The organism is Pseudomonas entomophila L48, assembly GCF_000026105.1.
In the GTDB taxonomy this organism is placed as follows: domain Bacteria; phylum Pseudomonadota; class Gammaproteobacteria; order Pseudomonadales; family Pseudomonadaceae; genus Aquipseudomonas; species Aquipseudomonas entomophila.
Map to the genome: position 1 here is coordinate 1,942,762 of NC_008027.1, position 110,446 is coordinate 2,053,207.

The 110,446-nt window shown below is 64.4% G+C and carries 110 protein-coding genes and 4 tRNA genes (2 of these 114 running past the window's edge); 71 read left to right on the forward strand and 43 right to left on the reverse strand.

Going from position 1 to position 110,446, the window contains the following annotated elements:
- From PSEEN_RS08620 to folD, 9 genes are all read right to left on the reverse strand, one after another.
- Positions 1–2,502, reverse strand: partial view of a dermonecrotic toxin domain-containing protein gene (locus tag PSEEN_RS08620; protein WP_011533101.1) — the 5' portion only. It extends 2,349 nt beyond the left edge of the window; only the first 2,502 of its 4,851 coding nucleotides appear in the window; the start codon lies at positions 2,500–2,502; the stop codon falls past the left edge of the window.
- A 96-nt stretch (positions 2,503–2,598) separates the two neighbouring features.
- Entirely contained in the window at positions 2,599–3,090 is a 492-nt protein-coding gene (locus PSEEN_RS08625) for an Lrp/AsnC family transcriptional regulator (protein WP_011533102.1), read from the reverse strand.
- 13 nt (positions 3,091–3,103) lie between these two features.
- Positions 3,104–3,922, reverse strand: a complete 819-nt coding sequence (locus PSEEN_RS08630; RefSeq protein WP_083789215.1) for an ABC transporter ATP-binding protein — start codon at positions 3,920–3,922, stop codon at positions 3,104–3,106.
- Positions 3,923–3,926: 4 nt separating this feature from the next.
- Positions 3,927–4,640 carry a histidine ABC transporter permease HisM gene (gene hisM / locus PSEEN_RS08635; RefSeq protein WP_011533104.1) on the reverse strand — a complete coding sequence of 238 codons (714 nt, stop codon included), beginning with the start codon at positions 4,638–4,640 and terminating at the stop codon, positions 3,927–3,929.
- Positions 4,637–5,344, reverse strand: coding sequence for an ABC transporter permease (locus PSEEN_RS08640; protein WP_011533105.1), 708 nt, complete (start codon positions 5,342–5,344; stop codon positions 4,637–4,639). The genes hisM and PSEEN_RS08640 overlap by 4 nt, the downstream gene beginning before the upstream one ends.
- 70 nt (positions 5,345–5,414) lie before the next feature.
- Positions 5,415–6,197: an ABC transporter substrate-binding protein gene (locus PSEEN_RS08645; RefSeq protein WP_011533106.1), complete on the reverse strand. Its 783-nt coding sequence runs from the start codon at positions 6,195–6,197 to the stop codon at positions 5,415–5,417.
- Positions 6,198–6,521: 324 nt separating this feature from the next.
- On the reverse strand, positions 6,522–7,568 hold the full coding sequence (locus PSEEN_RS08650) for an ornithine cyclodeaminase (protein ID WP_011533107.1): 1,047 nt from the start codon (positions 7,566–7,568) through the stop codon (positions 6,522–6,524).
- Between the two features lie 19 nt (positions 7,569–7,587).
- Positions 7,588–8,505: a citrulline utilization hydrolase CtlX gene (ctlX, locus tag PSEEN_RS08655; RefSeq protein WP_044487891.1), complete on the reverse strand. Its 918-nt coding sequence runs from the start codon at positions 8,503–8,505 to the stop codon at positions 7,588–7,590.
- 269 nt (positions 8,506–8,774) lie between these two features.
- The gene (folD, locus tag PSEEN_RS08660; protein WP_011533109.1) at positions 8,775–9,629 is read right to left on the reverse strand and encodes a bifunctional methylenetetrahydrofolate dehydrogenase/methenyltetrahydrofolate cyclohydrolase FolD; all 855 of its coding nucleotides are present in this window, start codon (positions 9,627–9,629) and stop codon (positions 8,775–8,777) included.
- Between the two features lie 252 nt (positions 9,630–9,881).
- On the opposite strand from folD, the gene PSEEN_RS08665 reads away from it, so the two are divergent.
- The 12 genes from PSEEN_RS08665 (at position 9,882) to PSEEN_RS08720 (ending at position 20,944) form a co-directional block, all read left to right on the forward strand.
- Positions 9,882–9,958, forward strand: a tRNA-Arg gene (locus tag PSEEN_RS08665).
- Between the two features lie 35 nt (positions 9,959–9,993).
- Positions 9,994–10,069, forward strand: a tRNA-His gene (locus tag PSEEN_RS08670).
- 56 nt (positions 10,070–10,125) lie between these two features.
- Positions 10,126–10,210 (forward strand) — tRNA-Leu (locus PSEEN_RS08675).
- A 36-nt stretch (positions 10,211–10,246) separates the two neighbouring features.
- Positions 10,247–10,322, forward strand: a tRNA-His gene (locus PSEEN_RS08680).
- A gap of 313 nt (positions 10,323–10,635) precedes the next feature.
- Positions 10,636–11,415, forward strand: coding sequence for a class I SAM-dependent methyltransferase (locus tag PSEEN_RS08685; protein WP_011533111.1), 780 nt, complete (start codon positions 10,636–10,638; stop codon positions 11,413–11,415).
- Between the two features lie 135 nt (positions 11,416–11,550).
- Positions 11,551–11,850, forward strand: coding sequence for a DUF6388 family protein (locus PSEEN_RS08690; RefSeq protein WP_011533112.1), 300 nt, complete (start codon positions 11,551–11,553; stop codon positions 11,848–11,850).
- Between the two features lie 639 nt (positions 11,851–12,489).
- Positions 12,490–13,803, forward strand: a complete 1,314-nt coding sequence (tig, locus tag PSEEN_RS08695) for a trigger factor (protein ID WP_011533113.1) — start codon at positions 12,490–12,492, stop codon at positions 13,801–13,803.
- Positions 13,804–13,893: 90 nt separating this feature from the next.
- Positions 13,894–14,535 (forward strand): ATP-dependent Clp endopeptidase proteolytic subunit ClpP, encoded by a 642-nt coding sequence (gene clpP, locus PSEEN_RS08700; protein ID WP_011533114.1) that lies wholly within the window; start codon positions 13,894–13,896, stop codon positions 14,533–14,535.
- A gap of 108 nt (positions 14,536–14,643) precedes the next feature.
- Positions 14,644–15,927 carry an ATP-dependent Clp protease ATP-binding subunit ClpX gene (gene clpX / locus PSEEN_RS08705; RefSeq protein WP_044487893.1) on the forward strand — a complete coding sequence of 428 codons (1,284 nt, stop codon included), beginning with the start codon at positions 14,644–14,646 and terminating at the stop codon, positions 15,925–15,927.
- 155 nt (positions 15,928–16,082) lie between these two features.
- Positions 16,083–18,479: an endopeptidase La gene (gene lon / locus PSEEN_RS08710; RefSeq protein ID WP_011533116.1), complete on the forward strand. Its 2,397-nt coding sequence runs from the start codon at positions 16,083–16,085 to the stop codon at positions 18,477–18,479.
- Positions 18,480–18,631: 152 nt separating this feature from the next.
- The gene (gene hupB / locus PSEEN_RS08715; RefSeq protein ID WP_011533117.1) at positions 18,632–18,904 is read left to right on the forward strand and encodes a nucleoid-associated protein HU-beta; all 273 of its coding nucleotides are present in this window, start codon (positions 18,632–18,634) and stop codon (positions 18,902–18,904) included.
- A gap of 180 nt (positions 18,905–19,084) precedes the next feature.
- On the forward strand, positions 19,085–20,944 hold the full coding sequence (locus tag PSEEN_RS08720; protein WP_011533118.1) for a SurA N-terminal domain-containing protein: 1,860 nt from the start codon (positions 19,085–19,087) through the stop codon (positions 20,942–20,944).
- Positions 20,945–21,100: 156 nt separating this feature from the next.
- On the opposite strand, the gene PSEEN_RS08725 is transcribed toward PSEEN_RS08720, so the two are convergent.
- Entirely contained in the window at positions 21,101–22,141 is a 1,041-nt protein-coding gene (locus tag PSEEN_RS08725; RefSeq protein WP_011533119.1) for a patatin-like phospholipase family protein, read from the reverse strand.
- Positions 22,142–22,298: 157 nt separating this feature from the next.
- Between PSEEN_RS08725 and PSEEN_RS08730 the strand changes: the two genes are divergently transcribed.
- The 3 genes from PSEEN_RS08730 to PSEEN_RS08740 all read left to right on the forward strand — a co-directional run bounded on the left by PSEEN_RS08730 (position 22,299) and on the right by PSEEN_RS08740 (position 24,230).
- A complete protein-coding gene (locus tag PSEEN_RS08730) occupies positions 22,299–22,577 on the forward strand; it encodes a hypothetical protein (protein ID WP_011533120.1) in 279 nt (92 codons plus the stop codon).
- 15 nt (positions 22,578–22,592) lie between these two features.
- The gene (locus tag PSEEN_RS08735; RefSeq protein WP_011533121.1) at positions 22,593–23,351 is read left to right on the forward strand and encodes a CHAD domain-containing protein; all 759 of its coding nucleotides are present in this window, start codon (positions 22,593–22,595) and stop codon (positions 23,349–23,351) included.
- 81 nt (positions 23,352–23,432) lie between these two features.
- Entirely contained in the window at positions 23,433–24,230 is a 798-nt protein-coding gene (locus PSEEN_RS08740; RefSeq protein WP_011533122.1) for an acyl-CoA thioesterase, read from the forward strand.
- Positions 24,231–24,337: 107 nt separating this feature from the next.
- Here PSEEN_RS08740 and PSEEN_RS08745 read toward each other — a convergent pair whose 3' ends face one another.
- The 3 genes from PSEEN_RS08745 to PSEEN_RS08755 form a co-directional block, all read right to left on the reverse strand.
- Entirely contained in the window at positions 24,338–24,706 is a 369-nt protein-coding gene (locus PSEEN_RS08745) for an Mpo1-like protein (RefSeq protein ID WP_011533123.1), read from the reverse strand.
- Between the two features lie 250 nt (positions 24,707–24,956).
- Positions 24,957–26,435, reverse strand: a complete 1,479-nt coding sequence (locus tag PSEEN_RS08750) for a methyl-accepting chemotaxis protein (protein ID WP_011533124.1) — start codon at positions 26,433–26,435, stop codon at positions 24,957–24,959.
- An 86-nt stretch (positions 26,436–26,521) separates the two neighbouring features.
- On the reverse strand, positions 26,522–27,328 hold the full coding sequence (locus PSEEN_RS08755; RefSeq protein WP_011533125.1) for a TatD family hydrolase: 807 nt from the start codon (positions 27,326–27,328) through the stop codon (positions 26,522–26,524).
- Between the two features lie 158 nt (positions 27,329–27,486).
- Between PSEEN_RS08755 and PSEEN_RS08760 the strand changes: the two genes are divergently transcribed.
- The 4 genes from PSEEN_RS08760 (at position 27,487) to greB (ending at position 30,625) form a co-directional block, all read left to right on the forward strand.
- Positions 27,487–28,893, forward strand: coding sequence for an MltF family protein (locus PSEEN_RS08760; RefSeq protein ID WP_011533126.1), 1,407 nt, complete (start codon positions 27,487–27,489; stop codon positions 28,891–28,893).
- 111 nt (positions 28,894–29,004) lie between these two features.
- The gene (locus PSEEN_RS08765; protein WP_011533127.1) at positions 29,005–29,439 is read left to right on the forward strand and encodes a DoxX family protein; all 435 of its coding nucleotides are present in this window, start codon (positions 29,005–29,007) and stop codon (positions 29,437–29,439) included.
- A gap of 313 nt (positions 29,440–29,752) precedes the next feature.
- Positions 29,753–30,061: a hypothetical protein gene (locus tag PSEEN_RS08770; protein WP_011533128.1), complete on the forward strand. Its 309-nt coding sequence runs from the start codon at positions 29,753–29,755 to the stop codon at positions 30,059–30,061.
- Positions 30,062–30,151: 90 nt separating this feature from the next.
- Positions 30,152–30,625 carry a transcription elongation factor GreB gene (gene greB / locus PSEEN_RS08775; RefSeq protein WP_011533129.1) on the forward strand — a complete coding sequence of 158 codons (474 nt, stop codon included), beginning with the start codon at positions 30,152–30,154 and terminating at the stop codon, positions 30,623–30,625.
- A 113-nt stretch (positions 30,626–30,738) separates the two neighbouring features.
- Here greB and PSEEN_RS08780 read toward each other — a convergent pair whose 3' ends face one another.
- Together PSEEN_RS08780 and PSEEN_RS08785 are read right to left on the reverse strand one after the other, a co-directional pair.
- On the reverse strand, positions 30,739–33,246 hold the full coding sequence (locus tag PSEEN_RS08780) for an ABC transporter permease (protein WP_011533130.1): 2,508 nt from the start codon (positions 33,244–33,246) through the stop codon (positions 30,739–30,741).
- Complete coding sequence (locus PSEEN_RS08785) at positions 33,246–33,929, reverse strand: ABC transporter ATP-binding protein (protein ID WP_011533131.1); 684 nt, start codon at positions 33,927–33,929, stop codon at positions 33,246–33,248. The genes PSEEN_RS08780 and PSEEN_RS08785 overlap by 1 nt, the downstream gene beginning before the upstream one ends.
- A gap of 10 nt (positions 33,930–33,939) precedes the next feature.
- Between PSEEN_RS08785 and PSEEN_RS08790 the strand changes: the two genes are divergently transcribed.
- The 3 genes from PSEEN_RS08790 (at position 33,940) to PSEEN_RS08800 (ending at position 35,968) form a co-directional block, all read left to right on the forward strand.
- Entirely contained in the window at positions 33,940–34,545 is a 606-nt protein-coding gene (locus PSEEN_RS08790) for an arylesterase (RefSeq protein ID WP_011533132.1), read from the forward strand.
- 58 nt (positions 34,546–34,603) lie between these two features.
- Positions 34,604–34,885: a hypothetical protein gene (locus PSEEN_RS08795; protein ID WP_011533133.1), complete on the forward strand. Its 282-nt coding sequence runs from the start codon at positions 34,604–34,606 to the stop codon at positions 34,883–34,885.
- A gap of 105 nt (positions 34,886–34,990) precedes the next feature.
- Positions 34,991–35,968 (forward strand): L,D-transpeptidase family protein, encoded by a 978-nt coding sequence (locus tag PSEEN_RS08800; RefSeq protein WP_011533134.1) that lies wholly within the window; start codon positions 34,991–34,993, stop codon positions 35,966–35,968.
- Positions 35,969–36,098: 130 nt separating this feature from the next.
- Here the strand turns inward: PSEEN_RS08800 and oprI are convergent, their stop codons facing one another.
- Positions 36,099–36,350, reverse strand: coding sequence for an outer membrane lipoprotei OprI (gene oprI, locus PSEEN_RS08805; RefSeq protein ID WP_003259780.1), 252 nt, complete (start codon positions 36,348–36,350; stop codon positions 36,099–36,101).
- Positions 36,351–36,851: 501 nt separating this feature from the next.
- On the opposite strand from oprI, the gene PSEEN_RS08810 reads away from it, so the two are divergent.
- Complete coding sequence (locus PSEEN_RS08810) at positions 36,852–37,133, forward strand: GNAT family N-acetyltransferase (protein ID WP_011533135.1); 282 nt, start codon at positions 36,852–36,854, stop codon at positions 37,131–37,133.
- A gap of 57 nt (positions 37,134–37,190) precedes the next feature.
- Here PSEEN_RS08810 and PSEEN_RS08815 read toward each other — a convergent pair whose 3' ends face one another.
- Together PSEEN_RS08815 and PSEEN_RS08820 are read right to left on the reverse strand one after the other, a co-directional pair.
- The gene (locus PSEEN_RS08815; protein WP_011533136.1) at positions 37,191–38,267 is read right to left on the reverse strand and encodes a 3-deoxy-7-phosphoheptulonate synthase; all 1,077 of its coding nucleotides are present in this window, start codon (positions 38,265–38,267) and stop codon (positions 37,191–37,193) included.
- Between the two features lie 167 nt (positions 38,268–38,434).
- Positions 38,435–38,860, reverse strand: coding sequence for a PilZ domain-containing protein (locus PSEEN_RS08820; RefSeq protein ID WP_011533137.1), 426 nt, complete (start codon positions 38,858–38,860; stop codon positions 38,435–38,437).
- Positions 38,861–38,981: 121 nt separating this feature from the next.
- Between PSEEN_RS08820 and PSEEN_RS08825 the strand changes: the two genes are divergently transcribed.
- The 3 genes from PSEEN_RS08825 to cysB all read left to right on the forward strand — a co-directional run bounded on the left by PSEEN_RS08825 (position 38,982) and on the right by cysB (position 41,626).
- A complete protein-coding gene (locus PSEEN_RS08825) occupies positions 38,982–39,923 on the forward strand; it encodes a putative 2-dehydropantoate 2-reductase (RefSeq protein WP_011533138.1) in 942 nt (313 codons plus the stop codon).
- Between the two features lie 104 nt (positions 39,924–40,027).
- Positions 40,028–40,525 (forward strand): universal stress protein, encoded by a 498-nt coding sequence (locus PSEEN_RS08830; RefSeq protein ID WP_011533139.1) that lies wholly within the window; start codon positions 40,028–40,030, stop codon positions 40,523–40,525.
- Between the two features lie 126 nt (positions 40,526–40,651).
- Positions 40,652–41,626 carry an HTH-type transcriptional regulator CysB gene (gene cysB, locus PSEEN_RS08835; protein WP_011533140.1) on the forward strand — a complete coding sequence of 325 codons (975 nt, stop codon included), beginning with the start codon at positions 40,652–40,654 and terminating at the stop codon, positions 41,624–41,626.
- Positions 41,627–41,667: 41 nt separating this feature from the next.
- Here cysB and PSEEN_RS08840 read toward each other — a convergent pair whose 3' ends face one another.
- From PSEEN_RS08840 to rloA, 5 genes are all read right to left on the reverse strand, one after another.
- Positions 41,668–42,402 (reverse strand): phosphoadenylyl-sulfate reductase, encoded by a 735-nt coding sequence (locus tag PSEEN_RS08840; protein ID WP_011533141.1) that lies wholly within the window; start codon positions 42,400–42,402, stop codon positions 41,668–41,670.
- 128 nt (positions 42,403–42,530) lie between these two features.
- Complete coding sequence (pabB, locus tag PSEEN_RS08845; RefSeq protein ID WP_011533142.1) at positions 42,531–43,874, reverse strand: aminodeoxychorismate synthase component I; 1,344 nt, start codon at positions 43,872–43,874, stop codon at positions 42,531–42,533.
- A 159-nt stretch (positions 43,875–44,033) separates the two neighbouring features.
- Positions 44,034–45,011: an alpha-L-glutamate ligase-like protein gene (locus tag PSEEN_RS08850; protein ID WP_011533143.1), complete on the reverse strand. Its 978-nt coding sequence runs from the start codon at positions 45,009–45,011 to the stop codon at positions 44,034–44,036.
- Positions 45,011–46,546, reverse strand: coding sequence for an osmotic stress tolerance membrane protein RloB (rloB, locus tag PSEEN_RS08855; protein ID WP_011533144.1), 1,536 nt, complete (start codon positions 46,544–46,546; stop codon positions 45,011–45,013). The genes PSEEN_RS08850 and rloB overlap by 1 nt, the downstream gene beginning before the upstream one ends.
- A 5-nt stretch (positions 46,547–46,551) precedes the next feature.
- On the reverse strand, positions 46,552–47,088 hold the full coding sequence (gene rloA / locus PSEEN_RS08860) for a retropepsin-like aspartic peptidase RloA (protein WP_011533145.1): 537 nt from the start codon (positions 47,086–47,088) through the stop codon (positions 46,552–46,554).
- A 285-nt stretch (positions 47,089–47,373) separates the two neighbouring features.
- Here rloA and PSEEN_RS08865 point away from each other — a divergent pair, with 285 nt between their 5' ends.
- The 6 genes from PSEEN_RS08865 (at position 47,374) to prpD (ending at position 55,968) form a co-directional block, all read left to right on the forward strand.
- The gene (locus PSEEN_RS08865) at positions 47,374–48,090 is read left to right on the forward strand and encodes a GntR family transcriptional regulator (RefSeq protein ID WP_011533146.1); all 717 of its coding nucleotides are present in this window, start codon (positions 47,374–47,376) and stop codon (positions 48,088–48,090) included.
- Positions 48,087–48,977 (forward strand): methylisocitrate lyase, encoded by an 891-nt coding sequence (gene prpB, locus PSEEN_RS08870; RefSeq protein WP_011533147.1) that lies wholly within the window; start codon positions 48,087–48,089, stop codon positions 48,975–48,977. The genes PSEEN_RS08865 and prpB overlap by 4 nt, the downstream gene beginning before the upstream one ends.
- Before the next feature lie 166 nt (positions 48,978–49,143).
- Positions 49,144–50,271, forward strand: coding sequence for a bifunctional 2-methylcitrate synthase/citrate synthase (gene prpC, locus PSEEN_RS08875; protein ID WP_011533148.1), 1,128 nt, complete (start codon positions 49,144–49,146; stop codon positions 50,269–50,271).
- A gap of 141 nt (positions 50,272–50,412) precedes the next feature.
- Positions 50,413–53,001: a Fe/S-dependent 2-methylisocitrate dehydratase AcnD gene (gene acnD / locus PSEEN_RS08880; protein WP_011533149.1), complete on the forward strand. Its 2,589-nt coding sequence runs from the start codon at positions 50,413–50,415 to the stop codon at positions 52,999–53,001.
- 151 nt (positions 53,002–53,152) lie between these two features.
- Positions 53,153–54,343, forward strand: a complete 1,191-nt coding sequence (prpF, locus tag PSEEN_RS08885) for a 2-methylaconitate cis-trans isomerase PrpF (RefSeq protein ID WP_011533150.1) — start codon at positions 53,153–53,155, stop codon at positions 54,341–54,343.
- Between the two features lie 140 nt (positions 54,344–54,483).
- Positions 54,484–55,968: a 2-methylcitrate dehydratase gene (gene prpD, locus PSEEN_RS08890; RefSeq protein ID WP_011533151.1), complete on the forward strand. Its 1,485-nt coding sequence runs from the start codon at positions 54,484–54,486 to the stop codon at positions 55,966–55,968.
- Between the two features lie 108 nt (positions 55,969–56,076).
- On the opposite strand, the gene acnB is transcribed toward prpD, so the two are convergent.
- A complete protein-coding gene (acnB, locus tag PSEEN_RS08895; protein ID WP_011533152.1) occupies positions 56,077–58,686 on the reverse strand; it encodes a bifunctional aconitate hydratase 2/2-methylisocitrate dehydratase in 2,610 nt (869 codons plus the stop codon).
- 409 nt (positions 58,687–59,095) lie between these two features.
- On the opposite strand from acnB, the gene PSEEN_RS08900 reads away from it, so the two are divergent.
- The gene (locus PSEEN_RS08900) at positions 59,096–59,578 is read left to right on the forward strand and encodes a DUF1289 domain-containing protein (protein WP_011533153.1); all 483 of its coding nucleotides are present in this window, start codon (positions 59,096–59,098) and stop codon (positions 59,576–59,578) included.
- A gap of 95 nt (positions 59,579–59,673) precedes the next feature.
- On the opposite strand, the gene queD is transcribed toward PSEEN_RS08900, so the two are convergent.
- Together queD and PSEEN_RS08910 are read right to left on the reverse strand one after the other, a co-directional pair.
- The gene (gene queD, locus PSEEN_RS08905; RefSeq protein ID WP_011533154.1) at positions 59,674–60,030 is read right to left on the reverse strand and encodes a 6-carboxytetrahydropterin synthase QueD; all 357 of its coding nucleotides are present in this window, start codon (positions 60,028–60,030) and stop codon (positions 59,674–59,676) included.
- Positions 60,031–60,083: 53 nt separating this feature from the next.
- A complete protein-coding gene (locus PSEEN_RS08910) occupies positions 60,084–61,163 on the reverse strand; it encodes a patatin-like phospholipase family protein (protein ID WP_011533155.1) in 1,080 nt (359 codons plus the stop codon).
- Between the two features lie 226 nt (positions 61,164–61,389).
- Between PSEEN_RS08910 and PSEEN_RS08915 the strand changes: the two genes are divergently transcribed.
- The 5 genes from PSEEN_RS08915 to PSEEN_RS08935 all read left to right on the forward strand — a co-directional run bounded on the left by PSEEN_RS08915 (position 61,390) and on the right by PSEEN_RS08935 (position 65,454).
- Entirely contained in the window at positions 61,390–61,698 is a 309-nt protein-coding gene (locus PSEEN_RS08915) for a PepSY domain-containing protein (RefSeq protein WP_011533156.1), read from the forward strand.
- Positions 61,698–62,012, forward strand: coding sequence for a PepSY domain-containing protein (locus PSEEN_RS08920; protein WP_011533157.1), 315 nt, complete (start codon positions 61,698–61,700; stop codon positions 62,010–62,012). The genes PSEEN_RS08915 and PSEEN_RS08920 overlap by 1 nt, the downstream gene beginning before the upstream one ends.
- A complete protein-coding gene (locus PSEEN_RS08925) occupies positions 62,013–62,681 on the forward strand; it encodes a response regulator transcription factor (RefSeq protein WP_011533158.1) in 669 nt (222 codons plus the stop codon).
- Complete coding sequence (locus tag PSEEN_RS08930; RefSeq protein WP_011533159.1) at positions 62,678–63,994, forward strand: sensor histidine kinase; 1,317 nt, start codon at positions 62,678–62,680, stop codon at positions 63,992–63,994. Before PSEEN_RS08925 ends, PSEEN_RS08930 begins: the two co-directional genes overlap by 4 nt.
- Before the next feature lie 302 nt (positions 63,995–64,296).
- Entirely contained in the window at positions 64,297–65,454 is a 1,158-nt protein-coding gene (locus PSEEN_RS08935; RefSeq protein ID WP_011533160.1) for an HPP family protein, read from the forward strand.
- On the opposite strand, the gene PSEEN_RS08940 is transcribed toward PSEEN_RS08935, so the two are convergent.
- Together PSEEN_RS08940 and PSEEN_RS08945 are read right to left on the reverse strand one after the other, a co-directional pair.
- Positions 65,428–66,294, reverse strand: a complete 867-nt coding sequence (locus PSEEN_RS08940; protein ID WP_011533161.1) for a LysR family transcriptional regulator — start codon at positions 66,292–66,294, stop codon at positions 65,428–65,430. The two genes, PSEEN_RS08935 and PSEEN_RS08940, sit on opposite strands and share 27 nt — an antisense overlap.
- A gap of 62 nt (positions 66,295–66,356) precedes the next feature.
- Positions 66,357–67,631: a leucine-rich repeat-containing protein kinase family protein gene (locus PSEEN_RS08945; RefSeq protein WP_011533162.1), complete on the reverse strand. Its 1,275-nt coding sequence runs from the start codon at positions 67,629–67,631 to the stop codon at positions 66,357–66,359.
- Between the two features lie 154 nt (positions 67,632–67,785).
- On the opposite strand from PSEEN_RS08945, the gene PSEEN_RS08950 reads away from it, so the two are divergent.
- Positions 67,786–69,675, forward strand: coding sequence for a propionyl-CoA synthetase (locus PSEEN_RS08950; protein ID WP_011533163.1), 1,890 nt, complete (start codon positions 67,786–67,788; stop codon positions 69,673–69,675).
- A 117-nt stretch (positions 69,676–69,792) separates the two neighbouring features.
- Here PSEEN_RS08950 and zapE read toward each other — a convergent pair whose 3' ends face one another.
- A complete protein-coding gene (zapE, locus tag PSEEN_RS08955) occupies positions 69,793–70,866 on the reverse strand; it encodes a cell division protein ZapE (protein WP_011533164.1) in 1,074 nt (357 codons plus the stop codon).
- Between the two features lie 133 nt (positions 70,867–70,999).
- Positions 71,000–71,911, reverse strand: coding sequence for an AraC family transcriptional regulator (locus PSEEN_RS08960; protein ID WP_011533165.1), 912 nt, complete (start codon positions 71,909–71,911; stop codon positions 71,000–71,002).
- Between the two features lie 102 nt (positions 71,912–72,013).
- Here PSEEN_RS08960 and PSEEN_RS08965 point away from each other — a divergent pair, with 102 nt between their 5' ends.
- From PSEEN_RS08965 to PSEEN_RS08985, 5 genes are read left to right on the forward strand one after another with little or no spacing between them, the layout of a single operon-like run.
- Positions 72,014–72,574 carry a carboxymuconolactone decarboxylase family protein gene (locus tag PSEEN_RS08965; RefSeq protein ID WP_011533166.1) on the forward strand — a complete coding sequence of 187 codons (561 nt, stop codon included), beginning with the start codon at positions 72,014–72,016 and terminating at the stop codon, positions 72,572–72,574.
- A gap of 46 nt (positions 72,575–72,620) precedes the next feature.
- Complete coding sequence (locus tag PSEEN_RS08970) at positions 72,621–73,685, forward strand: acyl-CoA dehydrogenase family protein (RefSeq protein ID WP_011533167.1); 1,065 nt, start codon at positions 72,621–72,623, stop codon at positions 73,683–73,685.
- On the forward strand, positions 73,682–74,503 hold the full coding sequence (locus tag PSEEN_RS08975; RefSeq protein ID WP_011533168.1) for an ABC transporter ATP-binding protein: 822 nt from the start codon (positions 73,682–73,684) through the stop codon (positions 74,501–74,503). Before PSEEN_RS08970 ends, PSEEN_RS08975 begins: the two co-directional genes overlap by 4 nt.
- On the forward strand, positions 74,490–75,695 hold the full coding sequence (locus PSEEN_RS08980; protein WP_011533169.1) for an ABC transporter substrate-binding protein: 1,206 nt from the start codon (positions 74,490–74,492) through the stop codon (positions 75,693–75,695). Before PSEEN_RS08975 ends, PSEEN_RS08980 begins: the two co-directional genes overlap by 14 nt.
- The gene (locus PSEEN_RS08985; protein WP_011533170.1) at positions 75,695–76,450 is read left to right on the forward strand and encodes an ABC transporter permease; all 756 of its coding nucleotides are present in this window, start codon (positions 75,695–75,697) and stop codon (positions 76,448–76,450) included. The genes PSEEN_RS08980 and PSEEN_RS08985 overlap by 1 nt, the downstream gene beginning before the upstream one ends.
- A 126-nt stretch (positions 76,451–76,576) precedes the next feature.
- On the opposite strand, the gene PSEEN_RS08990 is transcribed toward PSEEN_RS08985, so the two are convergent.
- Both PSEEN_RS08990 and argC read right to left on the reverse strand, forming a co-directional pair.
- On the reverse strand, positions 76,577–77,263 hold the full coding sequence (locus PSEEN_RS08990; RefSeq protein ID WP_011533171.1) for a GNAT family N-acetyltransferase: 687 nt from the start codon (positions 77,261–77,263) through the stop codon (positions 76,577–76,579).
- A 176-nt stretch (positions 77,264–77,439) separates the two neighbouring features.
- Positions 77,440–78,366: an N-acetyl-gamma-glutamyl-phosphate reductase gene (argC, locus tag PSEEN_RS08995; protein WP_011533172.1), complete on the reverse strand. Its 927-nt coding sequence runs from the start codon at positions 78,364–78,366 to the stop codon at positions 77,440–77,442.
- A gap of 241 nt (positions 78,367–78,607) precedes the next feature.
- On the opposite strand from argC, the gene PSEEN_RS09000 reads away from it, so the two are divergent.
- Positions 78,608–79,501, forward strand: coding sequence for a LysR family transcriptional regulator (locus PSEEN_RS09000; RefSeq protein ID WP_011533173.1), 894 nt, complete (start codon positions 78,608–78,610; stop codon positions 79,499–79,501).
- Between the two features lie 76 nt (positions 79,502–79,577).
- Here the strand turns inward: PSEEN_RS09000 and PSEEN_RS09005 are convergent, their stop codons facing one another.
- Both PSEEN_RS09005 and PSEEN_RS09010 read right to left on the reverse strand, forming a co-directional pair.
- The gene (locus tag PSEEN_RS09005) at positions 79,578–79,781 is read right to left on the reverse strand and encodes a tautomerase family protein (RefSeq protein ID WP_011533174.1); all 204 of its coding nucleotides are present in this window, start codon (positions 79,779–79,781) and stop codon (positions 79,578–79,580) included.
- A gap of 18 nt (positions 79,782–79,799) precedes the next feature.
- Entirely contained in the window at positions 79,800–80,534 is a 735-nt protein-coding gene (locus tag PSEEN_RS09010) for an SDR family NAD(P)-dependent oxidoreductase (protein WP_011533175.1), read from the reverse strand.
- Between the two features lie 124 nt (positions 80,535–80,658).
- On the opposite strand from PSEEN_RS09010, the gene PSEEN_RS09015 reads away from it, so the two are divergent.
- From PSEEN_RS09015 to PSEEN_RS09030, 4 genes are all read left to right on the forward strand, one after another.
- Complete coding sequence (locus PSEEN_RS09015; protein WP_011533176.1) at positions 80,659–81,579, forward strand: LysR family transcriptional regulator; 921 nt, start codon at positions 80,659–80,661, stop codon at positions 81,577–81,579.
- A gap of 101 nt (positions 81,580–81,680) precedes the next feature.
- Positions 81,681–81,950 carry a hypothetical protein gene (locus PSEEN_RS09020; protein ID WP_044487901.1) on the forward strand — a complete coding sequence of 90 codons (270 nt, stop codon included), beginning with the start codon at positions 81,681–81,683 and terminating at the stop codon, positions 81,948–81,950.
- 69 nt (positions 81,951–82,019) lie between these two features.
- The gene (locus tag PSEEN_RS09025) at positions 82,020–82,718 is read left to right on the forward strand and encodes an MOSC domain-containing protein (RefSeq protein ID WP_011533178.1); all 699 of its coding nucleotides are present in this window, start codon (positions 82,020–82,022) and stop codon (positions 82,716–82,718) included.
- Between the two features lie 41 nt (positions 82,719–82,759).
- Complete coding sequence (locus tag PSEEN_RS09030; protein ID WP_011533179.1) at positions 82,760–83,695, forward strand: 5'-nucleotidase; 936 nt, start codon at positions 82,760–82,762, stop codon at positions 83,693–83,695.
- Positions 83,696–83,832: 137 nt separating this feature from the next.
- Here PSEEN_RS09030 and PSEEN_RS09035 read toward each other — a convergent pair whose 3' ends face one another.
- Complete coding sequence (locus PSEEN_RS09035) at positions 83,833–84,483, reverse strand: TIGR04211 family SH3 domain-containing protein (RefSeq protein WP_011533180.1); 651 nt, start codon at positions 84,481–84,483, stop codon at positions 83,833–83,835.
- A 196-nt stretch (positions 84,484–84,679) separates the two neighbouring features.
- A complete protein-coding gene (locus tag PSEEN_RS26800) occupies positions 84,680–84,847 on the reverse strand; it encodes a DUF6026 family protein (RefSeq protein WP_011533181.1) in 168 nt (55 codons plus the stop codon).
- Positions 84,848–85,044: 197 nt separating this feature from the next.
- Between PSEEN_RS26800 and gnd the strand changes: the two genes are divergently transcribed.
- From gnd to PSEEN_RS09070, 7 genes are all read left to right on the forward strand, one after another.
- A complete protein-coding gene (gnd, locus tag PSEEN_RS09040) occupies positions 85,045–86,028 on the forward strand; it encodes a phosphogluconate dehydrogenase (NAD(+)-dependent, decarboxylating) (protein ID WP_011533182.1) in 984 nt (327 codons plus the stop codon).
- Positions 86,025–87,521, forward strand: a complete 1,497-nt coding sequence (zwf, locus tag PSEEN_RS09045) for a glucose-6-phosphate dehydrogenase (RefSeq protein ID WP_011533183.1) — start codon at positions 86,025–86,027, stop codon at positions 87,519–87,521. The genes gnd and zwf overlap by 4 nt, the downstream gene beginning before the upstream one ends.
- Before the next feature lie 159 nt (positions 87,522–87,680).
- The gene (locus tag PSEEN_RS09050; protein ID WP_011533184.1) at positions 87,681–89,477 is read left to right on the forward strand and encodes a glycoside hydrolase family 15 protein; all 1,797 of its coding nucleotides are present in this window, start codon (positions 87,681–87,683) and stop codon (positions 89,475–89,477) included.
- Between the two features lie 65 nt (positions 89,478–89,542).
- Positions 89,543–89,752, forward strand: a complete 210-nt coding sequence (locus PSEEN_RS09055) for a DUF1737 domain-containing protein (protein WP_011533185.1) — start codon at positions 89,543–89,545, stop codon at positions 89,750–89,752.
- 5 nt (positions 89,753–89,757) lie between these two features.
- Positions 89,758–90,231, forward strand: coding sequence for a GNAT family N-acetyltransferase (locus PSEEN_RS09060; protein WP_011533186.1), 474 nt, complete (start codon positions 89,758–89,760; stop codon positions 90,229–90,231).
- A 225-nt stretch (positions 90,232–90,456) separates the two neighbouring features.
- Complete coding sequence (locus PSEEN_RS09065) at positions 90,457–90,735, forward strand: type II toxin-antitoxin system RelE/ParE family toxin (RefSeq protein ID WP_011533188.1); 279 nt, start codon at positions 90,457–90,459, stop codon at positions 90,733–90,735.
- 14 nt (positions 90,736–90,749) lie between these two features.
- Complete coding sequence (locus PSEEN_RS09070; RefSeq protein ID WP_011533189.1) at positions 90,750–91,037, forward strand: HigA family addiction module antitoxin; 288 nt, start codon at positions 90,750–90,752, stop codon at positions 91,035–91,037.
- Between the two features lie 57 nt (positions 91,038–91,094).
- Here the strand turns inward: PSEEN_RS09070 and glpT are convergent, their stop codons facing one another.
- Entirely contained in the window at positions 91,095–92,447 is a 1,353-nt protein-coding gene (gene glpT, locus PSEEN_RS09075) for a glycerol-3-phosphate transporter (RefSeq protein ID WP_011533190.1), read from the reverse strand.
- Between the two features lie 207 nt (positions 92,448–92,654).
- Between glpT and PSEEN_RS09080 the strand changes: the two genes are divergently transcribed.
- Positions 92,655–93,080 (forward strand): hypothetical protein, encoded by a 426-nt coding sequence (locus tag PSEEN_RS09080; protein WP_011533191.1) that lies wholly within the window; start codon positions 92,655–92,657, stop codon positions 93,078–93,080.
- A gap of 6 nt (positions 93,081–93,086) precedes the next feature.
- On the opposite strand, the gene PSEEN_RS09085 is transcribed toward PSEEN_RS09080, so the two are convergent.
- The 3 genes from PSEEN_RS09085 to PSEEN_RS09095 all read right to left on the reverse strand — a co-directional run bounded on the left by PSEEN_RS09085 (position 93,087) and on the right by PSEEN_RS09095 (position 95,343).
- Positions 93,087–93,776: an endonuclease gene (locus PSEEN_RS09085; protein WP_011533192.1), complete on the reverse strand. Its 690-nt coding sequence runs from the start codon at positions 93,774–93,776 to the stop codon at positions 93,087–93,089.
- Positions 93,777–93,782: 6 nt separating this feature from the next.
- Positions 93,783–94,025, reverse strand: coding sequence for a DUF1654 domain-containing protein (locus PSEEN_RS09090; RefSeq protein WP_011533193.1), 243 nt, complete (start codon positions 94,023–94,025; stop codon positions 93,783–93,785).
- Positions 94,026–94,254: 229 nt separating this feature from the next.
- Positions 94,255–95,343, reverse strand: coding sequence for an asparaginase (locus tag PSEEN_RS09095; RefSeq protein WP_011533194.1), 1,089 nt, complete (start codon positions 95,341–95,343; stop codon positions 94,255–94,257).
- A 342-nt stretch (positions 95,344–95,685) separates the two neighbouring features.
- Between PSEEN_RS09095 and PSEEN_RS09100 the strand changes: the two genes are divergently transcribed.
- From PSEEN_RS09100 to PSEEN_RS09130, 7 genes are all read left to right on the forward strand, one after another.
- Positions 95,686–96,633 (forward strand): sugar ABC transporter substrate-binding protein, encoded by a 948-nt coding sequence (locus tag PSEEN_RS09100; RefSeq protein WP_011533195.1) that lies wholly within the window; start codon positions 95,686–95,688, stop codon positions 96,631–96,633.
- A 117-nt stretch (positions 96,634–96,750) separates the two neighbouring features.
- A complete protein-coding gene (locus PSEEN_RS09105) occupies positions 96,751–98,304 on the forward strand; it encodes a sugar ABC transporter ATP-binding protein (RefSeq protein ID WP_011533196.1) in 1,554 nt (517 codons plus the stop codon).
- The gene (locus PSEEN_RS09110) at positions 98,301–99,293 is read left to right on the forward strand and encodes an ABC transporter permease (protein ID WP_011533197.1); all 993 of its coding nucleotides are present in this window, start codon (positions 98,301–98,303) and stop codon (positions 99,291–99,293) included. Before PSEEN_RS09105 ends, PSEEN_RS09110 begins: the two co-directional genes overlap by 4 nt.
- 4 nt (positions 99,294–99,297) lie before the next feature.
- Positions 99,298–100,320: a LacI family DNA-binding transcriptional regulator gene (locus PSEEN_RS09115; protein WP_011533198.1), complete on the forward strand. Its 1,023-nt coding sequence runs from the start codon at positions 99,298–99,300 to the stop codon at positions 100,318–100,320.
- Between the two features lie 9 nt (positions 100,321–100,329).
- Complete coding sequence (gene rbsK, locus PSEEN_RS09120) at positions 100,330–101,238, forward strand: ribokinase (protein ID WP_011533199.1); 909 nt, start codon at positions 100,330–100,332, stop codon at positions 101,236–101,238.
- On the forward strand, positions 101,235–101,639 hold the full coding sequence (gene rbsD, locus PSEEN_RS09125) for a D-ribose pyranase (RefSeq protein WP_011533200.1): 405 nt from the start codon (positions 101,235–101,237) through the stop codon (positions 101,637–101,639). Before rbsK ends, rbsD begins: the two co-directional genes overlap by 4 nt.
- A gap of 145 nt (positions 101,640–101,784) precedes the next feature.
- A complete protein-coding gene (locus PSEEN_RS09130) occupies positions 101,785–102,795 on the forward strand; it encodes a nucleoside hydrolase (protein ID WP_011533201.1) in 1,011 nt (336 codons plus the stop codon).
- On the opposite strand, the gene PSEEN_RS09135 is transcribed toward PSEEN_RS09130, so the two are convergent.
- The gene (locus tag PSEEN_RS09135; RefSeq protein WP_011533202.1) at positions 102,767–102,979 is read right to left on the reverse strand and encodes a hypothetical protein; all 213 of its coding nucleotides are present in this window, start codon (positions 102,977–102,979) and stop codon (positions 102,767–102,769) included. The genes PSEEN_RS09130 and PSEEN_RS09135 overlap by 29 nt on opposite strands.
- Before the next feature lie 288 nt (positions 102,980–103,267).
- Between PSEEN_RS09135 and PSEEN_RS09140 the strand changes: the two genes are divergently transcribed.
- Positions 103,268–103,588: an I78 family peptidase inhibitor gene (locus PSEEN_RS09140; RefSeq protein WP_011533203.1), complete on the forward strand. Its 321-nt coding sequence runs from the start codon at positions 103,268–103,270 to the stop codon at positions 103,586–103,588.
- A gap of 187 nt (positions 103,589–103,775) precedes the next feature.
- Here the strand turns inward: PSEEN_RS09140 and PSEEN_RS09145 are convergent, their stop codons facing one another.
- Both PSEEN_RS09145 and PSEEN_RS09150 read right to left on the reverse strand, forming a co-directional pair.
- Positions 103,776–103,988, reverse strand: coding sequence for a cold-shock protein (locus PSEEN_RS09145; RefSeq protein WP_011533204.1), 213 nt, complete (start codon positions 103,986–103,988; stop codon positions 103,776–103,778).
- A 161-nt stretch (positions 103,989–104,149) separates the two neighbouring features.
- A complete protein-coding gene (locus PSEEN_RS09150; RefSeq protein WP_011533205.1) occupies positions 104,150–104,452 on the reverse strand; it encodes a hypothetical protein in 303 nt (100 codons plus the stop codon).
- Positions 104,453–104,785: 333 nt separating this feature from the next.
- Between PSEEN_RS09150 and thrS the strand changes: the two genes are divergently transcribed.
- From thrS to pheT, 6 genes are all read left to right on the forward strand, one after another.
- Positions 104,786–106,708, forward strand: a complete 1,923-nt coding sequence (gene thrS / locus PSEEN_RS09155) for a threonine--tRNA ligase (RefSeq protein ID WP_011533206.1) — start codon at positions 104,786–104,788, stop codon at positions 106,706–106,708.
- On the forward strand, positions 106,708–107,259 hold the full coding sequence (infC, locus tag PSEEN_RS09160; RefSeq protein WP_011533207.1) for a translation initiation factor IF-3: 552 nt from the start codon (positions 106,708–106,710) through the stop codon (positions 107,257–107,259). The genes thrS and infC overlap by 1 nt, the downstream gene beginning before the upstream one ends.
- A 61-nt stretch (positions 107,260–107,320) precedes the next feature.
- Positions 107,321–107,515 carry a 50S ribosomal protein L35 gene (rpmI, locus tag PSEEN_RS09165; RefSeq protein WP_003250667.1) on the forward strand — a complete coding sequence of 65 codons (195 nt, stop codon included), beginning with the start codon at positions 107,321–107,323 and terminating at the stop codon, positions 107,513–107,515.
- A gap of 28 nt (positions 107,516–107,543) precedes the next feature.
- The gene (gene rplT, locus PSEEN_RS09170; protein ID WP_003250671.1) at positions 107,544–107,900 is read left to right on the forward strand and encodes a 50S ribosomal protein L20; all 357 of its coding nucleotides are present in this window, start codon (positions 107,544–107,546) and stop codon (positions 107,898–107,900) included.
- Between the two features lie 111 nt (positions 107,901–108,011).
- On the forward strand, positions 108,012–109,028 hold the full coding sequence (pheS, locus tag PSEEN_RS09175) for a phenylalanine--tRNA ligase subunit alpha (RefSeq protein ID WP_011533208.1): 1,017 nt from the start codon (positions 108,012–108,014) through the stop codon (positions 109,026–109,028).
- Positions 109,029–109,059: 31 nt separating this feature from the next.
- A protein-coding gene (gene pheT / locus PSEEN_RS09180; RefSeq protein ID WP_011533209.1) for a phenylalanine--tRNA ligase subunit beta crosses the window boundary here: on the forward strand, positions 109,060–110,446 show its 5' portion. 995 nt of this gene lie beyond the right edge of the window; only the first 1,387 of its 2,382 coding nucleotides appear in the window; it begins with the start codon at positions 109,060–109,062; the stop codon falls past the right edge of the window.

Genomic DNA, 110,446 nt, shown 5'->3' on the forward strand with positions numbered 1-110,446 from the left:
GAGCCGGCGCTCGCCAGGGAGGAGGGACGGTAGGCGGTATAGGGGACGCACCGGCGCCATGCCAAGATCGGACGCGGCCCGGCGACGGTCGCCGGCAGCCTGTTCGAACAGTTTGTCGCGCAGGTTCCCGGCCTCGCCTATCCGTACCCCCAGGGCGTCGCGCTCACTGTCTGGCAGTGCCTGGAGCAGAGCGCGGAACAGGTCGCTGTCACCCGCCAGCTCAAGACCGTGCTCGTCGTAGGCGGTATATCCGCGGCTTGTGCGCGCCAACACCTTGGCAGGTTGCCCGGGTTTGCCGGCGGCGGCCTGCAGTGGCCCGCCCAGGCGTGCTTCGCGGATTTCGATTCGTACCTCGCCGGTCCAGCCGGGCAGACGTTGCAGCGCGCCCAGCGCCAGCGCATCGCGGTCAGCCGCGCTGCCCGATGTCTGGTGAAAGCGGGCCAGCGCTTTGCTGATGCGGCTCTCTCGTACGTACAGGCGGGCGCTTTCGGCCATGCGAAGTGGCAGCCGGCCGGTACGTTGCAGTTGGTTCAGGTCGCGTGGGGCCGCCTGGGTGAGGATTTCCGCTCGGACCGGGCGGCTGAGGGTGGGGAACACACGGGTGATGGCGTTCGCCAGCGCGGGCTCGGGCGTGGCGCCGCTCACTGAGTGGGCGCCGAGCGCCTCCAGGGTGTCGATGAGGAGCGCGGGTAGCGGGTGGTGGTTCGCCAGCGTCTGGCGCAGCCTGTTGGCGTCGTAGCCGCTGGCGATCAGCGCGCGGTCCAGCGCGGCGGGTTCGAGGCCGGCACCAAGAGGGCCGAGGTGGCGCAGCAACTTGTCCTGTGGCCAGGCCAGCGGGCGATCCTGTTCGAGCAGCCAACGGCCCTGGCCGTCCCCCAGCAGGCTGGGCCGGTGGCGATGCCCTTCGGCGGCAGCCAGGTGCAAGGTGCCGCCATCGGCCTGCTCCAGCGGCAGCGCCAATGCATCCCGTTCCAGCCACTGCTGTCCCTGCCAGTCGTATAGCCCCTTGCTGCCGACAGTGTGTCCCTCGGGCCAGGGGCGTGCCCGGGCGAATGGCGCCAGCCCGCCATGCCACAGACGTTCCTGGCCGGGGCTGCCCACTTGGTGCCAGCCCTGCAGGACATCCACCGGCTCACTGAAGCGCGCTGCGGTGCCGAGGGCGGCGAACTGCACCAAGTTCTCGAAGACATCGAACAGCTGGTGGATGGCTGCGTCGGCATCACCTTCATTGGCGCTGTGCACGCCCTCGAGGAATTCATCGACCAGTTGCGCACCGCCGACCACCAGCATCAGCTCGCCCAGGCCTGGCAGGAAAAAGCCCGCCACATTGAGTACTGTAAGGCCGACCCCCAGCCAGCCCTCGATGCGCGCCAGCTGCGCCAGTGCATCGCGCTGCGCGGTCGGCACCACCAGTGACGCTGCGTCCTGCAGGCGTCGCTCGACCTGGGTGCGGGCGCGTTCGACAAAGGCATCCTTGGCCCATGGGGTGACGGTGAAACGCAGCCGTGCATTCTTGTCGAGGGTTTCCTGCCAGATATCCTTGGGCGAGGGAAACGCACGCTTGATCCAGCTGAAGGTCTCGTGCTTTTCCAGCACCGGTGGGCTGGGCTGCATCTGGGCATACGGGTAGCGTGGATAAAGGATGGCGCGGAGCTGCGCGGCAAAGCGCGGCTGGCTGGCCAAGTCGACATAACGGGTGAAGAACTGCCGTTCCCGAGCCTTCCACAACCGCTCGGTGAGCGCCGCGACCGCTGCCGGCTGGGAGTCGTACTGGCGCAGGGGGCTGCTGGGATGGCCGGGCAGGTAAAGCAGGCAGATATCGACCTTTCGGGACGGGTCGAGGTGGATCAGCATCGGACCGTTCAAGGGGATGCCGAACAGGCTGAGGAAGCTGCAGTGCAGTTCGCGCCGTGCCGCGTCGTCCATGCCGGACACTACCGTTTCGCCAAGCGAGGCACCCAGTGTTTTCACTCGGCCCTGCAGATGGGCCAGGCTCAGGGCCGCGGCGAACGCGGCGTGGTCATGCTGGCGCAACTGCTCGCGAAAGGCGTCCGTGTCGATCTGGTCGGCCAGGTGGTCCCGGTAGCGTTGGCCCAGGTCGAGGTTGCGCACGCCTTTGACGAAGGTGTCGACATCCACGGTGGAGCGCTGGGTGGCACCGGCAGCGTCAAGCAGGGTCGGCCGGGCGCCGCTGTCGAAGTTCTGCAGCGCCGCCTCCAGCCAGGAATGGTCGTTGTCGCTCTGCAGCACCCGTCCCTGGTCGACCGCAGGCAGCGTGGTATCCGCAAACCAGTCGCCCAGGGCCTGTTCTAGCAAGGGGCGGCAGAAGGCCTCGATATCCTCGAGCGGCGCCAGCGTCTCGGCTACCCGACGACTGGCGGCGTGGCTGCGGCGAATGCGTCGTTCAAGGGTTTGCCGCTGGGGCGTCGATGTCTGCGTCAACCAGGTGGGCAGGCGCTGGTGAATGAAGGCAAGGTGGGGGGAAAGCGGGGAGTGGGTCATCGCTGCTGTTTCATGTAGTACAGGAGCAGCGAGCCTAGCGGTGCGCCGCCACCCAGCCGGGTTACATAGATAGCCCCCGGCGGGCGGCGCGGTGGTTCAGGCCTGGGGCGCGGTGCTCTTGACCGCCGCCAGTTCCGGGTGGGCGACCAGCTTGTCGATGTGCAGCTCGTCGTTGTTCATCCAGGTCTCGGTCAGTACCCGGTAATGCTCCATGTCGCGGCAGCGCATGCGCAGGCTGTAGTCGAAGTGGCCGCTGATCAGCTGGCATTCGTACACCTGCGGGCAGGCCCGCACGGTGGCTTCGAAGGCCTTCTGCGCGGAGCGTCCACTCTGGTTGGACAGCGCCACCAGCACCAGCAACGACAGGCCGGGCGAGACCTGCTGCAGGTCGATGATCGCCCCGTAGCCGCGGATAACGCCGCGCCGTTCCAGCTTGCGCACCCGTTCCAGGCAGGGCCTGGGCGTCAGGTGCACGAGGGTGGAGAGCTTCTCATAGGTGATCCTTCCTTGGTGGCGCAGCACGTCGATGATGGCTTCATCGATGCGATCCAGTGGTGCGACTGCGGTGCTAGTGGCCTTGGTATCCATATACGGCGTGACTTCACTTGAGGCGGTTGGAGAGGAACTGCCGCAGGCGCTCGCTCTGTGGCCGGTCGAGGATCTCGGCGCTGCCGTGCTCTTCGACCAGGCCCTGGTGCAGGAACAGCACCTGGCTCGACACCTGGCGGGCGAACCCCATTTCATGGGTGACCATGAGCATGGTACGTCCTTCCTCGGCGAGCGTCTGTATCACCTTGAGCACTTCGCCGACCAGCTCAGGGTCCAGGGCCGAGGTGGGCTCGTCGAAGAGGATGATCTCCGGTTCCATGGCCAGCGCCCGGGCAATGGCCACGCGTTGTTGCTGACCACCAGAGAGGAACGCCGGGTACTGCTCGGCGGCGCGCGCCGGCAGGCCGACCTTGTCCAGGTATTTGCGGGCACGGGCTTCGGCTTCGCTGGCGCTGACGCCCAGCACCTTGCGCGGCGCCAGGCAGATGTTCTCCAGCACCGTGAGGTGGCTCCACAGGTTGAAGTGTTGGAACACCATGGCCAGGCGCGTGCGCAGGTTCTGCAACTGGGCCGGTGGCGGGGTGCGGGTACCGGGGTGAATTTCCAGGGTTTGGCCGTCCAGGGTGATGCTGCCGGCGTCGGGTTGTTCGAGGAAGTTGATGCAGCGCAAGAAGGTGCTCTTGCCCGAGCCGCTGGCGCCGATCAGGCTGATCACGTCGCCTTTGCGCGCCTGTAGCGAGACGCCCTTGAGCACCTGGTGTTCGCCATAGTGCTTGTGCAGGCCCTCGACGCTGAGCTTGATGGCGCCGGCGTGGGCGCGCGCTGCGGGGGCCTGTTCGAAGGTATTGAGTGGCAATGCGGTAGCAGTCATGAAATCAGCCTCGGGCAGGGACAAGGAAGCGCATCCAGCGGCGCTCGGCCAGTCGGAACAGGCCGACCAGGGCGAAGGACAGCAGCATGTACAGCAGGGCGGCCACGCCAAAGGCCTGGAAGGTCAGGAAGGTCGCGGCGTTGGCGTCGCGGGCCACCTTGAGGATGTCGGCGACGGTGGCGGTGAAGGCCAGCGAGGTGGCGTGCAGCATCAGGATCAGTTCGTTGCTGTAGGCCGGCAGCGAACGGCGCAGGGCGGCTGGCAGCACCAGGAACAGGTTGAGCTTCCAGCCCCTCAGGCCATAGGCCTGGGCCGCTTCCAGTTCACCGGCCGGCAGGTTGCGGATGGCCCCGGCGAAGATCTCCACGGTGTAGGCGCAGGTGTTGAGTACGAACGCCAGCAACGTGCAGTTGAGCGCGTTGCGAAAGAACTGGTCGAGCAGGGCATGCTCGCGTACCACCTGCAGGCTGTACAGTCCGGTGTAGCAGATCAGCAGCTGGATATAGAGCGGTGTGCCGCGGAACACGAAGGTGTACAGCTGCACTGGTAGGCGCAGCCAGGCGTTGCGCGACGCCCGGGCCAGTGCCAGGGGTAGCGAAAGCGCCAGGCCCAGGACCATGCTGGCGACGAACAGCCAGAGGGTCATGGCCAGCCCCGACAGCCCGTTGCCGTCGCTGTACAGGTAGGCCTGGCCGTATTCCTGAAGGAGTTCGATCATCGCGCCAGCTCCTTGATGCCGATGTTGTAGCGCCGCTCAAGGTGCTTGAACAGGCGGTTGGAGAGGGTGGTGATGAGCAGGTAGACCAGCCCGGCCAGACTCAGGAAGAACAGCACGTCGTTGGTGGTCTTGCCGGCGTTCTGCGCGGCCTTGACCAGGTCGGCCAGGCCGATGATCGACACCAGTGCGGTGGACTTGAGCAGTACCAGCCAGTTGTTGCCCAGCCCCGGCAGGGCGAAGCGCATCAGTTGCGGGAACAGCACCAGGCGAAAGCGCTGGGCGCGGCTCAGGCCATAGGCGGTGGCCGCCTCCAGCTGGCCGGCCGGCACGCTGAGGATGGCGCCACGGAAGTTCTCGGTGAAATAGGCGCCATAGATAAAGCCGAGGGTGATCACCCCGGCGCCGAACGGGTCGATTTCCACGTAGTCCCAGCCCAGCGCCTCGGTCAAGTCGTTTAGCCAGATCTGCATGCTGTAGAAGATCAGCAGGATCAGCACCAGGTCGGGGACGCTGCGGATCAGCGTGGTGTAGAGAGTGGCCGGGAGGCGCAGCAGGGGGGAGCGGGACAACTTGGCGCTGGCGCCGATCAGCCCGAGCAACAGGCTCAGGGCCAGCGACAACAAGGCCAGCTTGATCGTCATCCAGGTGCCTTGGGCCAGCAGCGGGCCGAAGCCTTGCAGGCCGCTTGAGAGGAAATCGTGCATGGGCGGAATCTCGCGGGGAGGCTATCGCGGGGCAAGCCCGCTCCCACAGGGAAGCGGGCAGCCTGCCAGGTCACTCGTTGTAGATGTCCAGGTCGCCGACGTATTTCTTCTGGATCTCGGCGTAGGTGCCATCGGCATGGATCAGGGCGATGCCCTTGTCGAGCAGGGCCTTGAGCTCCGGGTCGGTCTTGCGCAGGCCCATGGCGATGTCCAGCGGCAGGGTCGGGTCCTTGATCGCCGGGCCGCTCTTGAAGTCGGCGCCTTCAGGCTTGGAGAGGAAGTTGAGCTGGGCTTCGAGCTTGTCGGTGACGGTGGCGTCGAGGCGCCCGTTCATCAGGTCGGCGTAGTTCTGGTCCTGGGCCTGGTAAGCCTTGACCTGCGCGCCCAGCGGCGCCAGCACGGCACGAGCGTAGGCCTCTTGCAGCGAACCCTGCAGCACACCGACCTGCTTGCCCTTGAGCGATTCGACGGAGTCGCCGAATTCGGCCGACCTGCGCACGATCACTGAGGTCGGGCTGAGGAACAGCTTGTTGGTGAAGTCGATCTGTTTCAGCCGCGCCGGGGTGACCGCCATCGACGACATGATGGCGTCGAACTTGCGCGCCCGCAGGGCGGGGATCATGCCGTCGAACTCGTTGTGCACCCAGGTGCACTTGACCTGCAGCTTGGTGCAGATGGCATTGCCCAGTTCGATGTCGAAGCCTTGCAGGCTGCCATCGGCGGCAACCGATTCGAAGGGGGGGTATTCGGGGTAGACGCCGAAGCGAATCTCGGTCCACTCCTTGGCCTGGGAAACGGTGGTGGCACACAGCGAGAACAGCAGCACGCCGAGGCGTTTTCGCATGGAGAGCATGGTCTTGGGTCCCTGGGTGTTGTTATTGGTAGTAGGGCGATTACCGCGTGTAGGTCCGTCGGTGACTCATGGGTCGGGCTCAGGATGCGCGAGATAGACCGGTTTTTTGTGTCGTTTGCTAGCGCGTCGGGTGCCGGAATCGGCTGTTAGGTCCCTCGCGGCAGCGGAATCGGCTGTTTCGACAAAGATTTATGGAAGTGCGACAGCGGATTCCGCGCGTCGAGCGCGCCCTGTAGGAGCGGCTTTAGCCGCGATCACCCGCGAAGCGGGTGCCAGGCACCGCGGCGTCTGCATCGCGGCTGAAACCGCTCCTACAAGGGGCAATCAGGCTGCGCTGGCCTTGACCCGGGCCGCGGCGGGCCGCAGCAAGGCAAACAGATCTTTCGGGTTCTCAAGCTCCGGCACCAGCGCGATGTCGTGCCCGATATCCAGGGCCCTGGCCACATCCAGCACATAACGCAGCGCCGAGTAGTCCTCCAGGGCAAACCCGACCGAGTCGAACAGGGTCACCTGCTCGGCGTTTTCGCGGCCCGCCGCGCGGCCTTCGACCACCTGCCAGAACTCGGTGGTCGGCGAGTCGCTTGGCATCTGCTGGATCTCACCTTCGATACGGCTCTGCGGCTCGTACTCGACGATCACCCGCGCACGCTCGACGATGTCGCGGTGCAGCTCGGTCTTGCCCGGGCAGTCGCCGCCGACCGCATTGAGGTGCATGCCTGGCTCGATCATCTCTGGGGTGAGAATGGTGGCGTAGGCCTTGTCGGCGGTCACCGTGGTGACGATGTCGGCGTCGCGGACCGCTTCGGCCACGCTGTTGGCAATGGTCAGCGTGAGGGCGGGATAGCCAGCCAGGTTGGCGGCAAGTTTTTCACTCGCCGCACGGTCGATGTCGAACAGGCGGATCTCCTCGATGCCCAGCATCGTGTGGAAGGCGATCGCCTGGAACTCGCTTTGCGAGCCGTTGCCGATCAGTGCCATGCGCTTGCTGCCCGGGCGCGCCAGGTAGCGGGCGGCCAGGGCCGAGGTCGCGGCGGTGCGGATCGCGGTGGTCAGGGTCATCTCGCTGAGCAGTACCGGCGCACCGGTGTCGACGTCGCCCAGGGCGCCGAAGGCCATCACCGTGAGCAGGCCGTTGTGGGTGTTCTTCGGGTGGCCATTGACGTACTTGAAGGCATACAGATTGGCGTCGGACACTGGCATCAGCTCGATCACCCCGTCGGGCGAATGGTTGGCCAGGCGCGCGCACTTCTCGAAGGCGTGCCAGCGCAGGTAGTCCTGGCGGATGTACTCGGCCATCTCCTCAAGGCAGGTGGGCAGGCCCTTGCGGTTGACCAAATGGGCGAGGTCTTGCACGTCGATATAGCGGGTCATGATGAGGCTCCTTTTCAAGTCAGTGGCGCGAGGGCAGGTGGACTTCGGCGAGCATGCAGCGCGCGCTGCCGCCACCGATGCGTTCGATATGGTCGATATTCACCACCACGGGGTGGCTGTGCTGCTCCACCTGGCGGCGTTGCCGCGGGGCCAGCGAGCGCCAGGCGCTGCGTGACATCACCAGCAGCGAGCGACCGTCACGGTCGTGGACTTCGAGCATGTTGCCGGCGAAGTTCTCCAACTGGTCGAAGTCCAGCGTCAGCACCTGCTTGCCGGTATCGCGCAGCGAATGTTCGAGGGTGCGGCGTTCCGTGGCGTGGGGCAGGGCGTCGAGGCAAACCGCGGCGAGCTGGCGGCCGACGTTCATCATTACGTTGCTGTGGTAGATGGGCGCGTGCTGGCGGTCGACGGCGTGGAACAGGCACAGGCGGTAGTCAAGCTGTTCGGCGAACTGGCGCAGGGCATGTTCGTGGGTGCGGCCGGAGTGGCAGGCGTAGCTGATGCGGTGCTCGCGGTCGAGCACCATGCTGCCGGTGCCTTCGAGGAACAGATTCTGCTGTTCCAGCGGGCTCAGGTCGACGGTGCGCTGGATGGCAAAACGCTCCTCCAGTACGCGCAACGCACCCTTGTCGCGCTCCAGGCGACGGTTGTGGCCTTCCATCGGGTAGAGCACCAGGCTGCCATCGGCATGGCTGCTCCACCAGTTGTTGGGGAAGATCGAATCGGGGGTGTGCGGCTCAGGCGTATCCTGCACCACCAGCACCTCGACACCGTGCCGGCGCAGGGTTTCGACGTAGCCGTCGAATTCCTCCAGGGCCTTCTCGCTGGCGGTCGCCGGGTCCAGGGGGGCTTGCTGGAAGCGGTTGTTGAGCGCGGTGTCCGGGTTGAAGGTGAACCGCGCGGGGCGAATCATGAGGACGGTATTTGTTGTTTGCATTGGGCACGCATCCACAGGTGGGCTGTGTGACCATTGTCGGGGGGATCGGTGAAAGATCCCGGCTGAAGCGTGAACGAGTGGCAGCCGGAACCAGCTGAAATGGGGCGCCAGCCAGCCGAATCGGCTGTCACCTCGTAGGAGCCGGCCTTGCCGGCGAACACCGGTGCAGCCGGTGCCATGCGCCATGGTGTTCTTTTTCGCCAGAAAGGCAGGCGTGCAAACAGAAACGGCGCCTCGAAGGGCGCCGTTTCATTTATTGCCGGAACAGCTTACTTATGCAGCTCTTCAGCGGCATACAGGGTGTTCTCCAGCAGGCACGCCCGGGTCATCGGGCCCACGCCGCCCGGCACCGGCGTAATCCAGCCAGCGCGGGGCAGGGCGGTCTCGTAGACCACGTCGCCCACCAGCTTGCCGTCTTCCTGGCGGTTGATGCCGACGTCGATGACGATGGCGCCTTCCTTGACCCACTCACCCTTGACCAGGCCCGGCTTGCCGGCGGCGACCACTACCAGGTCGGCGCGGCCGACATGGCCGGCCAGGTCCTTGGTGAAACGGTGGCAGACGGTGACGGTGCAGCCGGCCAGCAGCAGCTCCATGGCCATGGGGCGGCCGACGATGTTCGAGGCGCCGACGATCACCGCGTTCATCCCGTACAGGTCTTGGCCGGTGCTTTCCAGCAGGGTCATGATGCCTTTCGGGGTGCAGGGGCGCAGCAGCGGGATGCGCTGGGCCAGGCGACCGATGTTGTACGGGTGGAAGCCGTCGACGTCTTTATCCGGGCGGATGCGCTCGAGCAGCAGCGAGGCATCCAGGTGTGCCGGCAGCGGCAGCTGCAGCAGGATGCCATCGACGGCCGGGTCGTCGTTGAGGCGGTCGATCAGGTCGGTCAGGGCTTGCTGCGTGGTATCGCTGGGCAGGTCGAACGCTTGCGAGATGAAGCCGACTTCTTCGCAGTCCTTGCGCTTGTGCGAGACATAGACTTGGGAGGCCGGATCGGTGCCGACCAGGATCACCGCCAGGCCTGGCGTGCGCAGGCCCTGCTGGCGGCGCTCGGCGACACGTTGGGCGATCTGCTGGCGCAGGTTGGCGGCGATCGCCTTGCCATCGATAAGGTGTGCAGTCATAGACGCGTGATTAACCATCGAGAAGGGAACATGAAGAAGGCGGCATTCTCTCACGAGACGGCCCGAGGGCAAAGGCGGATGGTCGGGCAAATTCCCTAAGCCCTTCAATAAATTATATTTTTTTGAGAAAAATGTTGACGCCCTGCGGGGGCGTCTATAAGATTCGCCGCACTTGTCGGGCACTGCCTGGCACGGGTTGGCAAGGTCGGGCAGAATAAGCAGTTGGTTTGTTCGGCTTGACTGTAAGCTTAAGCGCCCGTAGCTCAGCTGGATAGAGCATCCGCCTTCTAAGCGGATGGTCGCAGGTTCGAGTCCTGCCGGGTGCGCCATTAAGGCCTGGGCAAGTAAGCAGTACCGCAATATGGTGGGCGTAGCTCAGTTGGTAGAGCGCCGGATTGTGATTCCGGTTGTCGTGGGTTCGATTCCCATCGTCCACCCCAGATTCTGCAGGGGCGCCTTGATTGAATGATCCGGCGCCTTTGTTTTTGAGTTTCATGCGGACGTGGTGAAATTGGTAGACACACTGGATTTAGGTTCCAGCGGCGCAAGCTGTAAGAGTTCGAGTCTCTTCGTCCGCACCATGTTTCTGTAAGTTTGTACCGCACTATTGCATTATGGTGGGCGTAGCTCAGTTGGTAGAGCGCCGGATTGTGATTCCGGTTGTCGTGGGTTCGATTCCCATCGTCCACCCCATATTTTAGAAGGGCGCCTTGATCGTATGGTCGGGCGCCTTTTTTGTATTTGTTTTCTGTGAAAATGCCGCCGAACGCGGCATTTTTCGTTTCTGCGCCATTGAGCGACGGGGCGGAATTCTGGCGCGAGCGTCATTTCGCTGGCGTCGTGCGTCCTGTGAGCGGGCTGCTGCTGTGCGGTGAGTGTCGATATCGCAAGGGCTGCAAGGCGGCAAGTATGAGCTGGTCGGTTTCTTGCTAGGGGTTGGTTATTGCGCGCGCGTCCGTCGCTGGTATGTATGGGCGTGGCCATCCTCTGAAAACAAGGAAAGACCATGAAAGTCTGTAATGCGTATCGGGAAAACATGTACCACCTGCTCGGGGCGGTATTCAATGCGCTGGAAAAACGCCCGGTAGTGGCCGAGCTGGGTGTTCTGCGTGGGGGAAATGCCATCAAGCTGCACGAGGCGCTGGCGCCGGAGCGCATGGTGCTGATCGACAGCTGGAGCAAGTTGTCCAATGAGGCCTACAGTCCCTTCGACCAGTTGCCGCCATGGGTTTCTCCGGTAGACGAGTACGAGTACTACTATGGCGGCTCGCTGCATGATGATGCTACCTGGGACAAGCTCTACCAAGAGTGCCTGGATAATGTTGCTCACCTGTCCGATGTGACAGTGATTCGCTCCGACACCATTGGTGCCATTGACAAGGTGCGCCAGCAGACCGGTATCGAGCAGTTTGACGTGGTCTATGTCGATGCCAGTCACCAGTATGAGTTCGTTCTGCGCGACCTGATGTATTACCAGGAACTGGTCGGCCCGGATGGCGTGATGATGCTCAACGACTGCTGCCATAGCGTCAACGGCACCAAGCAGAACCTGGGGGTGCTGGAGGCGCTGGGTAGCTTCATGAAGCGTTCGGACTTCATTCCGGTGGCGATGACCAATACCGACTGGTCCGACGTGATCCTGGTGCGCCGTAACTCGGTCATGGTTCAGCTCCTGGACATGGCGCTGGCAAATTCGGATGTTCCTTATGTCGAGATCCCGCATCAGCTGATCACCGCGGCACGCGTGGTATATGGTGCCCAGCGTCATAACGTCAGCTTCGTCTGATATCTGCGCGGGGCGTTTCACCGCCCCGTTGCTTCTTGTGTGGTCCGGTCGTGTTTCCTCTGGTGGCGGCAGTCTGAAAACTGATAGATTTCAGCCGTTTGAAATACCGGCTTGGGGCCGGCAGGGGAAATACCAATGATTGCCAAAGAAGCTCGCCAGGCCCTGGCGTTGCAACGTTTCGCCGAAGCCAATCCGCAATTGCTCGAGGAGATTCGCGAGCTGAATGCGCGCGAGCAGGCCCAGCAGATTGAGTGGGCGTTCGAGGATGCGGCGCAGGAGCAGGGCGTCGAGCCCTGGGAGTACGCGCTGCAGCTGATCGCCGAGTCGCCGGAGCAACTGCAGGCCATGCGTCTGGAGACCCATCGCGAGGTGGCCGAGGCGTTGGGGCTGGGGTGGGAAGAGTATTGCCAGTTCAATGAGATCGATCCGGAATAATCTTGGGGTTTTCCGGTGGTATCGCGTCGAGGCGGTCAGGTTTGGGGCGATAGTCTTGCAGCGCTCATCAGGTCGAGCGCCGCCCGCGCGGCGCATCGCGGATGAATCCGCTCCTACATCTGTTGCAACGTACCGCACCTGTGAGGCCATGGTTGTCAGCCCTGGCGCAAGGCGTGAGTCAGGCGGGGCGTCGGTAGCGCCAGCCGAAAGACCGCGTCGTACCAGCAAAGCGAACAACCATGGCCTATCGGTCATGGCCACGTTGCAAAAAATGTAGGAGCGGATTCATCCGCGATGCGCCGCGCGGGCGGCGCTCGATCTCAAGAGCACTGCAAGGTCTTCGGCATGCACCCGCCAGCCTCCATGCAAGCGCCCTTGAAATCCCGAAAAAAAGCCACATATCAGCTGGCTGTAGTTTGTTTGGCAAGGTTTTACAATCGCACGGCCTCGAATGGCTGGCGCGACCCTGATGTCGAACGGCCCGACGCCACGGCGGGCGGGCCTTTCAAAGAATTCGACCGGCGTGGTTTGCCGACCCTCCAGGTGGCGTGACTTCTGATGCATGAGTCACTAGAATGTTCGCCCTTGATTCTGGAGTCGGGCTATCGCCGGCTAACGTCTGTGCAACGAGGAATATCCATGCAAGTTTCTGTTGAAAATACTACCGCTCTCGAGCGTCGCATGACCATCGCCGTTCCGGCCGAGCGCGTCGAGAAGGAAGTCGAGAAGCGTCTGCAGCAGACTGCCCGTCGTGCCAAGGTTGCCGGCTTCCGCCCAGGCAAGGTGCCGATGAGCGTGATCCGCCAGCGTTTCGAGGGCGACGCTCGCCAGGAAGTCTTCGGTGACCTGGTCCAAGCTTCCTTCTACGAAGCTGTAGTCGAGCAGAAGCTGAACCCGGCCGGCGCCCCTGCCGTCGAGCCAAAATCGTTCGAGAAGGGCAAGGACCTGGAGTTCGTCGCCATCTTCGAAGTCTTCCCTGAATTTACCGTTGCCGGTTTCGAGTCGATCAACGTCGAGCGCCTGAGCGCCGAAGTTGCTGACGCCGACCTGGACAACATGCTGGAAGTCCTGCGCAAGCAGAACACCCGTTTCGAGGCCGTCGAGCGCGCTGCTGCGAACGACGACCAGGTCAACATCGACTTCGTCGGCAAGATCGACGGTGAAGCCTTTGCCGGCGGCTCGGCCAAGGGTACTCAGCTGGTGCTGGGCTCTGGCCGCATGATCCCGGGCTTCGAAGACGGCCTGGTCGGCGCCAAGGCTGGCGAAGAGCGCGTGGTCAACGTGACCTTCCCAGAGGACTACCAGAACCTGGACCTGGCTGGCAAAGCCGCTGAGTTCACCATCACCGTGAACAGCGTTTCCGCGCCTGTGCTGCCAGAGCTGAACGAAGCCTTCTTCGCACAGTTCGGTATCAAGGAATCTTCGCTGGAAGGTTTCCGCGCCGAAGTTCGCAAGAACATGGAGCGTGAACTGCGCCAGGCCATCAAGACCAAGGTCAAGAATCAGGTCATGGACGGTCTGCTGGCCGCCAACCCGATCGAAGTCCCGAAAGCCCTGCTGGAAAACGAAGTCAACCGTCTGCGCGTGCAGGCTGTTCAGCAGTTCGGTGGCAACATCAAGCCTGAGCAGCTGCCGGCCGAACTGTTCGAAGAGCAAGCCAAGCGCCGCGTCGTGCTGGGCCTGATCGTCGCCGAAGTGGTCAAGCAGTTCGAGCTGAAGCCTGATGAAGCAGAAGTTCGCAAGGTGATCGAGGAAATGGCCTCGGCTTATCAAGAGCCTGAGCAGGTCGTTGCCTGGTACTACAAGAACGACCAGCAACTGAACGAAGTCCGTTCGGTTGTACTGGAAGAACAAGTTGTAGATACTGTCCTGCAGAAAGCGACTGTGACCGACAAATCGGTCTCGTACGAAGAAGCTGTCAAGCCAGCACAGGCACCTGCCGCCGCTGAGTGATAAGGCTTCTCTCGTAGGAACCCCACAAGCCAGCCTTCGCGCTGGCTTGTGCGTATTCAAGCCATGACTATTTGGGAGTGAGTGCAGGACATGTCCCGCAATTCTTATATTCAGCAGAGCTCTGACATCCAGGCCGCAGGCGGCCTGGTCCCGATGGTTATCGAGCAGTCCGCCCGTGGCGAACGCGCCTATGACATCTACTCGCGCCTTCTGAAGGAGCGGGTGATCTTCCTGGTCGGCCCCGTAGAAGACTACATGGCCAACCTGGTGGTGGCGCAACTGCTGTTCCTTGAGGCGGAAAACCCGGACAAGGATATCCATCTGTACATCAACTCGCCGGGCGGCTCGGTGACTGCCGGCATGTCGATCTACGACACCATGCAGTTCATCAAGCCGGACGTCTCGACCATCTGCATCGGCCAGGCCTGCAGCATGGGCGCCTTCCTGCTGGCGGCCGGTGCCGCCGGCAAGCGCCACTGCCTGCCCAACTCGCGGGTGATGATTCACCAGCCGCTGGGTGGCTTCCAGGGCCAGGCGACCGACATCGAGATCCACGCCCAGGAAATCCTCAACATCAAGGCGCGCCTGAACGAGCTGCTGGCCCACCACACTGGCCAGTCGCTGGAAACCATCAAGCGCGACACCGAGCGTGACAACTTCATGAGCGCTGCGCGCGCGGCCGAGTACGGCCTGATCGACTCGGTCTACGACAAGCGGCAACTGGCATCCTGAAGCAATGCGCCAGAGCGGGCGGGCACGGATTGTGCCCGCCCGCGGACTTGAAAAAGCCAGCGATTGCCTTCATCTTGTGTTTCAAGCCTACCGGATTGGATCGATCGAATGACTGACACCCGTAATGGCGAGGACAACGGCAAATTGCTCTATTGCTCCTTCTGCGGCAAAAGCCAGCACGAAGTACGCAAGTTGATTGCCGGCCCCTCGGTATTTATCTGCGACGAGTGCGTCGACCTGTGCAACGACATCATCCGTGAGGAGGTGCAGGAAGCCCAGGCCGAGAGCAACGCGCATAAATTACCCTCGCCGAAAGAAATCAGCGGCATCCTGGACCAGTACGTCATTGGTCAGGAGCGCGCGAAAAAGGTCCTGGCCGTAGCGGTATACAACCACTACAAGCGCCTGAACCAACGTGACAAAAAGGGCGACGAAGTCGAACTGGGTAAAAGCAACATCCTGCTGATCGGGCCGACCGGCTCGGGCAAAACGTTGCTTGCCGAGACGCTCGCGCGCCTGCTGAACGTACCGTTCACCATTGCCGACGCCACAACACTGACCGAAGCCGGTTATGTGGGTGAGGATGTCGAGAACATCATTCAGAAACTGCTGCAAAAGTGCGACTACGACGTGGAAAAGGCCCAGATGGGCATTGTCTACATCGACGAGATCGACAAGATCTCGCGCAAGTCGGACAACCCGTCCATCACCCGTGACGTCTCGGGTGAGGGCGTGCAGCAGGCGCTGTTGAAGCTGATCGAAGGCACTGTGGCTTCCGTACCACCACAAGGTGGTCGCAAGCACCCGCAACAGGAATTCCTGCAGGTCGATACCCGCAATATCCTGTTCATCTGCGGTGGCGCCTTCTCTGGCCTGGAAAAGGTCATTCAGAACCGCTCCACCAAAGGTGGCATCGGTTTCAGCGCTGAAGTACGCAGCAAGGAAGAAGGCAAGAAGGTTGGCGAGTCGCTGCGTGAAGTCGAACCGGACGATCTCGTCAAGTTCGGCCTGATCCCCGAGTTCGTCGGTCGTCTGCCTGTGCTGGCTACGCTGGACGAGCTGGACGAGGCTGCGCTGATGCAGATTCTCACCGAGCCGAAGAATGCGCTGACCAAGCAATACGCCAAGCTGTTCGAGATGGAAAGCGTCGACCTCGAGTTCCGCAGCGATGCGCTCAAGGCCGTGGCACGCAAGGCGCTGGAGCGCAAAACTGGCGCCCGTGGCCTGCGTTCCATCCTCGAAGGCGTGCTGCTCGACACCATGTACGAAATTCCTTCGCAGAAGGAAGTCAGCAAGGTGGTGATCGACGAAAGCGTCATCGAAGGGACTTCGCAGCCGCTGCTGATCTACGAGAACAGCGAGCCGCAAGCCAAGGCCGCCCCCGACGCCTGATCGGGCAGGGGGGCAGCAACCAGCAAAGGGGCCTTCGGGCCCCTTTCTGCATTTCATGGACACCGCGCTTGTAATTTCCCAAGGCTGCCCCCACATTAGCCCCAAGCACCATTTCCAACGGTTTCCGGCCACAAGGCCGCTGTAGAGGCGAAATCATGAAGACCACCCTCGACTTGCCTCTTTTGCCATTGCGGGACGTTGTCGTCTATCCGCACATGGTCATCCCGCTGTTCGTGGGGCGTGAGAAGTCCATCGAAGCCCTCGAGGCCGCGATGACGGGCGAAAAGCAGATCCTGCTGCTGGCCCAGAAGAATCCCGCCGACGATGATCCAGGCGAAGACGCCCTGTATCGCGTCGGTACTGTCGCAACCGTGCTGCAACTGCTCAAGCTGCCTGATGGCACCGTCAAGGTGCTGGTCGAAGGCGAGCAGCGTGGCGCGGTCGAGCGCTTCACCGAAGTCGAAGGGCACGTCCGTGCCGAAGTCAGCCTGATCGACGAAACCGAGACCGCCGAGCGCGAGTCCGAGGTGTTCGTGCGCACCCTGCTGTCGCAGTTCGAGCAGTATGTGCAACTGGGCAAGAAAGTCCCGGCCGAAGTGTTGTCCTCGCTCAACAGCATCGAGGAGCCAGGGCGCCTGGTCGACACCATGTCGGCGCACATGGCGTTGAAGATCGAGCAGAAGCAGGAAATCCTCGAGATCGTCGACCTGCAGGCCCGTGTCGAGCACGTGCTGGCGCTGCTGGATGCCGAGATCGACCTGTTGCAGGTCGAAAAGCGCATCCGTGGCCGCGTCAAGAAGCAGATGGAGCGCAGCCAGCGCGAGTACTACCTGAATGAGCAGATGAAGGCCATTCAGAAGGAGCTCGGTGATGGCGATGAAGGTCACAACGAAGTCGAGGAGCTGAAGAAGCGCATCGATGCCGCCGGCCTGCCCAAGGACGCCCTGGCCAAGGCCCAGGCCGAACTGAACAAGCTCAAGCAGATGTCGCCGATGTCGGCTGAAGCCACCGTTGTGCGTTCGTACCTGGACTGGCTGGTGCAGGTGCCATGGAAAGCCCAGAGCAAGGTGCGCCTGGACCTGGCCAAGGCCGAAGAGATTCTCGACTCCGACCATTACGGTCTGGAAGAGGTCAAGGAGCGCATCCTCGAATATCTCGCCGTACAGAAGCGCGTGAAGAAGATCCGTGGCCCGGTACTGTGCCTGGTCGGCCCGCCCGGCGTCGGCAAGACTTCGCTGGCCGAGTCGATCGCCGCCGCCACCAACCGCAAGTTCGTGCGCATGGCCCTGGGTGGCGTGCGTGACGAAGCCGAGATTCGTGGCCATCGCCGTACCTACATCGGTTCGATGCCTGGCCGTCTGATTCAGAAGATGACCAAGGTCGGTGTGCGCAATCCGCTCTTCCTGCTCGACGAGATCGACAAGATGGGCAGCGACATGCGTGGTGACCCTGCTTCTGCGCTGCTGGAGGTACTCGACCCCGAGCAGAACCACAACTTCAACGATCACTACCTGGAAGTCGACTACGACCTCTCGGACGTGATGTTCCTGTGCACCTCGAACTCGATGAACATTCCGCCGGCGCTGCTCGACCGCATGGAAGTCATCCGCCTGCCGGGTTACACCGAGGACGAGAAGATCAACATCGCGGTCAAGTACCTGGTGCCCAAGCAGGTCAAGGCCAATGGCCTGAAGAAGGATGAGCTGGAGGTCGATGTCTCGGCGATCCGCGACATCATCCGCTTCTACACCCGCGAAGCCGGCGTGCGTGGCCTCGAGCGGCAGATCGCCAAGGTCTGCCGCAAGGTGGTCAAGGAGCACACCGGCAACAAGCAGGTGAAGGTCAAGGTGACCGGCGAGCAGCTCGAGCAACTGTTGGGGGTGCGCAAGTTCCGCTACGGCCTGGCTGAACAGCAAGACCAGATCGGTCAGGTCACGGGCCTGGCCTGGACCCAGGTGGGTGGCGAACTGCTGACCATCGAGGCCGTGGTCATCCCGGGCAAAGGGCAGTTGATCAAGACCGGCTCGCTCGGCGACGTCATGGTTGAGTCGATCACGGCCGCGCAGACCGTCGTGCGCAGCCGTGCCCAGAGCCTGGGGATCGCTGCAGACTTCCATGAAAAACGCGACGTTCACATCCACATGCCGGAAGGGGCCACCCCCAAGGATGGCCCGAGCGCCGGCATCGGCATGTGCACCGCGCTGGTGTCTGCATTGACTCAGATTCCTGTGCGTGCCGATGTCGCCATGACCGGTGAAATCACCCTGCGTGGCCAGGTATTGGCCATCGGTGGTCTAAAGGAAAAACTACTGGCGGCACACCGTGGCGGGATCAAGACGGTGATCATTCCCGAGGAAAACGTTCGCGACCTCAAGGAAATTCCGGAAAACATCAAGCAGGATCTTCAGATCAAACCGGTCAAATGGATTGACGAAGTCCTCCAAATTGCGCTGCAATACGCCCCGGAGCCCTTGCCGGATGTGGCTCCGGAGATTGTCGCGAAAGACGAAAAGCGCGACGGCGATGCTAAGGAAAGAATCAGCACGCATTAGTACGTATTTCGCTGGGGGGCTTGGTTGACAGCATTTTCGGGGCCTTGCTATAAAGCGGCACGCCAGTGTCAACAGGCCACTCAGCGCTCGTTTCATAAGCTTTTCATTACATACTTAGAAACAAACTCAATAGAGAAATAAGGGGACTTAGAGTGAACAAGTCGGAACTGATTGACGCTATCGCCGCATCTGCTGACATCCCGAAAGCTGTAGCCGGCCGTGCGCTGGACGCAGTCATCGAATCCGTCACCGGCGCCCTGAAGCAAGGTGACGATGTGGTACTGGTTGGTTTCGGTACCTTCTCGGTCAAGGAACGCGCCGAGCGTACCGGCCGCAACCCGCAAACCGGCAAGGCGATCAAGATCGCTGCCGCCAAGGTTCCAGGCTTCAAGGCTGGCAAGGGCCTGAAAGACGCCGTCAACTAAGTCGTCTCTTCAGCCGGCTCGGGCTTCAACGAGCCGACCGCGTGACGGCGGGTCGCAAACGTTCCCGCTGGCACGCTCGCTTCGAAAAGGCGCATCCACTGGATGCGCCTTTCTTCTATCAGGATTCTACCCACGCTCCGCGGTTGTCGACGCAGTGGTACAGCCGTTTCTGGGGGACGCATGCTGCAGAATATCAGGGACAATTCACAAGGTTGGATTGCCAAGACCATCATTGGCCTCATCGTCGTGCTCATGGCGTTGACCGGTTTCGAAGCCATCTTCCAAGCCGCCACCCATAGCCAGGACGCCGCCAAGGTAAACGGCCAGACCATCAGCCAGAACGAGCTGAGCCAGGCCGTCGACATGCAGCGCCGCCAGCTGATGCAACAGCTGGGCAAGGATTTCGACCCTGCGCTGCTGGACGAAAAGATGCTGCGCGAAGCCGCGCTCAAGGGGCTGATCGATCGCAAGCTGCTGTTGCAGGGCGCCGAAGACGCCAAGTTCGCTTTCTCCGAGGCCGCGCTGGATCAGCTGATCCTGCAGACGCCTGAATTCCAGGTCGATGGCAAGTTCAGCGCCGAACGCTTCGACTCGGTCATCCGCCAGATGGGCTACGGGCGCATGCAGTTCCGCGAGATGCTCGCTCAGGAAATGCTCATCGGCCAACTGCGCACCGGCCTGGCCGGTAGCAGCTTCGTCACCGACAAGCAGGTCGAAGCCTTCGCGCGTCTGGAGAAGCAGACCCGTGACTTCGCCGCGCTGACCTTCAAGGCCGACCCGGCCGCGGTCAAGGTGAGCGATGAGGAAGTCAAGGCGCACTATGACCAGCACGCCAAGGAGTTCATGACTCCGGACCAAGTGGTCATCGACTACATCGAGCTGAAGAAGTCGGCCTTCTTCGACCAGGTCAAGGTCAACGACGACGAGCTCAAGGCGCTGTACGAGAAGGAAATCGCCAACCTTGGCGAGCAGCGCCATGCCGCGCACATCCTGATCGAGGTCAACGACAAGACCACCGACGCCCAGGCCAAGGCCCGCATCGAGGAAATCCAGCAACGCCTGGAAAAGGGCGAGGACTTCGCCAAGCTGGCCAAGGCGTTCTCCCAGGACCCGGGCTCCGCCAATGCAGGCGGTGACCTCGGCTTTGCTGGCCCAGGTGTGTACGACCCGACCTTCGAGGACGCGCTGTACAAGCTGAACAAGGACCAGGTGTCCGCCCCGGTGCGCACCCAGTTCGGCTATCACCTGGTCAAGCTGCTGGGCGTCCAGGCACCTGACGTACCGAGCTTCGCCAGCCTGAAGGACAAGCTGACTCGCGAGCTGAAGACCCAGCAAGTGGAGCAGCGCTTCGTCGAGGCGACCAAGCAACTCGAGGATGCGGCATTCGAGGCATCCGACCTGGTTCAGCCTGCCCAGGACCTGGGCCTGAAAGTGCAGACCTCCGCGGCGTTCGGCCGTGAAGGCGGCGAAGGTATCACCGCCAACCGTGCGGTGATTCAGGCAGCCTTCAGCGAGCAGGTGCTGGAGGAGAGCGCCAACAGCAACGGCATCGAGCTGGATCCGGAGACCGTGGTGGTATTGCGGGTCAAGGAGCACCGCAAGCCTGAACAGTTGCCGCTGGAGGCCGTGGCCAAGAACATCAGCCAGCACCTGGCCAAGGAGAAGGCGACCGCCGAACTCAAGGCCAAGGCCGACAAGCTGATTGCCGGCCTGCGTGAGGGTTCGGTCAAGGCCGCCGGTCAGAGCTGGAAGGTCCAGGAAGCGGCTACCCGTGGCCAGGACGGTATTGACCCGGCCGAGTTGCAGGCAGTGTTCCGCATGGCCAAGCCCGAGTCCAAGGACAAGCCCGTGTATGGCAGTGTAGTGCTGGGCGATGGCAGCCTGGTTGTGCTGCAGCTCAAGGGGGTCAACGAAGGTGCCGCCGCCACCGACGAGGAGAAGGCGCAGATTCGTCGCTACCTCGCTTCGCGTGCCGGTTCGCAGGACTTCGCGGCCTACCGCAAGCTGCTCGAAGGCAGTGCCGATATCACGCGCTACTGAGTGGTGCGCTGATCACGAAACAGGCCGCTTATGCGGCCTGTTTCGTTTCCGGGCATTCTGCCTGTAGGAGCGGCTTCAGCCGCGATGCGATCGACGCGGTATCTGGCACCGGTTGCGCTGGTGTTCGCGGCTGAAGCCGCTCCTACACGTACGTAACTAGCGTCGCTGCCCTTCGTGGGCATCCAGCGTATCCCGCGCAATTTCCCGCCCCAGGGCAATCAACTCCGGTGCCTTGTAGAACTCGAAAAACCGGCAGACCCGTTTGGGCACGTTGATCAGCACATCGGGTGGATAACCCGCGATCTTGTACTGTGCCAGCGACGTTTGCATCACCTCGAAACTCTGGTTGATCAGGTCGAGCAGAGACGCCGGGCCTACGTTGTCGATGATGAACGAACCCGTCGCCGACTTCGGGGCGCCTTCGCTTTCCGGCGCGGCCGCCGGCTGCTGGCCTTCGGGTTCGGCACTCTCGCCCAGCCAAGGGTTGGGGGGCGCCAGGCTCTCCACGGTGATCTCCTGGTCGATGCGCATCAATTGCTCGGCCGGCTTGCGGCGGAACGGCAGGCGCGAGCCGAGCGAGCTGATCAACGAGTCGAAACGCATCTTGAACGCCGCTGGGCGTTCGATCACTGGCAACTGGTATTGCTTCTGGTTAGTTGCATTGAGGTTGACCGCGATGATCAGATCGCAATGGCTGGATACCACCGGAACAATCGGCAACGGGTTGAGAATGCCGCCGTCGACCAGCATCCGATTACCCTGCACCACGGGCGTGAACAGGCTGGGGATCGCTGCGGAGGCACGCATGGCCTGGTGCAGGCAACCTTCCTGGAACCAGATTTCCTGCTGGTTGGTCAGGTCGGCGGCCACCGCTGTGTAGGGAATGCGCAATTGTTCGATGTCGATCTCACCGACGATCTTGCGGATCTGCCCGAACACCTTGTCGCCCCTTATGGCGCCCAGGCGAAAGCTCACGTCGACCAGGCGCAGCACGTCGAGGTAGTCCAGGCTCTCGATCCAGTTGCGGTACTCATCGAGCTTGCCGGCGGCATAGATGCCGCCGATCACGGCGCCCATCGAGCAGCCGGCGATACAACCGATTTCATAGCCGCGCCGCTCGATCTCCTCGATCACGCCAATGTGGGCGTACCCCCGTGCGCCGCCCGAGCCCAGTACCAGTGCCACACGTTTGCTCATGATTTTTCCCCCAGGCTTGTGCCACCATGGTCCAACAATGCACCCATTGCCGCCTGTGCTTCAATGTAGCCCGCGCTGGACTACGCTGAGCAGGGCACTTTTCGTTTGCTTTGCCGTCGAACGGCCACCTATGTCTTACTGCCTTGAGGTATCACCGATGAAAGCTTGGATCACCCTTCCTCTGATTGCCCTGGCCCTGGTGGGCTGCGCGGGCAAGACGGCCTACCGTGACAGCTGCGCGACGCAGCTCGATGCCGCCTGGAAGGAGTTGGACCTGGCCAAGGCCGAAGGTTTCGCCGGCACCGTCAGTTACTCCAAGGCGCTGTCGTTGTTGACCGGCGCCAAGACCCAGCAGCAGTTCGAAGGCTTCGAGGGCTGCACCCGCAAAGCCGAAAAGGCACGGTTCTACATTCGTGAGTCTCGCGCCGGACGTTGATCCGAGGAGGGCGCCATGCTCGACCACGTGGTTTCCCAGGTGCTTGCCCTCAACGTACGCCTGTTGGCTTGTCGCGAGCGCCTGGCCGCGGATACCGACAGCGAGGCGCTGCATGACCTGCGCATCGCCCTGCGCCGCCTGCGCAGCTTGCTGCGGCCTTTGCGCGAACTCCCGGGTGTCGAGCAACTGGAAAGCGCCACGGCGTCGCTGGGTACACTCACGACACCGCTGCGGGACCGTGAGGTGCTGGCGGCGCAACTGATCGAGCATGGTCACCTGCAGGCGGGGCAGCGTCGGCTCGAGGGCAGGGCGCAGGCCTTCGCCGGTGTCGCGGCAAGCCCTCAGCTGGCGCGGGTGCTGGCGATCCTGGATGCGTTTCCGCTGTTTCTTCGGGCGGCGGACCGTGAGGGGTTGGTGAAGAATCTCCAGCGTCGCATCGACAAGCGCCTGGAAAAGCAGTGGCGCACGCTTGGCAAGGCGCTGGAAGACCCGGCCCACGATCGCCACCGCCTGCGCCTGCTGATCAAACGGGTGCGCTACGGCGACGAAGCCTACCCGCAGCTCGAGCATGCCCGCAGGTCGCTGCAACGGTTGCTCAAGCGCGCGCAGGGTGACCTGGGCGACTGGCACGACCGAGTGCAATGGCTGCTGCAGGTGCGCGAACACAGCGACCTGGCCGGTTGCAAGGTGGCCTGGGAGCGTGAGCTGCATGCGGCCGAGCGTCGCTCCGACATCACCCTCGAAGCCCTGCGCGAGGCCTTGGCGCGTCGATAGCCGCTGCAAATGACCGATATGCGGGCTGCCGCCGAAGCGGCCGCTGGTTAAGATCGAGACTTTTGCGCAGGAGCCTGGGGCATGAACTTCACTGATTTGATAGCGGCGGCGCGCGCGCACCCCGAGGCGGTCAGCGTGCCGGCCAGCTGGGCGCAGGGGCGGGCGGTATTCGGTGGGCTGATGGCGGCGATGGTGCACGAGGCGATGCGCCAGAAGTTGGTGGATGATCGCCCGGTGCGATCGCTGGCCATCACCTTCGTCGGCCCCGCGGCACCGGATGTACCGATCAGCCTTGAAGTCGAAGTGCTGCGCGAGGGCAAGGCGGTCAGCACGCTGCTTGGGCGGGCGGTGCAGGATGGCCAGGTAGTGACCTTGGTGCAGGGTAGCTTCGGTGCCGGGCGCCCGTCGGCAGTCGCGGTCGAGGCGCAGCCGGCCATGGCCATCAAGCCGCTGGAGCAATCGGCGCCTGAGCTGCCTTATATCAAGGGTGTGACCCCCGAGTTCATGCGTCATGTGGCATTGCGCTGGTCGATTGGGGGCCTGCCGTTCAGTGGCAACGATTCGCGGCACATGGGTGGCTGGGTGCGCTTGCGCGATGTGGCCGAGGGACCGGTGGAGGTGGCGCATCTACTGGCGCTGGTCGATGCCTGGCCACCAAGCCTGATGCCGTTCCTCAAGCAACCTGCCGCCGGCAGCACCTTGACCTGGACCATCGAGTTCATTCAGCCCATGCCCAGGCTGTCGACCCTGGACTGGTGCCGCTACGTCGTCGAGACCGAGCATGCGCGTGATGGCTATGGGCATGCCGCGGCGGCGTTGTGGACGGCGCAAGGGGAGTTGCTGGCGTTGAGTCGGCAGACGGTGACCGTTTTCGCTTGAGCGCTGGTGCTCATGCCCTCTGTAGGAGCGGCTTCAGCCGCGATGCCGGCAACGCGGTGTCTGGTACCCGCTTCGCGGGTGATCGCGGCTAAAGCCGCTCCTACAGATCAATGGCGGTGCTTGTGCCGTTCACGCCACGCACGCCACCAGGCGCCGCTGAGGACGAACCGCGGGAAGGTGATGAACTGTTCGGTCAGCAGCCGTTGCACGGCATCCTTGCGGTTGGCGAAAGGCTCGGGTTGTTCGGTCTCCAGACGATGCCCCTGGCGTTGCAGGCCCAGGCCGGCGATCAAGGCGATGATGCCCACGGCAATCTGCGACAGCTCCAGGGCGAACAACCCCGACAGCACCAGCAGCGCTCCCAGGATGAACAGCGGCACGGCGATCAGGTGCAGGACCAGGTTGGTCGGGTGGCGGTGATTGTGGTGGTAGCCACGCCATTGCCAGGCGGGCAGGTTGGGCAGTCGTTTGCTCATGGACAGGTTCCTCACAAGGATGTCCAAAGCTTAGTGCGGCCCCCGGGCGGGGGCCAATCGAGGCTGGCTATGGTGGCTATAGCATGGCCTAGTGTCCTGTCTCGGAAATAAGCTGTTCACTTTTGGCGGCGTCTTGGGCGCCCGGCCGGCGTTGCCACTCCTCGCCATAGCCCTGCTATGACTCGTCGCGGCGCCTTGTCCGAACACCCAAGCCACTCGCCAAAAGTGAACGTATTTCCGAGACAGGACACTAGAGCTTGAGCTGGCCGATCGCCTTGTTCAACTCGCCGGCCAGGGTGGCCAGCTCGCTGCTGGTGGTGGCCGAGCCCACGGTCTGCTGCACGGTCTCTTCGGTGACATCGCGGATGCTCACCACCGCACGGTTCATCTCTTCGGCGACCTGGCTCTGCTGCTCGGCTGCCACGGCGATTTGCGTATTGCTCTCGCGCATCTGCGCCACCGCGCTGGTGATCTCGGCCAGGGCCTCCCCGGCCTCGCGGGCCTGCTTGACGCAATCGTCGGCCTTGTACGAGCTCTCCTGCATGAAATCCACCGCGTCACGGGTGCCGGCCTGCAGGTCGGCGACCATGGTGGTGATCTCATCGGTGGAGGTTTGCACGCGCTTGGCCAGGTTGCGCACTTCGTCGGCGACCACGGCGAAACCACGGCCCAGGTCACCGGCCCGGGCTGCCTCGATGGCCGCGTTGAGGGCGAGCAGGTTGGTCTGTTCGGCGATGCTGTGGATCACCCCGACCACGCCGTTGATCTTCTGGCTGTCGTCGGCCAGCTGACGGATCATCTCGGCGGTCTGCTGCACGCCGCTGGACAGGCCGGCGATCGAGTCCTGCACGCGGCTGACCACGGCCTGGCCGCTGCCGGCGAGGGTGTCTGCGGCCTGCGACAGGTCGCGGGTGGCGCCGGCATGCTGGGCGATGTGGTGCACGGTGGCGGTCATTTCGTTGATCGCCGTGGCGGCCTGGTCGGTCTCGCTCTGCTGGCCGATCATGCCGTGGCGTACTTCGCTCATGCTGCCGGCCAGGCGTGCAGCACCGGAGTCGAGCTGGGCGGCAGTGCGCGCCACGGTGCTGACCACGCGGTGGTAAGTGGCTTGCATGGCGTTGAAGGCCCCTGCCATCTGGCCAACCTCGTCGCCGCAGGCCAGCGGAACACGGGCCGAGAGATCACCGGTTCTTTCGACGTGGAGCATCACGTCCTTGAGCGTGTTGAGCTGGCTGAGCAGGAAGCGGATCAGCAACTGCGAGGCGCACAGCATCGCCAGCATCAGGATCAGCACACACACCGCATAGTTGCTGAAGCGATCGAAATAGACCTGGCGCAGGCTCGGCGATTGGGCGAGGACGGCCAGGTGCTGGTCGCCCTGGCGAATCACCTGGGCGCCGAACAGCGGGTTGTCGCCGAGGATCCAGGCGGTGGGCAGGGCGACCCAGCCTTGGGCATCGCGCAGGGCTTCCAGTGGTTCGCCGGCAAAGGTGGGCGTCTGGCCGGTGCGCCAGGTGATCAGGTTGCCTTGGGCGGGCAGGGGCTGCCCGGCTGGCCAGGCGGCCAGCAGCTGGGCCTGGCTCTGCACCTGGGCCTCGACACCGTTGGCGCGGGCCTGTTGCTCCAGGTATACGGCGTAGAGCACGAGCATCAGGGTGGTGACGAACGCCACCGCGTTGACGGCCCAGAACTTGTACTTCAGGGAAATATTGCTAAGCCAGGCACCCATGGTAGGTCTTCTCTGAGTTGGCGGAAACATTATTGGCAAGGTGCCATCATTGTGCCCGCCAAGGCCAGAACCCTTCTTGATATGCGTCAAGAAACCTCAGGCAGTCCAAAGAAAGCACGTGCGCAGGCCGTGGTGTGAGCCGCAGTGTGTTCGACCGTTTCGCCGCGATGCAGGGCCACCTCGCGCAGCACTTCGGGCAGGAAGGCCGGTTCGTTGCGGCCGTTCTTCGGTTTCGGGCGCAGGCTGCGTGGCAGCAGGTAGGGCGCGTCGCTTTCCAGCATCAGGCGGCCTGCGGGGATGTTGCCCACCAGTGGATGCAGGTGAGTACCGCGACGCTCATCGCAGATCCAGCCGGTGATGCCGATATGCAGGTCCAGGTCGAGGTAGGCGAACAGCGCCTGGCGTTCGCCGGTGAAACAGTGCACCACGGCGGCGGGCAACTGGTCGCGGTAGCCTTTGAGGATGGCCAGCAGGCGCTCGCTGGCGTCGCGCTCGTGGAGGAATACGGGCAGGCGCAGCTCAACGGCCAAGGCAAGTTGGGCTTCCAGCGCTTTCTCCTGCAGGGGGCGAGGGGAGAAGTCGCGGTTGAAGTCCAGGCCGCATTCGCCCACGGCCCTGACCCTGGGTTGCGCGAGCAGGTCGCGCAGTTGCCGCTCGCTGTCGGCATTCCAGTGGCTGGCGTCGTGGGGGTGCACACCTGCGGTGCTGAACAGGCGTTGGCCGGTCTCATCCAACTGCTGGCACAGTTCGAGTGCGGCATGGCTCGCGTCGAGGCTGGTGCCGGTGAGGACCATCTGTGCCACGCCGGCCTGCACGGCGCGTTCGACGACGGCTGCTTGCTGGTCGTGAAAACTGCTGTTGGTCAGGTTGACGCCGATATCGATCAGTTGCATGTTGCTACCTCGTGCCGCGGGGCGGCCAGCATAGCAAAAACCGGTAAGACGCGAAAAATTCAAGAACTTCAAACGTTTGCCGTTGTCTTTTGCAGCCATTTATCAAGGATCGATCACAGCACATGGTGCTTGCCAACCCCTTACGGACCCTATCCTCCATGCTGCGAACCTTGCTGATCACGTTACTGGCGTGCGGGGCGATCATGATCGGGGCAGCCCATGCCGCCCAGCCGGGGCCCCAGCAGCATGTGCCGGCCGGCCAGGTGCGCGACTTGGAACAGGTGCGCTCGAGCAAGGTGCTGCGGGTACTGGTCAACCAGAGCCGTAATAGCTCCGGCGAGGTCAAGGGTGAGCCAGTAGGCGTTGAATACTATCGGTTGAGGTCGCTGGAGCACGCCCTCAATGCGCGTGCTGCCGATGATCAGGAAATCCGCCTGAAGATCATTCCGCGGGCCAAGGAGCAGCTGATCGGCGCCTTGCTGCGCGGCGAGGGGGATCTGGCCGCGCCCGGCGAACTGCTCGATCCGACCCTGGTGCTGGGCGTCGAAGCCAGTGCGCCGGTGGTGGACCAGGTGCCCTTGCTGCTGGTCGGGCGCAAGGGCGACCGTAGCTACAGCCATGTCGAGCAGTTGTCCGGACGCACCATCGCCTTGACCAGTGCCAGCGCGGCTGGTGCGGCGATCCAGGTCATCAACCAGCAGCTGCAATTGCGCAAGCGGGCGCCGATCAAGGTGGAGTGGGTCGACCCGACGTTGGCGGTGGAGGATGTGCTGGAAATGGTCCAGGCCGGTATCTACCCGCTGACCGTGGTCGAGCGGCCCATCGCCCAGCGTTGGGCGCGGGTGATGCCACGCTTGCGCCTGGACAGCAAGGTGGCGTTGGCGCAACCCGGGGCCATGCGCTGGTATGTGCGGCGCGAAGCGCCCCAGCTGAAGGCCGCGGTCGATCACTTCCTGGCCAGTTACCGGGCGCCGGAGAACCAGGATGCCGCGTTCGAGCGCATCTACCGCCGCCAGTACCGGGTGCACAACCCGCTGGCCAGCAAGGACCGCCAGCGCTTGGCGTCGTTGCGCCCGGTGCTGCAGAAGCATGGTGGCGACCTGCAGATCGACTGGCTCAACCTGGCGGCCCTGGCTTACAAGGAGTCGACCCTGGACCCTACTGCAAGGGGCATGGGGGGGGCCCATGGGCTGATGCAGATCACCCCGTCGGCGGCCAAGCGTGTCGGGGTCGGCAACACCGCCACGGTCGACGGCAATGTCCAGGCCAGTGCGCGCTACCTGGCGATGATCCGCCGGCGCTTCTTCGCCAGCCCCCAGCTCAACGAGCGCGAGCGCATGGCGTTCGTCCTGGCGGCCTACAATCTCGGGCCTGAGCGGGTGCAGGCCATGCGCGCCGAGGCGCGCAGGCGTGGCCTCAACGGCAACCAGTGGTTCTTCCAGACCGAACGTGTCGCCATGGAGCAGGTCGGCATGGGGCCGGTGAACTTCGTCAACAGCGTGAACAAGTACTTCCTGGCGTTCAATCGCGAGCGGGCTTCGCTCGAGCGGGTGGCAAAGCGCTGATTGATCGAATTTATCGATTTTAAAGTCGCATTTTTTGCGATTTTATTATCTGTGTTTTTGATTAAGATGGCGCTCATCCAACACACACCTGCTCAAACAAGGAAGCAAGAAATGAACAACTCCCTCAAAGCCCTGTTCGCCACCCGTGCCGGTTTCGGCCTGAGCGTCGTGCGTATCCTGGTCGGTGTCATCTTCATGGCCCACGGTGCCCAGAAGCTGTTCGGCCTGTTCGGCGGCTACGGCCTGGAAGGCACCGGCCAGTGGATGGAGAGCATCGGCCTGGCGCCGGGCTACTTCATGGCCCTGCTGTCCGGCAGCGCCGAGTTCTTCGGCGGCCTGGCCCTGGTGGTCGGCCTGCTGGCCCGCCCAGCGGCGCTGGCCCTGACCGTGACCCTGGTCGTGGCGATTTTCTCGGTGCATATCGGCAACGGCCTGTTCATGTCCAACAACGGTTATGAGTTCGCCCTGGCCTTGATGGCCGGTACCGTGGCGGTGCTGATCGAGGGTGCGGGCCGGCTGTCGCTGGATCGACTGATCGCTCGCTGATGCAGGGGCTTGTGTAGGGGCGGCTTTAGCCGCGATGCAGCCGACGCGGTGCCTGGCACCCGCTTCGCGGGTGATCGCGGCTAAAGCCGCTCCTACAGAGGTGACGCAGGGCTGAGGCTGGCGCGATTACGTTTGAACATCCGCTTGTAACTTCAAGCGTCAGCCTCTAGCATACGGACTGCGCCGATTTAAACAGCTACTTGCGGGGCGCAGGAGAAGCCCCCGATGGGTCATCCGAAATACCGCTAAAGCGCTGGTTCGGTGACGCCTCCCACCGCTGCCCAGCGGGTTCAGCGAGGCGGAGAGAGACTCCATGAGTTGCCCACGTACCAGTGTCTGTTTGACCCCCCTGGCCAAGAATCAGGCCTCCCGTACCCCGCGCATCCTGCTCGGCGGCCAGCATCAACCCACGCTTTTGCGCAATCTCGACGGTTTCTCCCGCCGCAAGGGCCAGGCTTGCGCCTTCCTCATCCAGTTCTCCGATACCTGTGATCAGCTCGATCAGTACGGCAACGACCGCTTCGACCTGGCCGTGATCCCGGCCCCCGCGGCCGAAGATGCCGCCGAAGTCATCGGCCAGCTGACCCGCATCGCTCGCCAAGGCTTGATCACACGCCCTTGATCGGCATGTCGCCGGCGTACGTTTTTCGCTAAGCTCGGTCACTCGGTGGGCGCCCTGGCGCCTGCCGCGGATGCACTGAGGAGGCAGTCGTTGAGCACCAATATCATCACAACAGAAGGTCATGAAGCCCTGAAGAAAGAGCTCGACCATCTGTGGCGGGTCTATCGCCCGGAAATCACCCAGAAGGTGACCTGGGCGGCATCGCTTGGCGATCGCAGCGAGAACGCCGACTACCAGTACAACAAGAAGCTGTTGCGCGAGATCGATCGTCGCGTGCGCTACCTGCGCAAGCGCCTGGAGGATGTCAAGGTCGTTTCCTATTCACCGCAACAGGAAGGCAAGGTGTTCTTCGGGGCCTGGGTCGAGATCGAGAATGATGAAGGCGATCAACTGAAGTTTCGCATTGTCGGTTATGACGAGATCCATGGGCGCAACGACTACATCTCGATTGATTCGCCCATGGCTCGTGCCCTGCTCAAGAAGGAGGAGGGCGACGAGGTGGTGGTGCACACGCCCACGGGCGAGGCCACCTGGTATGTCAATACCATCAGTTACACACCGTAGGGCTCGTTCGCCTGTAGGAGCGGCTTCAGCCGCGATCACCCGCGAAGCGGGTGCCAGATACGCGGCGCCCCCATCGCGGCTGAAGCCGCTCCTACAGAGACCCGGGCTGAGCCTCAGCTTTCTCGCAAGACCGCCAGCGGGCTGGCATTGAGTGCCCGGCGCGTTCCGATTACACCGGCACCGCCGACCAGTATTGCGCCTGCCAGCGGCAGCAGCAGCAACCACGGGTGCGGTGCCCAGTGCAGGTCGAAAGCATAGCGATACAGTGCCCAGGTGATCAGTTCGCAGCCCAGTGCGGCCAGCACGCCACTGGCCGCCCCTAGCAGGCCGAACTCGATGCGCCGCGCCTTGACCAGCAGCGGTCGCGTAGCCCCCAGCGCACGCAGCAGCGCCCCCTGGCGAATACGCTCGTCAAGCGTTGCCTGCAGTCCGGCGAACAACACCGCCAGCCCGGCCGCCAGCACGAACAACAGCACGTACTCCACCGCCAGGGTGACCTGGGCGAGGATGCTGCGCAGTTGGGCGAGCAGGGCATCGACCTGGAGGATGGTCACTGCCGGGAAGGCGCGTGACAGGGCCACCACTTCCTGGTCATGCCCTGGCGCCAGGTAGAAGCTGGTCAGGTAGGTGGTGGGCAACCCTTGCAAGGTGCCGGGTTGGAAGATCATGTAGAAATTCGGCTGAAAACTGTCCCAGTGCACCGTGCGCAGGCTGCTGACGCGTGCCTGGCGTTGCTGGCCGCCGATATCGAAGGTCAGCAGGTCGCCCAAGTGCAGTTTGAGGCTTTGGGCCAGCTCCGCTTCCACGGAGACGCCGGGCACCTGGTCGCTGGAAGGTGCCTGTTGCCACCAGGTGCCGGCGCTCAGGGCATTGCCTGGAGGTAAATCGGCGGCCCAGGTGAGGCTGAGGTCGCGCTGGATGGCGCGCTCGCCGGTGGACTCCTTGCTCACCAACTGACGGACCGGTTGATCGTTGATGTGCGTGAGGCGCCCGGGTATCACCGGGTACAGCGGCGCGGAAGTGGCATTGATCTGTGCCAGGCGTTCGGCAAAGGGTTGGCGATCGTCGGCGAGAATGTTCAGGGCGAAATGGTTGGGGGCGTCCTTGGGCAACTGTGCCTGCCAGGTGTCGAGCAGTTCCGCGCGCAGCAAGGCGACCAGCCCCATGGCCAGCAGGATCAGGCCGAAGGCCAAGGTCTGGCCGGCGGCGGCCAGTGGGTGGCGCAGCAACTGCCCCAGCCCCAGGCGCCAGGGGAGTGGCGCGTCGGCCAGAAGGCGGCGTAGGCTGCGCAGCCCGAGCAGCAGCAGGGCGCCGAGCAGCAGGGCGGCGATCAACCCGCCACCGAGCAAGGCGAAGGTAAGCAGCAGGTCCAGGCTCAGGCGCCACATGATCAGGCCCAGGGCGAGCAGGGCGGCACCATACACCAGCCAACTGCTGGGTGGTATCGGAAGCAGGTCGCGGCGCAGTACGCGCAAAGGCGGCACCCGGCCCAGGGCGGCCAGAGGAGGCAGGGCGAATCCGGCAAGAGCTACCAGACCGGTACCGATGCCGGCCAAGGCTGGCGTGAGGCCACCGGGTGGTACCTGGCTGGGCAGCAGGCCAGCGAGCAGGCGGAACAACCCCAGCTGCGCCAGCCAGCCAAGCAGGGCGCCAGCGAGCGCCGCGACCACGCCGAGCATTGCCAGTTGCAGGCAATAGAGGCCCAAAGCCTGGTGCCGGGATAATCCGAGGCAACGCAACAACGCGCTGGCATCCAGGCGCCGCGCGGCATAGCGCGAGGCCGACAGGGCCACGGCGACACCGGCCAGCAGCACGGCCACCAGGCTGGCCATGTTCAGGTAGCGTTCGGCCTTGCCCAGGGCGCCGCCGATCTGCCGGTTGCCATCACGGGTATCAAGCAAGCGCTGGTTGGCCGCCAAGTTGTCCTCGGTGAGCTGCCGATACTGCGCCAGGGCTTCGACATCGCCGCGCCAGAGGTCGCGGTAGCTGACCCGGCTGCCTGGCTGGACGACCCCGGTGGCGTCAAGGTCGGCGAGGTTCATCAGCACCCGTGGGGTGAGGCTGTAGAAGTTGTTGGCGCGGTCCGGCTCGTAGGTGAGCACGCGGCTCATGCGCAAGGTCTTCATGCCCACATCGATGCTGTCGCCAATCGCCAGCCCGAGGGCCGCCAGCAGGCGTGGCTCGACCCAGGCCTCGCCCGGCGCTGGCCCGCCACCCACTGTCTCCTGCGCATAGGGTGCAGGCGCGCTGCGCAGTTGGCCGCGTAGCGGATAGGCGGGGTCGGTGGCTTTGACGCTCGACAGCTGGATGCCGCTGTCGCCACCGACCACGCTGGTGAACTCCACCACCCGCGCATGGCTCAGGCCCAGTGCGGTGCCGCTGGCAATCTGTTGTTCGCTGGGCGGGGCGCTACCCTGCAGGACAAGGTCGGCACCGAGGAACTCGCTGGCACGCAGTTGCATGGCGCCATTGAGCCGCGCGCCGAAGTAGCCGATGGCGGTGCTGGCGGCCACCGCCACGAGCAAGGCGAAGAACAGCACTCGCACTTCGCTGGCGCGAGCATCGCGCAGCAGTTGACGCAGGGCTAGTATGCACAGGCGCGGGAAAGACAGTCGGGTCATCATGGCTCCAAGGGGGACACCAGGCGACCGGCGTCCAGGCGGATCCGGCGCCGGCAGCGAGTGGCCAGGCGCTCGTCGTGGGTGACCAGCACCAGCGTGGTGCCCCGCTCCTGGTTCAGCTCGAACAACAGGTCGCTGATACGCTCGCCGGTGTGGCTGTCGAGGTTGCCGGTGGGCTCGTCGGCGAACAGCACGGCCGGTTGCGCAGCGAAGGCACGGGCAATCGCCACCCGTTGCTGCTCGCCGCCGGAGAGCTGGCGTGGCGTGTGGCTCAGGCGCTTGCCCAGGCCGACCCGCTCAAGCAGGCTACGGGCGTGTTCGCGGGCGTCACGACGGCCATCCAGCTCCAGTGGCAGCATCACGTTCTCCAGGGCATTGAGGCTGTCGAGCAGCTGGAACGACTGGAACACGAAGCCGACATGCTCGGCGCGCACCCGGGCACGCTGGTCTTCGTCCAGCGGGCCAAGGTCGTGGCCGGCCAGCACGACCTTGCCGGCGCTGGGGCGGTCGAGGCCGGCGAGCAGGCCGAGCAGTGTCGACTTGCCCGAGCCCGACGCGCCGACGATGGCCAGGCTGTCGCCCTGGGCGAGGTCGAGGGAGAGGGCGTGGAGGATGGTCAGGTCGCCTTCCGCGCTGGGGACCACTTTGCTAAGGTGCTGCGCAACGAGAATGCTGGGGCCCATGGAGAATCCGATGCGAATGTGGTGGTTGAGTGCCGGGCTTGCCCTGTGTTGCCTGGCCCAGGGCGCGGTGGCCGGAACCGTGCTGGTCGTCGGCGATAGTATCAGCGCCGGTTTTGGCCTGGATACCCGCGAGGGGTGGGTCGAACTGTTGCAAAAGCGCCTGAAGGACGAGGGTTTCGACGACCAGGTGGTCAATGCCTCGATCAGTGGCGACACCAGCGCGGGTGGTCGGGCGCGGCTGCCGGCGCTGCTTGTGGCGCACAAGCCGGACCTGGTGGTGCTGGAACTGGGGGGCAATGATGGCCTGCGCGGGCAGCCGCCACAGCAATTGCAACAAAATCTTGCCCTGATGATCGACCGTGCCCGCCAGGCCGGCGCCAGGGTGGTGCTGTTGGGCATGCGCCTGCCGCCCAACTACGGCGTGCGCTACACCACCGCCTTCGCCCAGGTGTATGAACAGCTGGCCAGCGACAAGCAGGTGCCGTTGGTACCGTTTTTCCTGGAAGGTGTGGGCGGGGTGCCGGCGATGATGCAGGCCGATGGTATTCACCCTGCGCCGGTTGCCCAGCAGCGCTTGCTGGAAAATGCCTGGCCGACGATAAAACCCTTGTTGTGACGCTTTAATCGGGGGCCGCTTTCAGATACTGTTGCGCCCCCCGTTTCGAGTGCCCCCGATGCCGCGCCCCGCCTGGTCCCTGTACGCTTATCAACTGATCGAGCCCGACGAGCAGCTGGACCTGTTCGCCTGCCAGGAAGTGCGCATTCACCTGGCGGCCCGCCAGTTCGAGCTGGGCGTGCCGGTAGACCGTACCTTGTGCGGCGGTCTGCTGCCGGCGCAGCCACGCTGGTCGGGGGTGGAGCGCTCGATCTATCGCGATGATCGCCTGTGCCTGCTGTGCAAGGCGATCCTCGATGCCCAGCGGCGCGGCATGCGCCCGGTGTGGCCGGAGCTCTGAGCGCCTTTCATCATCTGAAACGCTTGCAGGGCGCCTGCGCCTCCCGCTTGTTTCCGCGCGGGTGTACAATCGACCTCTTGACTGAACTTTCGAAGGATTTACCGGATGTTGCCGCGCTTTCCTGCCGTCACCCGTAGCCTCTCGCTTGCCGCCTTGCTGGTAGCAGGCCCCGCTGTTGCGCTGGAACTGCCGTTGCCACCGCCCGGTGAAGACGTCGTCGGCCAGGTCCAGACCATCAAGGCCAAGTACGAAGACACCTTCGCCGATATTGGTACCGCCAACGACCTGGGCTACCTCGAGATGATCGCCGCCAACCCGGGTGTCGACCCGTGGTTGCCGGGTGCTGGCACCGAGATCGTCCTGCCTACCCGCTACGTTCTACCGCCTGGTCCGCGCGAAGGCGTTGTCATCAACCTCGCCGAGTATCGTCTGTACTACTACCCGAAAGGGCAGGGCGTGGTATACACCTTCCCTCTGGGTATCGGTCGTGAGGGTTGGGGCTCGCCAATCGCCAACACCAAGATCACCGCCAAGACCCCGAACCCGACCTGGACCCCGCCAGCCTCGATCCGTGCCGAGCATGCCGCCGATGGCGATATCCTGCCTGCGGTAGTGCCGGCAGGCCCGGACAACCCGCTGGGGCCGTTCAAGTTCACCCTGGGGGTGCCGGGCTACTTGATCCATGGTTCGAACAAGAAGTTCGGCATCGGCATGCGCACCAGCCACGGGTGCTTCCGCATGCTCAACAACAATGTGCTGGAGCTGTCGAAGATGGTGCCGGTGGGGACGCCGGTGCGAATCATCAACGAGCCCTACAAGTTCGGTATCAGTGGCGGCAAGGTCTACCTCGAGGCGCACACGCCGCTGGACGACCATGGCAACCCGTCGGTGGTCGACAAGCACACCGCCGTCATCAACGCCTTGCTCAAGCGTGAAGACCTGGCCAACAACTTGCGCATGAACTGGGACATGGTGCGTGACGTGGTGGCTGCTGAAGATGGCATGCCGGTTGAAATCGCCGTGCCGGTCGATACCGCTGCCGGAGCGCCGATCGTGTCGAGCATTCCGCCCGAACTGCAGTAAGCCATTTCGTACTACTCTCGAGGGTCTGCCTTAGTGCAGGCCCTTTTTTGATTGTGCGGCCTGGCGTTCTTCGGGCAATAAAAAAGCCGACCCACAAGTGGGTCGGCTCCATAACAATCCGTGAGGATTATTACTTGCGGCTGGCTTTGTCCAGCATACGCAGAGCGCGCTCGTTGGCTTCGTCAGCGGTCTGCTGAGCCTTCTGAGCAGCTGCCAGAGCGTCATCAGCTTTGCGGTAGGCTTCGTCTGCACGAGCCTGGGCGCGAGCTGCTGCGTCTTCGGTAGCAGTCAGGCGAGCTTCGGTTTCTTTGGATACGCTGCTGCAACCGGTAGCCAGAACTGCGGCCAGAGCCAGAGCAGAGAATTTCAGAACGTTGTTCATCGTGTTCCCCTTCAAGGACTTTCTATTAAATAGCCATCTCTCGGAAAAGAGAAACTGGCCGGCGTACATAGTACCCATTACTTGTAGTAAGTAAACTGACTGAGCGCAAGAACTGCAAAAAAAATGTCGCGGCGGGGCTGCGTGACGGGGTTTGTGAGCAAAGTGTGAAAATCTTGCACGGCGTTCGCAAGCGATTGTAGTACGGTAACTTTTTTGTTGAACTAACGGTGACTTTAACTGTCCGTTGGCGTCTTAGCCCTAGAACATCCGGTTGCTGTTGTCTGGCCAGGGCATGATCGGGGAGGTTGCTGTCAGCATTTTCATACGTGGTGGCTTGAGCAATCTTGCAGGCGCCGCCTACTATTTGAGGGTGCCCTGCACGGCAGAACGATCCAGATCGTCCCGCTGTCCAACGGCCAACAGGTGGCGTAGAGGTTCCTCCGCCGGATAATCCCCATCGGTAAGGTAAGGGTCTGCCGACAAGACCTGCGAGGAGTAGTGATGAGCGAGACGCTGACCATCCACCATGACCAGGCGGGTCATCAGTTCGAGACCACCGTGGACGGTCACCGGGCCTACCTGACGTATATGGACCTGGGCAAGCAGACGCTGGATATCTATCGCACCTTCGTGCCCAATGCCTTGCGTGGCCGCGGGATCGCCGCCGCGCTGACCGAAGAGGCCCTGGCCTACGCCGAGCAGATGGGCTACACGGTGATTCCGTCCTGCTCCTACGTCGAGCGCTACATGGAGCGCCAGCAGCGCCACTCGAGCAAGGTCTGATCAGGCTTCACACATGAAAACGCCGGGCATTGCCCGGCGTTTTCGTTTGCGTGGTGGTCAGCCGCGCTGGCGCTTGGGGAGCACATCCTTGAGCTTGGCGTGCATGCTGCGCAAGGTTTTCTCGGTGGCCGCCCAGTCGATGCAGGCATCGGTCACCGACACGCCGTACTGCAGCTCGTCGAGGTTCTTCGGAATGGCCTGGCAGCCCCAGTTCAGGTGGCTCTCGACCATCAGGCCGATGATCGACTGGTTGCCTTCGAGGATCTGGTTGGCGACGTTTTCCATCACCAGCGGCTGCAGGGCCGGATCCTTGTTGGAGTTGGCGTGGCTGCAGTCGACCATGATGTTGGGCTTGATCTTGGCCTTGGCCAGGTCTTGTTCGCACAGGGCGACGCTGACCGAGTCGTAGTTGGGCTTGCCGTTGCCGCCGCGCAGCACCACGTGGCCGTAGGCGTTGCCTTTGGTCGTGACGATCGATACGCCGCCTTCCTGGTTGATGCCGAGGAAGCGGTGCGGCTTGGAGACCGATTGCAGGGCGTTGATCGCCACGGTCAGGCCGCCATCGGTACCGTTCTTGAAACCGACCGCCGACGACAGGCCCGAGGCCATTTCGCGATGGGTTTGCGATTCGGTGGTACGGGCGCCGATGGCCGACCAGCTGATCAGGTCCTGCAAGTACTGCGGGGAGATCGGGTCGAGTGCTTCGGTGGCGGTGGGCAAGCCTTTTTCGGCGAGGTCCAGCAGCAGCTGGCGGCCGATGTGCAGGCCGTCCTGGATCTTGAACGAGTCATCCAGGTACGGGTCGTTGATCAAGCCTTTCCAGCCCACGGTGGTGCGCGGCTTCTCGAAATAGACGCGCATGACCAGGTAGAGGGTGTCGGAGACTTCTTCGGCCAGCACCTTCAGGCGCTCGGCATACTCGTGGGCAGCCTTGATGTCGTGGATCGAGCAGGGACCGACCACGACGAACAGGCGATGGTCCTTGCCGTCGAGGATATTGCGCACCACTTCGCGGCCGGCAGTCACGGTCTGCAGGGCCTTGGCGCTGAGAGGGATTTCCTTCTTGAGCTGATCAGGGGTGATCAAGGTCTCGTTGGAGGCAACGTTCAAGTCATCGATCGGTAAATCAGCCATCGTGTTACTCGTCAGGTCACGGGTGCCGGCCGCCAGCAATCCCCGTGCGGCCCAGCAGCAGTTTGTTCGCAGCGGGGAGCCCCGAACCTTAACGCGTTAGCGGGGGCGCGACAATGGCCTGGGCCCGTAATCACGGGGTTTTTGCAGGCGCAGCGGGCTCAGGTGGGCTAGGGCGTGTGCAGGCTGGCCTCGGAAAAGGCATCGGCGTGCTGGTCGACCCACTGCGCGGCCAGGCGCTGGGTGGTGTCGCTGTCCAGCTCGCCGGGTACTTGCTGCTGGCAATAGTGGTGGATCTGGCATACCTGTTCGCTCATGCGCGCGGCGAACAGCGCCTGGCTGTCGGTGAAGGCCACCCCCACCCGATAGCCCGCGTCGAGCTTCTGGCACCAGGCGACATAGCCGGGGTAGCGTGCATCGAGCCCCAGCGAGGGCATCAGCACCTCCACTGCGGTGCCGCGCCGGTAAGCACGTGGCTGGTTGCAGGCTATGCCGCCCAGGCCTTGGGTGTAGAGGTGGCGACGAAAGAGGCTGGATGATGGACGCAGGGCCAGTTCGACAGGAATATCATCGGGATGGGGCAGGTAGACGCACATGCTCGACTCCGTGTCGATTATTTGACCTTCATTGCCCCAGTATAGTGAGGGATCGAAAAACGGCTGGTTTGCGTGTAGAAAAACCGGACAAACAACAACGGCACCCGACCAGGAGCGCAGCATGGACCCTCGCAATATCCGTATCGGCATCATCGGCAGCGGCGCCATCGGTGGCTTCTATGGGCTGATGCTCGCCCGCGCCGGGTTCGATGTGCATTTTCTTTTGCGCAGCGAGTATGACGTGGTGCGCACCCAGGGCCTGAAACTCGACAGTGCCGTGCATGGCCAGCTACGGCTGGACAGCGTGCAGGCCTATGCCTCGGCCACCGACATGCCGCCTTGCGACTGGTTGCTGGTCGCGGCGAAGGCCACCAGCAATGCCGAGTTGGCGCCACTGATCGTCCAGGTGGCGGCGCCGGGTGCAAAGGTGGTGCTGCTGCAGAACGGCCTGGGGGTGGAGGATCAGTTGCGGCCTGCCTTGCGTTCGGACATGCATCTGCTCGGCGGGCTGTGCTTTATTTGTGTGAACCGGGAGCGCCCCGGGGAAATCCGTCACCAGGCATTGGGTGCGGTCAACCTGGGTTATCACAGCGGGCCGGGTGGCCTGGCGGTGGTGGAAGAGGGGGCCGCGCTGTTCCGTGCCGCAGGGATCGATTCCCAGGCCATGGCCGATCTCAACCAGGCACGCTGGCAGAAGCTGGTCTGGAACGTCCCCTATAACGGCCTTTCGGTGCTGCTCAAAGCCAGCACCATGCCATTGATGAATGACCCCGACAGCCGCGCGCTGATCCAGGCGTTGATGGCCGAAGTGGTCGAGGGGGCCAAGGCGTGCGGGCATGAATTGCCAGCGGGGTACGCCGCCCACTTGTTCCGCGTCACCGAACAGATGCCGGACTATTGGCCTAGCATGTACCACGACCATGTCCAGCAGCGGCCGCTGGAGCTGCAGGCGATCTACGGCGAACCCCTGGCCCGCGCGAGGGCGGCGGGATGCAACCTGTCGCGCATGGAAGCGCTGTACCAGGCGCTGGCGTTCCTCGACCGGCACAATCGCATGCCCTGACCCTCCCGCAGCCCGCGCCGGCAGTGCGCTGGACGGCAAGGCGCCAGTCCAGCGCGCTGCTAAGCTGAACCTTGCTCTGCCGCAGCGGCAGTCGAGGAGGTCGAATGATCCGTTCCATGCTGTACGCCACTGACCTCGGTGTGTACGCCCCTTTTGTCATGCAGCACGCGCTGGCGCTGGCGCGGACCTTCAACGCAGAGCTGTATGTGATCCACGCGGTCGAACCCATGGGGCAGTTCGCCGAATCCCTCCTGCAGAGCTACCTCGACGAGCAGACCCTCGACGCGTTGCACAGCGAGGGGGTCAACACGGTGATGGCCAATATCGAGCAGCGGGTGCTGGACAACTTTCGCGAAGAGTTGGGTGAGGTGGCCGACCTTGCGCTGATTCGTGCGGTACGGGTGCGTCAGGGCGACCCGGCACAGGTGATCCTCGAACAGGCGCAGCGCCTGTCGGTCGACTTGCTGATTTTCGGCAGCCACAGCGCGGGCGCGGGGGTGGACGTCCCCATCGGTCGCACGGCGGTGCGGTTGCTGCAGCTGTCCCCGGTGCCGGTCTACATGGTGCCGCTCGCCCAGCATCTTGGGCGTAGGAAAGGGTGAAAGTGGCGGTAGGTAATTTCCGGCGATCGTAACAAAATAGTTCTAGATTTATTTCTCAAGCCACTAATATAGTTATAACTCGTCGCTGCCGGCGCGCCGGTGACCTACCGCCTTTGAGGGATATCTATGAAGCTTCAGCAACTGCGCTACATCTGGGAAGTGGCGCACCATGACCTCAACGTTTCCGCGACGGCGCAGAGCCTGTACACCTCCCAGCCCGGTATCAGCAAACAGATCCGCCTGCTCGAGGACGAACTGGGCGTCGAAGTCTTCGCCCGCAGTGGCAAACACCTGACCCGCGTCACCCCGGCCGGCGAGCGCATCATCAATACCGCCGGCGAGATCCTGCGCAAGGTCGAGAGCATCAAGCAGATCGCCCAGGAATTCTCCAACGAGAAGAAGGGCACGCTGTCCATCGCCACCACTCACACGCAAGCGCGCTATGCCTTGCCGCCGGTGATCAGCAACTTCATCAAGCAATACCCGGAAGTCGCCCTGCACATGCACCAGGGCTCGCCGATGCAGATCGCCGAGATGGCGGCCGATGGCACCGTCGATTTCGCCATCGCCACCGAAGCGCTGGAGCTGTTCGGCGACCTGATCATGATGCCTTGCTACAAGTGGAATCGTTGCGTGGTGGTGCCGCAGGGGCACCCGCTGACCAAGCTGCCGAAGTTGACGCTCGAAGCGGTGGCCGAATACCCGATCGTCACCTACGTGTTTGGCTTCACTGGCCGTTCCAAGCTGGACGAGGCCTTCAACCACCGCGGCCTGACCCCGAAGGTGGTGTTCACCGCCGCCGACGCCGACGTGATCAAGACTTATGTACGCCTGGGGCTGGGCGTGGGCATCGTGGCCAAGATGGCGGTCGATCCCAAGCTTGACAGTGACCTGGTGTGCCTGGATGCCAGCGAGCTGTTCGAGGCCAGCATCACCAAGATCGGCTTCCGCCGTGGCACCTTCCTGCGTGGCTTCATGTGCGATTTCATCGAGAAGTTCGCGCCGCACCTGACCCGTGAGGTGATGGCCAAGGCGATTCAGTGCCACAACAAGCAGGAGCTCGAAGAGCTGTTCGAGGGCGTCGAGCTGCCGGTGCACTGATTCGAGATCGTACGGGGCCGCTTTGCGGCCCTTTTGTATGTTTATGCCTTGGTGATCAGGTTGCCGGCATGCAGCCCGCATTCCTTCTGCGTCGACTCTTCCCACCACCAGCGCCCCTCGCGCTCATGCTGGTTCGGCAGCACCGGCCGGGTGCATGGCTCACACCCGATGCTGATGAAACCACGCTCATGCAGGCTGTTGTAAGGCAGCTCGAGCATGCGGATGTAACCCCAGACTTCCTCGCTGGTCATCTGCGCCAGCGGGTTGAACTTGTACAGAGGGCGCTCGGGGGTGGAAAAGGCGCTGTCGATCTCCAGCGCCGCCACCTGGCTGCGGGTGCCGGGGCTCTGGTCGCGGCGCTGGCCGGTGGCCCAGGCGCTCACTGTGGCCAGCTTGCGGCGCAGCGGTTCGATCTTGCGGATGCCGCAGCATTCGCCGTGGCCGTCCTTGTAGAAGCTGAACAGGCCCTTCTCCTTGACGAACGGGTCGAGCTTGTCGCGGTCAGGGCTGAGGATTTCGATCGGCAGGTTGTACTGTTCGCGCACCTGGTCGATGAAACGGTAGGTTTCCGGGTGCAGGCGCCCGGTATCGAGGCTGAACACCTTGACCTGCTTGTTCAGGCGCCAGGCCATGTCCACCAGCACCACATCCTCGGCGCCACTGAAGGAGATCCACAGATCGTCGCCGAAGTGTTCGAAGGCGAGCTTGAGGATCTCCTGCGGGGACTTGCTGGCGTAGGTCGCGGCCAGGGTGGCGACGTCGAAGGGTTGGCTCATCAGGCGGTTTCCATCAGGTGAGTGGCGCTGTGCGCTCGTAGTGTCCAGATGGTAACAAAAAATGGCGGGGTAGACTGCGGCGGCCGATTCGCCGGCAAGCCGGCTCCTACCGGCTTGCCGGCGATGCTTTACAAGCTTCGCAGTGTTTCCATCAGTACCCGCACCTTGGCGATCGACTCTTCGTATTCGGCCTGCCAGTGCGAGTCGGCCACCACCGCGCCGCCGCCCCAGCAACTGACCTGGCCATCCTTGACCAGCAGGCTGCGGATGGCGATGGAGCTGTCCATCTCGCCGCGTACATCGATGTACAGCAACGAGCCGCAGTACAGCGCCCGGCGGGTGGGCTCCAGCTCGTCGATGATCTGCATGGCGCGGATCTTCGGCGCGCCGGTGATCGAGCCGCCCGGGAAGCTGCCGCCGATCAGGTCCAGCGCGTCGCGGCCAGCGGCCAGGCGCCCGGTGACGCTGCTGACCAGGTGGTGGACGTTGGGGTAGCTCTCCAGGCTGAACAGCTCCGGCACCTTCACTGAACCAATCTCGCAGGTGCGGCCAATGTCGTTGCGCAGCAGGTCGACGATCATCAGGTTTTCCGAGCGATCCTTCGGGCTGTTCAGCAGCTCGTCGGCGTTGCGTGCATCCTCGATGGGGTCGCTCGCGCGTGGGCGGGTGCCCTTGATCGGGCGGGTCTCGACTTCGCCTTGGCTGACGCGGATGAAACGCTCGGGAGAGAAGCTGAGCAAGGCCGTGCTGGCATCCAGCTGCTGGTACCCGGAAAACGGCGTCGGGCACGCAGCGCGCAGGGCTTGGTAGGCGTGCCACGGATCGCCCTGGCAGGGCGCGCGGAAGCGCTGGGTCAGGTTGATCTGGTAGCAGTCGCCGGCCTGGATGTACTGCTGGACCTTGTCGAACGCGTTGCGGTATTGCTCGGGGGTCAGGTCACCGGCCATGGGAGCGAGCAGGTGGAACTCACCAGGCTTGGCGGTGGCGGGCGCTGCAAACAGCTGAACCAGGCGGTGCCGCTCGGTCGTTTCGAGGCTGGGGTGGAACACCAGCTGGCTGCGTTGCAGTTGATGGTCGGTCACCAGCGCCCAGGCATAGAGACCCAGGTGGGCGTCGGGCAGGGCGAGGTCGTCCAGGGCTTCGGCTGGCAGATGCTCCAGGCGGCGCCCGAAGTCGTAGCTCAGGTAGCCGATCAGCCCGCCGGCGAATGGCAGGTCCACGCCGTCAGGCAGTTGTGCCGTGCCCAGCTCGGCCAGCGCCTGGCGCAAGCGTTGCAAGTAGCGTTGGCCGGTTTCGCCCGGTTGTGCCAGCAGCAGCTGCCGTGGCCAGGCGCTGAGCAGGTCGAAGCGGCCGCGCTCGGCGTGGGGGCGGGCGCTGTCGAGCAGGATCGCGCCTGGCGCTGTGCGCAGGCGTGCGAAATAGAATGCAGGGTCGGGCTGGTAGGGCAGGGGGTGGAGCGTACAGGTCGGCATCAGAATGGACGGCGATGAAAAAGCGAGGAGGGCGATTGTAGACCTGTGTAGGAAATGCGCCTAGCGCTGAGGGCGACATTCACATGCTGTACCCAGCCATGGAGGGGTTCGCCGGCAAGCCGGCTCCTACGGTAGGAGCCGGCTTGCCGGCGAACAGGGTCACTGCTGAACGTGCCCGAACAGCCCTTGCGACACCCGCACGCGTTGTGCGGCATCCTCGGTGCGGCCTTCCTTCGCCAGCATTTCCAGGTGCGCCTCGATGGCGTGGGTGCGTTGCGTGAGCCCGCAGTCGTTGGCGATCTGGATGTTCAGGCCGGGACGGGCATTGAGCTCGAGGATCAGCGGTCCCTTGTCCTGGTCCAGCACCATATCCACGCCGATGTAGCCCAGGCCGCACAGTTCGTAGCAGCTGGCGGCGAGCTTCATGAAGCCGTCCCAGTTGGGCAGCTGCACGCCGTCCACCGCGTTGGTGGTGTCCGGGTGCTTGCTGATGATCTTGTTCAGCCAGGTGCCGCGCAGCGTCAGGCCCGTGGCCAGATCCACGCCCACGCCGATGGCGCCTTGGTGCAGGTTGGCCTTGCCGCCGGACTGGCGGGTCGGCAGGCGCAGCATGGCCATCACCGGGTAGCCCATCAGCACGATGATGCGGATGTCCGGCACGCCTTCGTAGCTTATGCTCTTGAAGATCTGGTCCGGGGTGACCCGGTACTCGATCAGCGCACGGTCGCGGTGCCCGCCCAGCGAGTAGAGGCCGGTGAGGATGCTGGAAATCTGGTGCTCGATTTCCTCGTGGCTGATGATCTTGCCCGACACCGTGCGGTAGCGGTCCTCGAAGCGGTCGGCGATCACCAGGATGCCGTCACCGCCGGCCCCCTGGGCCGGCTTGATGACGAAGTCGTTGCGCTCGCCGATGATCTCGTCGAGCTTCTCGATCTGCTTCTCGGTCTCGATGATGCCGTACATCTCCGGCACATGGATGCCGGCCGCCAGTGCACGCTCCTTGGTGATGATCTTGTCGTCGACGATCGGGTACAGGTGGCGCTTGTTGTACTTCAACACGTAGTCCGCGTTGCGCCGGTTGATACCCATGATGCCCCGGGCCTCCAGGGCTTTCCATGTCTTGAACAGGCCGAACATCAGGCGTCAGCCTTCTTCAGGAAGGCCTTGAAGCGCACGAGCTCGGTCAGGCGGTAGCCGCGGTAGCGACCCATCGCCAGCATGAAGCCCACCAGGATCAGCAGCACCGCCGGGAAGGTGAAGACGAAGTAGGTCAGCTCCGGCACGGTCATCAGCAGGTGCGCGACAGAGGCGGCGAACAGGGTGCCGATGGCCACTTTCATGGCGTGGCCGCCACCGCGCTCTTCCCAGGTGATCGACAGGCGTTCGATGGTCATGGTCAGGATCACCATCGGGAACAGCGCCACCGACAGGCCGCGTTCAAGGCCCAGCTTGTGGCTGAACAGGCTGATGGCGGCGATCAGCACCACGACGAAGGTCAGCACCACCGACAGGCGCGGCAGCATCTGCAGCTTCAGGTGCTCGAGGTACGAGCGCAGCGACAGGCCAAGCGCGGTGATCACGGTGAACAGCACGATGCCGAAGCCCAGCTGTGTCTCGCGGAAGGCCAGGGCGATCAGCACCGGGGTGAAGGTGCCCAGGGTCTGGATGCCGATTAGGTTGCGCAGCACCAGGATCACCAGCACGCCGATCGGGATCATCACCATGATCATGAAGGTCTGCTGGGTCTGCAGCGGCAGGCCGTACAGCGAGTACTCGAGGAAGTCGGCGTCGGTGTTCTCGTCGGTCAGCTTGGCCAGGCGGATGGCGTTCATCTCGCTGTTGTTCATGCTGAAGGTGACGTTGGCTTTCTTGCCGCCATCGACGGTGATCAGGTTCTCGTCGCCGGTCCACCACAGCAGGCGGTCGGCAGGCAGGCCTTGCTCGCCGGTGTCCGGGTTGAAGTACAGCCAGTCGTTGCCGTTGAAGCTGCGCAGCCACAGTTCAGGGGTTTGCGGGGTGTCGGCAACCAGGCGGATGGTGTGGACTTTTTCAAGTGGCACGTGGGCGATGGACAGCAGCAGGTCGATGACCTGGGCCTTCTTCATCGACGAGGTGTCGCCGGCCAGCAGCAGCTTGACGTTGTCGTCGTTGAGATTGTTGACGCGCTTGATGGTCTCGCCGACGAAAGTCTCGACGTCGGCCGAGTGTTGACGGATCGGTGCCATCAGCGCTTCGGCGGCGATCTTCTCCGGGCCCTCGAGGGCCAGGCTGTCGCGGAAGGTCGGGCCCTTGATCTTGGTCTTTTCGTTGCTGTAGCGCTTGGTCAGCACCAGGCGGTAGTAGAGGGTCTGGTTGCCGCTGGCGCGGCGGGCCGACCAGGTGACCTTGCGGTTGCCGTCGACGCGGTTGACGCTCACCCCATAGTTGTTGGAGATGAAGCTCTCGTTGAGGCTCACATAGTCGCGGTTCAGCGGCGGCACGAACATCTGCACCTTGACCGGGTCCTTGGCGCTGGCGACGAACTCGACCTTGGCGTCGATGTTCCACAGGTCGTCGGTTTCATCTTCGGTCACCGGGATACCGAGGGCGAAGATCTGATAGGCCGTGATCGCCACGCCCAGCAACACCAGGACGGTGATCAAGACTTTCAGGTGGAGGGTAAGAGAGCGCATCGGAATTACTCTGCTTTGGGAGCTTCGGTGGCACAGGCAGGTTTGCCGGCCGCGTATTTTAGGCTTGGGTCGACCAGGGCACCAAAGTGCTTGAGGGCCTCGGAGCCGATCAGCAGCGGGAACTGGAAAGCGCTGCGGTCGGTGAGGTTGACCTCGATGGTGCGTCGTGTCTGGCCCATGCAGATATCGAGCTCGATGACCGGGCGGGCGGTGTAGGCCTTGCCGGATTCGGCGTCATAGTCCCCGGCACGGCGCTTGATCTTGCTGACCCGGGCCAGGGGGCGTTCGATAGGGTGTTTGTGGGCGGCGTCGATGGCCAGGTAGAAACGTACCCAGCTCTCGCCGTCGCGCTTGAAACGCTTGATGTCGCGGGCGCTGAGCGAGGCAGTCTTGGCGCCGGTATCGAGCTTGGCCGCCACTTCCAGGTCCAGGTCGCCCAGGCGAGCGTATTCGTTCAGACCGTACACGGTCTTTTCCGCCGCGGGCGCGAGGGCCGGCAGCAGGGTCAGGCAGAGCAGCAGTGAAGCGGGTGTGAGTCTCATAATCCTGGCGCGGTGCTGTGCGGGGTTCAGGGCAAGGCGACTGGCCAAGCGTCCTCATGAGTGTGTCGGTAGCATGAAAAGATGACAGACACACGATCCATGCTCCGAAAGGAGCGCGGCATTCTATCACGCCGATGTCTTGACGCCAGCGCGCCCGCGATCAGACCGCCGGGAGGCGGGGTAAGTTCGTTATTAGACGATTGTCGACAATATTCTTTTTGTCTTTGACGTGAGGCCTTGGTTTAGCTAGTTTTGCCGTCATTGATTTTGAAGGTGTCGACAATCATGCTGGACACAGCCCAGGCAGCCGCGATCAACCAGGACGAGACCGAGACCCTCTCGGAGAACGTCTTTCGGCGCATCCAGGCGGCCATCGTCAAGGGTGAGATCGCGCCCGGCAGCAAGATTTCCGAACCGGAGCTGGCGCGCACCTACGGCATCAGCCGTGGCCCGCTGCGCGAAGCGATCCACCGCCTGGAGGGCCAGCGCCTGCTGGTGCGCGTGCCCCATGTCGGGGCGCGGGTGGTGTCGTTGAGCCACGCCGAGCTGATCGAGCTGTATGAGATCCGTGAATCGCTCGAGGGCATGGCCTGCCGCCTGGCCGCCGAGCGCATGAGCCAGGCGGCCATCGACGAGCTGCGCCATGTGCTCGACACTCACGAGCGCGATGCTGCGTTCCAGGCCGGGCAGGGCTACTACCAGCAGGAAGGGGACTACGACTTCCACTACCGGATCATCCAGGGCAGCGGCAACCAGACCCTCTACAAGATGCTGTGCGGCGAGCTGTACCAGCTGGTGCGCATGTACCGCATCCAGTTCTCCACCACGCCCAACCGGCCACGCCAGGCCTTCGCCGAACACCACCGTATCCTCGACGCCATCGAGGCCCGCGACGGCGAACTCGCAGAACTCCTGATGCGCCGCCACATCGGCGCGTCCAAGCGCAATATCGAGCGCCACTACCAGGGCGCCGACAACAATAGCCCACGAGGTGAGTCATGACAGTGAAGAGCACCCCCGGCCAGCGTTTCCGTGACGCGGTTGCCGCCGAACATCCGCTGCAGGTGGTCGGGACCATCAACGCCAACCACGCCCTGCTGGCCAAGCGTGCCGGTTTCAAGGCCATCTACCTGTCCGGTGGCGGCGTCGCCGCCGGTTCCCTGGGGCTGCCGGACCTGGGCATCAGTGGCCTGGACGACGTGCTCACCGACGTGCGCCGCATCACCGACGTGTGCGACCTGCCGCTGCTGGTGGATGTCGACACCGGCTTCGGCGCCTCGGCTTTCAACGTCGCCCGTACCGTCAAGTCGATGAGCAAGTTCGGCGCTGCGGCCATCCATATCGAGGACCAGGTCGGCGCCAAGCGCTGCGGCCATCGCCCGAACAAGGAGATCGTCAGCCAGCAGGAGATGGTCGACCGTATCAAGGCCGCCGTTGACGCCCGCAGCGACGACAGCTTCGTGATCATGGCGCGCACCGACGCGCTGGCGGTAGAAGGCCTGAACGCCGCGCTGGACCGTGCGGCGGCGTGTGTCGAAGCCGGCGCCGACATGATCTTCCCGGAAGCGATCACCGAACTTTCGATGTACAAGACCTTCGCCGACCGGGTGAAGGCGCCGATCCTGGCCAACATCACCGAGTTTGGCGCCACGCCGTTGTACACCACCGAGGAGCTGGCCTCGGTCGACGTGTCGCTGGTGCTCTACCCGCTGTCGGCGTTCCGTGCCATGAACAAGGCCGCCGAGAATGTCTACACCGCGCTGCGCCGTGACGGTACGCAGAAGAACGTGATCGACACCATGCAGACTCGCATGGAGCTCTACGATGCCATCGGCTACCACGCCTTCGAGCAGAGCCTCGATGCGCTGTTCGCGCAGAAGAAGGGATAAGTGAAGGTCGGTGCTGGCCTCTTCGCGGGTAAACCCGCTCCTACAGGAGTTGCACAGGTTTTTGAAACGCCGCTGCACCTGTAGGAGCCGGCTTGCCGGCGAACAGGCCCGACACCCGATTAGCCAGAAAAGACTTCGATAACAAATTCAAGAAAGGAGAAACACCATGGCCGAAGCAAAAGTACTCAGTGGCGCAGGCCTGCGTGGCCAGGTGGCCGGGCAGACCGCACTGTCGACCGTCGGCCAGGCCGGTGCCGGCCTGACCTACCGCGGCTATGACGTGCGCGACCTGGCCGCCGGCGCCGAGTTCGAGGAAGTCGCCTACCTGCTGCTCTACGGCGAGCTGCCGAGCAAGGCCGAACTGGCGGACTACAAGCGCAGGCTCAAGGGCCTGCGCGACCTGCCGCAAGCGCTGAAGGAAGTCCTCGAGCGCATCCCGCGCGACGCCCACCCGATGGATGTGATGCGCACCGGCTGTTCGGTGCTCGGCACCCTGGAGCCGGAGCTGACCTTCGACGCCCAGCGCGACAAGACCGACCGCCTGCTGGCGCTGTTCCCGGCGGTGATGTGCTACTGGTACCGCTTCACTCACCACGGTGTGCGCATCGATTGCACCAGCGATGAAGAGACGATTGGCGGCCACTTCCTGCACCTGCTGCATGGCAAGAAACCAAGCGACCTGCACGTCAAGGTGATGAACGTCTCGCTGATCCTGTATGCGGAGCACGAATTCAACGCCTCGACCTTCACCGCCCGGGTCTGCGCCTCGACCCTGTCCGACCTGTACTCCTGCGTGACCGCCGCTATCGGTTCGCTGCGCGGCCCGCTGCACGGTGGCGCCAACGAGGCGGCGATGGAGCTGATCGAACGCTTCCAGACGCCGCAGGAAGCCACCGCCGAGCTGCTGCGCATGCTCGAGCGCAAGGACAAGATCATGGGCTTCGGCCATGCGATCTACAAAGAGTCCGACCCGCGCAACGAGGTGATCAAGGGCTGGTCGAAAAAGCTCGCCGACGAAGTGGGCGACACCGTGCTGTATCCGGTTTCCGAAGCTATCGACAAGACCATGTGGGAGCAGAAGCGCCTGTTCCCCAACGCCGACTTCTACCATGCCTCGGCGTACCACTTCATGGGCATCCCGACCAAGCTGTTCACCCCGATCTTCGTCTGCTCGCGCCTGACCGGCTGGGCCGCGCACGTGTTCGAGCAACGCGCCAACAACCGCATCATCCGCCCGAGCGCCGAGTACGTCGGCGTCGAGCAGCGCCAGTTCGTGCCGATCGAGCAGCGCTGAGTCAGCCCGCGATCCCTGTAGGAGCCAGCTTGCTGGCGAACCCCGGCATTGCCGGGACCCCGTTCGCCGGCAAGCCGGCTCCTACAAGGACGCAGGGCGGCCACAACAGCACCGACCTTACCGTGATTGAGTCCCTGTGCCATGAATACAGAATTCCGCAAGCCCCTGCCAGGCACCGCCCTGGACTACTTCGACGCCCGTGCCGCGGTCGAGGCAATCAAGCCTGGCGCCTATGACGGCCTGCCGTACACCTCCCGCGTACTCGCCGAAAACCTCGTGCGCCGTTGCGCCCCGGCCACCCTCAACGCCTCGCTCGAGCAATTGATCGAGCGCAAGCGCGACCTCGACTTCCCCTGGTTCCCGGCCCGCGTCGTGTGCCACGACATTCTCGGCCAGACCGCGTTGGTCGACCTGGCCGGCCTGCGCGACGCCATCGCCGACAAGGGCGGCGACCCGGCCCAGGTCAACCCGGTGGTGCCGGTGCAGTTGATCGTCGACCACTCGCTGGCCGTGGAGTGCGGCGGCTTCGACCCGCAGGCGTTCGAGAAGAACCGCGCCATCGAGGATCGCCGCAACGAAGACCGTTTCCACTTCATCAACTGGACCAAGAAGGCGTTCAAGAACGTCGATGTGATCCAGCCGGGCAACGGCATCATGCACCAGATCAACCTGGAGAAAATGTCGCCGGTGATCCACAGCGACCGTGGCGTCGCTTACCCGGACACCTGCGTCGGCACCGACAGCCACACCCCGCACGTCGATGCCCTGGGCGTGATCGCCATCGGCGTCGGTGGCCTGGAGGCCGAGAACGTGATGCTGGGGCGCGCGTCGTGGATGCGCCTGCCGGAAATCGTCGGCGTCGAGCTGACCGGCCGCCTGGCCCCCAACATCACCGCCACCGACCTGGTGCTGGCGCTTACCGAGTTCCTGCGCAAGCAGAAGGTGGTCGGCGCCTACCTGGAGTTCCACGGTGCCGGCGCCAGCGCGCTGACCCTGGGCGACCGTGCCACCATCTCCAACATGGCCCCGGAATACGGTGCCACCGCAGCGATGTTCGCCATCGACCAGCAGACCATCGACTACCTCAAGCTCACCGGCCGCGACGAGCAGCAGGTGCAGTTGGTGGAGACCTACGCCAAGGTCGCCGGCCTGTGGGCCGACAGCCTGGCCAAGGCCGAGTACGAGCGCACCCTGAGCTTCGACCTGTCGAGCGTGGTGCGCAACATGGCCGGCCCTTCCAACCCGCACGCCCGGGTATCCACCAGCGACCTGGCGGCCAAGGGCATTGCCGGCCAGTGGCAAGAAGTGCCGGGGCAGATGCCGGATGGCGCGGTGATCATCGCCGCCATCACCAGTTGCACCAACACCAGCAACCCGCGCAACGTGATCGCCGCAGGCCTGCTGGCGCGCAATGCCAACAAGCTCGGGCTTGCCCGCAAACCCTGGGTGAAGTCGTCGCTGGCGCCCGGCTCCAAGACCGTGCAGTTGTACCTGAAAGAAGCGGGGCTGGAGCAGGAGCTGGAACAACTGGGCTTCGGTATCGTCGCCTTTGCCTGCACCACCTGCAACGGCATGTCCGGCGCGCTGGACCCGGCGATCCAGCAAGAGATCATCGACCGCGACCTGTACGCCACCGCCGTGCTGTCGGGCAACCGCAACTTCGACGGGCGCATCCACCCCTACGCCAAGCAGGCCTTCCTGGCCTCGCCGCCGCTGGTGGTGGCCTACGCCATCGCCGGCACCATCCGCTTCGATATCGAGAAGGATGTGTTGGGCGTGGTCGACGGCAAGGAGATCCGCCTGAAGGATATCTGGCCGAGCGATGAAGAAATCGACGCCGTGGTGCGTGCTTCGGTGAAACCGGAGCAGTTCCGCCAGGTGTACATCCCGATGTTCGCCATCGAAGAGGACAGGGGGCCGAAGGTCGCGCCGCTGTACGAGTGGCGGCCAATGAGCACCTATATCCGCCGTCCGCCGTACTGGGAAGGCGCCCTGGCCGGCGAGCGCACCTTGCGTGGCATGCGCCCGCTGGCCGTGCTGCCGGACAACATCACCACCGACCACCTGTCGCCGTCCAATGCCATCATGCTCGACAGCGCCGCCGGCGAGTACCTGGCGAAGATGGGCCTGCCGGAAGAGGACTTCAACTCCTACGCCACCCACCGTGGCGACCACCTGACCGCCCAGCGCGCCACCTTCGCCAACCCCAAGCTGTTCAACGAGATGGTGCGCAAGGACGACGGCAGCGTGAAGCAGGGTTCGCTGGCGCGCATCGAGCCGGAAGGCAAGGTGACGCGCATGTGGGAAGCCATCGAAACCTACATGCAGCGCAAGCAGCCGCTGATCATTGTCGCCGGTGCCGACTACGGTCAGGGCTCGTCCCGCGACTGGGCGGCCAAGGGCGTGCGCCTGGCGGGGGTTGAGGCGATCGTTGCCGAAGGCTTCGAGCGCATCCACCGCACCAACCTGGTGGGCATGGGCGTGTTGCCGCTGGAGTTCAAACCGGGCACCGACCGCAAGACCCTGGGGCTGGATGGTAGCGAGACCTACGACGTGCTCGGTGAGCGCACGCCGCGCGCGACGCTGACCCTGGTGGTGACGCGGCGCAATGGCGAACGTGTCGAGGTGCCGGTGACCTGCCGCCTGGATACCGCCGAAGAGGTGTCGATCTACGAGGCGGGCGGGGTATTGCAGCGCTTTGCCCAGGACTTCCTGGAAGCGACCGCCTGAGTATGAAACGGGGGCCGCTTTGCGGCCCTTTCGCGACACAAGGCCGCTCCCACAGAGAGCGGCGCAGTACCTGTGGGAGCGGCCTTGTGTCGCGAAAGGGCTGCAAGGCAGCCCCAGGGTATTTCACCGGACTATCAGGATGCCCAAGACAATGGCATATGTACCCCAGATCAAAATCCCCGCCACCTACATCCGTGGCGGCACCAGCAAAGGCGTGTTCTTCCGCCTCCAGGACCTGCCCGAACAGGCCCGGGTCCCCGGCCCGGCCCGCGACGCCCTGCTGTTGCGGGTGATCGGCAGCCCCGACCCGTACGGCAAGCAGATCGACGGCATGGGCGGCGCCACCTCCAGCACCAGCAAGACGGTGATCCTGTCGAAAAGCATCAAGGCCGACCACGACGTCGACTACCTGTTCGGCCAGGTGTCGATCGACAAGGCCTTCGTCGACTGGAGCGGCAACTGCGGCAACCTGTCCGCCGCGGTCGGCTCGTTCGCCATTGCCAGCGGTCTGGTGGATGCGGCGCGTGTTCCGCGCAATGGCATCGCCACCGTGCGCATCTGGCAGGCCAACATCGGCAAGACCATCGTCGCCCACGTACCGATCACCGAGGGCGAGGTGCAGGAAACCGGCGATTTCGAACTCGATGGTGTGACCTTCCCAGCCGCCGAGGTGCAGCTGGAGTTTCTCGACCCGGCGGCCGACGAAGACGGTGACGGCGGGGCGATGTTCCCCACCGGCAACCTGGTGGATGACCTCCAGGTACCGGGTGCCGGCACGTTCAAGGCGACCCTGATCAACGCTGGGATCCCGACCATCTTCGTCAACGCCGCCGACCTTGGCTACACCGGGGCCGAGCTGCAGGACGCGATCAACGGTGATGCCGCGGCATTGGCCCGTTTCGAGACCATTCGTGCCCATGGCGCGGTGCGCATGGGCTTGATCGAGCATGTCGACCAGGCGGCCGGGCGTCAGCACACACCCAAGGTGGCTTTCGTCGCGGCGCCGAGCACCTACACTGCTTCCAGTGGCAAGACGGTCAATGCCGAGGAGATCGACCTGCTGGTGCGCGCGCTGTCGATGGGCAAGCTGCACCACGCGATGATGGGTACGGCCGCAGTGGCTATCGGCACGGCGGCGGCGATACCCGGGACGCTGGTCAACCTCGCCGCTGGCGGGGGAGAACGCAGTGCCGTGCGCTTCGGTCATCCGTCCGGAACGTTGCGGGTCGGGGCCGAGGCGCGCCAGGTGGGCGGGCAATGGACCGTGACCAAGGCCATCATGAGCCGTAGCGCTCGGGTGCTGATGGAGGGCTGGGTGCGCGTGCCTGGCGACAGCTTCTAACGCAGCATCGGCGCACGGCTTTCGTTGAGCGGGGCCGCTGTGCGGCCCTTCGCCGGCAAGCCGGCTCCTACGGGTGACAGGTAGGAGCCGGCTTGCCGGCGAAGGGCTGCGCAGCAGCCCCTGTGCCAAGGGAGTCATCAATGAGCGCCAATACCGATCTCAACACTCGCCCCGACTACGACCAGATCCTCCAGGCTATCGCCGACTACGTCCTCGACTACCAGGTTGACTCCGTCGAAGCCCTCGATACCGCCCGCAATTGCCTGGTGGACACTCTCGGCTGCGGCCTGCTAGCCCTGCGCTTCCCCGAATGCACCAAGCTGCTCGGCCCAATGGTCGAGGGGACCGTGGTCCCCCACGGCGCACGGGTGCCCGGCACCAGCTACCGCCTGGACCCGGTCAAGGCCGCCTGGGACATCGGCTGTACCATCCGCTGGCTGGACTACAACGACACCTGGTTGGCCGCGGAGTGGGCCCACCCCTCGGACAACCTCGGCGGCATCCTCGCCGTCGCCGATCACCTTTCGCAAAAGCGCGCGGCCGATGGCGAGGCGCCGCTGACCATGCGCACCGTGCTCGATGCGATGATCATGGCTCACGAAATCCAGGGCGTGCTGGCGCTGGAGAACGCATTCAACCGGGTCGGCCTGGACCATGTGCTGCTGGTCAAGGTGGCCTCCACGGCGGTCTGCGCCAAGCTCATGGGTGCCAACCGCGAACAACTGCTGTCGGCACTGTCCCATGCCTTCGTCGACGGCCAGGCCTTGCGCACTTACCGTCACGCGCCCAATGCCGGGTCGCGCAAGTCGTGGGCGGCGGGGGATGCCTCCAGTCGCGGGGTGCGCCTGGCCGATATCGCCCTGCGTGGCGAAATGGGCGTGCCCAGCGTGCTGACGGCGGCGCAGTGGGGCTTCTACGACGTGTCGTTCAGCCACACCAACAAGGACCTGGCACTCAAGCCTGACGAGCAGCAGGCCCTGCGCCTGCCCCAGCCCTTTGGCAGCTACGTGATGGAAAACGTGCTGTTCAAGGTCAGTTTTCCCGCCGAGTTCCACGCGCAGACCGCCTGCGAGGCCGCGCTGGCCCTGCACCCGCAGGTGCGCAACCGCCTGCATGAAGTTGCACGCATTGTCATCACTACCCAGGAGTCGGCGATCCGCATCATTTCCAAGGAGGGCCCGCTGGCCAACGCCGCTGACCGTGATCACTGTCTGCAGTACATGACCGCCGTGCCGCTGATCTTCGGCAGCCTGGTGGCCGAACATTACGAGGATGCTTTCCACGCGGCGCACCCGAGCATCGACCGCCTGCGCGAGAAGATGGAGGTGGTCGAAGAGCCGCGTTTCAGCCGCGAATACCTGGAGCCTGACAAGCGCTCGATCGCCAACGGCCTGCAGGTGTTCTTCAAGGATGGCAGCCACACACGGGAAGTGGTGGTGGAGTACCCGGTCGGCCATCGTCGGCGCAGGGCAGAGGGGATACCGTTGCTGGAGGCCAAGTTCAGGGAGAACCTGGCGACACGGTTCGTGCGGCAGCGGTGTGAGGAGATCGTCGAGTTGTGCAAGGACCAGGATGCGCTCGAGGCCATGCCGGTGCACAGGTTTGTCGATCTGTTCGTGATCTGAAAAGCTTCGCCGGCAAGCCGGCTCCTACAAGGGGGGCTGGCGAACTGGCTGGAACGAAAAAGCCCCGGTATTGCTACCGGGGCTTTCTTTTACAGCGTACTGCTCAGCTTACGCCTGGACCACCGGGATCTTGGCGTTGGCCGCGGCTTCGCGGAACTCGGCGATCTGGTCGAAGCTCAGGTAGCGGTAGACGTCGGCAGCCATGCTGTCGATATCCTTCGCGTACTGCATGTACTCCTCGACGGTCGGCAGCTTGCCGATGATCGAAGCGACGGCGGCCAGTTCGGCCGAAGCCAGGTACACGTTGGTCGCGTCGCCCAGGCGGTTCGGGAAGTTACGGGTCGAGGTGGAGACCACGGTGGAGCCGGTCTGCACACGTGCCTGGTTACCCATGCACAGCGAGCAGCCTGGCATTTCCATGCGCGCGCCAGCCTTGCCGTAGATGCCGTAGTAACCTTCCTCGGTCAGCTGGTGGGCGTCCATCTTGGTTGGCGGGGCCAGCCACAGGCGGGTTGGAATGCCACCCTTGACCTTGTCCAGCAGCTTGCCGGCGGCGCGGAAGTGACCGATGTTGGTCATGCACGAACCGATGAACACTTCGTCGATCTTCTCGCCCTGTACCGAGGACAGCAGGCGGGCGTCGTCCGGGTCGTTCGGCGCGCAGAGCACAGGCTCTTTCACGTCGGCCAGGTCGATCTCGATGATTTCGGCGTATTCGGCGTCGGCGTCGGCCGACAGCAGCTCAGGCTTGGCCAGCCAGGCTTCCATCGCTTGTGCGCGGCGCTCCAGGGTGCGGGCATCGCCGTAGCCTTCGCCGATCATCCAGCGCAGCAGGGTGATGTTGGACTGCAGGTACTCGGCGATGGCCTTCTCTGGCAGCTTGATGGTGCAACCGGCGGCGGAACGTTCGGCCGAGGCGTCGGACAGCTCGAAGGCTTGCTCGACGGTCAGGTCGTTCAGGCCTTCGATCTCCAGGATGCGGCCGGAGAAGGCGTTTTTCTTGCCTTTCTTCTCGACGGTCAGCAGGCCTTTCTGGATGGCGTAGTAAGGGATCGCATGGACCAGGTCACGCAGGGTGATGCCTGGCTGCAGTTTGCCCTTGAAGCGCACCAGGATCGACTCTGGCATGTCCAGCGGCATGACGCCGGTGGCGGCGGCGAAGGCCACAAGGCCCGAGCCGGCCGGGAACGAGATGCCGATCGGGAAGCGGGTGTGCGAGTCGCCACCGGTACCTACGGTGTCAGGCATCAGCATGCGGTTCAGCCAGCTGTGGATGATGCCGTCGCCAGGGCGCAGCGACACGCCGCCACGGGTGCGGATGAAGTCTGGCAGGGTGTGGTGGGTGGTGACGTCGATCGGCTTCGGATAAGCCGCGGTGTGGCAGAACGACTGCATCACCAGGTCAGCGGAGAAGCCCAGGCACGCCAGGTCTTTCAGCTCGTCGCGGGTCATCGGGCCAGTGGTGTCCTGGGAGCCGACGGTGGTCATCTTCGGTTCGCAGTAGGCACCTGGGCGCACGCCCTGGCCTTCCGGCAGACCGCAGGCACGGCCGACCATCTTCTGCGCCAGGGTGAAGCCCTTGGTCGAAGCGGCAGGCTGCTCGGGTTTCTTGAACAGGTCCGAAGGGGCCTGGCCCAGCTCGGCGCGGGCTTTCTCGGTCAGGCCACGGCCGACGATCAGCGGGATACGGCCACCGGCGCGGACTTCGTCCAGCAGTACTTCGGTTTTCAGCTCGAAGTTGGTGACCAGTTCGTCGCTGCCGTGGCGGCGCACTTCACCCTTGAACGGGTAGACGTCGATGACGTCGCCCATTGCCAGGTTGGTGCAGTCGAATTCGATCGGCAGGGCGCCGGCGTCTTCCATGGTGTTGTAGAAGATCGGGGCGATCTTGGTGCCGAAGCAGAAGCCACCGGCGCGCTTGTTGGGAACGTACGGGATGTCGTCGCCGAAGAACCACAGCACCGAGTTGGTGGCGGATTTACGCGAGGAACCGGTACCGACCACGTCGCCGACGTAGGCGACCGGGAAGCCCTTGGCTTTCACGGCTTCGATCTGGGCCAGCGGGCCGACCGAACCTGGTTGCGAAGGCTCGATGCCGTCACGGGCCATCTTCAGCATGGCCAGGGCGTGCAGCGGGATGTCAGGGCGCGACCAGGCGTCCGGGGCAGGCGACAGGTCGTCGGTGTTGGTTTCGCCAGGCACCTTGAACACGGTCAGGGTGTACTTGTCGGCGATGGCCGGGCGGGCGGTGAACCACTCGCCGGCGGCCCAGGATTCCAGCACGGCCTTGGCGTGGACGTTGCCGGCTTTGGCTTTTTCAGCCACATCGTGGAAGGCATCGAACATCAGCAGGGTGTGCTTGAGCTGTTCGGCCGCGACGGCGCCCAGTTCGGCGTCGTCCAGCAGCGCGACCAGCGTTTCGATGTTGTAGCCGCCCTGCATGGTGCCCAGCAGCTCGGTGGCGCGCTTGCGGTCGATCAGTGGCGATTTTGCTTCGCCCTTGGCGACGGCGGAGAGGAAGGCGGCCTTGACGTAGGCGGCTTCGTCCACCCCTGGTGGAACGCGGTTGGTGATCAGGTCTACGAGGAAGGCTTCTTCGCCGGCCGGCGGGTTTTTCAGCAGCTCGACCAGGCCTGCAGTTTGTTCGGCGTTCAGCGGCTGGGGCACGATACCCAGAGCGGCACGCTCTTCGATGTGTTTGCGGTAGGCTTCAAGCACAGTTATTACCCTCATCAGTGGTCCCTAAAGGGAGTCCGGGACGCTCATCCAGCATTCCCATGCACCCATGCGCTAATGGCGGCTTTTTGAGCCGGCAAGCCAGGGTCGCAGAGAATCCTTACAGAAGCTGCTTTCAAAGTTTTACGCCTGTAGAACGGAAGGCTGATGAGGGGTTGGCCATGGACATGCGCGTTTGCATGGACAGGGCCAACGCCGTTCTACCGGATGAACTGTGCTCGTGACGCTTTGAAAACAGCTTCCAACGGACATTGTTGCCTTGAAAAGGCGGAGTGATTCTACGGCAAAAATCAGCCGAAGGTAAGGCGGCGAAGATGACTTTAACGGGTGACCCTGGTTAGACAAAGGGCTAACATGAACCGGTGTTCCCCCGCCAAGCCGTTGTTTTTACATGTCCAACCAATCCATCAAGACGCCTTGCGTCGGCCTCTGCTCCACGGTGTACGGAGACCTGGTGTGCCGCGGCTGCAAGCGCTTCCACCACGAAGTGATCCACTGGAACGGCTACGACGACGCGCAGAAGCGCGCGGTCTGGCTACGCCTGGAGCAACTGCTGGTGCAGGTGATGATGGCCAAGCTGGAGGTGTTCGACAAAGGGCTTCTGCGCCAGCAGCTGGAGCAGCGCTCGATCCGCTTCGTGGCGCATCAGTCGGAGTACTGCTGGGCCTACCAGCTGATCGCCCGGGGCGCGCGGATGATCCGCGACCTGGAGGCATACGGGATGGCGTTGCTGCCGGAGTTCCGCGATTGGGAACTGCCGCAGTTGCGCGATGCCATCGACCGGGAGTTTTTCCTGCTGTCGGAGGCGCATTACCAGCGCTATATCGCGCCGAGCTTTCTGCGTGATGCCCTGGAGAGCGGGCAGCAGGGCTGAGGTCTTGTGGTGAATTGGCTGGCCCTATCGCGGATGAATCCGCTCCTACAGGCCGGCGCGTGTAGGAGCGGATTTATCCGCGATAGGGCATTCGATCAGTCGCCGGTGTACTCGCAACCGCTGGTGCAGGTCTCGTGGATACGCACCTTCGACAGCTCCGGCAGCAACGGCTTGACCTGTTCCCAGATCCACTTGGCGATCACTTCGCTGGTGGGGTTTTCCAGGCCTGGAATATCGTTCAGGTAATTGTGGTCGAGCTGCTCGTAGATCGGCTTGAAGATCGCCTTGATCTCGGAGAAGTCGCGTATCCAGCCGGTGTGCGGGTCGAGCGGGCCGGTCAGGTGCAGGGCGACCTTGAACGAGTGGCCATGCAGGCGGCCGCACTTGTGCCCGGCCGGGACGTTGGGCAGGCGGTGAGCCGATTCGAAGGTGAACTCTTTGAAAATTTCCACGCTGGCATAACTCTGTGTGAATCGATGATGCGCGCAGTCTACCAGCATGCCCGCTACAAGGCTTGCAGGCGATCCTGCAACCGCCCGGTGGCGATCAGTTCCAGCAGCTCGTCACCCAGGCGCTGGCTTTCGGCGATGGCCTGGTACCAGTAGCGCTTGCGGCTGGGGGCATCGCCCATGAAGCGCTTGAAGTCGTTGCGGTCGGGCAGCTTGCCGTAGGGCAGGGCGGCGAGGTACTGCGGCGAGGGCGTCAGCAGCAGCACGTTGCGCAGGCGCGTGGCGTCGCCCTTGCGCCAAGGCAGGGCCTTGTCGAACCAGCCGGGCACCACCTTGTCAGTGAAGTGCGGGTAGAGCACCAGGTCGTCGCCGCGGTAGGGCAGGTCCAGGTGGTAGTCGAGCAGGCCGCCGTCGCGGTAGGTGCCGGTGCCCGCGCCGGGAATGTCGCGCACCCCTTCCATGACCATCGGGATCGAGCCCGAGGCGAGCAGGGCGTGGCGCAGGTTGGCCAGGTCCAGCGGCAGGTGGCGCGTGGGGAAGTCGGTGAGCGCCTCCAGCGGCGGCGCCTCGCGGTCATCATGCAGGATGACCCTTTCGAAGTGCCGGCCAAGGCGCTCGCGCCCCAGCAGGTTACTGGCGATCACCGAGCCCAGGCCCATGCCGAGGCGGCCGCGGTGGTCGTGGGCCAGCTGGCCATGGCTCTTCACCACCAGGACGTTCAGGCGGTAGTACGGGTTGGCGAGGATCTGCCCGTCGCGGCCTTGCAGCAGGTCGTCGAGCATGCGCTGGCTGCTCTGGCTGATCTCTTTGGGTGTCACGCCCTTGGCGAAGTCCTGCTCGGTGTACAGCTCGCCGAGGCGGCGCAGGCCGGCGACCGGGTCATCGAGGCAGGCGCTGGCGAAGCGCCAGGAGCCAATCGAAGCACCGATCAGCGCGCGCTGGCGTGGCGCCGACGGCAGCCATTCACCGAACAAAGCCAGGTCCAGGCCCTGGATGCCCAGTGGCTTGGGGCCGCCTGCCGCGCCCGGTAGCACACCGACATCGGCCGCCCGCAGGCCGCGCTCGCGGATCTGCCGCAGCGCTCGCTGGCCGGCCTTGAAGGTCAGGGCGGGGTACTTGACGTGGATGGCGCTCATGGCAGGGTCTCGAGCAATACAGGCGGCTCATTATAGGGGCAGATGGCCCATCGCGGATGAATCCGCTCCTACGCGCCCTGTAGGAGCGGATTCATCCGCGATGAGGCCGGTACAGGCCCGCCAGCCAACTGCGCTATCATGCGGCCAGCTGTTTTCAGGTTGAGTTAAGGACCCCCGGTTAGTCTTGATCCCGTAGACAACTTGCACACCCCGATGGAGTGACCCCATGAAAACTTTGACTGCCCTGTTCACCGCCGCCACCCTCGCTTTCGCTGCCAACGCCGCCTTCGCCAAGGACGTACAGCCCGATGAAGTGGTCAAGCTGGTCAACGCCAAGACCATCAAGTCGCTGGACGAGCTGAAGGCCGCCGCCGTGGCCAAGCACCCGGGCGCCACCGTCACCGACAGCGAGCTCGAGGACGAATACGGCCGCTACATCTACAAGGTCGAACTGCGTGACGCACAGAACGTCGAGTGGGACGTCGACCTGGACGCCAAGACCGGTGAAGTACTGAAGGATGCGCGAGACAACTGATGCGTGAGTTACCGCGAACGGCGCGCTACCTGGCCCTGGTCCTGATGGCCGTCTGTTCGCTGGCCGCCGCCCGCGACCTGGACCAGGACGAGGCCCTGGCGCTGCGCCAGCAAGGCATCATCCTGCCACTCGAGCAACTGCTCGAGGCCGCCCTGGGGCGTTACCCCGGGGCGCGCCTGCTGGAGGCGGAGCTGGAAGAGAAGCACGAGCGCTACGAATACGAAGTCGAGCTGCTGACCCCCGAAGGCGTGGTGCGCGAGATCAAGCTCGACGCGCGCACGGGCGCGCTGCTCAAAGATGAGGAAGATGACTGAATGCGCCTGCTGCTGGTCGAAGACAATGTGCCTCTGGCCGACGAACTGACGGCCACGTTGCAGCGCCAGGGTTATGCCGTGGACTGGCTGGCCGATGGCCGCGACGCGGTGTACCAGGGCCAGAGCGAACCCTATGACCTGATCGTGCTCGACCTTGGCCTGCCTGGCCTGCCGGGGCTAGAGGTGCTGGCGCAATGGCGTGCGGCGAACCTGGCCACGCCTGTGCTGATCCTGACCGCGCGCGGTTCCTGGGCCGAGCGCATCGAAGGCCTCAAGGCCGGTGCCGATGACTACCTGACCAAACCCTTCCACCCGGAAGAGCTTCAACTGCGCATCCAGGCCCTGCTGCGCCGCGCCAAGGGGCTGGCCAACCAGCCCAGGCTGGAGGCCGCCGGCCTGCACCTGGACGAGTCGCGTCAGTGCGTCAGCCGCGAGGGTGTCGATATTCAGTTGACCGCTGCCGAGTTCCGCCTGTTGCGCTACTTCATGCTGCACCCGGGCCAGGTGCTGTCCAAGAGCCACCTGGCTGAGCACCTCTACGATGGCGAGACCGAGCGTGATTCCAACGTGCTCGAAGTGCACGTCAACCACCTGCGGCGCAAGCTTGGGCGCAGCGTGATCGAGACCCGCCGCGGCCAGGGCTACGTGTACGCTGGGAGTGCTGCGTGAAGTCGATCCAGGCGCGCCTTAGCCTGGGGCTGGTAGCGGTACTGGTGGTGGTGGGCGTGGCGTTGGCGCAACTGACCCTGTGGCTGTTCGAGGCTGGCCTGCAGCGTTACCTGGAAACCGGCCTGCGCCAGGAAAGCGAAAACCTGCTGGTGGCGCTGGTGCGCGGGCCGTCCGGTTTGCAGCTGGACGAGCGGCGCATCTCTTCGGCGTACCAGCGGCCGTTCTCGGGTTATTACTTCCGCATCGATTTCGACCAGGGCACCTGGCGCTCACGCTCGTTGTGGGACCTGGACATGCCCAAGCCTGGCAAGCCGGGTTTGGACGATGGCCATGAACTGGGCCCGGAAGGTCAGCAGTTGTTGGCCTATCGCGGTGATTACCGGCGCCTGGGGCAGGATATTTCTATCAGCGTCGCCCAGGATTATTCCCCCGTGCGCGAAGGCTTCCGGCGCCTGCAGCAGATCGGCCTGGGCATGGGCCTGGTGGCGCTGCTGCTGGTGCTGGTGCTGCAGCGCCTCACCGTGACCCGCTCGTTGCGCCCGCTGGAGCGGGCGCGCCGGCAGATCGCCCAGTTGCAGCAGGGGCAGCGTTCGCAACTGGATGCCGAGGTGCCCAGCGAGCTGCAGCCGCTGGTCGACCAGATCAACCATCTGCTGGCGCACACCGAAGACAGCCTGCGCCGTTCGCGCAATGCCCTGGGCAACCTGGGGCATGCGCTGAAAACGCCGCTGGCGGTGCTGCTCAGCCTGGCGTCGAGTGACCGTTTGCAGGCCGACGTGCGCACACAGATGCGCGAGCAACTGGAGCAGATCCAACAGCGCCTGGCCCGCGAGCTCAACCGTGCACGCCTGGCCGGGGATGCGTTGCCCGGCGCGCAGTTCGATTGCGACGCCGAGCTGCCGGGGTTGCTGGCCACCCTGGGCATGATCCATGGCGAAGGCTTGCTGCTTGAGCGCGACGTGCCGCCGGGCCTGCTGTTGCCCTGGGACCGCGAAGACCTCCTGGAGCTGCTCGGCAACCTGCTGGACAACGCCTGCAAGTGGGCCGACAGCGAGGTGCGGTTGGGCATGGCATCGACTGCAGCGGGGTATCAGTTATGGGTCGATGACGACGGTCCCGGTATTCCTGAGGCGCAGCGCTTGCAGGTGCTCGAGCGGGGTTCGCGGCTGGATGAGCAGGTGGACGGCCACGGCCTGGGGCTTGGGATCGTGCGCGATATCGTCGAGGCCTGGGGTGGGCAAATCATGTTGCTGGAAAGCCCGCAGGGCGGCTTGCGGGTCAGTATCGAATTGCCACGCAAGGGTGCTCTGTAGGAGCGGCTTCAGCCGCGATACCGGCACCCCGCTGGTGTGTGGCACCCGCTGCGCGGGTGATCGCGGCTGAAGCCGCTCCTACAGGGGGGCGGATCAACCCTGCAAAAAAATTGCAGTTCAGCCGCAGTTTTTTGAATTGGCCGTCCCGGCAACTGCCCGGCAAAATCCGCTGCCATGAAACCCTCCGGTTTCCATCTCTCCATGGACGGAGCCCCTTGCGCCACTGCATTGCGCAACACAGGGCCCAGGCCGGTCGCGCTGGGCTTTCTTTTTAATCAGAAGAATACGACCCGAACACCCCGATGCCTGCCTCGCGTCCCGAAATCCGCTTGCAACGCCTGCTCCCGGCGCCCTTGAACATCCCCCCCAAAGAATGGCTGCGCGCCGGTATCGGCGCACTGCTTGGCCTGTTCCTCGCTGGCTACCTGTGCAGCCTGGCCTACGGTCCTTCCATCGCCCTGCACCTGCTCGGCCCGCTGGCGGCCTCGGCGGTCCTGGTGTTCGCCGCGCACTCCGGGCCCTTGGCCCAGCCCTGGCCGGTGTTGGGCAGCTATGCCCTGGCCGGTGTCGTGGGGTTGGCCATGCGCCAGGGTTTCGGTGACGGGCTGTGGGTGGCGGCGGCTGCGCTGGGCATCGCGATCCTGCTGATGTGCCTGCTGCGTTGCCTGCACCCGCCCGGGGGTGGCGTGGCCGTGAGCGCGGTGCTGGCCGACCCGGGGCTGGTGGCGCTGGGCGACCATCTGCTTGAGCCCGTGCTGCTCAACGCCTTGGTGCTGGTCGCCGTGGCGGTGCTCTACAACCGCCTCACGGGTGTGCGCTACCCCAAGGGCACGGTGCCGCGCAAGGACCTGCACCACACCCGCGACCCACTGCCCAGCGAACGGGTCGGTATCAGCAGCGCCGACCTCGACCTGGCCCTGGCGGAGATCGGCGAGTTCGTCGATGTCACCCGCGACGAGCTCGAACGCATTGTCCTGGCCACCGAGCAGCATGCCTTGCGGCGCAGCCTGGACGGCATCGATGCCGGGGCGGTGATGTCCCGCGATGTGCAGGTGGCCACGCCGGGCATGACCCTGGAGCAGGCCTGGAAGCTGCTGGCCAGCCATCACCTGCAGACCCTGCCGGTGCTGGACGAGGGGCGCCTGGTGGGCCTCGTCGGTGTCGCCGATCTGCTCGACGCGGCCATGGCGCGTGGGCGCATCCGCTGGCGCAACCTGTTGCGGCGCCAGCCCATGCGCGTGGAGCAGGTGATGAACCGCCAGGTGCTCAGCGTTACCCCGCGGCACCCGCTGGAACGCCTGTTGCCCTTGCTCGGCGAACAGGGCCGGCACTGCCTGCCGGTGCTGGACGGCGAGCGTCTGGTCGGCGTGATCACCCAGACCGACCTGATCGCCGGCCTCAAGCGGCACCTGCTCACGGCCGCCGCGCAGGGCTCAGATCAGCGGGTCCCAGCGTTGTGACCAGTCGCTTTCGCCAGCCGCGACCAGCCGGCGCAGGAGGGCGAAGGCTTGTTGCAGGGCAGCGCTGTCACGCTCGCGGGCATACACCAGGTAGGTCGGGTAGGTGAACTCCGGCGCCTGGGGCACCCGCTCGAACACCCCGTTCTGCAAATAGGCCTGCACCACGCGGGTACGGAAGTAGCCACTGCCGCCACGGTCGAGGATGAACTGCAGCGCCAGTGGCCCGAGGTTGAAACTCAGCGCCGCGCGCGCCAGGTCGGGCAGGGCGGCGTCGTGGCGGCGGCGGAAGGCGGCGCCCCAGTCGATGTAGACATACGGCTCGGGCCGATCGACCCGGCGGATGCGGATCAGCTTTTCCTCCATCAACTGCTCCACCTGCAGGCCCGGGCCATAGGTCGGCTGGTACACCAGCGCGGCATCCAGCAGGCCCATCTCGACCTTGCGCAACAGTGACTCGCCGTCGCTGACTTCGCTGCGAATGGCATGGTTGGGCATCTCCTGGTGCAGAGCGCTGACCCAGTCGAGCATCATCGGGTTGCCCAGGCTCACCTCGCCGCCCACATGCAGCACTTGCTGGCAGCCCTGGGGCAACGGCAGGTCGCGGCGCGCGGCCTCCCAGGTCTGCACCAGCTGGTTGGCGTAGCTGACGAACGCCTCGCCGTCGGCGGTCAGGCTGGCGCCGCTGCGGCTGCGTACGAACAGCTGGCAGCCCAGTTGCTGCTCCAGGCGCTGCACGCGGGCGGTGATGGCGGTCTGCGACACGAACAGGCGCTCGGCGGCGGCCACCAGGCTGCCGCAGCGAACGATTTCCAGGAAGGTACGGGCCTGATCGATGTCCATGGCGGGCTCTAGGGGGGAGGGGCATCCATTCTAGAGCCTTTGCCCCGAAATGGGGCGGGCAATCAGGCCGACAGCCTTTCCACCACTTCGTTGAACAGCGGTCGTTCAGCCACGTCGGGGTGCTGGCAACGCCTGGCCAATGTATGCAACATCTTGTCGCTTTCCGGGCAATGCGCCAGCAACTCTTCCAGCAGGATGCCAAAGGCGCGGACTTCGAGGCGCTCAAGGGCCTGAGACCGGGGATGGAACGACGCCGCGCCGAAATCGCCCAGCAGACATTGGCCGTCTTCGTCGAAGAGGATGTTGTGTGCATACAGGTCGCCATGGCACAGGCCGCGCCCGTGCAGGTGCGCGCACACCGAGGCGATACCGGAAGCCAGGCGTCGCACGTTGCCCAGGGGCAACGTGAACGTATCGGCATAGCGGTCGCGGGTGCAGCTGTCGAGGCTGGGTGGCCCGGCAAGGTTGCGCCAGTGCGGGGCGATCAGGTGCATCACCAGGGCGGGCAGCTGTTGTGGATGATCATCGATGCGGCCGGCCAGGCGCACCAGGTTGGGATGATCGCCGGCAGCGATGCAGGCGCTCATTTCCGCCAGGGGCGAGCCATCGCTGGTGAGTGCGCCCTTGTACAGCTTGACCGCCATCGGCGCATCCTGGCCTTGGCAGGTGGCGCGGTGGATCACACCGGAGGCACCCTGGCCCAGTACCTGTTCAAGGTGAATGGCATGCCAGGCGATCCGTGGGCAGTGCCCCTCTTCGGCGGGCGCGACGAAGCCCACGGGCATCGGGTTGTCGGCATAGGCCAGCCAGGCCAGGCTGGGCATGCGCAGCAGCCAGTCGGGCAGGGCGGGCAGGCAGTTGCTGGCGATGCGCAGCAGCTCGAGCCGTTCGCAACGGGCGAGGCCCTCGGGCAGGGCGCTGAGGCGGTTGCCGGCGAGCATCAGCTTTTGCAGCCTGGCGCAGTCGCCCAAGGCATCCGGCAGTGTTTCCAGGGCGTTCTCGGTGAGGATCAGTGCCCGCAGGCTGGCAGGCAGCGCCTGCGCGGTGACGAGCTGGATCTGGTTGTCGCGAAAGCCCACCGTTTCGAGGGTCGCGCAACGTCCCAGCGCCGTTGGTAGCTCAATGAAGCGATTGCCGGAGCAAAACAGCACCTTCAGTCGCGTCAGCCGATGCAAGTCGTCCGGCAATTCGCTCAGGTCGTTGTTGCTGAGGTTGAGCACCTCCAGGCTGTCGGCCAGCGTGAAGATTTCGCGGGGGAATTCGCTCAGCCCCAACTCAAGGTCAAGGCGGGTGATGCCGCGCAGGCGGCCGGCGCGAAGGTCGTCGAGGTTGTGCATGGAGCGGGTCTGGAATCGGCGGGCGGCCATTCTAGCCAGATGGCTGCTGCAAATCTGCATATGGGTTGCGACTTAAGTCAAATGGCAGGCTCCAGGCAGCGGTCCATACTCGAAGTTCGCCCTTCTATAACAACAAGTACCGGGTTGTGAACCAATGACCTACCAGCACAGCTACGCCCACTCCATCAGCGATCCCGCCGCCTTCTGGCAAGCCCAGGCCGAACAGCTGGCCTGGCACCGCAAGCCCTCGCTCACCTTGCAGGAAAACCCCGACGGTACCCACCGCTGGTTTGCCGACGGCCGGTTGAACAGTTGCCACCTGGCCCTCGACCATCAGATCGAGCAGGGCCGTGGCGAGCAGTTGGCGCTGATCTACGACTCGCCGGTGACCGGCGTGCAACAGACCTTCACCTACAACCAACTGCGGGACGAAGTCGCGCGCCTGGCTGGCCTGCTACGCTCGCTGGGTGTGAGCAAGGGTGATGGGGTGATCATCTACATGCCCATGGTGCCGCAGGCGGCCATGGCCATGCTCGCCTGCGCGCGAATCGGCGCGGTGCACTCGGTGGTGTTTGGTGGCTTTGCCGCCAACGAACTGGCCCTGCGCATCGACGATGCGCGGCCGACGTTGTTGCTCACGGCCTCGTGCGGGCTGGAGTTCGACCGGGTCATCGAATACAAGCCGCTGGTCGATCGCGCCCTGCAACTGGCCCGGCACCAGCCCCGGCAGGTGCTGGTGCTGCAACGGCCCCAGGCCAGGGCCGAGCTGCAAGCCGGCCGCGACCTGGACTGGGAACAGGCATTGTCGGGCGCCGCGCCGGTCACCCCTGTGGCGCTGGACGCGGGCGACCCGCTGTACATCATGTACACCTCCGGCACCACCGGCAAACCCAAGGGCATCGTGCGCGAGAATGGCGGCAACGCGGTGGCCCTGTGCTATGCCATGCGCCACGTCTATGGCATGCAGGCGGGCGATGTGTGGTGGGGGATTTCCGATGTGGGCTGGGTGGTCGGCCATTCGCTGATCGTCTACGGGCCGCTGATGAGCGGCTGCACCACGGTGTTCTACGAAGGCAAGCCGATCCGCACCCCGGACGCCTCGGCCTATTGGCGGGTGGTGGAACAGTACAAGGTCAATGGCCTGTTCTGCGCGCCCACCGCGATGCGTGCGATCCGCAAGGAAGACCCGGACGGTGAGCTGATCCACCGTCACGACCTGGGGTCGCTGCGCCAGCTGTTCCTGGCGGGCGAGAAGCTCGATTCCAGTACCCATGAATGGTTGGAGCGGGTTAGCGGCAAGCCGGTGCACGACCATTGGTGGCAGACCGAGACCGGTTGGCCGGTGACCGCGCCTTGCGTGGGGCTGCAGGGCAGTGCCGCCCGACCGGGGTCCAGCAACCGTGCGGTGCCGGGTTACAACGTGCAGGTGCTGGACGACGAGGGCAAGCCGCTTGGGCCCAACCAGCAGGGCGCCATAGTGATCGCCTTGCCCTTGCCGCCCGGTTGCAGCCAGACCCTGTGGGGCGATCACCCGCGCTATCTGGAGGCTTACTTGCGCAGCTATCCAGGCTATTACCACACCGGTGACGGTGGCTACCTGGATGACGACGGCTTCGTCTACATCATGGGCCGTACCGACGACGTGATAAACGTCTCCGGCCATCGCCTGTCCACCGGCGAGATGGAGGACCTGGTGGCGCGTCATGCGGCGGTGGCCGAATGCGCGGTAATCGGCGTGCATGACGAAATCAAGGGGCAGGTGCCGCTGGCGCTGGTGGTGCTCAAGGACGGGCAGGGCATCGGTGAGGCACAGTTGCAGGGCGAGTTGGTGGCCAGCGTGCGTGAGCAGATCGGCGCCCTGGCGTGCTTCAACCGCGTGCGGCTGGTCAAGCGCCTGCCCAAGACCCGCTCGGGCAAGATCCTGCGGGCGGTGCTGCGCAAGATTGCCGACGGGCAGGACTATGTTGCGCCCTCGACCCTGGACGACCCGACGGTGCTGGGGGAGATCGAAGGGGTGCTGGCGGATTTGCCCCGGGCGGGCTGAACCCCTCGACCTGATACAACCTCTGTAGGAGCGGCTTCAGCCGCGATCACCCGCGAGGCGGGTGCCGGGCACCGGGATGCCTGCATCGCGGCTGAAGCCGCTCCTACAGGGATGGCCTCAGGCCGGGCCAATCCGATGCAACTGCCCCAGTCGGCTTCGTGTGCGCATCAAATCGGCGAGCGCCCCGCCAAGGCTCTGCTCCAGCGGCCGCTGGCTGATCACTGTCACCTGGCGGTCCTGGTCATACAACACATCCACCAGATTGACGAACCGCTGCTGCGCGGCGAGCGAGCACTCGGCCAGGTCGTCCAGGCCATCGATGATCCAGTGATCGTAACGTTCGGCCAGTACCAGGTAGTCGATCACTGCGGTGGGCTGCTCGCACAGGTCGTCGAAGGCGAACATCACCTGCCGATCTTCGCTGGCCAGGGCGCGCAGCGGTCGCTTGTTGATGTCCAGCACGCATGGCGACGTTGTCGGTAGCGCCAGCGCCTGGCGCTGTTGCGCGGTGCCCGGCCATACGAAATACCCCTGGGTGAAGCGCTGGTGTTCACGGTTGGCCGGCAAGCTGCGAAAATCCGTGTCGCCCCCGACTTCCAGTACCTGCATGCGGCTGTTGATCAGGCGGATCACCGGCAGGAAACGTTCGTGGTACAGCGGGTTGGGCAGCAGCCCTTCGGGGGCATAGTTGGAGGTCATCAGCAGGAGCACGCCGCGCTGGAACAGGGCGCTGAACAGCCGGGTGAGGAGCATGGCATCGCCGATATCGTGTACATGGAACTCATCGAAGCACAGCACCTGGCAATCGCCCAGCAACGTGTCGAGCGTCGCCCCCAGCGCATCGTCCAGCGCCCGGTGGCGGTGCATGCCCTGGTGCAGGCGAGCGAAGAAGTCATGGAAATGCAGGCGTCGCTTGGCGGGGGTGGGCACCGCCTGGAAGAAGCCGTCGAGCAGCCAGCTCTTGCCGCGCCCCACCGCGCCATGCAGGTACAGGCTGCGCGGTTGATCCGTTTCGAGCGTGGCCAGTGTGCGGGCCATGGCCTCGATCACCCGGCTCTGGCTGTCGCTCAGGGTGTAGCCACGCTCGATCGCCTTTTGCTGGAAGTAGCCCGGCAGCGCGCTGTTCACGGCGGATTCGCTGCGCAGGCGCTGGCTGAGGTGGCGCAGTGGAGCGGGACGCCAGGTGGACAAGGGGCAGGTTCCTCGAGCAGGTACGGGCAGGGCGCAGCTTGCGCGAGCGCGGGCATTTTGACCAATCGAGAATATGCCGGGCAATGATCGTGAAATGCGATAGGTAGGCGGCCCGTTTCAGCCTTTGCGTCCATCACGGCTCATTGCGCTGCCTGCGGTAAGCGCCCGGTTGCACCCCCACCGCCTTGGCAAACGCCCGCGTAAACGCAGCCACCGATTGATACCCCACCTGCGCCCCCACCTGCTCGACGGTATTCCCCGCCTTGAGCAGCTGGCAGGCATGGCGCATGCGTAGCGCCAGCAGCACCTGCCCCGGTGACTGCCCGGCCAACTCGTTGAAGCGCTTGAAGAACGCCGAGCGTGAGAGCCCCGCGCAGGCCGCCATGTTCTCCAGCGTCCAGGCCTGCCCAGGCGCTTCGATCATCTGCTCCAGCAACCCGGCGAAGGCCGGTTGGCGGGCGAGGGCGACCAAGCCGCCAAGCGACTGTTCGCCATGTACCTGCTGGCGCAGCACATAGAGGAACAGCAGGTGGGTGAGCCGTTCGAGCAAGGTCGCCGACGGCTGCGGCGCACGCCGGCACTCCTCCAGGATCAGCTCGAACAGCGCCCGCGCGGCGCTCCCGGCCGGGTCCCCGGCACGCAGCAGGATCCAGCCCGGCAGTCCCTCGACGATCAACGTCGACAACCCCGTCTGGAAATGGAAGAACCCGCACACCAGCCCCACGCCATCACCCGCGTCCAGATCCAGCCCCTGCATCGTCTGGCGCGGCTGGGCGCAGGCATCGGTTGCGTTGCGGTCACTGGACAGTCGATAGCCCAGGTCACGCAGCAGGAATACCGCGTCGCCACTTTCCAGCCGCAGCGCCTCGGGCTGGCCATCGATGTGCAGCCAGCAATGCCCCTGCACCACCAGGTGGAAACTGGCCCGGCCCATGCCCTGGGTGCTGGCATGCCAGCCGCCGCAGTAGCGGCCGACATGAAACAGGCTGGCGTCGAGCTCCAGGCCTTCTAATAACCAATCGACGAGGTGGCTGGATGAAATCATCTAATGCAAGGACTCTGGAGCAAGGAAAGGCGACTGATGAATATGGATGCTACTTCTTATAACCAACAGACTGTAGCGACCTACATCAAAGGAGACCACTCCATGTCCGCGCGCATCACTCTACACAGCCTGCAGACCGCTCCGGAAGCCGCACGTCCGTTCCTTGAGAGCGCGCAGAAGAACTCCGGCTTCATTCCCAACCTGCTGGGCATCCTCGCCAACGCCCCGGCCGCCCTGGAAACCTATGTCACGGTGTCGGCGCTCAACGGCAAGTCCGAGCTGACCCTGGCCGAGCGCGAAGTGGTGCAGTTGATTGCCGCCACCAAACACGGTTGCGACTTCTGCGTGGCTGGCCACACCGCCGTGGCGCTGAACAAGGCCAAGCTGCCGCAAGAGGTGGTCGATGCGCTGCGCGCCCGTGGCGAGTTGCCGGATGCCCGCTTCGAGACCCTGGCCGAGTTCGCCCGTGAAGTGATCGCCACCCGCGGCAACGTCAGCGATGCTACCTACCAGGCCTTCCGCGACGCTGGTTTTACCGAAGGCAACGCCCTGGAAGTGATCCTCGGCGTGAGCCTCGCAACCCTGTGCAACTTTGCTAATGTGTTCGCCCAGACGCCGCTCAACGACGAGCTGGGCAAGTACCGCTGGCAGCCTTCGGCGTAAACCACGCCCGGTGCCGGCGTGGCCGGCGTTTCAAAGGAGTAGGGACATGCTTGATTCCGCATTTCGCCACTGGCTGGATGCCAATGCCGAAGCCATCGACCAGGGCCGCTGCGACCCGCACCTGGTCCTGGCGCACATCGCCGAGTCGCAACTGCTGCGCGTCGGCGTCGACCCAGCCCTGGGCGGCTCGGGTGGCGACGTCACCGAGGCGGTGGAAGCCATTGCCGCCATCGCCAGCCGCTCGTTGGCCGCGGCCTTCGTCTGCTGGGGGCAGCGCGCCTTCATCGAATACCTGTTGCAAAGCCCCAACCAGCCCCTGCGCGAGCGCTTGATCCCCGACCTGCTCAAGGGCGAGCTGGCCGGCGCCACGGGGTTGTCCAATGCCATGAAGTTCCTGTCCGGCATCGAGGCCCTGCAGGTGCGCGGTCGGCCCGAGACGCACGGCTGGACCCTGGAAGGCCGCCTGCACTGGGTGACCAACCTGCGCAAATGCGGCTTCGTGGTGGCTGCGGCCATCGAGGACGATGCCGGTGGCGCACCGTTCGTGGTCGCGATTCCGTCCACCGCCCAAGGCCTGGAACGTTCCGACGATCTGCAACTGATGGGGCTGCAATCGAGCAACACCGCCGCACTGGCCTTCCACCAGGTGGAACTGGCCCGCGACTGGCTGCTGCATGACAATGCCCGCGAGTTCCTGCCCAAGGTGCGCCCGGCGTTCCTCGCGCTGCAGTGCGGCATGGCCATCGGCCTGGCCCGACGCGCACTGGATGAGGTACAGGAGCACCTGCAAGGTCGTGGCTCGTTCCTCGAGGAGGCCAGCCTGGTGCTCAAGGAGCGCCTGGAGAACACCGTCGGTGAATTGAAGCAGGGCCTGCTCGACGGCCGCTTCCTCAAGCAGCCGGCCGCCCTGTTCAAGCTGCGCATCACCCTTGCTGAAAGCGCCGCCGACGCCGTGCAGCTGGAACTGCAGGCCAGCGGTGGCAAGGCTTACCTGACCGCCTATGGCGAAGGGTTCGCCCGTCGCTGGCGCGAGTCGGCGTTCGTGCCAATCGTCACCCCGAGCCTGGTGCAACTGCGCGCCGAGTTGCAGCGCCAGGCGGCCACGGCATGAGTGATGCGTTGCTCGAAGCCCGGGACATCAGCCTGGGCTACCCTCGCGAGGGTGGCTGGCAGGCGGTGCTGGCGCAGTTCGACCTGACCCTGGCCGCTGGCGAAGTTGTCACTATTCTCGGCCCCAGCGGGGTGGGCAAGTCCAGCCTGCTGCGGGTGCTGGCGGGTTTGCAGCAACCGCGTGGCGGCGTCGTCACGTTGCATGGCGAGGCATTGCAGGGGCCACACCCGCGCCTGGCGGTGGCGTTCCAGGACCCGAGCCTGCTGCCCTGGCTCAGCCTGGAAAAGAACGTCGCCTTCGGCCTCGACTTTGCCCGTCAACCCAAGCTGTCGAGCAGCGAGCGCCGCGCGCGGATCGACCATGCCATCGAAGCCGTCGGCCTGGCCCATGCGCGCACTCAGTACCCCGCCCAGTTGTCCGGTGGCATGGCCCAGCGCACCGCGCTGGCCCGCTGCCTGGCGCGCCAGCCCGAAGTGTTGCTGCTCGACGAACCGTTCGGTGCGCTGGACGAGGTGACCCGTGCCGACATGCAGCAACTGCTGTTGCAACTGATCGCCACCCACAATACCGCCGCCGTGCTGATCACCCACGACATCGACGAGGCCCTGTTGTTGTCCGATCGCGTGTTGCTACTGGGCGACCACCCGGCGCGCACCCTCGGCCAGTGGCGCATCGACCTGCCGCAGCCGCGCGCACAGCGGGTAGAGGAGCTGGGCGCCCTGCGTATCGACATCCTGAAAACCCTACGGCGGGCAAGCCGCGTAGCCGAACCCACCCCATCCCCCTTGCCCTCGGAGGCTGTCCATGTGCATGGATGACTGCTGTTCCTCGACGTCCCGTCGCGATTTCCTCAAGTTGAGCGCCATGCTCACCGCCGCCGGCGCAGTGCCGTTGCTGTCCAGCCTGCAGGCCCGCGCCGCCGCCGAACCGGATGCGCCGGTGCGCATCGGTTACCTGCCGATCACCGACGCCACGCCGCTGCTGGTGGCGCACAACAACGGCCTGTTCGAGGCCGAAGGCATCAAGGCCGAGCGCCCGGTGCTGCTGCGCAGTTGGGCCCAGGTGATCGAGGCATTCATCTCCGGCCAGGTCAACGTCATCCACCTGCTGTCGCCGATGACCGTGTGGGCGCGCTACGGCAGCAAGGTGCCGGCCAAGGTCGTGGCGTGGAACCACGTCGGTGGCTCGGGCCTGACCGTGGCGCCGGACATCACCGACATGAAGCAGCTCGGTGGCAAGACCGTGGCCATTCCGTTCTGGTACTCGATCCACAACGTGGTGTTGCAGCAGATGCTCGCCGACAACGGCCTCAAGGCGGTGTCCAAGCCCGCCACCGCGCAGCTGGCCGCCAACGAAGTCAACCTGCTGGTGCTGCCGCCCTCCGACATGCCACCGGCCCTGGCCAGCAAGCGCATCGCCGGCTACATCGTCGCCGAGCCGTTCAATGCGTTGGCCGAGAACCTCAAGGTCGGTCGCGTGCAGCGTTTCACCGGCGATGTCTGGCGCAACCATGCCTGCTGCGTGGTGTTCATGCATGAGCACGACCTCAACAACCGCCCCGAGTGGTCGCAGAAGGTGGTCAATGCCATCGTCAAGGCCCAGCAATGGACCCGCGAGCACCGCGCCGAGGCGGCCGCGTTGCTGTCCAAGGCCGGCCCCAACAAATACACCCCACACGAGCCGGCGGTGCTCACCCGGGTGCTGGCACCGTCTGTCGACGATCGCGCGGGCTATATCGCCAGCGGCGCCATCCAGCACCAGCAGTGGGATGAAAAACGCATCGACTTCCAGCCGTACCCGTACCCCAGCTACACCGAGGAACTGGTCAAGCGCCTGAAGCACACGCTGATCGAAGGCGAGAACGGCTTCCTCGCCAATCTGGACCCGGCCCATACCGCCCGCGACCTGGTCGACGACCGCTTCGTGCGCAACGCCATCGCTGCCGTCGGTGGCCCGGCGACCTTCGGTATCGCCGAGAACTTCGAGCGTAGCGAGGAGTTCGCGGTCTGATGCGCAAGCACGTCGTACATGGCGCCCTGGGCCTAGCCGGCCTTGCGGCGCTGTTGTTGCTGTGGTGGCTGGGGGTGCGGGTGTTCGGCGAAGCCGATGGGTTGTCCGCGCGCTTCTCGCCCCAGGCCACGCTGCAGAGTCTGGTGGAGTTGCTGGGGCAGGGCGAGGTGTACGGGCATGTCTGGGTGAGCCTCAAACGCATCCTCGTCGGCCTGGTGCTGGCGCTGCTGATCGGTGTGCCGCTGGGCTTGCTGGTCGGCAGCTACCGGCACCTGGAGGCCGCGACCACGCCGGCGTTCCAGTTCCTGCGCATGATTTCGCCGCTGTCGTGGATGCCGGTGGTGGTGATGTTGATGGGTGTGGGCGACCAGCCGATCTACTTCCTGCTGGCCTTTGCCGCGCTGTGGCCGATCCTGCTCAACACCGCGGCGGGGGTGCGCCAGCTCGACCCGCGCTGGTTGCAGCTGAGCCGCAGCCTGAGTGCCACGCGCTGGGAGACCTTGTGCAAGGTGATCGTTCCCGGGGTGATCGGCCATGTGCTGACCGGGGTGCGCCTGGCCATCGGTATCCTGTGGATCGTGCTGGTGCCGTGCGAGATGCTCGGGGTGAGCGCGGGGCTGGGTTACTTCATTCTCGATACCCGGGACCGGCTGGCGTATTCCGAGCTGATGGCGATGGTGCTGTTGATCGGTGTGCTTGGCTTCATGCTCGATGCGCTGGCACGCGGGCTGCACCGGCGTTGGGTACATGCCTGAGCGACCTGTTCGCTGTAGGAGCGGCTTCAGCCGCGATGCAGGCACTGTGGTGTCTGGCACCCGCTTTGCGGGTGATCGCGGCTGAAGCCGCTCCTACAGAGGTCGAGGCAAACCTGCCGGCGAGCCTCAATGCCGGGTAAGCCGTTGCTTCACGCAAGCCCTGGCCTGTTCCGCCAACTCATCCAGCCGCTCGTCGCGCAGCCGCTCCGCCTCCACCATCGCGTCCTCACCCTGCTGCTTGAGCAGGTACGCATGGATCTGCCGCACTTCGACAGTCTGGTAGATCGGCGCGATATCCAGCCGTCCGATCAACGCCCCGCTGGCATGCCCGGTGCTGCTCATCAGCACCTGCGGCCCGGCGCTGGCCACCACTTGCAGGCCCATGGCTTCGAACCACGGTACCTGTACGGCGAAGGCGCTCAGTTCGACACAGCCGTAACGCGCGCGCAGGTCGTCCAGCAGCGCGCGAGCGATGCCTTGGCGGCGATGGCGTGAATCCACGGCAAGATAGGCCAGGGCACAGGCTTGCGGGTTGTCTTGGGCCGGTAACGCCAGGGCGAAGCCCAGCAGTTGGTCCGGGGCCTCGGCGTCCAGCGCCAGGGTCAGCTCCACGGCCAGGCCACGGGTGCCGTCCAGGGCCATCAGGTATTGGTGCACCTCCAGCCCCACGCCGTACTGGTACAGCGGGTAGAGCGGGTTGTCCGCGCTGATGGCGACACTGCTGAGCTGGCCGACATGGTCGATCACCAGCTGGCGGATCTGGTTCTGGAAGGATTCGGGCGGCACGCCGTCGAGGCGGCGGAGGATGAACATCGCGGGCAGGGCTCCGGTTGGACATGAACACCCGCGTCACACCGACGCGGGTGCCCAGTCTAACCGTTGTTGCAGCATGCCGCTTACTGTGTACTGGTAGGAGCCAGCTTGCTGGCGAACCGGGCCCCACGCAGACTCTGGATCGTACCTGGCATCGTTCGCCAGCAAGCTGGCTCCTACAGGGCGGCGAGCATCAGGTCGAGGTTCTGTACCGCAGCACCCGAGGCGCCCTTGCCCAAATTGTCGAACACGGCGGTCAGCAGCACCTGGCCATGCTCGGGGTTGGCATACAGGCCCAGGCGCAGGTCGTTGCTGTCGTTCAGCGCCTGCGGGTCCAGCGCGGTGGCCGGGCCGTGCTGGTGCAGCGGCATGACCTGCACATGGCGGGCGCCCTGGTAGTGCTGCTCCAGGCAGGCCTGTAACTGTTCGACGGCAACACCCGCAAGCAGGCGCAACTGCAGCGAAATGCTCAGCACGATGCCCTGGCGGTAGGCGCCGTAACCCGGCACGAACACCGGGCGGGCGCTGAGCCCGGCGTGCTGCTGGATCTCCGGCACATGCTTGTGCGCCAGCTCCAGGCCATACAACTGCAGCGTCGGCAGGTAGCCTTCGCTGGGCTGTTCATGGCGCTCGACTGCGGCGCGGCCGCCACCGGAATAGCCGGAGATGGCGTGGATGCTCAGCGGGTAGTCCGCCGGCAGCAGCCCGGCCTTGACCAGTGGGTGCAGCAAGGCGATGGCGCCGGTGGGGTAGCAGCCGGGGTTGCTCACCCGCTTGGCCTGGGCGATGCGCTCGGCCTGCTGATCGTTCAGCTCTGGCAAACCGTAGATCCAGCCTGGGCTGGTACGGTGGGCGGAACTGGCGTCGATCACCCGTACCGCCGGGTTGTGGATCGTTGCCACGGCGTCGCGGGCCGCGTCATCGGGCAGGCAGAGCAGGGCGATGTCGGCGCTGTTGATGGCCTCGGCGCGGCGCGCCGGGTCCTTGCGGTCGGCGTCGGGCAGGGTGAGCAGGCGCAGGTCCTGGCGGCCGTTGAGGCGGGCGTGGATCTGCAGGCCGGTGGTGCCTTGGTCGCCGTCGATGAAAACGAGGGGCTGGTGCATGGTGGGTGTCCGTAGGGGAGGGGAATGGCAATATCCTCGCCTGCGACTGGACGAAAGAAAATTTGAATATCATGATGTTCAAATTCAGAAAACATGAACAATCTTGAAGCCGGCCCAATCCTCTGTAGGAGCGGCTTCAGCCGCGATGCAGGCGACGCGGTGTCTGATACCCGCTTCGCGGGTGATCGCGGCTGAAGCCGCTCCTACAGAGGACGGTGTCATACCCGATAGGCAAGACCCCATGAGAGAAATCAGCCTCGACCGCCTGCGCACCCTGGTGGTGATCGCCGACCTCGGCTCGTTCGCCGACGCCGCCCGCCAGCTGAATCTGGCGCCGCCGACCATCAGCCTGCATGTCGCCGAACTGGAGGCACGGATCGGGGCGCCCTTGCTCTCCCGTACCCGCGGCCAAGTGCGGCCCACTGCCGTCGGCGAGACGTTGCTGGCCCGCGCCCGGCGCTTGCTGACAGACGCCGAGCAGGCGCTGGACGAGGTGCGCCGGCAGGTAGAAGGCCTGACCGGCCGGGTGCGCCTCGGTGCTTCGACCGGTGCCATCGCCCACTTGCTGCCCCAGGCCCTGGAAGCCTTGCGCGTGGATCACCCGGGGATCGACGTGCAAGTGCAGGTGCTCACCTCGCAAGCTTCCCTGGCGCGCCTGCGCGAGGGCACCCTGGACATTGGCCTGGTGGCGTTGCCGCAGGTGGCGGGCAAGGGCCTGAAAGTCACCCCCTGGCGACGCGACCCGATCATGGCCTACGTGCCCGCCGACTGGCGGCCGCCGGCGCGGGTCACGCCGGGCTGGCTGGCCGGGCGGGCGTTGATCCTCAACGACAGCACCACGCAGTTGTCGCGGGTGACGTCGGAGTGGTTCGCGGCTGCCGGGCTGTACCCCGAGCCGCGCATCGAACTGAACTACAACGATGCGATCAAGAGCCTGGTGGCGGCAGGGTACGGGGCGACGTTGCTGCCCCAGGAGGGCGAGGTGCAACAGCACAACCCGCGGATCGCGCAGCGGCCGTTGCGGCCGGGGTTGTGGCGGCAGTTGGGGATCGCCTGCCGCCAGGGCGAAGTGGAACGGGCGACGGGCCATGTGCTGGCTGCACTGCAGACGCTGAGCATGGCCCGTCACCTGTAGGAGCCAGCCTTGCTGGCGAACGGCATCACACCAATCAAAGGCTCATCGCAACCCGGGTTCGCCGGCAAGCCGGCTCCTACGTCGATCGGTTGCGCAGCGCCGTGACCGTCTCGCCGCCCACTCCCCAGTTGTCGGTGGGCACCTCTTCGATCACCACGAACGTGCTGGCCGGCGGCTTGTTCAGCACCCGTTCCAGCAACTGTGTCGTGCCTTCGATCAGCAGGCGCTTGTGCTCGGCACTGACGCCCTCATCGGTCACGCGGATATGGACATAAGGCATGGTCGTATCCTCCTTCGCTCAGTGCCAGGTGCCAGCGGTGCTGCCGCCGTCCACGGGCAGGATGACGCCGCTGACGAAGCGTGCGTCGGTCAGGTACAGCACGGCATCCACCACATCCTCGGGCTTGCCGACCCGACCGCTGGGCGACAGCGCTCCGAGCCCTTCGACCTGGCCACCGTGCAGTGGAGTCTCGATGATCCCCGGTGCCACGGCATTGACCTGCACGCCGCTGGCCGCCAGTTCCAGGGCCAGGCCCTTGACAGCCTGGTTGAGGCCGCCCTTGACCAGCACCGGCAACAACGCCGGGACGCGGGTATCCGGTTGCAGGGCCACCGATGCGGTGATGGCGATGATGTGCCCGTGCCCTTGTTGCTTCATGACCCGTGCCGCCGCTTGGGCGGGGTAGAAGAAGCCTTTGAGGTTGGTGCCGACCAGGGCATCGACATCGGCCTCGGTGTAGTCGGTCACCGGCTTGGGAATGAAGATGCCGGCGTTGTTGACCAGAATGTCGACCCGGCCAAAGGCTGCCTGGGCGGTGGCGAACAGGCGTTCGGCGGTGGCCTTCTCGGCGATGTCGCCCGCCACGCCGACGAAGTTCGCCGGGTTGCCAAGGCGAGCGGCGGCTTCGTTCAGGCGCGCCTCGGTGCGGGCGTTGCCGACCACGTTGTCGCCGCGTTCGAGGAAGGCTTGGGCGAGGGCGAAGCCAAGGCCGCTGGAAGCGCCGGTGATGATGACGGTGCGTGGGGTGCTCATGAAGGTGATCTCCAGGTAGTTGAGCCGCAAGCTCGGTGTGGGATCACTTTAAGTTGCAACACGAGCTTGAAAAATGAGGCGCATGGCATTTCAATCGATACATCGTGTAATCAATAAGGCTGCCATGACCCGCCATTTCGATGACCTGCAACTGGGCAGCCTGGAACTGTTCTGCCTTGCCGCCGACGCCGGCAGCTTTACCGAGGCGGCCACGCAGGCTGGCGTCACGCCCGCAGCGGTAAGCCGTTCCGTGGCGCGCCTGGAGGAGCGCCTGGGTGTGCGCCTGTTCGTGCGCACCACGCGCCAGATGCGCCTGAGCGAGGCCGGGCAGGCGTACTACCAGCAATGCCGCCAGGCCCTGGGGCAACTGGTCGAGGCCGAGCGCCAGGTGGCGGGCGGGCAGCTCGAGCCCAGTGGTCGCCTGCGCATCAGCGCGCCGACCCCCTATGCCCATCACCGCCTGCTGCCGTTGCTGCCGCGTTTTCGTGAGCGCTATACCCAGGTCCAGGTGGATGTGCACGTCAGCAACCGCAACGTCGATTTCGCCGAGGAACCGTTCGACCTGGCCATCCGGGGGCGTGCCCCAGCGGATTCGCGCCTGGTGGCCCGGCGCCTGGAGGACGCTGAGCTGGTCATCGTCGGCACGCCGGGCTATCTGGCGCGCAAGGGCGTGCCACGCACACCTGCCGACCTGGCCGAGCATGACTGCATCCAGTTCGAGATGCCCAGCAGCGGCCGTCGCCCCCCCTGGAGCTTTCGTCAGGACGGGCAAGTGGTGGAGATCGACACCCAGGGCGGGCTCACTTGCCTGGGCGACTTTCTCGCCACCAGCACCTTGGCCAGGCACGGTGGCGGCCTGATGCAGGCCTACCGCTTCACTGTGCAGGATGCCTTGGCCAGCGGCGAGCTGGTGGAGGTGCTGGGCGACTACGGGGGGACGTCGAGGCCGTTCATGCTGGTCTACCCCCAGGCCCGGCACATGCCTCTGAAAGTGCGGGTGTTCATCGACTTCCTGGTGGCCGCGGTGGCCCGACCGTTGGGCTGAAGCCCCGCCGGCCGTGCCCTGGCTGACTATTCTTGTTGCTGCGTCGGCGACCCGGCCGGCGCTCATCCCGGCAGTCCGGTCATTTCCCAGGAGAACGCTCCATGAAATCCATGACACTGCTTGTGATCGCGTCCGTGCTCAGTTTCGCCGCCCACGCAGAAGACAGCGCGGCGACCAACTGCGACGCCAAGATCAAGGACCTCGAGTACATCAGCAAGAGCGATGGCCAGGCGCTGCATGGCGGCATGGCCCACGACTACCACGAGTTGCTCAAGCAGGCCAAGGCCGCCCAGGCCAAGGGTGACATGGCGACCTGCTCGAGTTCGGCCGACCGCGCCAAGACCATCTACAACAAGGCCCGCGGCAAGTAGCCGGCGGTAATTTCCGAAGGCGGCCAGGTCTCGTGTAAGCTCGCGCCCGACATTCCACGAGACCGCCGCATGAACACGATCCATCCGCGCCTCGACAGCCTGCTCACTGGCAGCGCCCGGCCGTTCACCCGTCCAGGCTCGCACAGCGCCATCGACAAGCAGCCCCGCGAGGGCGCCTTGCAGGTGACCTTCCTGGGTATCGCCGGGGATGAACAGGGCGACCTGCGTGTACACGGTGGGGTCGAGAAGGCCATCCATCACTATCCCCGCGACCACTATCCGGACTGGGCCGCCGAACTCGGCGATCACCCGTTGCTGGCCAAGCCAGGCGCCTTCGGCGAAAACTTCAGCAGCCATGGCTGGCGTGAAGCCGACGTCTGCCTGGGCGACCGCATCCGTGTCGGCACGGCGCTGCTGGAGATTTCCCAGGGGCGCATGCCGTGCTGGAAACTCAACGATCGCTTCGATGTGGCGCAGATGGCGCTGCGGGTGCAGCAGAGCGGGCGCACGGGTTGGTACTACCGTGTACTGGAGGAAGGTGTGGTCGCGGCGGGCGATACGCTGGACGTGGTCGAGCGGCCTTATGGCGAATGGTCGGTGGCGCGCCTGTCGGCGGTACTGTTCGACAAGCGCCTGGAGCCCGGGTTGCTGCGCGAATGCCTCGAGCTGCCGCTGGTGCCGAGCTGGCGCCGCACCCTGGAAAAGCGCCTGGAGCAGCACCAGGTCGAGGACTGGACGTCGCGCCTGCAAGGCCGTAACGACGCCTGAGCCCAGGCGCTTTCAACTGTTTTCAAGACAAGGATTGCCCCATGCCTTTCGAACTGGATGACCGCCTGGTGATCGGAGTCGCTTCCAGCGCGGTGTTCGACCTGAGCGAGTCCGACGCGGTGTTTCGCCGCGATGGCGAGGCCCAGTACCGCAAGTACCAGGAGCAGCACCTCGACGTGCCCCTGGGCAAAGGCATTGCCTACCCGTTCATCAAGCGCCTGCTGGCCCTCAACGACCTGCGCGCCGACCCGGAAGACCCGCTGGTGGAAGTGGTGCTGCTGTCGCAGAACGACCCCGACACTGGCTTGCGGGTGATGAAGACCATCGGCCATTACGGGCTGAACATGACCCGGGCTATCTTCACCCAGGGCCGCTCACCCTACGAATACATCCCGGCGTTGAACATCGCGCTGTTCCTGTCCGCCGACAAGCAGCACGTCGACGCGGCAATCAAGGCCGGTTACCCGGCGGGGCAGGTGCTGGATTCGAAGTTCGATGACGATGAAAGCGACGACAACCTGCGCATCGCCTTCGACTTCGACGGCGTGCTGGCCGGAGATGAATCGGAGGCGGTGATGCAATCGTGTGGGCTGGACAGCTTCCACGCCCATGAAGTGATGAACGTCGCCCAGCCACACAATCCGGGGCCGCTGAAGGAGTTTTTCGTGCGTATCGCGCGGATCCAGGCGGCGGAGGAGCAATACAAGCTCGAGCACCCCGGTTACGAGAACCGCCTGCGGGTGTCGATCGTCACCGCGCGCAACGCGCCATCCCACGAGCGTGCGCTGAACACCCTGAAAAGCTGGGGGGTGATGGCCAACGACGCATTCTTCCTTGGGGGCATCGAGAAGCGCCGGGTGTTGCAAGTACTCAAGCCGCACATCTTCTTCGATGACCAGTCGGGGCACCTGAAGAGCACCAGCACCGTGGTGCCTTCGGTGCACATCCCCTTCGGCGTGACCAACAAATCACTGTAAACACCCGCAACGCTACGGGTTGGCGATGATCACTGTAGGAGCCAGCCTTGCTGGCGAACCGGGCCAATGCCGATCTCTGGTCCGTGCGCGACGCTGTTCGCCAGCAAGGCTGGCTCCTACAGGGGGCGTGCCGGGTTTCAGAACCAGCGATCGTTGCGTTTGCGGCCACGGGTCAGCGCCGGCAGGATCAACCCCACCAGCAGCCCGGCACCGGCGATGCTGCCGCCGTAGACCATGTAGCGCATCATCACCTGCTTGTTTTCATCGCCCAGGCGCGCCTGGGTGTCGCGCAGGGTCGACTGGCTCTGCGCCAACTGCTCGTTGAGCGCCTTGTTGCGGGTTTCCAGCTCATCGATCAGCGCCTTGCGCGAATCAAGCGTTTCCTGCATGCCCTGCACACGGCTCTTCCAACTGTCATCGATGGTCTTGAGCTGGCCGGACAGGTCCGCCACCTGGGCGTCGAGCTGCGGCAGGCGTTCGTTCTGCCCTGGCACCGCCTGCAGGTCGCTGGTGAGGATCCACACCAGGTCGCCGCTTTGCCCACGCACCTGGCTGTAGTTGCCCTGGGTGGTCTGCAGCGTGACCTTCTGCCCGGACTTGAGCGTGCCGACAATACGGTGGCCATCGGTGGGGCCACTGCGCACGTAGGTGCTCAGGCTGTCACTGACCCAGCGCGCATCGCTGGCCGGTTCTTCGGCGTGGGCGGGCGCGGCCAGGGCGATCAGGGCGGCGATCAGGCCGCCGCGCAGGGCGGGCAGGGCGGAGGAGGCAGGCTGGTTTTCTGGCATGGTGATCTTCGCTGCAACAGGACAAATAAGGGCCCGATGACTGGGCCGGCGATCCGGTCGGGTGGATTGACCGTCAGCGAAAGACCGCTTTTTTGTAGGCAGGTTCACTGCTTGAGGTGGGAATTGTCTGCAGAATGTTGCCTGATGCAAAGCACGCGAGGGCGAGGTGGGCGCCAGCGAGCGCCCACGGCGGGGGTCAGCGGGTGGCGGCCTTGCCGTCCAGGCGAGCCTGCTCCAGCAGCAGGTTCAGCTGGGCGACCTGCTGGCGCAGCTGGTCACGTTCGTCCTTCAACTGGCGCAGTTCGTCACGGCGCACGGTCACATAGAGTGTCTGGGTGGGAGTGGCAGGCATCAAAGTACCCATTGGCACACCTCGCTTGGCTGGTGACATTCAAAAGCGTAGACGCTTCAGGCGGCGCGCATTCTGAATTCTTTGCAGGCCCTTGGGAACTTTTTTGTTTATCGTTGTCACCCCGTTCGTCGGTGAACCCTCGAGCGGATCGCTGGACTAATCTGAAATCTTCAAATGTTGTCATCCAAATCCAAGGGGAGCGTCGGCACATGCAACTGGGAATCATCGGGCTGGGCCGTATGGGCGGCAATATCGCAAGGCGCCTGATGCGCGATGGCCATCGCACCGTGGTCCATGATCGCAGCCGCGAGGCCATCACCGCGCTGGAAGGCGAGGGCGCGCAAGGGGCCCACGACCTCGGCGCGCTGGTGCAGAAGCTCAAGGCGCCGCGCGCGGTGTGGGTGATGCTGCCGGCGGGCGAGCCCACCGAGCAGACCATCGCCCAACTGGCCGAGCTGCTGGAGCCGGGCGATGCGATCATCGACGGCGGCAACACCTTCTACAAGGATGACGTGCGCCGCGCCGCCGAGCTGGCCAAGCGCGGCCTGCACTACCTCGACGTCGGCACCTCCGGCGGCGTGTGGGGCCTGGACCGCGGCTACTGCATGATGATCGGTGGCGAGAAGGCGGTGTTCGAGCGCCTGGAACCCCTGTTCAAGACCCTGGCCCCCGGCGTCGGCGATATCCCGCGCACCCAGGGCCGCACGGGCGAGCATGACCGTGCCGAGCACGGCTACATTCACGCCGGCCCACCCGGCGCCGGCCACTACGTGAAAATGGTCCACAACGGCATCGAGTACGGCCTTATGCAGGCCTACGCCGAGGGCTTCGACCTGCTGCGCAGCAAGGGCGGCAACGAGCTGCCGGAAGACCAGCGCTTCGACCTCAACGTGGCGGAAATCGCCGAGGTGTGGCGCCGTGGCAGCGTGGTGACCTCCTGGCTGCTGGACCTGACCGCCGACGCGCTGGTCGCCGATCCGCAGCTGAGCGAGTTCAGCGGTTCGGTCTCCGACAGCGGCGAAGGGCGCTGGACCATCGATGCCGCCGTCGAGCAGGCCGTGCCGGTGCCGGTGCTGTCCAGCGCACTGTTCGCCCGCTTCCGCTCGCGCCAGCAGCAGGGCACCTACGGCGACAAGATCCTCTCCGCCATGCGCCTGGGCTTTGGCGGCCATGTCGAGAAGAAGGGCGAATGACCAAGCAGACGATCCCTGCCGCGCCGCCTTGCACATTGTTCCTGTTCGGCGCCAATGGCGACCTGGTCAAGCGCCTGCTGATGCCGGCGCTGTACAACCTGGCCCGTGATGGCCTGCTCGATCGCAACCTGCGCATCGTCGGCGTCGACCACAACCCGGCCACCGCCGAAGCCTTCGCCGAGCGCCTGCATGCCTTCATGCAGGAGCGCGACAAGGGGCGTGAAGGCGATGAGCGCTGCCTCGATGACGCGCTCTGGGCGCGCCTGGCCAAGAGCATCGACTATCAGACCGGTGATTTTCTCGACCCCGAGACTTACAAGGCCTTGGCGGCGCGCATCGACGCGACCCGCCACGGCAACGCCATCTTCTACCTGGCCACCTCGCCACGCTTCTTCCCCGAAGTGGCCCAGCGCCTGGGCGCGGCCGGCCTGCTCGACGAGTCCGCCGGCGGTTTTCGCCGGGTGGTGGTGGAGAAACCGTTCGGCACCGACCTGGCCAGTGCCGAGGCGCTCAACGCTTGCCTGCTCAAGGTGATGAGCGAGCGGCAGATCTACCGCATCGACCATTACCTGGGTAAGGAGACGGTACAGAACATCCTGGTCAGCCGTTTCTCCAACGGCCTGTTCGAGGCGTTCTGGAACAACCACTACATCGACCACGTGCAGATCACCGCCGCCGAGACCGTCGGCGTCGAAACCCGCGGCGCCTTCTACGACAGCACCGGTGCCCTGCGCGACATGGTGCCCAACCACCTGTTCCAGTTGCTGGCCATGGTGGCGATGGAGCCGCCGGCTGCGTTCGGGGCTGATGCCGTGCGCGGCGAGAAAGCCAAGGTGATCGGTGCCATTCGCCCCTGGTCGGCGAAGATGGCCTTGAAGAACTCCGTGCGTGGCCAGTACACCGCCGGCAAGCAGTTGCCGGGTTACCGCGAAGAGCCCAATGTCGGCGAGGATAGCCAGACCGAGACCTACGTTGCGCTCAAGGTGATGATCGACAACTGGCGCTGGGCCGGGGTGCCGTTCTACCTGCGCACCGGCAAGCGCATGAGCGTGCGCGACACCGAGATCGCCATCTGCTTCAAGCCCGCGCCCTATGCCCAGTTCCGCGAAAGCGAGCTGGAGCGGCCCAAGCCCAACTACCTGAAGATCCAGATCCAGCCCAACGAGGGCATGTGGTTCGACCTGCAGGCCAAGCGCCCGGGGCCGGAACTGGTGATGGAGAATGTCGAGTTGGGGTTCGCCTACAAGGACTTCTTCAAGATGACCCCGGCGACTGGGTACGAAACGCTGATCTACGACTGCCTCACCGGCGACCAGACGTTGTTCCAGCGGGCAGACAACATCGAGAACGGCTGGCGTGCAGTACAGCCGTTCCTGGATGCCTGGGCTGGCGAGGGCAGCGAGGTGCATGGTTATCCGGCAGGCGAGGATGGCCCTGAGGCTGGCAACGAGCTGCTGGCGCGCGACAAGCGCGAATGGCATACGTTGGGCTGAAGTACCTGTTCGCCGGCAAGCCGGCTCCTACAAAGCGATGTGCTACCTGTAGGAGCCGGCTTGCCGGCGAACCGCTTTCAACCGCAACACGCTCGCTCAGCGGAACGCCCACCCGATCCAGGTATCCAACACTCCAAGTGCCCGTCACCAGGAGCCCCGATGCCTGCCCCGATCGAAGACTACGCCCTCATCGGCAACTGCCGCAGCGCCGCCCTGATCAACCGCGACGGCGCCCTCGATTGGCTCTGCCTGCCTCGTTTCGACAACCCTGCCGTGTTCGCCGCGCTGCTGGGCAACGAAGAAAACGGCCGCTGGCGCCTGGCCCCCAGCGACCCTGTCGAGCAGACCACGCGTCGATACCTCGAAGACACTCTGGTCCTGGAAACCACCTGGACCACCGCCAGCGGCCGTGCCCGCGTGCTTGACTGCATGCCGCTGGGTGATAGCAATGCGGTGTTGCGCATCGTCGAAGGCATCACAGGCGAAACTGCCTTCGAGATGGATCTGGTGCTGCGCTTCGATTATGGGCGCAGCGTGCCTTGGGTGGAGAAGCTCGACCCGCTGACCCTCAGCGCCGTTGCCGGCCCCGACCGCCTGGTCCTGCGCAGCACCACCGAAACCCACGGTCGCGACCACCACAGCGTCGCGCGCTTTCGTGTCCGCGCCGGCGAGCGGCAAGTCTTCAGCCTCTGTCACCAACTCTCACACCTGCCCGTGCAACCTGGCTTCGATGCCGACCAGGCCCTGGCGCAGACCATCGACCAATGGCAGGCCTTTGCCGCCCGTTGCCCCGATGTCGGCCCTCACAGCGCGTTGGTCCGCCGCTCGCTGCTGACCCTCAAGGCCATGACCTACGCCCCCACTGGCGGCATGGTCGCCGCCGTCACCACCTCGTTGCCCGAGCGCGTCGGTGGCGAGCGCAACTGGGACTACCGCTACTGCTGGCTGCGCGACGCCACCATGACCTTGCTGGCGTTCATGAACCTGGGCTATTTCGACGAGGCCCAGGCCTGGCGCGAATGGCTGCTGCGCTCGGTGGCAGGTAATCCCGAGCAGATGCAGATCATGTACGGCCTGGCGGGGGAGCGTGACCTGCCCGAGTTCACCTTGCCCTGGCTGGCGGGCTACGAGCGTTCGCAGCCAGTGCGCGTGGGCAACGCCGCCTCCGAGCAACGCCAGCTCGACATCTACGGTGAGCTCGCCGACGCCATGGCCCAGGCGATCAAGGGCGGCCTGCCACGCCACCCGCGCAGCGCCGCCATCGCCCGGGCGATCCTGCCTTGTGTCGAGCGCATCTGGTGCGAGCCCGACGAAGGCCTCTGGGAGGTGCGCGGTGGTCGCCAGCACTTCGTTCACTCCAAGGTCATGGCTTGGGTCGCCTTCGACCGTGCGGCGGGCCTGGCCGACACCACCGAGGAAGGCCGCGAGCGCAGCAGCCATTACCGCCAGGTGGCCGATGAGATCCAACGTGAGGTCTGCGTCCGTGGGCTGGATGCCCAGGGACAGTTCTTCGTGCAGGCCTACGGTTCGAGCGAACTCGACGCCAGCCTGCTGCAGGTCGCCCTGACCGGCTTCCTGCCGGCCGACGACCCTCGTTTCCTGCGCACTCTCGAACAGATCGAGGGGCGGTTGCTGCGCAATGGGTTGCTGCTGCGCTATGACAGCGACAGTTGCAGCGACGGCCTGACGCCGGGGGAGGGGACGTTCCTGGTGTGTTCGTTCTGGCTGGCGGACGTGTACGTGCTGTTGGGGCGGCGGGAGGAGGCGCAGGCGTTGTACGCGCGGTTGACGGGGTTGTGCAACGACGTCGGGCTGCTCGCCGAGCAGTACGACCCGGTGGGCAAGCGCATGCTGGGGAATTTCCCGCAGGCGTTCAGCCATATCGGGATCATTAACACGGCGTTGAACCTGAACCGGGCGCAGTGCCCGGTACGGGATCGGGCAAGGTGTGGTTGAGTCGGTGGATATGACATCATGCTCGACCCTGCGCTGACCGCGCTTGTATCGACAAGGATCACTCCATGACCTCCACTCCACCCAACGGCCTGCCGGTCTACCGCCTGATCACCGGCAAGGACGACGCCAGCTTCTGCAAGCGTATTTCCGAGAGCCTGGCCATGGGTTACCAGCTGTATGGCTCGCCCAGCGTAACCTTCGACGCCACCCAGGGGCAGGTGGTTGCCGCCCAGGCGGTGCTGTGGCCGGGGCATGGCGTGATCGCACGGGATTGAGCGTCATGCGGGCCGCCATCACCTTGCGCCCGGCCGTGGTCGCCGAGGCCGATGAGATTGCAGCGTTGGTCGCCGAAGCCTATGCCCCCTACATTGCTAGGATCGGCCGCAAGCCGGCGCCGATGCTGGATGACTATGCGCAGGTAGTGCGTGACGACGAGGTGTTCGTTGCCGTTCAGGGCGCACGTATCGTCGGCGTGGTCGTGCTGCGGCGCGAGGGTCGCGAATTGCTGTTGCTGAACGTTGCCGTACTGGCCGTGAGCAAGGGGCAGGGTCTAGGCCGTTTACTGATGGATTTCAGTGAAACCCATGCACTCGCCGCAGGCTGCGAGGCCATTCGGCTCTACACCCACGAGCGGATGCTCGAAAACATCGAGATCTACGGCAAGCTGGGCTACCAGGAGACCCGGCGGGCGGTGGAGGATGGCTTCGCGCGGGTGTTCATGCGCAAGTCGTTGGTCGGCCCAAAACAGCCCTGAGCGCTCAGGCCGGTTCGCCGATGCACCACCAGTGCTGCGTCTCGCCTTCCTAATTGATGACTGGGTGTCCATGCTCGATGAAACTGTCAGGCAGTTCCGGAACGAGCGACGGCAATTTTTGTGAGTGAATGTTGTGACGCATGGGGTCACATATGGTACTTTGCGATCTGTGACGCATAGGGTCACACTCGTCCATCCGCACTGAACGGATACGGTGTGCTCCACATGATCATCAGCTTTCGTCACAAAGGATTGCGGCTGTTCCACGAAACGGGCAATGCCCGTGGCATCCAGGTTGCCCATACTCGACGCCTGAGGCGGCAATTGCAGTTTCTAGACAGCGCCATGGTCGCCGATGATCTGGCAGTTCCGGGTTGGCAGTTGCATCCGCTAAAGGGTGGGCTCTCGGGCTTCTGGTCGATCAGCGTGTCAGGCAACTGTCGGTTGGTTTTCCGTTTTGTGGGTGGCGACGTCGAACTGGTCGACTATCTCGACTATCACTGATCAGGAGGCTCTTCATGGCCATGCACAACCCGCCACATCCCGGCGAAACCCTGCGAGAGGATGTCTTGCCCGCACTGGGCCTGACGGTAAAAGCCTTCGCCGCGCACCTGGGCTTCTCGCGCGAGGCGCTGTCCCGCGTCTTGCACGGCCGCGCGGCGGTTTCCCCCGACCTGGCCGTGCGCCTGGAAATGGCCGGCATCAGCACCGCGCGGCTGTGGCTGACGATCCAGGTTGACTACGACATCTGGCAGGCTCGACACCGCCAGCAGCCGGCGATCACGCGGCTGTTCCAGGCCGCCTGAAAACACAAAGCCCGGGGGCGAAACCCCGGGCTTTGTCATTTACACCTGCCTCACGCGTCAGGCCAGCGCTTCACGCCCGTTGCTGGCGACCTTGGTATGGCGCAAGGTCGGCAACAGGAAGGCGATGGCCAGCACGCACGCACTCACCAGCAGCACGAAGCCACCATCCCAACCGAAGTGGTCGACGGTGTAGCCCATCGCCGCACTGGCTGCGACCGAGCCACCCAGGTAGCCGAACAGGCCGGTGAAGCCTGCTGCGGTGCCGGCAGCCTTCTTCGGTGCCAGTTCCAGCGCCTGCAGGCCAATCAGCATGACCGGCCCGTAGATCAGGAAGCCGATGGAGAACAGGGCGATCATGTCGACCGTCGGGTTGCCCGGCGGGTTGAGCCAGTACACCAGGGTGGCGACGGTCACCAGCGCCATGAACACGATGCCGGTCAGGCCACGGTTGCCACGGAAGATCTTGTCGGACATCCAGCCGCACAGCAGGGTGCCGGGGATGCCGGCCCACTCGTAGAAGAAGTACGCCCACGAGGTGGTGTCGACGCTGAAGTGCTTGGCTTCCTTCAGGTAGGTCGGCGCCCAGTCCAGCACGCCATAGCGCAGCAGGTAGACGAACACGTTAGCCAGGGCGATGTACCACAGCAGTTTGTTGCGCAGCACGTACTCGACGAAGATCTGCTTGGCGCTGAACTCCTGCTCGTGGCTCTCGTCGTAGCCTTCGGGGTAGTCGTTCTTGTATTGCTCGACCGGCGGCAAACCCACCGACTGCGGGGTGTCACGCATGGTGGCGAAGGCGAACACCGCCACCAGCACCGCCACGGCGGCAGGCACGTAGAAGGCCGCGTGCCAGTCGTTGGTCCAGCCCAGGCCCAGCAGGAACAGCGGGCCGATCAGGCCGCCGCCGACGTTGTGCGCGACGTTCCACACCGACACCACGCTGCCGCGCTCTTTCTGCGACCACCAGTGCACCATGGTCCGCCCGCTCGGCGGCCAGCCCATGCCCTGGGCCCAGCCATTGATGAACAGCAGCGTGAACATGATCGCTACGCTGGAGGTAGCCCAATGCGCGAAACCGAAAATGAACATCACCCCGGCCGAGATCAGCAGGCCGAAGGGCAGGAAGTAGCGCGGGTTGGAACGGTCCGAGACCAGGCCCATGAGGAACTTGGACAGGCCGTAGGCAATGGCGATGGCCGAGATGGCCAGGCCCAGCTGGCCACGGGTGTAGCCCTCTTCCTCGATGAGGTAGGGCATGGCCAGGGAGAAGTTCTTGCGCAGCAGGTAGTAGCCGGCATAGCCGAAGAAAATCCCGGCGAAGATCTGCCAGCGCAGGCGACGATACGTGCTGTCTACACGCTCGTCGGGCAGCGGCGCCCGGTGTGGGGCAGGTCGGAAGAAGGCAAGCATTTGAAGCTCCAAGCTTGTTATAGGTATGCGAATGCGAATATTACATTTTCGTTACAGAAAAAATATCGCTTTTATTGCCCAGGCCTGTTGGTTTGTGAACCTTTTTCTGTGCCGAACACGCACCGCAGGGGAGAGCTGGCGTAACTGTCGCAGTCGTCAGGACGCGACTATGCTGTCAAGGGCGGGGGTTGAGAGGGGGACCACTTCATGGCGACGCTGCAACGGGCCATTGCGATGGCCATCAAGGCGCATGAAGGGCAGTTCGACAAAGGCGGTGCGGCTTACATCCTCCACCCATTGCGGGTGATGGAACGGGTGATCACCCCGGAGCAGCGCATCGTCGCAGTGCTGCACGACGTGCTGGAAGACACCCCGCTCACGCTGTCCGATCTCGCCCGTGAAGGTTTCCCGTTGAAGATCCTCGCCGCGCTGCTGGCCTTGAGCCGCCGCGAAGGCGAAAGCTACGAGGCGTTCGTCATCCGCCTGGGTGTCGACCCGCTGGCGCGCCAGGTCAAGCTGGCGGACCTGGCCGACAACAGCGATCTCTCGCGCATTGCCCGCCCAGGCCCGGCCGATTGGGCGCGGCTGACCCGCTACCAGCAGGCCAGCGCCTACCTGCAGACGCTACAGTGACTGTGCTCAGCCACAGGCCTTGAGGTTGACCGGCCCGACGAACTCGTTGCCACGGCCCATCACGCACGCCACCTGCTGGTTGCGCTGCAGCTCCCAGGCTTGCGGTGGGTAGGTCTTGTTCCAGGCTTCGAACAGTTGCCGGTCCTGCCTGGACAGGCGCAGGTCGTACTGCTTGCTCATATAGAAGTAGGTGCGCGCGATCATCCCGCGGATCGATGGGCGCGGCATCACCTTCTTGGCCTTGAAGTCGACCTGGGTCAGGCAACTGCCGTACTGGCCATGCTGCTCGGGCAGCCAGCCGAAGCTGAAGTTGCTGCGATCGCCGTTGACCTCGCCGATGCTCGGTACCAGGTTGTGCAGGTCGGCCTCGGCGCGCTGGTAGACCTTGTCGTTGCGCGAGCAGTTCTTGCGCCCGCCGTCCTGCCAGCACTGGCGCTGGTGGCCGATCTGCCAGGCCGGGACGATGTGTTCCCACTCGATGCGCGAGGCGCGGTTCAGGTTCTTGCGCGGCTCGTAGCCGCAGGAGGCCAGGTCGACCTTGTTGCCCTTGTACTTGCAGCCGCAGTAGAACTCGGTGGATTGCGGCGCGTAAAGCTTCCAGGCGACCTTCTTGGCCTCCTGGAAAGTGCGCGGGGCGTCGGCATGGGCGAAAGGGGTGATCAACAGCAGGCAGGCAGTGAAAAGCGAAACTCTCATGCGCGGTCAGTCTTCCTTCGGCACGGTCCAGAAAATCTGCACACCGCCATCGTCACGGTGGGCGAGGGTGACGTTGTCGTTCTCGGCGATTTCCTCGAGCAAGGTTTCCCAGTCGTCGGGCGACTCGTGCTCCAGGCGGAAGATCAGCGCGGCGCGGCTGCGCTGGGCGGTCGGGCTATTGATGATCTTCTGGATGCGCTGGCCCAGTTGCTCATAGCTGCTTGGCGAGGCGGAGGAGGGGGTGGCCACGGGTCTGTTCCTTGTTTTGCTGTATGTGCATACAGTATTTGGCTGTAGGCCATTTCGCAACAGCAGGTAGGGCGAAAGCCCTATAAGACCGTGGTAGAGGGATTGGTTCCCTGCGAGGCGTGTTCGCCGGCAAGCCGGCTCCTACGGGTACATGCAATCTTCCTGTAGGAGCCGGCTTGCCGGCGAACCGGCCGGAACAAACAACGCTCCGGGTTAACTCAAGCGCCGATCAATATTCCCAGAAGATCCGCTGCAGCTCCTTGCTGTCCTGGGTCTTGGTCATTGCCACCATCGCCAGGATCCGCGCCTTCTGAGGGTTCAGGTCATGGGCCACGACCCAGTCGTTCTTGTCGTCAGGCTGTTCGGCGTTACGCAGTACGAAACCACCCTGGTTGACGTGGGATGAGCGAATGATCTGCACACCGTCCTTGCGCAGTTCCTGCAGGGCCGGCACCACACGCGACGACACCGAACCATTGCCGGTACCGGCATGGATGATCGCCTTGGCGCCACCCTGGGCCAGGGCCTTGTAGGCGGTGTCGGTCACATTGCCATAGCCGTAGGCGATATCCACGGCCGGCAGGCTGCTGATGGTCTTGATGTCGAACTCGGAGTTCAGGGTGTGGCGCTTGGCCGGCAGGCGGAAGAAGTACGACTTGCCTTCCACTACCATGCCCAGCGGGCCCCACTGGCTCTTGAAGGCTTCGGTCTTGATGTTGACCGCCTTGCTCACGTCGCGACCCGACTGGATCTCGTCGTTCATCGTGACCAGTACGCCCTTGCCGCGGGCATCCTTGCTGCTGGCCACGGCCACGGCGTTGTACAGGTTGAGCATGCCGTCGGCGGACATGGCGGTGCCGGGGCGCATGGAGCCGACCACGATGATCGGCTTGTCGGTCTTCTCTACCAGGTTGAGGAAGTAGGCGGTCTCTTCCAGGGTGTCGGTGCCGTGGGTGATGACGATGCCGTCGACATCCTTGCTGTCGGCCAGTTCGGCGACGCGTTTGCCTAGTTTCAGCAGGTCTTCGTTGCCAATGCTCTCGGAGGCGATCTGCATCACCTGCTCGCCGCGCACGTTGGCCAGGTCTTGCAGCTCCGGCACGCCGGCGATCAGCTTGTCGATGCCCAGCTTGGCGGCCTGGTAGGTGGCGCTGTTGGCGGCGCTGGCACCCGCGCCGGCGATGGTGCCGCCGGTGGCCAGGATCACCACGTTGGCGAGCTTCTGTTGTTGCGCGGCTTCCTTGGCGGAAACCGAAGTCGGCAGAACCAGCAGCAGGGCCAGGGCGCCCGGTACGAAGGTCTGGAATGCGGATTTCATCATTTCTGCTTCTCTCTTCCTGGATGAGATGTGCGTTATGTCGCACGTCCTTTAAGGCAGATTTCGTACCAGCAACTACCGTTCGTCGTATTTCATCTCCAATCCCTGAAGAGACTGGGGATATCAGGAGCTGACCAAGAAGTCATCAAGATGGCGTTCGTTCGGCTTTCCGAACATTTGCAGGAAAAGGTGTTCGGTTTTTCGGATAAATTGCGGATAATCCGACCGGCGTAGCCTGGGGCGGCCTGCGCAGGGATTTGACAAAAGCGGCGCCTGTTTCCATAGTTGCTCACCGCAAACGTTTGCGATCCGATAAAAACCACAAGATTCGGAGTCAATTCCATGAAACTGCCGTTCTCCGGCCGTCCGTTGGCCCTCGCCGTACTGTCTTCGCTGATTTTCTCCATGTCCGCCGCCCACGCCGAGGACGCCCCCAAGGTCGCCCTGGTGATGAAATCCCTCGCCAACGAGTTCTTCCGCACCATGGAGGACGGCGCCAAGGCCTACCAGAAAGACCACCCGAACGACTTCACCTTGGTGGCCAACGGCATCAAGGACGAGACCGACACCGGTAACCAGATCCGCATCGTCGAGCAGATGATCGCCACCGGTGCCAAGGCCCTGGTCATCGCGCCGGCCGACTCCAAGGCGCTGGTGCCCGTCATCAAGAAAGCCATGGACGCCGGCATTACCGTGGTCAACATCGACAACCGCCTCGACCCCGACGTACTCAAGAGCAAGGGCATCAGCGTGCCGTTCGTGGGGCCGGACAACCGCAAGGGCGCGCGCCTGGTCGGCGACTACCTGGCCCAGCAGAAGCTCAAGGCCGGTGACCAGGTCGGCATCATCGAGGGCGTACCGACCACCACCAACGCCCAGCAGCGCACCGCCGGCTTCAAGGACGCCATGGAAGCCGCGCAGATGAAGATCGTCTCGGTGCAATCCGGCAACTGGGAGATCGACAAGGGCAACGCCGTGGCCGCCTCGATGCTCAACGAATACCCCGAACTGAAGGCGCTGCTGGCCGGTAACGACAGCATGGCCCTGGGCGCCGTCTCGGCCGTGCGCGCCGCCGGCAAGACCGGCCAGGTGCAGGTGGTCGGCTACGACAACATCAATGCGATCAAACCGATGCTCAAGGACGGTCGTGTACTCGCCACCCTCGACCAGGCGGCCAGCCAGCAGGCGGTGTTCGGCATCCAGGCGGCGCTGAAGATGCTCAAGGGCGAGAAGCCCGGCGTGGATGCCGACAACGTCATCCAGACCCCAGTCGAGCTGATCACCCAGTGACTGTAGGAGCGGCTTCAGCCGCGATGCAGGCAATGCGGTGTCAGGCACCCGCTTCGCGGGTGATCGCGGCTGAAGCCGCTCCTGCAGGGGTGGCATGTCTATCTAGGAGAAGTGGCCATGTCAGTACCGGCCAATGAAACCGTGCTAGCCGTCAGCGGCCTGGGCAAGACCTACGCCCAGCCCGTGCTTGGCGACGTCACCCTCGAGCTGCGCGGCGGCGAGGTGCTGGCCCTGACCGGCGAGAACGGCGCGGGCAAGTCGACCCTGTCCAAGCTGATCAGCGGCCTGGAGATCCCCACCGCCGGGCAGATGACCTATCGCGGGCAGCCTTACAGCCCCGGCAGCCGCGCCGAAGCGGAGCGCCTGGGTGTGCGCATGGTGATGCAGGAACTGAACTTGCTGCCCACCCTGACCGTGGCCGAGAACCTGTTCCTCGACAACCTGCCCAGCCGCCTCGGCTGGGTCAACCAGAAGCGCCTGCGCCAGCTGGCAACGGCGGCCATGGCCCAGGTCGGCCTGGACGCCATCGACCCGGACACGCCCGTCGGTGAGCTGGGCATCGGCCACCAGCAAATGGTCGAGATCGCCCGCAACCTGATCGGCGACTGCCATGTGCTGATCTTCGACGAACCCACGGCCATGCTCACCGCCCGTGAGGTGGAGCTGCTGTTCACCCAGATCGCGCGCCTGCGCCAGCGCGGCGTGGCCATCGTCTATATCTCCCACCGCCTCGAGGAGCTGCAGCGTGTGGCCCAGCGCATCGCCGTGCTGCGCGACGGCAAGCTGGTGTGCGCCGAGCCGATCCAGCGCTACAACAGCGAGCAACTGGTCAACCTGATGGTCGGCCGCGAGCTGGGCGAACATATCGACCTGGGCCAGCGCACCATCGGCGCGCCGCTGCTAACGGTCGACAAGCTCAGCCGTAGCGACAAGGTGCGCGAGGTGTCGTTCGAAGTCAGGGCAGGGGAGATCTTCGGTATCTCCGGCCTGATCGGTGCCGGGCGCACCGAGCTGCTGCGCCTGATCTACGGCGCAGACCGCGCCGACAGTGGCCAGGTCGCCCTCGGCCAACCGCCGGTGCCCGTGACCATCGACTCACCCAAGGCCGCAGTCAAGGCCGGTATCGCCCTGATCACCGAGGACCGCAAGGGCGAAGGCCTGCTGCTGACCCAGTCGATCAGCGCCAACATCGCCTTGGGCAACCTCGGCGCCGTGTCCCGCGCCGGGGTGCTCGACCGCGACGCCGAGCGCGAGCTGGCCGAGCGCCAGATCGGCGCCATGCGCATCCGCAGCGCCAGCCCGGCGCAGGCGGTGGGCGAGTTGTCCGGCGGCAACCAGCAAAAGGTGGTGATTGGCCGCTGGCTGGAGCGCGACTGCCAGGTGCTGCTGTTCGACGAGCCCACCCGCGGCATTGACGTCGGCGCTAAGTTCGACATCTATGGCCTGCTCGCCGAGCTCGCCCGTCAGGGCAAGGCCATTGTCGTGGTGTCCAGCGACCTGCGCGAACTGATGCTGATCTGCGACCGCATCGCCGTGCTCTCGGCCGGGCGCCTGATCGACACCTTCGACCGCGACCACTGGAGCCAGGACCAGCTCCTCGCCGCCGCCTTCGCCGGCTACCAGAAACGTGATGCCCTGCTGCACGACGCAGCCCCCAGGATGGACGCATGAAAACCACACTCGACACCCCGGGCGCAGCGCCCGCCCGCCGCAGCGGCAACTACTACGGCCTGGGTACCTACCTGGGCCTGGCCGGCGCCTTGCTGGCGATGATCGTGCTGTTCTCGATGCTGAGCAGCCACTTCCTCTCCTATGCCACTTTCAGCACCCTGGCCAACCAGATCCCCGACCTGATGGTGCTGGCGGTGGGTATGACCTTCGTGCTGATCATCGGCGGCATCGACCTGTCGGTGGGCTCGGTGCTGGCCCTGGCCGCCTCGACCGTCAGCGTGGCCATCCTCGGCTGGGGTTGGAGCGTGCTGCCCGCCGCCTTGCTCGGTATGGCTGTGGCGGCACTGGCCGGCAGTATCACCGGCAGCATCACCGTGGCCTGGCGTATCCCGTCGTTCATCGTCTCGCTGGGCGTGCTGGAGATGGCCCGAGGCCTTGCCTACCAGTTCACAGATTCGCGCACCGCCTACATCGGCGATGCCTTCGCCTGGTTCTCCAACCCCATCGCCTTTGGTATCTCGCCGGCCTTCATCATCGCCTTGCTGGTGATCGTGCTGGCCCAGCTGGTGCTGACCCGCACCGTGTTCGGCCGCTACCTGATCGGCATCGGCACCAACGAAGAGGCCGTGCGCCTGGCCGGTATCGACCCGCGCCCCTACAAGATCCTGGTGTTCACCCTGATGGGCGTGCTCGCCGGCCTTGCCGCGCTGTTCCAGATTTCGCGCCTGGAGGCCGCCGACCCGAATGCCGGCGCCGGCCTCGAGCTGCAGGTGATCGCCGCCGTGGTGATCGGTGGCACCAGCCTGATGGGCGGGCGCGGCTCGGTCATCAGCACCTTCTTCGGTGTGCTGATCATCTCGGTGCTGGCCGCAGGCCTGGCCCAGATCGGCGCTTCGGAGCCCACCAAACGCATCATCACCGGGGCGGTCATCGTCATCGCCGTGGTGCTCGACACTTACCGTAGCCGGCGCGCGAACCGGCGGAACTGAAACCATGGCAACCATCAAAGACGTCGCGGCACTGGCGGGTATCTCCTACACCACCGTGTCCCATGTACTGAACAAGACCCGCCCGGTCAGCGAGCACGTGCGGCTCAAGGTCGAGGCGGCGATCGCCGAGCTCGACTACGTGCCCAGCGCCGTGGCCCGCTCGCTCAAGGCCCGCAGCACCGCCACCATCGGCCTGCTGGTGCCCAACAGCGTCAACCCGTACTTCGCCGAACTGGCCCGGGGTATCGAGGACGCCTGCGAGCGCAACGGCTACTGCGTGATCCTGTGCAACTCCGATGACAACCCGCAAAAGCAGCGCAGCTACCTGCGCGTGCTGCTGGAAAAACGCATCGACGGGTTGATCGTCGCCTCGGTGGGTGAGGATCAGGACCTGCTCGACAGCCTCGGCGGCGTGCGCACGCCCATGGTCATCGTCGACCGCGCCCTGGATGGTGTCGCCGCCGACCTGGTGCGCATCGACCACGAGCACGGCGCCTACCTGGCCACCCGCCACCTGCTGGAGCTAGGCCACCGCGAGATCGCCACCATCGCCGGCCCCGCCGACACCGGCGTGAGCCAGCTGCGCCTGGCCGGTTTCCGTCGCGCCATGGCCGAGGCCGGGGTGGCGGTGGCCAAGGGGCATGTGCTGCACAGCGACTTCACCAGCCCCGGCGGCCATGCCGCGGCGGCGCGGTTGCTCGATGGCGAGCGGCCCACGGCGATCTTTGCCGCCAACGACATGATCGGCTTCGGCGTGCTGCGCGCAGCCGCCGAGCGCAACATCGACGTGCCGGGCGAACTGTCGGTGATCGGCTTCGACGACATCGAGCTCAGCCGCTACGTGTACCCGGCGCTGACCACGGTCGGCCAGTCGATCCGCGAGCTGGGCGAAAGCGCCGCGGGCCTGTTGCTGTCGCGCATCGGCGCGCGCCAGCACGAGGGCGCGGAACAGCGCATCGTCGCCCCGCGCATCGTCCTGCGCGAATCCACCGGGCCGCGCCCGGACCTGTTCAACGATTACCGTTAAGGAATACCCATGGATGCCAAGGTGGTAGTGGTCGGCAGCCTCAACATGGACCTGGTGGCCCGCGCCCAGCGCCTGCCCCGGGGGGGCGAGACCCTGGCCGGCGAAAGTTTCTTCACCGCCCCCGGCGGCAAGGGCGCCAACCAGGCCGTGGCCGTCGCCCGGCTGGGCGCCAGCGTGGCGATGGTCGGCAATGTCGGTGACGACGCCTACGGCCAGCAGCTGCGCCAGGCCTTGCAGACCGAGGGCGTCGATTGCCAGGGTGTGAGTGTGTGCGAGGGCGTGTCCAGCGGCGTGGCGCTGATCGTGGTGGACGCCGCCAGCCAGAACGCCATCGTCATCATCCCCGGTGGTAACGGCCTGCTCGGTCCGGAGTCGGTGCGCCGCTTCGACAACCTGCTGCAAAAGGCCGAAGTGATCATCTGCCAGCTGGAAGTGCCCAGTGCCACCGTGGCCTGGACCCTGGCCCGTGGCCGTGAGCTGGGCAAGACGGTGATCCTCAACCCGGCGCCGGCCAGTGGCCCGCTGCCGTCGGAGTGGTTCGCCCATATCGACTACCTGATCCCCAACGAGAGCGAGGCCGAGGCCCTGGCCGGCGTGCCGGTCAGCGACCAGGGCAGCGCCCGCCGCGCCGCCGAGCGCCTGCGCCAGCTGGGTGCCGGCAAGGTGATCGTCACCCTGGGTGCCGACGGCGCGCTGCTGGTCGATACCGTTGGCAGTCGGCACTTCCCGGCTCCCCGCGTGCAGCCGGTGGATACCACGGCGGCGGGCGACACTTTCGTCGGTGGCTTCGCCGCAGGCCTGGCGCGCGGCTTGTCGGAGGAAGAGGCAATCGTCTTTGGCCAGCGCGCCGCCGCATTGTCGGTGACCCGTGCCGGCGCGCAGCCGTCGATCCCTTACCTGAAGGAGTTGGCGCCATGAAAAAGACGCCGCTGTTGAATATCGCCCTGTCGCGGACCATCGCCGGCCTGGGGCATGGCGACATCCTGGTGATTGGCGATGCCGGCTTGCCGGTGCCGCCCGGCGTCGAGCTCATCGACCTGGCGCTGACCCCTGGCATCCCGGACTTCACCAGCGTGCTGCGCGTGGTGTTGAGCGAGATGCAGGTGGAGCGGCATGTGCTGGCCGAGGAAATGTTCCAGGCCGCGCCGCTGGGCCTGATCGAGGTTGAGCAGATGCATGCCCGTGGCGAGATCGGCCAGCGGGAAGTGATGAACCATGCCGACTTCAAGGCGCTGACCCGTCAGGCCCGAGCCGTGATTCGTACCGGTGAGTGCCGGCCCTACAGCAATATCGCACTGGTGGCCGGCGTCACCTTCTGAACGGGTACGCGGTCACCGTAGGAGCCAGCCTTGCTGGCGAAGAGGCCCTTGAGGGCGCCGGGCAAGGCTGCGCCTTGCATCGCCAGCAAGGCTGGCTCCTACAGGTGCCCCGTTTGCCTGAAACCCTAGCAACAAGGAGTGCTGAATGTCCCTCAAACGCCTGCTCCAAGGAGCCGTCCTCATGTCCGCGCTAGCCGCCACCGCCCTGCAGGCCGCCCCCCGCGACCTGATCATCGACACCGACCCCGGCGCCGACGACGTGGTGGCGCTGCTGCTGGCCATGGCCTCGCCCGAAGAGCTGAAGATCCGCGCCATCACCACCGTCGCCGGTAACGTGCGCCTGGAGAAAACCTCGCGCAACGCCCGTCTGGCCCGTGAATGGGGTGGCCGCGAAGAGATCCCGGTATACGCCGGGGCAGGGCGCCCCCTGGTGCGCACGCCCATCTACGCCGCCAACGTTCACGGCGAGGAAGGCCTCACCGGCGTCCAGGTCCACGAGCCGAAGAAGCCCCTGGCCAAGGGCAACGCCGTGCAGTACCTGATCGACACCCTGGGCGCCGCCGAGCCCAAAAGCATCACCATCGCCATGCTCGGCCCGCAGACCAACCTGGCCCTGGCCCTGATCCAGAAGCCCGAGATCGTCAACGGCATCAAGGAAGTGGTGGTGATGGGCGGCGCCCACTTCAACGGCGGCAATATCACTCCGGCCGCCGAGTTCAACCTGTTCGCCGACCCCCATGCCGCTGAAGTGGTGCTGGCCAGCGGCGTCAAGCTGACCTACCTGCCGCTGGATGTCACCCACAAGGTGCTCACCAGCGAGGCGCGCCTCAAGCAACTGGCTGCAGTGAACAACCATGCCAGCAAGCTGGTGGTGGACATTCTCAACGCCTACATCAAGTACGACATGGACACCTACGGCATCCCAGGTGGCCCGGTGCACGACGCCAGCGTTATCGCCTACCTGCTCAAGCCCGAGCTGTTCACGGGCCGCCAGGTGCACCTGGTGGTCGACAGCCGTGAAGGCCCGACCTTCGGCCAGACCGTCGCCGACTGGTACGGCGTGCTCAAGCAGCCGGCCAATGTGATGTGGGTGAAGGAGGGCGATGCGCAGGGCTTCTTCGACCTGCTCAGCGCGCGGCTGGCTCGATTGAAATAGCCCCTTGCGGCGCGTGGTGTTCGAGCACCTGCTCGATGAAGCTGCGCGCCGCCTCGCCGCCCAGGTCGCGGACCAGCAGGTCGATGGCGATCAGGACCAGCTCTTCGGGCGTGCCCGGGCTGTAGGCGCTCTGGCCTTCATCCCACTTGACCTTGATGTCGGCATCGATGCTGTGGCTGCTCATGGGGCGGTTCTCGTCGTGGCCTGGCTGTTAGGTCGAATACCGCGTCCTGGCGTTCGAAGGGGAGGCGTGTCGCGCTCCGCTTCTTGCAGTTAATCATGCCTTTGCGTCAAGCGGCCTGCGACTTAGGTATAAGCGGCGCATCTGGCCGAACCTGCGGTTTGGTGCAAAATCCAGTCACGATTGCTCTTCGCGTCAAGTGGCGAGTTCGGGCAGAATCGTGCAGTTTTGCAACAAACATTCCGCGGTACTGTCGGATAAGGCAGTACCCAGATCGATCTAGGAGGATTCATGTTCCGTACCCGCGCTTCCCTGGCGACCCTGCTGCTGGCCACCGTCCTGGCAGGTTGCAGCACTGGCGGCTCCTCGGGCGGCAGCAGCGCCCCGAGCGCCCCGGCCGGCAACGACGGCCGCTGCGAGGCCAGTGGCGCCGACTTCGCTATCGGCAAGCAAGCCTCGCCGGAACTGCTGGACCAGGCGCGCAAGGCCAGTGGTTCGCAGATGGCGCGCGTCCTCACCCCGCATGACGTGATCACCCTGGAATACCGCTCCGAGCGGCTGAACCTGAATGTCGACGAAAAGGGCGTGGTAACCCGCGTCAACTGCGGCTGACGCGAGGCATGCTGCACGCCCTGTAGGAGCGGCTTCAGCCGCGATCACCAGCGGAGCTGGTGCCATTTGCACCGCGTCGCCTGCATCGCGGCTGAAGCCGCTCCTACAGGGGGCGGTGTTGCAAAGCCCGAAACGCGCCCATAAAAAAACCCGCCACAAGTGGCGGGTTTTTTTGTTGCGATCCGAATTACTCCGGACGAACCTGTGCAGCCTGCATGCCCTTCTGGCCTTTCTCGGCAACGAAGGTTACAGCCTGGCCTTCTTTCAGGCTCTTGAAGCCGTCGGATTCGATGGCCTTGAAGTGTACGAACAGGTCGTCGCCGCCGCCTGCTGGGGTGATGAAGCCGTAGCCTTTTTCATCATTGAACCATTTGACGGTGCCGTTTTGGCGATTGGACATGAGGTGAATCTCCAGAAACATGATTTTTATCGAAGTGCGATGTTGCCGAGGCTACAGGTGCACCGGCGACATCATAGTCCATTTCTGCGCATCTAGCGCCTTTTACCTTCGCAGGATGTTGATCTGGCGCAAAAGATGCGCCGAATCGTCCCGCGGCCCCTCTATTTCGGCTTGCAGGCGGCCTGCACGGCCATCTGGGCTTTCTGCATCAGCTTTGCATCCACGCCGTCCTGGCTGTCGAGGTCCTCGATCTCCTTGTCGTTGAAATTCTTTTTGATGGTTTGGGCGCCGCACTCGCAGTGCTTCTTCGCCTTCGCCGCGTCCAGGCCCTGGCCCGTGGCCACTTGCTGGCATTGGGTCATGTAGGCCGCTTCCTTGCCTGCAGGGAAATTACCCGCATGGGCGGCCAGAGGCAGCAGCAGGGCAGTTGCGGCGCAGGCGGCCAGAAGGGACTGAAGTCGCATAACCAGACACTCCTTAGGTTAAGGTCTCATCAAGAGTAGGTTGCTTCAGAAAGTCTGATAGAAAATTTTCCGTACAAGTTCACCCCAAGGTCGTAATTTCCAAATATTTCTGCTTCCCGGTGCAACCCGCGTGCTAGCATGCTCGGCTTGCGGCTCGCCACTTGCGGCCTGCATCTTTTACCTTCCAGTCACTCTGGTTCGTCCCTGGCAGGCCGAAAGGTCTCTGCCACTGTGAGGCAGGCTTTCCCCCGGGAAAGGCAGGGCGGATCTTGTACTGGCTCATCCCAACCCACGTGACCTTTGGTAGGGGTCACCACTAGGAGAGGAGGCGCCATGCCCGTTATTACTCTTCCCGATGGCAGTCAACGCACGTTCGACCAGCCGGTATCCGTAGCCGAAGTCGCCGCATCCATTGGTGCTGGCCTGGCCAAGGCCACCCTGGCCGGCAAGGTCGACGGCAAGCTTGTCGATGCCTGCGACAAGATCGACCACGACGCCACCCTGCAGATCATCACCCCTAAAGATGAAGAGGGACTGGAGATCATCCGTCACTCGTGCGCCCACCTGATCGGCCACGCGGTGAAGCAGCTGTACCCGACCGCCAAGATGGTGATCGGCCCGGTGATCGACGAAGGCTTCTACTACGACATCGCCTACGAGCGTCCCTTCACCCCGGACGACCTCGCCGCCATCGAAAAGCGCATGCAGCAGCTGATCGACACGGACTACGACGTGGTCAAGAAGATGACCCCGCGCGCCGAAGTCATCGACGTGTTCACCAGCCGTGGCGAAGACTACAAGCTGCGCCTGGTCGAGGACATGCCGGATGAACAGGCCATGGGCTTGTACTACCACGAAGAATACGTCGACATGTGCCGTGGCCCGCACGTGCCGAACACCCGCTTCCTCAAAGCGTTCAAGCTGACCAAGCTGAGCGGCGCCTACTGGCGCGGCGATGCCAAGAACGAGCAGCTGCAACGCGTGTACGGCACCGCCTGGGCCGACAAGAAGCAGCTGGCCGCCTACATCCAGCGCATCGAAGAAGCCGAAAAACGCGACCACCGCAAGATCGGCAAGCAACTCGACCTGTTCCACCTGCAGGAAGAAGCGCCGGGCATGGTGTTCTGGCACGCCAACGGCTGGACCGTGTACCAGGTTCTTGAGCAGTACATGCGCCAGGTTCAGCGTGAAAACGGCTATCAAGAGATCAAGACCCCACAGGTCGTCGACCGCATCCTCTGGGAGCGTTCCGGCCACTGGTCCAACTACGCCGAGAACATGTTCACCACTTCGTCGGAAAACCGCGACTACGCGGTAAAACCGATGAACTGCCCGTGCCACGTGCAGGTGTTCAACCAGGGCCTGAAGTCGTACCGCGACCTGCCGCTGCGCCTGGCCGAGTTCGGTGCCTGCCACCGTAACGAGCCGTCCGGCGCCCTGCACGGCATCATGCGCGTGCGTGGCTTCGTGCAGGACGACGCGCACATCTTCTGCACCGAAGACCAGGTGAAGAAAGAAGCCGCCGACTTCATCAAGCTGACCCTGGACGTGTACAAGGACTTCGGCTTCACCGACGTCGCCATGAAGCTCTCGACCCGCCCCGCCAAGCGCGTGGGTTCCGAAGAGCTGTGGGACCGCGCCGAAGGCGCGCTGGCCGACGCCCTGAACGAGTCGGGCCTGGAGTGGGAATACCAGCCGGGCGAGGGCGCGTTCTACGGTCCGAAGATCGAGTTCACCCTGCGCGACTGCCTCGGCCGTAACTGGCAGTGCGGCACCCTGCAGTACGACCCGAACCTGCCGGAGCGCCTGGACGCCAGCTACATCGCCGAAGACAACAGCCGCGTGCGCCCGGTGATGCTGCACCGCGCCATTCTCGGCTCGTTCGAACGCTTCATCGGCATGCTCATCGAGCACTACGCCGGCGTGTTCCCGGCCTGGCTCGCCCCGACCCAAGCCGTGATCATGAACATCACCGACAAGCAGGCCGATTTCGCCCTCGAGGTGGAAAAAGCCCTGAACGGTAGCGGATTCCGTGCCAAGTCGGACTTGAGAAATGAGAAGATCGGCTTTAAAATCCGCGAGCATACGTTGCTGCGGGTCCCTTACCTTTTGGTTATAGGGGATCGCGAAGTCGAAACGCAAACCGTCGCTGTGCGCACCCGCGAAGGCGCAGACCTGGGCTCGATGCCCGTCGCGCAGTTCGCTGAGCTGCTGTCGCAAGCGGTTTCCCGGCGTGGTCGCCAAGAATCGGAGTAATGACTATTAAGCGTGAAATGAGAAACGATAAACGAACTGCACCGAAAGCCCCGATCAACGAGAATATCTCGGCACGCGAGGTTCGGTTAATTGGTGCTGACGGCGAGCAGATTGGCATCGTCTCGATTGATGAAGCGCTGCGTATCGCTGATGAAGCGAAGCTGGATCTGGTGGAAATCTCTGCAGACGCGCAACCGCCCGTCTGCAAGGTGATGGACTACGGCAAGCACCTCTTCGAGAAGAAGAAGCAGGCCAACGAAGCCAAGAAGAACCAGAAGCAGATCCAGATCAAAGAAATCAAGTTTCGTCCAGGGACGGAAGAAGGGGATTACCAGGTAAAACTACGCAACCTGGTACGTTTCCTTAGTGATGGGGACAAGGCCAAGATCTCTCTGAGATTCCGCGGCCGTGAGATGGCCCACCAGGAGCTGGGCATGGAGCTGTTGAAGCGGGTCGAAACCGACCTCGCCGAATACGGCACCGTTGAGCAGCATCCGAAGATGGAAGGACGCCAGCTTATGATGGTCATCGCCCCCAAAAAGAAGAAGTAATCTCCCGGGCACGGCAGGCCTGATGATTATTGTGTAATTTTATCGAATGCGGAGTTCCAACATGCCAAAGATGAAAACCAAGAGCGGTGCTGCGAAGCGTTTCCTGAAAACTGCTTCCGGCTTCAAGCACAAGCACGCTTTCAAAAGCCACATCCTGACCAAAATGTCGACCAAGCGTAAGCGTCAACTGCGCGGTGCCAGCCTGCTGCACCCGTCTGACGTTGCAAAAGTCGAGCGCATGCTGCGCGTACGTTAATTTCGGTCAAAGATAGAGGAAGTTACTCATGGCTCGTGTAAAGCGTGGCGTCATCGCTCGTAAGCGTCACAAGAAAATTCTGAAACTGGCTAAAGGTTACTACGGTGCACGTTCGCGCGTATTCCGTGTAGCCAAGCAAGCGGTTATCAAGGCAGGCCAATACGCCTACCGCGACCGTCGTCAGAAGAAGCGTCAGTTCCGCGCACTGTGGATCGCTCGTATCAACGCCGGTGCCCGCACCAACGGTCTGTCGTACAGCCGTCTGATTGCTGGCCTGAAAAAGGCGTCGATCGAAATCGACCGTAAGGTTCTGGCCGATCTGGCAGTGAACGAAAAAGCGGCGTTTGCTGCGATTGTCGAGAAGGCTAAAGCCGTACTGGCTTAAGTACCCACGACAATCATCCGGCGGCGCCTGCGCCGTCGGGTGTAAAACGTCATCGGATAGGGGAAGAGCCTTCAAAAGCTCTTCCCCTATTTTCGTATCTGGAGTCTGTACATGGAAAACCTGGACGCGCTGGTCGCCCAAGCCCTCGAGGCCGTGCAACGCGCTGAAGACATCACTACCCTGGAACAGATCCGGGTTCAATTCCTCGGCAAGAAAGGCGAGCTGACCCAGGTGATGAAGACCCTGGGCAACCTGCCAGCCGAAGAGCGCCCCAAGGTTGGCGCGCTGATCAACGACGCCAAGGAACGCGTCACCGACGTGCTCAACGCACGCAAGGCCGGTTTTGAAGAGGCTGAGCTCAACGCTCGCCTGGCCGCCGAATGCATCGACGTGACGCTCCCAGGCCGTGGCCAGACCACCGGCGGGCTGCACCCGATCACCCGTACTCTCGAGCGCATCGAGCAGTTCTTCACCCACATCGGCTACGGCATCGCCGAAGGCCCCGAGGTCGAAGACGACTACCACAACTTCGAAGCGCTCAACATCCCCGGCCACCACCCGGCCCGGGCGATGCACGACACCTTCTATTTCAACGCCAACATGCTGCTGCGCACCCATACCTCGCCGGTACAGGTCCGCACCATGGAATCCTCGCAACCGCCGATCCGCATCGTCTGCCCAGGCCGTGTGTACCGTTGCGACTCGGATATCACCCACTCGCCGATGTTCCACCAGGTCGAAGGCTTGCTGATCGACCGTGGCATCAACTTCGCCGACCTCAAGGGCACCATCGAAGAGTTCCTGCGGGTGTTCTTCGAGAAAGAACTGGCCGTGCGCTTCCGCCCGTCGTTCTTCCCCTTCACCGAGCCTTCCGCCGAAGTCGACATCCAGTGCGTGATGTGCTCTGGCAAAGGCTGCCGCGTGTGCAAGCAGACCGGCTGGCTGGAAGTGATGGGTTGCGGCATGGTCCACCCGAACGTGCTGCGCATGTCCGGCATCGACCCAGAAGAGTTCCAGGGCTTCGCCTTCGGCATGGGCGCCGAGCGCCTGGCCATGCTGCGTTATGGCGTCAACGATTTGCGTCTGTTCTTCGACAACGACCTGCGGTTCTTGGCTCAATTCCGCTAGGCCCAATCGACGCAACTTTCAGGAGAACAGCATGAAATTCAGTGAACAGTGGCTGCGCGGTTGGGTAAACCCGCAAGTCTCCCGTGACGAACTGGTTGCCCGCCTGTCCATGGCCGGCCTCGAAGTCGACAGCGTGACCCCCGCTGCCGGCCAGTTCAGCGGCATCGTGGTGGGCGAGATCCTCACCACCGAACAACACCCGGACGCCGACAAGCTGCGCGTGTGCCAGGTGAGCAACGGCGCGGAAACCTTCCAGGTGGTCTGCGGCGCCCCGAATGCCCGCCCAGGCATCAAGATCCCGTTCGCCATGATCGGCGCCGAACTGCCGGGCGACTTCAAGATCAAGAAGGCCAAGCTGCGCGGCGTCGAGTCGTTCGGCATGCTCTGCTCGGCTTCCGAGCTGCAGATCAGCGAAGAGAACGACGGCCTGCTGGAACTGGCGGCTGACGCCCCGGTTGGCGAAGACATTCGCAAGTACCTGAACCTCGACGACGCCAGCATCGAGATCGGCCTGACCCCGAACCGCGGCGACTGCCTGTCCCTGGCCGGCCTGGCCCGTGACGTCAGCGCCCTGTACGACGTGCCGGTCACCCGCCCGGTGGTGCCGGCCGTACCGGCTGCCCACGACGAAGTGCGCCCGGTCGAAGTCAGCGCCCCGGCCGCCTGCCCGCGCTACCTGGGCCGCGTGATCCGCAACGTCGACCTGAGCAAGCCGACCCCGCTGTGGATGGTCGAGCGCCTGCGCCGCAGCGACGTGCGCAGCATCGACGCCGCCGTCGACATCACCAACTACGTGATGCTCGAACTCGGCCAGCCGATGCACGCCTTCGACCTCGCCGAAATCAACGGCGGCATCCGCGTACGCATGGCCGAGGAGGGCGAGAAGCTGGTCCTGCTGGATGGCCAGGAAGTCGCCCTGCGCGCCGACACCCTGGTGATCGCCGACCACACCCGCGCCCTGGCCATTGCCGGCGTGATGGGTGGCGAGCACAGCGGCGTCAACACCGAGAAGACCCGCGACCTGTTCCTCGAGAGCGCCTTCTTCGAGCCGATCTCCGTCGCCGGCAAGGCCCGTTCCTACGGCCTGCACACCGACGCCTCGCACCGCTACGAGCGCGGCGTGGACTCGCAACTGGCCCGTGAAGCCATGGAGCGCGCCACCGCCCTGATCCTCGAGATCGTCGGCGGCGAAGCAGGCCCCGTAGTCGAGACCGTGAGCGAGCAGCACCTGCCGAACATCGCGCCGATCACCCTGCGCGCCGAACGTATCACCCAGATGCTCGGCATGGAGATGGACGCCGCCCAGGTCGAGCAGCTGCTCAACGCCCTGGAGCTGAAAACCAGCGCAAGCGGGGCAGGGGAGTGGACGGTCACCGTCCCAAGCCACCGCTTCGACGTCAGCCTGGAAGTCGACCTGA

Excerpts from the sequence above, each read along its gene's own strand:
- PSEEN_RS09050 (WP_011533184.1), top strand. The coding sequence starts at position 87,681 with ATGCCTGCCCCGATCGAAGACTACGCCCTCATCGGCAACTGCCGCAGC.
- PSEEN_RS08820 (WP_011533137.1), bottom strand. The coding sequence starts at position 38,860 with ATGTGCGTCTACCTGCCCCATCCCGATGATATTCCTGTCGAACTGGCC.
- glpT (WP_011533190.1), bottom strand. The coding sequence starts at position 92,447 with ATGCTTGCCTTCTTCCGACCTGCCCCACACCGGGCGCCGCTGCCCGAC.
- PSEEN_RS08980 (WP_011533169.1), top strand. The coding sequence starts at position 74,490 with ATGTGCATGGATGACTGCTGTTCCTCGACGTCCCGTCGCGATTTCCTC.
- oprI (WP_003259780.1), bottom strand. The coding sequence starts at position 36,350 with ATGAACAACGTTCTGAAATTCTCTGCTCTGGCTCTGGCCGCAGTTCTG.
- folD (WP_011533109.1), bottom strand. The coding sequence starts at position 9,629 with ATGACTGCACACCTTATCGATGGCAAGGCGATCGCCGCCAACCTGCGC.
- rpmI (WP_003250667.1), top strand. The coding sequence starts at position 107,321 with ATGCCAAAGATGAAAACCAAGAGCGGTGCTGCGAAGCGTTTCCTGAAA.
- rloA (WP_011533145.1), bottom strand. The coding sequence starts at position 47,088 with ATGAGACTCACACCCGCTTCACTGCTGCTCTGCCTGACCCTGCTGCCG.
- PSEEN_RS09080 (WP_011533191.1), top strand. The coding sequence starts at position 92,655 with ATGGCGACGCTGCAACGGGCCATTGCGATGGCCATCAAGGCGCATGAA.
- PSEEN_RS09135 (WP_011533202.1), bottom strand. The coding sequence starts at position 102,979 with ATGAGCAGCCACAGCATCGATGCCGACATCAAGGTCAAGTGGGATGAA.
- PSEEN_RS09055 (WP_011533185.1), top strand. The coding sequence starts at position 89,543 with ATGACCTCCACTCCACCCAACGGCCTGCCGGTCTACCGCCTGATCACC.
- clpX (WP_044487893.1), top strand. The coding sequence starts at position 14,644 with ATGACTGACACCCGTAATGGCGAGGACAACGGCAAATTGCTCTATTGC.
- hisM (WP_011533104.1), bottom strand. The coding sequence starts at position 4,640 with ATGATCGAACTCCTTCAGGAATACGGCCAGGCCTACCTGTACAGCGAC.
- zwf (WP_011533183.1), top strand. The coding sequence starts at position 86,025 with ATGACCAAGCAGACGATCCCTGCCGCGCCGCCTTGCACATTGTTCCTG.
- acnD (WP_011533149.1), top strand. The coding sequence starts at position 50,413 with ATGAATACAGAATTCCGCAAGCCCCTGCCAGGCACCGCCCTGGACTAC.
- PSEEN_RS08925 (WP_011533158.1), top strand. The coding sequence starts at position 62,013 with ATGCGCCTGCTGCTGGTCGAAGACAATGTGCCTCTGGCCGACGAACTG.
- PSEEN_RS09115 (WP_011533198.1), top strand. The coding sequence starts at position 99,298 with ATGGCAACCATCAAAGACGTCGCGGCACTGGCGGGTATCTCCTACACC.
- PSEEN_RS08780 (WP_011533130.1), bottom strand. The coding sequence starts at position 33,246 with ATGACCCGACTGTCTTTCCCGCGCCTGTGCATACTAGCCCTGCGTCAA.
- PSEEN_RS08900 (WP_011533153.1), top strand. The coding sequence starts at position 59,096 with ATGTCCAACCAATCCATCAAGACGCCTTGCGTCGGCCTCTGCTCCACG.
- PSEEN_RS08785 (WP_011533131.1), bottom strand. The coding sequence starts at position 33,929 with ATGGGCCCCAGCATTCTCGTTGCGCAGCACCTTAGCAAAGTGGTCCCC.
- argC (WP_011533172.1), bottom strand. The coding sequence starts at position 78,366 with ATGCACCAGCCCCTCGTTTTCATCGACGGCGACCAAGGCACCACCGGC.
- PSEEN_RS08825 (WP_011533138.1), top strand. The coding sequence starts at position 38,982 with ATGGACCCTCGCAATATCCGTATCGGCATCATCGGCAGCGGCGCCATC.
- PSEEN_RS09130 (WP_011533201.1), top strand. The coding sequence starts at position 101,785 with ATGTCCCTCAAACGCCTGCTCCAAGGAGCCGTCCTCATGTCCGCGCTA.
- PSEEN_RS08950 (WP_011533163.1), top strand. The coding sequence starts at position 67,786 with ATGACCTACCAGCACAGCTACGCCCACTCCATCAGCGATCCCGCCGCC.
- prpB (WP_011533147.1), top strand. The coding sequence starts at position 48,087 with ATGACAGTGAAGAGCACCCCCGGCCAGCGTTTCCGTGACGCGGTTGCC.
- PSEEN_RS08985 (WP_011533170.1), top strand. The coding sequence starts at position 75,695 with ATGCGCAAGCACGTCGTACATGGCGCCCTGGGCCTAGCCGGCCTTGCG.
- PSEEN_RS08745 (WP_011533123.1), bottom strand. The coding sequence starts at position 24,706 with ATGAGCAAACGACTGCCCAACCTGCCCGCCTGGCAATGGCGTGGCTAC.
- prpF (WP_011533150.1), top strand. The coding sequence starts at position 53,153 with ATGGCATATGTACCCCAGATCAAAATCCCCGCCACCTACATCCGTGGC.
- PSEEN_RS08725 (WP_011533119.1), bottom strand. The coding sequence starts at position 22,141 with ATGAGCAAACGTGTGGCACTGGTACTGGGCTCGGGCGGCGCACGGGGG.
- PSEEN_RS09015 (WP_011533176.1), top strand. The coding sequence starts at position 80,659 with ATGACCCGCCATTTCGATGACCTGCAACTGGGCAGCCTGGAACTGTTC.
- PSEEN_RS09145 (WP_011533204.1), bottom strand. The coding sequence starts at position 103,988 with ATGTCCAATCGCCAAAACGGCACCGTCAAATGGTTCAATGATGAAAAA.
- PSEEN_RS08815 (WP_011533136.1), bottom strand. The coding sequence starts at position 38,267 with ATGGCTGATTTACCGATCGATGACTTGAACGTTGCCTCCAACGAGACC.
- PSEEN_RS09000 (WP_011533173.1), top strand. The coding sequence starts at position 78,608 with ATGAGAGAAATCAGCCTCGACCGCCTGCGCACCCTGGTGGTGATCGCC.
- PSEEN_RS08810 (WP_011533135.1), top strand. The coding sequence starts at position 36,852 with ATGAGCGAGACGCTGACCATCCACCATGACCAGGCGGGTCATCAGTTC.
- PSEEN_RS09110 (WP_011533197.1), top strand. The coding sequence starts at position 98,301 with ATGAAAACCACACTCGACACCCCGGGCGCAGCGCCCGCCCGCCGCAGC.
- PSEEN_RS08960 (WP_011533165.1), bottom strand. The coding sequence starts at position 71,911 with ATGATTTCATCCAGCCACCTCGTCGATTGGTTATTAGAAGGCCTGGAG.
- PSEEN_RS08755 (WP_011533125.1), bottom strand. The coding sequence starts at position 27,328 with ATGCAACTGATCGATATCGGCGTCAACCTGACCAACAGCAGTTTTCAC.
- PSEEN_RS08940 (WP_011533161.1), bottom strand. The coding sequence starts at position 66,294 with ATGGACATCGATCAGGCCCGTACCTTCCTGGAAATCGTTCGCTGCGGC.
- PSEEN_RS09025 (WP_011533178.1), top strand. The coding sequence starts at position 82,020 with ATGAACACGATCCATCCGCGCCTCGACAGCCTGCTCACTGGCAGCGCC.
- PSEEN_RS08975 (WP_011533168.1), top strand. The coding sequence starts at position 73,682 with ATGAGTGATGCGTTGCTCGAAGCCCGGGACATCAGCCTGGGCTACCCT.
- PSEEN_RS08735 (WP_011533121.1), top strand. The coding sequence starts at position 22,593 with ATGCTCGACCACGTGGTTTCCCAGGTGCTTGCCCTCAACGTACGCCTG.
- PSEEN_RS08650 (WP_011533107.1), bottom strand. The coding sequence starts at position 7,568 with ATGACCCGCTATATCGACGTGCAAGACCTCGCCCATTTGGTCAACCGC.
- PSEEN_RS08910 (WP_011533155.1), bottom strand. The coding sequence starts at position 61,163 with ATGAGCGCCATCCACGTCAAGTACCCCGCCCTGACCTTCAAGGCCGGC.
- PSEEN_RS08915 (WP_011533156.1), top strand. The coding sequence starts at position 61,390 with ATGAAAACTTTGACTGCCCTGTTCACCGCCGCCACCCTCGCTTTCGCT.
- PSEEN_RS08840 (WP_011533141.1), bottom strand. The coding sequence starts at position 42,402 with ATGAGCCAACCCTTCGACGTCGCCACCCTGGCCGCGACCTACGCCAGC.
- PSEEN_RS09035 (WP_011533180.1), bottom strand. The coding sequence starts at position 84,483 with ATGCCAGAAAACCAGCCTGCCTCCTCCGCCCTGCCCGCCCTGCGCGGC.
- rbsK (WP_011533199.1), top strand. The coding sequence starts at position 100,330 with ATGGATGCCAAGGTGGTAGTGGTCGGCAGCCTCAACATGGACCTGGTG.
- PSEEN_RS09030 (WP_011533179.1), top strand. The coding sequence starts at position 82,760 with ATGCCTTTCGAACTGGATGACCGCCTGGTGATCGGAGTCGCTTCCAGC.
- PSEEN_RS08770 (WP_011533128.1), top strand. The coding sequence starts at position 29,753 with ATGAGTTGCCCACGTACCAGTGTCTGTTTGACCCCCCTGGCCAAGAAT.
- PSEEN_RS08970 (WP_011533167.1), top strand. The coding sequence starts at position 72,621 with ATGCTTGATTCCGCATTTCGCCACTGGCTGGATGCCAATGCCGAAGCC.
- PSEEN_RS08850 (WP_011533143.1), bottom strand. The coding sequence starts at position 45,011 with ATGTTCGGCCTGTTCAAGACATGGAAAGCCCTGGAGGCCCGGGGCATC.
- PSEEN_RS08640 (WP_011533105.1), bottom strand. The coding sequence starts at position 5,344 with ATGCACGATTTCCTCTCAAGCGGCCTGCAAGGCTTCGGCCCGCTGCTG.
- pheS (WP_011533208.1), top strand. The coding sequence starts at position 108,012 with ATGGAAAACCTGGACGCGCTGGTCGCCCAAGCCCTCGAGGCCGTGCAA.
- rbsD (WP_011533200.1), top strand. The coding sequence starts at position 101,235 with ATGAAAAAGACGCCGCTGTTGAATATCGCCCTGTCGCGGACCATCGCC.
- PSEEN_RS08935 (WP_011533160.1), top strand. The coding sequence starts at position 64,297 with ATGCCTGCCTCGCGTCCCGAAATCCGCTTGCAACGCCTGCTCCCGGCG.
- rplT (WP_003250671.1), top strand. The coding sequence starts at position 107,544 with ATGGCTCGTGTAAAGCGTGGCGTCATCGCTCGTAAGCGTCACAAGAAA.
- PSEEN_RS08690 (WP_011533112.1), top strand. The coding sequence starts at position 11,551 with ATGATTGCCAAAGAAGCTCGCCAGGCCCTGGCGTTGCAACGTTTCGCC.
- PSEEN_RS09020 (WP_044487901.1), top strand. The coding sequence starts at position 81,681 with ATGAAATCCATGACACTGCTTGTGATCGCGTCCGTGCTCAGTTTCGCC.
- prpC (WP_011533148.1), top strand. The coding sequence starts at position 49,144 with ATGGCCGAAGCAAAAGTACTCAGTGGCGCAGGCCTGCGTGGCCAGGTG.
- PSEEN_RS09010 (WP_011533175.1), bottom strand. The coding sequence starts at position 80,534 with ATGAGCACCCCACGCACCGTCATCATCACCGGCGCTTCCAGCGGCCTT.
- PSEEN_RS26800 (WP_011533181.1), bottom strand. The coding sequence starts at position 84,847 with ATGGGTACTTTGATGCCTGCCACTCCCACCCAGACACTCTATGTGACC.
- PSEEN_RS08750 (WP_011533124.1), bottom strand. The coding sequence starts at position 26,435 with ATGGGTGCCTGGCTTAGCAATATTTCCCTGAAGTACAAGTTCTGGGCC.
- PSEEN_RS08865 (WP_011533146.1), top strand. The coding sequence starts at position 47,374 with ATGCTGGACACAGCCCAGGCAGCCGCGATCAACCAGGACGAGACCGAG.
- thrS (WP_011533206.1), top strand. The coding sequence starts at position 104,786 with ATGCCCGTTATTACTCTTCCCGATGGCAGTCAACGCACGTTCGACCAG.
- PSEEN_RS08790 (WP_011533132.1), top strand. The coding sequence starts at position 33,940 with ATGCGAATGTGGTGGTTGAGTGCCGGGCTTGCCCTGTGTTGCCTGGCC.
- PSEEN_RS09060 (WP_011533186.1), top strand. The coding sequence starts at position 89,758 with ATGCGGGCCGCCATCACCTTGCGCCCGGCCGTGGTCGCCGAGGCCGAT.
- PSEEN_RS08965 (WP_011533166.1), top strand. The coding sequence starts at position 72,014 with ATGTCCGCGCGCATCACTCTACACAGCCTGCAGACCGCTCCGGAAGCC.
- PSEEN_RS09095 (WP_011533194.1), bottom strand. The coding sequence starts at position 95,343 with ATGAAATCCGCATTCCAGACCTTCGTACCGGGCGCCCTGGCCCTGCTG.
- PSEEN_RS09065 (WP_011533188.1), top strand. The coding sequence starts at position 90,457 with ATGATCATCAGCTTTCGTCACAAAGGATTGCGGCTGTTCCACGAAACG.
- rloB (WP_011533144.1), bottom strand. The coding sequence starts at position 46,546 with ATGCGCTCTCTTACCCTCCACCTGAAAGTCTTGATCACCGTCCTGGTG.
- PSEEN_RS09100 (WP_011533195.1), top strand. The coding sequence starts at position 95,686 with ATGAAACTGCCGTTCTCCGGCCGTCCGTTGGCCCTCGCCGTACTGTCT.
- PSEEN_RS08830 (WP_011533139.1), top strand. The coding sequence starts at position 40,028 with ATGATCCGTTCCATGCTGTACGCCACTGACCTCGGTGTGTACGCCCCT.
- PSEEN_RS08920 (WP_011533157.1), top strand. The coding sequence starts at position 61,698 with ATGCGTGAGTTACCGCGAACGGCGCGCTACCTGGCCCTGGTCCTGATG.
- PSEEN_RS08990 (WP_011533171.1), bottom strand. The coding sequence starts at position 77,263 with ATGTTCATCCTCCGCCGCCTCGACGGCGTGCCGCCCGAATCCTTCCAG.
- PSEEN_RS09070 (WP_011533189.1), top strand. The coding sequence starts at position 90,750 with ATGGCCATGCACAACCCGCCACATCCCGGCGAAACCCTGCGAGAGGAT.
- gnd (WP_011533182.1), top strand. The coding sequence starts at position 85,045 with ATGCAACTGGGAATCATCGGGCTGGGCCGTATGGGCGGCAATATCGCA.
- PSEEN_RS08720 (WP_011533118.1), top strand. The coding sequence starts at position 19,085 with ATGCTGCAGAATATCAGGGACAATTCACAAGGTTGGATTGCCAAGACC.
- PSEEN_RS08795 (WP_011533133.1), top strand. The coding sequence starts at position 34,604 with ATGCCGCGCCCCGCCTGGTCCCTGTACGCTTATCAACTGATCGAGCCC.
- prpD (WP_011533151.1), top strand. The coding sequence starts at position 54,484 with ATGAGCGCCAATACCGATCTCAACACTCGCCCCGACTACGACCAGATC.
- PSEEN_RS08760 (WP_011533126.1), top strand. The coding sequence starts at position 27,487 with ATGCTGCGAACCTTGCTGATCACGTTACTGGCGTGCGGGGCGATCATG.
- infC (WP_011533207.1), top strand. The coding sequence starts at position 106,708 with ATGACTATTAAGCGTGAAATGAGAAACGATAAACGAACTGCACCGAAA.
- PSEEN_RS08645 (WP_011533106.1), bottom strand. The coding sequence starts at position 6,197 with ATGCTCTCCATGCGAAAACGCCTCGGCGTGCTGCTGTTCTCGCTGTGT.
- tig (WP_011533113.1), top strand. The coding sequence starts at position 12,490 with ATGCAAGTTTCTGTTGAAAATACTACCGCTCTCGAGCGTCGCATGACC.
- PSEEN_RS08945 (WP_011533162.1), bottom strand. The coding sequence starts at position 67,631 with ATGCACAACCTCGACGACCTTCGCGCCGGCCGCCTGCGCGGCATCACC.
- PSEEN_RS08625 (WP_011533102.1), bottom strand. The coding sequence starts at position 3,090 with ATGGATACCAAGGCCACTAGCACCGCAGTCGCACCACTGGATCGCATC.
- PSEEN_RS09150 (WP_011533205.1), bottom strand. The coding sequence starts at position 104,452 with ATGCGACTTCAGTCCCTTCTGGCCGCCTGCGCCGCAACTGCCCTGCTG.
- lon (WP_011533116.1), top strand. The coding sequence starts at position 16,083 with ATGAAGACCACCCTCGACTTGCCTCTTTTGCCATTGCGGGACGTTGTC.
- ctlX (WP_044487891.1), bottom strand. The coding sequence starts at position 8,505 with ATGCAAACAACAAATACCGTCCTCATGATTCGCCCCGCGCGGTTCACC.
- PSEEN_RS08740 (WP_011533122.1), top strand. The coding sequence starts at position 23,433 with ATGAACTTCACTGATTTGATAGCGGCGGCGCGCGCGCACCCCGAGGCG.
- clpP (WP_011533114.1), top strand. The coding sequence starts at position 13,894 with ATGTCCCGCAATTCTTATATTCAGCAGAGCTCTGACATCCAGGCCGCA.
- PSEEN_RS09105 (WP_011533196.1), top strand. The coding sequence starts at position 96,751 with ATGTCAGTACCGGCCAATGAAACCGTGCTAGCCGTCAGCGGCCTGGGC.
- PSEEN_RS09005 (WP_011533174.1), bottom strand. The coding sequence starts at position 79,781 with ATGCCTTATGTCCATATCCGCGTGACCGATGAGGGCGTCAGTGCCGAG.
- PSEEN_RS08630 (WP_083789215.1), bottom strand. The coding sequence starts at position 3,922 with ATGACTGCTACCGCATTGCCACTCAATACCTTCGAACAGGCCCCCGCA.
- cysB (WP_011533140.1), top strand. The coding sequence starts at position 40,652 with ATGAAGCTTCAGCAACTGCGCTACATCTGGGAAGTGGCGCACCATGAC.
- pabB (WP_011533142.1), bottom strand. The coding sequence starts at position 43,874 with ATGCCGACCTGTACGCTCCACCCCCTGCCCTACCAGCCCGACCCTGCA.
- PSEEN_RS08800 (WP_011533134.1), top strand. The coding sequence starts at position 34,991 with ATGTTGCCGCGCTTTCCTGCCGTCACCCGTAGCCTCTCGCTTGCCGCC.
- PSEEN_RS08765 (WP_011533127.1), top strand. The coding sequence starts at position 29,005 with ATGAACAACTCCCTCAAAGCCCTGTTCGCCACCCGTGCCGGTTTCGGC.
- PSEEN_RS08730 (WP_011533120.1), top strand. The coding sequence starts at position 22,299 with ATGAAAGCTTGGATCACCCTTCCTCTGATTGCCCTGGCCCTGGTGGGC.
- PSEEN_RS09085 (WP_011533192.1), bottom strand. The coding sequence starts at position 93,776 with ATGAGAGTTTCGCTTTTCACTGCCTGCCTGCTGTTGATCACCCCTTTC.
- PSEEN_RS08685 (WP_011533111.1), top strand. The coding sequence starts at position 10,636 with ATGAAAGTCTGTAATGCGTATCGGGAAAACATGTACCACCTGCTCGGG.
- PSEEN_RS09140 (WP_011533203.1), top strand. The coding sequence starts at position 103,268 with ATGTTCCGTACCCGCGCTTCCCTGGCGACCCTGCTGCTGGCCACCGTC.